The sequence below is a fragment of the Streptomyces sp. NPDC041796 genome (genome assembly GCF_055590785.1).
In genome coordinates, this window is sequence record NZ_JBVJAH010000001.1 from 225,492 (window position 1) to 340,127 (window position 114,636).

Consider the following 114,636-nt stretch of genomic DNA (forward strand, 5'->3'; position numbering starts at 1 on the left):
ACCCGGAGGTCCACCCCGACGTCGCGCACAAGTACGCGTCCGTCGTGGCCACCGGCCGGTCCGACTACCCGAACCAGATCAACAACGTGCTCGCCTTCCCCGGCATCTTCGCGGGCGCGCTCCAGGTGCGGGCCTCCCGGATCACCGAGGGCATGAAGATCGCCGCCGCCAACGCGCTGGCGGACGTGGTCGGCGACCAGCTCGCCGCCGACTACGTGATCCCGTCGCCGTTCGACGAGCGGGTCGCCCCGGCCGTCACGGCCGCCGTGGCCGCCGCCGCCCGTGCGGAGGGCGTCGCCCGCCGCTGACACCCGGTGGGTGCCCTGTCACGAAAGGGCCCCGTTCCGTCCCCCTCGGGGAGCGGAGCGGGGCCCTTCGGCGTCCCCCGCTCTTGGACTTTCCGCATGGGTCCTTGGACCGCCCGCCCCGTGTTCGCCCGTGCTCTTCCGGAGGTTCACCCACGGCTGCTGTGATGCGCGCGCCACCCCGCACGGGGGCGACAGCAGCAGACAGGAGGCGCGTGTGAACCTGGTCGTCAACGGAGACGCGGAAAGCGGTCCCGGAGGTACCGCCGAGCCCGTCGGGACCGTCACCGGCTGGCGGGTCGCGCAGGGCGCGCCCGCCCTCATCGCGTACACCCTCGGCGGGGGGTACCCCACCGCCTCCGACCCGGGCCCCGACCGGCGCGGAAGCCGGTTCTTCTCCGGCGGGAACTCGCCCCGCACCGCCCTCGTCCAGGACGTCGTCCTGCCCGCCACCGGCACCACCGGCCACACGGCCGTCGACGCGGGGCAGGTCCGGTACACGCTGACGGCCTGGCTCGGCGGCTACGCCTCACAGGAGGACGGCGCCCGGCTGTCGGTGGAGTTCCGGGACGGCAGGGGCACCCCGGTCGCGCTGAGCGTGCTCGGACCGGTGACGGCGGGGGAGCGCAAGGGCCGTACGGGGCTGCTGGAGCGCACGGCCGGGTCACTCGTCCCGCCCGGTGCCCGCACCGCGCGGGTACTCCTCGTCCTCACCCGCACCGGCGGCGGCACGTCGAACGACGGCTACGCGGACGGGATCACGCTCACGCTCACGGGGGTGGCGGCATGACGCTCGACCGGCGCAACCTGCTTAAGGCCGCCGGCGCGGCCGGTGCCCTGAACGTCGTGTGGCCGCTCAGCGCCGGCCTCTCGCCCGCCCGGGCACGTGAGGCCGCCGAAGCGCTCGGCGCGGAGTACGACCCGGCTCCCTTCACCCTCGGGGTCGCCTCCGGGGACCCGCAGCCGTCGAGCGTGGTGCTGTGGACGCGCCTCGCGCCCGAGCCGCTCGCCGCCGAGCAGCGGCTGCCCGAGGTCGTCGAGGTCGAGTGGGTGGTGGCGGAGGACCAGGCGCTGAGCCGGGTCGTGGCCCGCGGCACGGCGCCCGCCTCGGCGACGCTCGGCCACAGCGTCCACGTGCCCGTGGGCGGGCTGGGCGCGGGGCGGCACTACTGGTACGCGTTCAAGGCGCTGGGGAAGACCAGCCGGGTCGGCAGGACGAGGACCGCGCCGGTCGGCAGCGTCCCGCGGGTGCGCTTCGCCGCCGCCAACTGCCAGGCGTTCCACGACGGCTACTACGCCGCCCATCGGGGCATCGCCCGCGAGAACGTCGACTTCGTCGTGCACCTGGGCGACTACATCTACGAGCACGGGCCCGTCGGCGGCGACCACGTGCGGGACCACGAGGGGCCCGCCGTGCTCACGCTCGCCGACTACCGGCGCCGCCACGCCCTCTACAAGGGCGACGCGTCCCTGCGTGAGGCGCACGCCGCGCACCCCTGGTTCCTGACCTGGGACGACCACGAGGTGGTCAACGACTACAGCGGTACGGGCGGCGGGGCGCCGTTCCTCCAGCGGCGGGCGGCGGCGTACCAGGCCTGGTACGAGAACATGCCGCACCGCGACGACTCCGCCACGGCCGCGCTGCCCGACCCGGAGATCCACCGGGTGCGCCGCTGGGGCGACCTGCTGGAGCTGACCGTCCTGGACCTGCGCTCCTACCGCTCCGCGCAGAACCTGGCGAACGGCACGATCCTGGGCGCCGACCAGAAGTCCTGGCTCAAGGGGACGATCGACCGGGCGCCCGACTCCTGGCACGTGTGGGCCAATTCGATCATGCTGAGCCAGCTGCGGGGCCGGCCGGGCGGGTCGTACATGTTCACCGACCAGTGGGACGGCTTCCTGGCCGAGCGCAAGGAGGTCCTGAACCACGTGCACACCAGTGGCCTCGAGGATCTCGTCGTCATCACCGGCGACTGGCACTCGGCGTTCGTCGACGACATCCGTACCGACTTCGACGACACGTCGTCACCGCTCGTCGGTACGGAGTTCACGGCCCACTCGGTGACCTCGGGCGCGTACTCCGCCGACTGGAACGCGACCAACGGCCCCCTCATGGGCAAGGCCAACCCGCACCTGAAGTACTTCGAGGGCAACCGGTACGGCTACGACGTGTACGAGGTCACGCCGGAACGATTCAGCGCGCACATGCGGGTCATCGCCGACCGGCGCGACCCCCTCTCGCCCGTCTCCACGCTCACCACCTTCCACGTGGACCGGGGCAGGACGGGCTCGTACGAGGACCCGGCGACGAAGAACAGCCCTGCGCAGTGGCGCCGGGACTGACTCCGCGACCGGCGCGGGTCTGACGTACGTCACACCGGTGCGCGGTACCGCCGCGCACCGGTGTCGTCCTATGGTCAAGGTCATGTTCGCTGCCTACGCCGCCCGAATCGACCGCGACCAGCCCCTGAACGGCCTTGAGCTGGGCGAACGCCCTGCCCCCGAGGTACGTCCCGGCTGGACCACCGTCACCGTCAAGGCCGCCTCCCTCAACCACCACGACCTGTGGTCGCTGCGCGGGGTCGGGCTCGGCGAGGACAAGCTGCCGATGATCCTCGGCTGTGACGCCGCCGGCCTCGACGAGGACGGCAACGAGGTGGTCGTCCACTCCGTCATCGGCCAGTCGGGCCACGGCGTGGGGCCGAACGAGCCCCGCTCCATCCTGACCGAGCGCTACCAGGGCACGTTCGCCGAGAAGGTCGCCGTCCCCGCCTGGAACGTGCTGCCCAAGCCCAAGGAGCTGTCCTTCGCGGAGGCCGCCTGCCTGCCGACCGCGTGGCTCACCGCGTACCGCATGCTCTTCACCAACGCGGGTGTGCGCCCCGGCGACTCGGTCCTCGTGCAGGGCGCGGGCGGCGGTGTCGCCACGGCCGCCATCGTCCTCGGCAAGGCGGCCGGGCTGCGGGTCTTCGCCACCAGCCGCGACGAGGCCAAGCGGAAGCGGGCCGTCGAGCTGGGGGCGCTGGAGGCGTACGAGCCGGGTGCCCGGCTGCCGCAGCGGGTGGACGCGGTGATCGAGACCGTCGGCGCGGCCACCTGGTCGCACTCGGTCAAGTCGCTGCGGCCGGGCGGCACACTGGTGATCTCGGGTGCGACGAGCGGCGACCGGCCTCCGCACGCCGAGCTGACCCGCATCTTCTTCCTGGAGCTGAAGGTCGTCGGCTCGACGATGGGTTCCAAGGACGAGCTGGAGGACCTGCTGGCGTTCTGCGCGGCGACCGGGGTGCGGCCGGTGATCGACGAAGTGCTGCCGCTGGACCGGGCGCGGGAGGGCTTCGAGAAGATGGCGTCCGGTGACCTCTTCGGGAAGATCGTCCTGACGACGTCTTGATGACCCGTCAGTTTTGCTGATGGGATCTCCGGCACTGTCGACCGTGCCGGAGGTCCCGTCATGCGCACCCTCGCACTCGCACTCTCCGCCCTGCTGACCCTCGCCCCCGCCACCCCGGCGACCGCCGCCGAGCCGGACATACCCCGCCTGACCGACGACCGCGGCCGTGTCCTGACGCTGCGCGGCTGGAACGTCGAGGACAAGACGCACCGAGGTGACGCGGCGCTGTCCGCCATCACCGAGAAGCACTTCCGCGACATGCGGGCCCAGGGCTTCAACTTCGCCCGGCTGCTGGTCTTCTGGGACGACCTGGAGCCGGTGCGCGGCCGGTACAGCGAGCCGTACCTCCGCAAGATCGAACGGATCCTGGACTGGGCGCACCGGTACGACATCCACGTCCTGATCGACGCCCACCAGGACGTCTTCGGCCCCGCCTTCGGCCACCGGGGCATCCCCGAGTGGGCCACCCGCACCGACGGCCTGCCCTTCACCCCGCACCCGGACGACTGGTTCGCCGAGTACTTCGAGCCGGCCGTGCAGAGGGCCTTCACGCACCTGTACGAGGACGAGGACCTGGCGGCCGCCCAGGCCCGGATGTGGCGGGTCCTCGCCGATCGCTTCGAGAACCACCCGGCGGTGATCGGCTACGACCTCATCAACGAGCCGATGGGCGAGCTGCGCCCGGGGGAGGACCTGCCGACGGCCGCCCGCCGGATCGAGCGCGACCACCTCACGCCCATGTACAACCGCCTCGCGAACGCGGTCCGTTCGGTCGACGACGACAACTGGGTCTTCGTCGAGCCGACCCCGATCGTCGGGGAGGGCGTCCCGACGGGTCTTGGCCGGATCAAGGACCACAAGGTCGTCTACGCCCCGCACTTCTACAACACCGCGATGGAGGCGGGCGCGGACTACGACCCCTCGGCGGGCTGGATCGAGTCGTACGAGGCGGCGGTGACGGCGTACCCGAAGGAGTACCGGGTGCCGATCGTGGTGGGGGAGTGGGGCCCGCTGAACAACTCCCTGCCCAACATGGGCCGCTTCTACCGCGAGGCCCTGACGTCCCTGAACCGCTACAGCTCGGGCTGGGCGGGCTATGTGTGGTGCTACGGGGGCGGGTACTGCGCGGTGGACGGCTCGGGTTCCTGGCGCACCAACAAGGAGCAGACGGCCGCGCCGTACGCGGAGGCGGTGGCGGGCCGGGTGGTCGAGCAGGGTCCGTCCCGCCTGACCTACGTCGCCGGACGCGGCGGGACCACGGAGCTCTCCCTGCCCCCGAGTCCGAGCGGCTGGCGCGTGGCGGTGGAGGGGCGCGCGTGGCTGGTCCCGAGCCCGGCCGGGCGGGTGGCGGTACGGGCGGTGCCGGGCGCGACGGTCACGGTGGTTGTCAACCGAGGTTGACGTGGCCCTCTCGTCAACGTAAGTTGACACCATGACCGAAGCGACCGATCTGGCCGCGCGTGCGGGCGACCGTGATCCCCGGGTGGGGTTGCGCGCCGTCGCCGCGTTGCGGCGGCTGCTGGAGCAGCTGGAAGCCGTACAAGTCCGAAGCGCCCGGGCCCAGGGCTGGTCCTGGCAGGAGATCGCAGCCGAGCTGGGCGTCAGCCGGCAGGCCGTGCACAAGAAGTACGGGAGGCATTGATGTTCGAGCGATTCACCGAGGCTGCCCGCGGCGCCGTCAAGGGAGCCGTCTCCCACGCGGAACGGGCGGACGCCGACTCCGTCACCGAGGAACACCTGCTGCTGGCGCTGCTGGACCTGGAGGGCACCAGGTCGGCGGCCGCGCTCGGCGCGCTCGGCGTCACGGACCGGCGCGCCTCCGTGGAGTCCGCCCTGGCGGAGGCCCGGCGGCGCGGCGGCCTGACGCGGGCGGACGCGGACGCGCTGGCGGACATCGGGATCGACGTGACGGAGATCGTCTCCAGGGTGGAGGCGGTCCACGGGACGGGTGCGCTGGCCGGCGGCCGGAAGGCGAAGCGCCGGTGGTCGGGCCACCGGCCCTTCACCCGCCCGGCCAAGGACACGCTGGAGCAGTCCCTCCGGGTCGCCCTCGGGCGCGGCGACCGCCACATCGGCGACGAGCACCTCCTCCTCGCCCTGGCGGCCCGCCCGGGTGTCGTCGCGGACGTCCTCGCCGACCACGGGGCCACGTACACCGCGCTGGAACGCGCCATGTCCGCCCGCCGGGCGAGCTGACCGCACGACTCGCCGACCCCGGCAGCCGCCCTCCGCCCGTGCGGGGCGGGAGGAGGGCGGGTGCCGGCGTGCGTGTCCGGTGGCTCCCCGTCCGGCGACCAGCGGGGCCGGGGCGGGCGCACACGCTGCCCACCGGGTGCCGGGGCCGGCGCCCCGCGCTAGTCGCGCGGGTTCTTCAGCAGCGCGACGATGTGGGACGCCGCGGTGGACAGGTGGCCGCGGGCCCGGGTGAGCTGGGCGGCCGTGACGCCGTGGTCGCGGGCCGCGTCGCGGACGTCGTCGCGGAAGCGGTCCAGCAGGCGCTCCAAGTCGCGCGCCGGGTCGGCCGATTCGGTGTCGGCGTGGGCCCACTCCGGGGTTTCGGCCGGGGTGCCGGCCGGGGTGTCGGCCGAGGGCTCGGCGGGGTCCGGCTTCCCGTACGGGGGCCAGGACGTCGTGGGGGCCGAGCCGCCGAGCAGGCCGCCCAGTCGGCCCGCGAGGTCGGCCAGGCCTTCGCCCCGCAGCACATGGTCCTGGACCTGCTGCGCGATCCGCTGCATCTCCTGGCGGGCCTTCTCCTGGGCCTCCTTGGCCTGTTGCCGTGCCGTCTGCGCCTCCTCACGGGCGCGCCGCGACTCGTCCCGGGCCCGCCGGGCCTGGTCCTTCCACTCCTGCTTGGCCCGGCGCCACGTCGCCCACTCGTCGCCCCCCGGGGGCGGTGTGCGCCGGGACTCGCCCGCCGCGGCCCGCAGCTCGCGGCGCAGTGAGCCCGCCGCGCCGCGCACGTCGTCGCGGATCTCGGCGGCGAGCTCGGAGACCGAGTCGCGGATCTCCAGCTCCAGGTCGGCCAGTTCGGCGCTGCGGCCGGCGAGCTCCTCGCGCCCGGCGTCGGTGATCGAGTACACCTTGCGCCCGCCCTCGGTGGCGTGCGTGACCAGGCCCTCGGCCTCCAGCTTGGCCAGGCGCGGGTAGACGGTGCCGGCGGAGGGCGCGTACAGGCCGTGGAAGCGTTCCTCCAGGAGCCGGATCACCTCGTAGCCGTGGCGCGGCGCCTCGTCGAGGAGCTTGAGCAGGTAGAGGCGGAGCCGGCCGTGGGCGAAGACGGGGGGCATGTCAGAGCACCTTTCCGGTGGGGGCTTCGTCCGGCCGGCGGAGCAGCGCGATGGATCCGGAGACCGTGGTGGCCTTCAGCGTCCCCTTGCCGTCGCCGAGTGTGCCGGTGATCTTCTTGGCGCCCCACTGCCCGGTGACCCGGAGGTCGTCGAAGGCGCTGGACACGGCACCCCCCGTGGTGTGGGCCTCGACCTGGGCGTTCGTGGGATGGGGCAGCCGGATGGCGACCTCGCCGGAGACGGTGGTCAGCCGGATGTCGGTGGGTTCCTCGCCGGGGTCGAGGTCGATGACCATGTCGCCGCTGACCGACTCCGCCCGTACGGAGGTACCCGCGCCCTCGACGATCGTGAGGTCACCCGACACGGAGTTGAAGCGGAGGTCTCCGGTGACCGCCTGGGACTCCACGCTCCCGGCGACGGTGTCGGCGCGGACCGGGCCGGAGAGGCCGACGAGCGTGGTGTCGCCGGTGACGCCGCGTACGTCCGTACGCCCCCGGACACCCGAGATCACGGCCTCGGCGCCGATGACGCCGACCTCGACGTCGGCAGCCGCCGGGACGGCGAGGGAGACGACGGCGCTGCGGTGCCACCCCTTCGGGTCGAGCCACTTGAGGAAGCCCTTCCAGGGCAGGTCCTCGTAGGCGATGGTCAGGGTGGAACCCTGCTGGGTGACGATCAGGGGCGGCCCCTCGATGTCGGAGACCTCCAGCCGTGCCGGGCCCTCGTCGGTGCCCACGACATTGACCGTCCCATGGACGATGCGCACATTGAGCGCCGTCACGGGTGCGTCGTCGAGGGTCAGTTTCGTCGGCTCGCTGACGGACCACTCCGGCATGGGACCTCCCTGGGACGTGACGCAACATATCGCGTCTCCTGTAGGACACGATATATCGCGGCCCGGTCAAGTCAAGCGTGCCGAATCAGGGCAAATTGCCCTAGCGTAAGGCCCATGAACGCGACTTCTCCGGGCGCGCTGCTTTTCTGCCGGACCGATGTGCCCTCCGTACGGCCCCCGGCCCTGCTGCTGCGCGAGCGGCTGCTCCTCGCCCCGGCCGGTTCCGACTGGAGCGTCCTCGTCCCCGAGGGCGCCCCGTGGCGCGACGGCGCCGAACCGGTCGACCGGGTCGCCGCGGGCTGGGCCGGCGCCCTGACCGTCGGGGTGACGTGGCCGGTGGTGGCCCTGTGGTGGGACGCGGACCGTGCGGGGTGCGTCCTCGCGACCGGCTTCCGCCGCCCCGTCGGCTACACCTGGCTCGCGGACGGCACCCCCGTCGGCGAGGACGAGGCCATGCACACCTTCGCCGCCCGCCTCGGACTCGACCCCGTCCTGGACGCCCAGGACCTCGAACCCCTCACCCGCCCCGACCGGCACGCCACCGCCGCGGCCCGCCTCCTGGGCCTCACGGCCGTCCTGAGCCGGCACGGCCTCACCCTCCCGCCGGGCCTCATGCCCGGCGAACCGGCCACCCACCTGTGGGCGGCCGCCCGGGCCCAGGGCGCGGAGCCGGTCGAATGGCAGGGCTGGCTCGACGCCGTACGCACCGAACTGGACGCCGTCGAGAAGGGACCCCTCGGCCCCTGGATCTGCGGCCCCCGCGCCCGCGCGCTCGCCACGGCCCAACTGGTGGCGGGCGTCCCCCTGCTCACCTGGGCACTCACCCGCCGCAGCCCCGGCTGGGCGACCACGGCCGCGCTGCTGATCACCCAGGGCGCGCTGGGCCTCGCCTACGACCGCCTGCGCGGGGCGGCCGCCTCCGCGCGGAAGTGACCACGCGCGACTACTCGTCCTCGTCCTCGTCGTCCAGCCGTGCCAGCCAGGTGGCCAGACGCTCGACGGGAACCTCGAAGTCGGGGTTGAGGTCGACGAACGTACGCAACTGCTCGGCGAGCCACTCGAAGGTGACCTCCTCCTCGCCGCGCCGCTTCTCCAGCTCCTCGATGCCACGGTCGGTGAAGTACAAGACGTGCTCCTGATGCCTGCTCGGTGTTGCTCCCAGGGTAGGGCGTCCCCCGGCCCGCCCGGGAAGCCGGAGGGCCCGGCCCCGCGGCATGCGGAACCGGGCCCTCGCGACCGTACGGGCGCTGATCAGGCGTCGAAGACCTCGTTGACCAGCTGGGCCTGCTCGGCCTGGTGGCGCTTGGCCGAGCCGACCGCGGGGGACGAGCTGTGCGGCCGCGAGATGCGGCGCAGACGCTCGCCGTGCGGGATGTCGGCGCCGACCGCCAGGTCGAGGTGGTCGATCAGGTTGAGCGCGATGAACGGCCAGGCACCCTGGTTCGCCGGCTCCTCCTGCGCCCACAGGTACTTCTCCGCGTTCGGGTACTTGGAGATCTCGGCCTGGAGCTCCGCACCCGGCAGCGGGTAGAGACGCTCGAGGCGGATAATCGCCGTGTCCGTGACGCCGCGCTTGACCCGCTCCGCCTCCAGGTCGTAGTACACCTTGCCGGAGCAGAAGACGACCTTGCGGACCGCGTTCGCGTCCACCGAGTCGTCACCGATCACCGGGCGGAACCCGCCCGTGGTGAACTCCTCCGCCTTCGACGCGGCGGCCTTCAGGCGCAGCATCGACTTCGGGGTGAAGACGACCAGCGGCTTGTGGTGCGGGTTGTGCACCTGCCACCGCAGGAGGTGGAAGTAGTTCGACGGCAGCGTCGGCATCGCGACCGTCATGTTGTCCTGCGCGCACATCTGGAGGAAGCGCTCCGGGCGGGCCGAGGAGTGGTCCGGGCCCTGGCCCTCGTAGCCGTGCGGCAGGAGCAGCGTGACGCCGGAGGTCTGGCCCCACTTCTGCTCGGCCGAGGAGATGAACTCGTCGAGGACGGTCTGCGCGCCGTTGACGAAGTCTCCGAACTGGGCCTCCCACATGACCAGCGACTCGGGCCGCGCGAGCGAGTAGCCGTACTCGAAGCCCATCGCCGCGTACTCGCTCAGCAGCGAGTCGTAGACGTTGTAGCGGGCCTGGTCCTCGGAGAGGTACTGCAGCGGGGTGTAGTCCTCGCCGGTCTCCTGGTCCACCAGCACCGCGTGGCGCTGGCCGAAGGTGCCGCGGCGGGTGTCCTGGCCGGCGAGCCGGACCGGGGTGCCCTCCATCAGCAGCGAACCGATCGCCAGGGTCTCACCCATGCCCCAGTCGATCGTGCCGTCGTCGATCGAGGCGGCACGGCGCTGGAGCTGCGGCATCAGGCGCGGGTGCACCTTGACGCGGTCGGGGATGTTCACCTGGGACTCGGCGATCCGCTTCACGACCTCCTGGGAGACCGCGGTGGTGACGGCGACCGGGAACTCGGCCTGCGCCTCGGGGCTCTGCGCCGGGCCGGGCTGCGAGGTGGCCTCGCGGACCTCCGCGAACACCTTCTCCAGCTGTCCCTGGAAGTCCTGGAGCGCCTGCTCCGCCTCTTCCAGCGTGATGTCGCCACGACCGATCAGCGACTCGGTGTAGAGCTTGCGCACCGAGCGCTTCTTGTCGATCAGGTTGTACATCTGCGGGTTGGTGAACTGCGGGTTGTCGCCCTCGTTGTGACCGCGGCGGCGGTAGCAGATGAGGTCGATCACGACGTCCTTGTTGAACGTCTGGCGGAACTCGAAGGCGAGCCGCGCCACGCGGACCACGGCCTCCGGGTCGTCGCCGTTCACGTGGAAGATCGGCGCCTCGATCATGCGGGCCACGTCGGTCGCGTACATCGACGATCGCGACGACTCCGGGGCGGCGGTGAAGCCGACCTGGTTGTTGATCACGATGTGGACCGTGCCGCCGGTGCGGTAACCGCGCAGCTGCGACATGTTGAGCGTCTCGGCGACCACACCCTGGCCCGCGAACGCCGCGTCACCGTGCAGGGCGACGGGCAGGACGGTGAAGTCCGTGCCGCCCTTGTTGATGACGTCCTGCTTGGCACGGACGACACCCTCCAGGACCGGGTCGACCGCCTCCAGGTGCGAGGGGTTGGCGACCAGCGAGACCTTGATCTGCTCGCCGTCCAGGCCGGTGAAGGTGCCCTCGGCGCCCAGGTGGTACTTCACGTCGCCGGAGCCGTGCATCGACTTCGGGTCGAGGTTGCCCTCGAACTCGCGGAAGATCTGCGCGTACGACTTGCCGACGATGTTCGCCAGGACGTTCAGCCGGCCGCGGTGGGCCATGCCGATGACGACCTCGTCCAGGCGCGACTCGGCGGCCGAGTCGATGACCGCGTCCAGCAGCGGGATGACGGACTCGCCGCCCTCCAGCGAGAACCGCTTCTGGCCGACGTACTTGGTCTGCAGGAACGTCTCGAACGCCTCGGCGGCGTTGAGGCGGCGCAGGATCCGAAGCTGCTCCTCGCGCTCCGGCTTGGAGTGCGGGCGCTCGACGCGGTCCTGGATCCACTTGCGCTGCTTGGGGTCCTGGATGTGCATGAACTCGATGCCGGTGGTGCGGCAGTACGAGTCGCGCAGCACGCCGAGGATGTCGCGCAGCTTCATCATGGACTTGCCGCCGAAGCCGCCGACCGCGAACTCCCGCTCCAGGTCCCAGAGCGTCAGGCCGTGCTCGGTGATGTCCAGGTCGGGGTGCTTGCGCTGGCGGTACTCCAGCGGGTCGGTGTCGGCCATGACGTGGCCGCGGACCCGGTAGGAGTGGATCAGCTCGAAGACGCGCGCGGCCTTGGTGACGTCGTCGTCGTGCGACGCGTCGATGTCCTTGAGCCAGCGGACCGGCTCGTAGGGGATGCGCAGCGACTCGAAGACGTCGTCGTAGAAGCCGTTCTCACCGAGGAGGAGGTTCGAGACGATCCGCAGGAACTCGCCCGACGCCGCACCCTGGATGACCCGGTGGTCGTACGTCGAGGTGAGCGTCATCACCTTGGAGATGCCCAGCTTGTTCAGGGTGTCCTGCGAAGTCCCCTGGAACTCGGCCGGGTAGTCCATCGAACCGACGCCCATGATGACCGACTGACCGGGCATCAGACGCGGCACGGAGTGGACGGTGCCGAGGCCGCCGGGGTTGGTCAGCGAGACGGTGACGCCGGTGAAGTCGTCCATCGTCAGCTTGTTGTTGCGGGCGCGGCGGACGATGTCCTCGTACGCCTGCCAGAACTCGAAGAAGCCGAGCGTCTCCGCCTTCTTGATGCCCGCCACGACGAGCTGGCGCTCGCCGTTCGGCTTCACCAGGTCGATCGCCAGACCGAAGTTCACGTGCTCCGGCTTGACCAGGACCGGCTTGCCGTCCTTCTCGCCGTACGAGTAGTTCATCGACGGCATGGCCTTGATGGCCTGCACCATCGCGTACCCGATGAGGTGCGTGAAGGAGATCTTCCCGCCGCGGGCACGCTTGAGGTGGTTGTTGATGACGATGCGGTTGTCGAACAGCAGCTTCACCGGGACGGCGCGGACCGAGGTGGCGGTCGGCAGCTCCAGCGAGGCGTTCATGTTCTTGGCGACCGCGGCGGCCGGGCCGCGCAGCGGCACGTACTCGGGCCCGGCGGGGGCTTCGGTGGCCGGCTGCGCCTTGGCGGCGGCGGGCTTCGCGGCCGGAGCCTTGGCCGCGGGGGCGGGCGCGGGCTTCGCGGCCGGGGCGGCCTGGGCCGGGGCGGCGGGCGCGGGCTTCGCGGCGGGGGCGGCAGCGGCCTGTGCGGGTGCCGCTGCTGCCGGCTGCGCCGGAGTGGCCGGAGCCTGGGGAGCCGGGGCCTGGCCGGCGGAGGGCGCGGCGTCGGCCGCTCCAGTGGAGCCGGTGCTTGCACCGGTGCCCGCAGCCCCCGCGGCTACGGCACCCTCACCCGCGGGCTTGTCCGCCGAGCCGGACGAGGCGCCCGGCTTGTAGTCGGCGAAGAAGTCCCACCAGGCACGGTCGACCGAATTCGGGTCCTGGAGGTACTGCTGGTAGATCTCGTCGACGAGCCACTCATTGGCACCGAACGCGGCGGCAGGGTTCGAAGGACCCTGCCCGTCTTGGTCGGTCGAGATACTCGAGTTACTGGGGGACTGAGACGACACGGCGGCAACCGCCCTCTTCCGCTTCACAAGGTGATGGACAGCGGAAATAAAGGCTACGCCTCCCTGGCCGGGACGTGCAGGCCGGGCATGCCATCGTCGCGTAGATCACATCTGAGGACGTGTTTCGGGGCTGGAAATGGCGGGAAACAAGCGTGGTTGCCCCGCGAATGGGTAGGGGAGAGCGCGGCTGCGGCCCCTGACGGCGCACAGCCTCGGGCACGTCCTGCACATGTATACGCAGAACGAACCCTTCCGGTTCGAACCCTACGTCAACCGCGGGGCTGAGGGATCCCTGGAAGAGTGACCTGAATCCGGCATCCACGTGCGGATTCGGCCACTCCGATGCGGCCGCCGTGCAGATCGACCGCCCAGCGGGCGATCGCCAGGCCCAGTCCCGTACCGCCGTCGCTGCCCGGCCCGTGCGGCGAGGGGACGCTGCCCCGGTTGAACCGCTCGAAGACCTTGTGCCGCTCCGACTCCGGGATGCCCGGCCCCTCGTCCACCACTTCCAGGTCCAGCGACTCCGGCTGCCGGCCGCGCCGCGCCCGCACCGTCACACGGCCGTGCGGCGGCGAGTGCTTCACGGCGTTGTCGATCAGGTTCGCCACCACCTGGTGCAGCCGCTCGCTGTCCGCGTGCGCGGTCAGCTCCGGCGGCGACACGTCCAGATGCAGATGCACATCCGTACGGGTATGACGGCCCGAGCCGGAGTCCAGCCCGCGCTGCGCGGCGGCCAGGTTGGCCTCCTTGAGCACCCCCGACAGGTACGGCCACACCTCGAAGCGCCGCGACCGGAGCGGTACGACACCGTTGTCGAGCCGTGACAGATCCAGGAGCGTCTCCACCAGCCGGCCGAGCCGCTCGGTCTGCTTCAGCGCGGTGCGCATGGTCTCGGGGTCGGCGGCCGAGACGCCGTCCACCACGTTCTCCAGCACCGCGCGCAGCGCCGCGATCGGCGTGCGCAACTCGTGCGAGACATTGGCCACCAGCTCCTTGCGGTGCCGGTCCACCGCCTCCAGGTCGTCGGCCATGCGATTGATCGTGGAGGCCAGGTCGCCGAGCTCGTCCCGGCGGTCGGCGCCACGCACCCGCCGGGTGTAGTCGCCGTGCGAGATGGACTTCGCCACCGTGTTCATCTCGTCCAGCGGCGCGGTCAGACCGTGCGCCACGAACTGGGTGATCAGCAGCGTGGCGATCACCGAGAAGACGGTGATGAAGCGCAGCTCGGTCTCCGTGCGCAGAGCCACCATCAGCAGGCCGGTCGTGATGAAGACCGAGACGACGACGAGTGTGCCCAGTTTGGTCTTGATCGAGATCGAGACCGAGCGCAGCCGGGACCGGAGCGACCTCATGGCGCGGGCGTCTCCAGTGCGTACCCGACGCCGTGGACCGTACGGATCCGTTCGGCACCGATCTTGCGGCGCAGCGCCTTGATGTGGCTGTCCACGGTCCGGGTGCCCGACGCGTCCGCCCAGTCCCAGACCTCCGCGAGCAACTGCTCCCGGGAGAGGACCGCGCGGGGGGTGTTCGCCAGGCAGACCAGCAGGTCGAACTCGGTCGGCGTGAGGTGGACGTCCTCACCCTTGACCCGAACCCGCCGCTGCGCGTGGTCGATCTCCAGTTCGCCGAGCCGGAGGATGCCACTGCGCGGAGTCACCGCGGCCAGCGCCGCCCGCTCCACGCGCCGCAGCAGGACGTGCACCCGGGCCGCGAGCTCCCGCATCGAGAACGGCTTGGTCATGTAGTCGTCGGCGCCGACCCCGAGGCCGACCAGCATGTCGGTCTCGTCGTCCCGGGCCGTCAGCATCAGCACCGGCACCGGCCGCTGGGCCTGCACCCGCCGGCACACCTCCAGACCGTCGAAACCCGGCAGCATGACGTCGAGGACCATCAGGTCGGGCTGCCACGCCTCGGCGGCGTCCACGGCCGCCGGGCCGTCGGTGGCCGTCTGCACCAGGAAGCCCTCGGCCCGCAACCGGGCGGAGATGGCCTCGACGATGGTGGTGTCGTCCTCGACGACCAGCACGCGGCGCTGTGTACCCGGCGCGACCGCCGTGCCGGTATGGCTGGTGTGTGTCTGCTCCATCGCCCCGCCCCTGTCGCGTCCTGCGCGAGCGTGTAGATCCGTGTGTTCGGTCAGCAGCGTAAAGGCACCGACCGCGTCCCGGCTACGCAGGGCGAACGGCGAGGTGGACCACGTCCGGTACGCCCCGGGCAACCGGGACCTCTTCGGTTCTTACCCCGCTGAACCCGGCATTCCGCAATGACTCTTCGAAATCGGTGGAGGGCCGGGCGGACCAGACGGCGAGGACGCCACCGGGGTTCAGGCGGGCCGCGCAGGCCGCCAGACCGGCCGGCGAGTAGAGGCTGTCGTTGTCCTCCGTGACGGTCCAGTCGGGGCCGTTGTCGATGTCCAGGCAGAGCGCGTCGAACGAGTCGGGGGAGCTGCGGACGTACGCGACGAGGTCGCCGTGGACCAGCACCGTGCGCGGATCGGCGAGCGCCTCGCCGGAGATCCGGGCGAGCGGCCCTCCGCGGTGCCAGTCGATGATCGCCTCCTCCCGCTCGACGACCGCGATGCGCCCCCAGGCGGGTTCGGCGGCCGCGTGCGCCAGCGAGAACCCCACCCCGAGCCCGCCGACGAGCACCGACGGGTGCGGACGGGCCCCCAGCGCTCCGAGGGCGGCGTCGATCAGCAGCCGCTCGGACCGGCCGTCGGAGGTGTCCATCAGGAACGTGCCGTTGGCGATGATCTCGAAGTCCTCGCCGCGCCGGCGCAGCACCACCTCGCCGTACGGGCCCTCCCGGCGGTCGAGCGTCACGGGGGCGTCCGGGGCGTCCGGGGGCGTCATGGCGGGGTTCGCGGGGGCCAGGGGCGTCGTCACAGGGGTCGTCGCAGCCATGATCCTCAGCGTAGCGACGAGTGGGCCGGTCGCTGTGACCTATGTCATGGACGTGACCGCACATGATCGCGTTGGCTGGGAGCAGGGTTGATCCGGACGCATTGTGCAGGGGTTTTGTGGACAGGGAAGGGCGGCCTCGCGGTGCACCAGCTCCGGACGCGCGGGACGAGTGACGGCCCCGGGCTGCTGAAGGGCATTCCGAGCCAGCGCACGTCGAGCACCACACCGGCGACGCCCCTCCCGCCCACGGCCACCGCCCCGGCCCACCCGCCGGCCGCCCGGTGGCGGCGGTGCGCGCGGCTGCTGCCCACGCCCACCGGTACGCCGTTCACCTTCGGCTACACCCTCGTCCTGGTCGCCACCTCGCTGTTCACCGAGTACGGCGACCCACGAACCGTCGCGTCGGTGCTGCACGCCTCCAGTACCGACGTCGCCCATCTGTCCCGTACGCCGCTGCTCGTGCTGGTCGCCAGCGCGCTGTGGGTGGCGGGTGGCCTGTTCTCGCCCTACGCCATCGGGTTCGTCTTCGTCCTCACGGCGCTGGAGCGCCGCATCGGGACGTGGCGGGCGGCCGCCGTGTTCCTGCTGGGGCATGTGGTGGCGACGCTCGCGACGGAGATCCCGGTCGCGCTGTCGGTACTGGCCGGGCACCTGCCCGACACGTCCCTGCACCGGCTCGACTACGGCATCAGTTTCGGCCTGATGGCGTCCGTCGGGGCGCTGTCGGGGCTGCTCAGTCCGGTGCCGCGCGGCATCGTGCTGGCGTGGGTGTCGGTGATGCTGCTCCAGGACCTGCTGGCCTTCGAGGACCCGCTCACCAACTGGGGGCACCCGCTGGCGCTGGTGATCGGCGTCGGGTGCCGGCCGCTGCTGCGCCGGACGGCCCGGTGGCGCGTGTAGGCCGTGCTCTTCCGGCCGGCCGAGGACACCCCGGGCCCTCGCCGTCGGCTTCGTACGATTCCGGTCAGTGGCCGGGGGACCGGCGGCCCAGCGCGCTGTGGAGCGCCCGGCCTGGGCGGTCGCGCCGGGGACGCCCGTGGTGGCGTTCGCCTCCGCGCCGGCGGTTGTCCTGTGTCCGCGCCACGATGCGCCCGAGGCCCGGCGTCGACGCCCCGGTACCTCTTTAGGCGCCCGAGGCCCGGCGTCGACGCCCCCGGTACCTCTCTATACGGTCCGCCCCCGCGGCCGCCCCGGTCGGCGCCGCCCCCGCCGCCACGGCGAGGGGGCGCCCCCCGCCGCGGGGAGCGTTCCGTCCGCCGCGACGACCCGGGCCCGGAAGCCCCCGTCGTGGCCATGGGGGCGGGGGTGCCACGGAAGGCAGCCCACCCTTGACCCAGGTGGATGTAATGGCTGCTGAGGCCGCGAATCCATTACGCCCCGGATGATGGTGAGGCGCCAGAGGGTTTCTGTCCGTCAAAAGGTGACAAAAGGTGCGTAGTTGGTCACTCCTTGTTTCACTGACGCCGAGGCTGCCGAGTACCGGCGCCCGTCGCGGATCACAGCGGAAGAAGGAGAAAGAACGCAGCATGAAGATCACGAGCAGCACCCTGAAGCGGCTGGCCGTCCCGGCCCTGGTCGCGGGCCTGGCCCTCCCTCTCGTCGGCGCGACGCCGGCCGGCTCCGCCGAGGCGGGCGCCACGGTCACCCGCTACAGCGGGACGGTCACGCTCAACGCGCGTACCGGTGTGGAGAACAGGGTCACCTTCTCCGCCAACGCGGCCCGCGAGCTGGTGGTCCGTGACGCCTCCGGCCTCAAGATCGGCCCGGGGTGCAGACGTGCGGGGACCGACGGCACCACCGCCGTCTGTGGTTCGCTGGCCGCCGTCGTCCGCGTCCGGGCGATGGTCCGTGACGCCGACGACGTCGTACGGGTCAACGTGGCCGAGGCGAGCACGGTCGATGCCGGCAACGGCCGGGACCTGGTGCAGACCGGCGCGGCGAACGACACGATCAACGTCCGGGACGGCGAGGGCGGTGACCGGGTGGAGACCTGCGGCGGCGGCACCCACGACACCTTCTTCGCGGACAGGGCCGACATCATCCCCATGACCTGCGAGAACCGGTTCTTCGAGTAGAACCGGTCCCCCGGGTCGTCGCCGGCCCGGGTCACCTCCGGCCCGGGGTGTGTCCCCGCCCGCGCGGGCGCCGCACCCCGGGCCGCGGCGTGCGACGGCTCGGGGGGTGGCTCGGGTGCACCCCTCGGGGGCACGGCTCGGGGCTCGGCTCGGGGCTCGGCCGAGGGGGGCTCAGGGCCGCGGCGCCTTCACGCCGTGCGCCGCCCGGTACTCGGCCGCGAGCCACGGCCCCAGGTCGTCGATGAGCGTGCCCAGGACGGCCGGGTCCGCCCCCGACGGGTCGCGGCCCACCGCGAGGGCCGTCCGCATCTGGGCCCCCCGCCGCGGGTAGTGCTCCGCGAACGCCCCGGCCATCTCCTCCAGGTCGCTCGTCCAGTCACCCATGTGCGGCATCACCAGCGTGAAACCGGTACGCACCAGATGGCGGCCCACGTGGCGGCCCAGCCGTGACCGTTCCGCTTCCGTCGTGGCCTCGGCCGCCCGCCGCCGCCATCGGGGCAGGAGCACCGCGAGGTCGCCGTTGGTCTCGCGGGCGAGCAGTGAGGTGGGCCGGAAGCGGGGCAGCCGCCCGGCCAGGTCCTCACCCAGCAGCGGGGTGCACAGACAGGCCACGAAGAAGCCCAGGTCGTACCGTTCGAGCTCGCTCAGCAGCGTGGGGACCCCGAAGAGCAGGGCCCCGACGCCGTCGACCTGCGCGAAGCGGCGGTCCAGCTCCGCCTCCAGCCCCGCGACCGCCTCCCGGTCGGCACCGTCCGGTTCCTCGCGCAGGGCGATCAGCAGGTCGAGATCGGACACACCCGGCGTGGCGGTGCCGCGCGGAATGCTGCCGTACAGATAAGCGCTGTGCAGTCGCGTGGGCACGAAGGTCTCCGCGATCCGCACACGCGCGGCCTCGACCACCGGGGCGAAGGCCTCCGGTACCCGGTCGAGCGAACCCTCGCGGGCCAGCGTTCCGTCGTCGTTCAGCATGGGCCCACTCTGCCCGCTCCGCGCCGCGAGGCGTTGATCGCTCAGAGCGAACAAGGTCGGGGAACACCACGGCAGTCACAAGCATTGAGTGTGTACAGCTCAACTTGACTGCCGAAGGGGAGATCATGGCTTCGACGTCCACACCGCTCACCTTGCCCGTGCTGCCGCTCGACGACGAGGTCGTGCTGCCCGGGATGGTGGTACCGCTGGACCTGTCCGACTCCGAGGTACGAGCCGCGGTGGAGGCCGCCCAGGCCGCCGCGCGGTCCTCGGGGGCGCAGGGCAAGCCCAAGGTCCTGCTGGTGCCGCGCATCGACGGGACGTACGCGGGGATCGGAGTCCTCGGCACCGTGGAGCAGGTCGGGCGGCTCTCCGACGGTGACCCCGGCGCGCTCATCCGTGGCCGTGGACGCGTGAAGATCGGCGCCGGTACGACCGGCCCGGGCGCCGCCCTGTGGGTCGAGGGCACGACCGTCGAGGAGTCGGTGCCCGACCCGCTGCCCGGTCAGATCACCGATCTCGTCAAGGAGTACAAGGCGCTCGCCACCAGCTGGCTCAAGAAGCGCGGCGCCTGGCAGGTCGTGGACCGCGTCCAGCAGATCGACGGCGTCTCCGCCCTCGCCGACAACTCCGGCTACTCGCCCTTCCTGACCGTGGCTCAGAAGGTCGAGCTGCTGGAGACCGAGGACCCGGTCGCCCGCCTCAGGCTCGCCACCGAGCAACTGCGCGACCACCTCGCCGAGCAGGACATCGCCGAGTCCATCGCCAAGGACGTCCAGGAAGGCGTCGACAAGCAGCAGCGGGAGTTCCTGCTGCGCCGCCAGCTCGAAGCCGTCCGCAAGGAGCTCCGCGAGCTCAACGGCGAGAAGGACGGCGAGGAGTCCGACGACTACCGGACCCGCGTAGAGGCCGCCGACCTCCCCGAGAAGGTGCGCGAGGCCGCCCTCAAGGAGGTCGACAAGCTGGAGCGGTCCAGCGACCAGAACCCCGAGACGGCCTGGATCCGCACCTGGCTCGACACGGTCCTGGAGATGCCGTGGAACGAGCGCACCGAGGACAGTTACGACATCAAGGGCGCCAAGGAGGTCCTCGACGCCGAGCACGCCGGCCTGGAGGACGTGAAGGAGCGCATCACCGAGTACCTCGCGGTGCGCAAGCGGCGCGCCGACCGTGGCCTGGGCGTCGTGGGCGGGCGGCGCGGCGGTGCGGTGCTGGCGCTGGTCGGTCCGCCCGGGGTCGGCAAGACGTCGCTGGGTGAATCGGTCGCGCACGCCATGGGACGGAAGTTCGTCCGGGTCGCCCTCGGCGGCGTACGCGACGAGGCAGAGATCCGCGGACACCGGCGTACGTACGTGGGCGCCCTGCCCGGCCGGATCGTGCGGGCCGTCAAGGAGGCCGGGTCCATGAACCCCGTGGTCCTGCTCGACGAGATCGACAAGGTCGGCTCCGACTTCCGGGGCGACCCGGCGGCCGCGCTGCTGGAGGTCCTCGACCCGGCGCAGAACCACACCTTCCGCGACCACTACCTGGAAGTCGAACTCGACCTGTCCGACGTCGTCTTCCTCGCCACCGCCAACGTCCTGGAGGCCATCCCCGAGGCGCTCGCCGACCGGATGGAGATCGTCCGCCTTGACGGCTACACCGAGGACGAGAAGGTCGTCATCGCCCGCGACCACCTCGTGCCCCGACAGCTGGAGCGGGCGGGTCTGGAGAGCGGCGAGGTGACGCTGGACGAGTCGGCGCTGCGCAAGCTCGCGGGCGAGTACACCCGCGAGGCGGGCGTCCGGAACCTGGAGCGGTCGATCGCCCGGCTGCTGCGCAAGGTCGCCGCCCAGCACGAACTCGGAGACCAGGAGCTGCCCTTCACCATCGGCGAGGGCGATCTGCGCGCGCTCATCGGGCGCCCGCACCACGTGCCGGAGTCCGCCCAGGACCCGGCCGAGCGCCGCACCTCCGTACCCGGTGTCGCCACCGGGCTCGCCGTCACCGGCGCGGGAGGTGACGTCCTGTTCGTGGAGGCGTCGCTGGCCGACCCGGAGACCGGCGCTGCCGGGCTGACACTGACCGGCCAGCTCGGTGACGTGATGAAGGAGTCCGCGCAGATCGCGCTGAGCTTCCTGCGCTCGCACGGCGCCGAACTGGAACTGCCGGTCACCGGCCTGAAGGACCGGGGCGTCCACATCCACTTCCCGGCGGGCGCGGTGCCCAAGGACGGCCCGAGCGCGGGCATCACGATGACGACGGCCCTCGCCTCGCTCCTGTCCGGGCGGCTGGTCCGCACCGACGTCGCCATGACCGGCGAGGTCTCCCTGACCGGCCGGGTCCTGCCGATCGGCGGCGTCAAGCAGAAGCTGCTGGCCGCGCACCGGGCGGGCATCACCACGGTGATCATCCCCAAGCGGAACGAGGCCGACCTCGACGACGTACCGGCCGAGATCCTCGACAAGCTGGAGGTCCACCCGGTCACCGACGTCCGCCAGGTGCTGGAACTCGCCCTGTCCCCCGCGACGACGTCCACCACCGCCGAGCCCGTCGCGGCCTGACGACGGCCCGGACGGCCCGGCGGGGAGCCCCGTGGTGCACCCACACCACGGGGCTCCCCCACGCCCTCACCCGCCGGAGGCCTTGACCGCCCGGTCGTACAGCGCCCTGGTGCGCGCGTCGAAGAGGACCGCCGTCGACTCCGTGTCCGTGTCGCCGCCGCTCAGGACGCCGATCAGCCGGCCGTCGGCGAGCCAGGGGCTGCCGCTCGTGCCGTCGAAGAAGCCGCCGCACTCCATCACCATCGAGTCGGCCAGGTCCGGGTCCCGCCGGGTGTCCGTGGTGCAGGAGATGGGACCGTCGGCCGGATTGCGGCCCTTGTTCGGGTAGCCGACCACCGTCACCCGCCGCTCCGGACCCGACGCCCAGTCCGGCCGCGCCGCGCCCACCACCTGCTGCACCTGACGGCCCCGGCTGTCCGCGTCCAGCGTGAGGAACGCGTAGTCATGGGCGTCCGCGTCGTCACCGGCCGCCTTCCACTCCTCGGCCACCTGCACCGTACGCACCTTCCACGTGCCGTACGGGGCCGGGTCACCGTCCTTGCCCCGGTACGCGGGGGCGAACGAGAAGCCCGAGCTCGCCGCGCCGTCCGCGTACACACAGTGCGCGGCGGTCGCGACGACGTTCCCCCTCGGGCTGTCCACCACGCTCGCCGTGCACCAGTGGCCGTCCTCGTCGAGCAGGACGCCCACCGACGGCAGCCCGGCGGACGGCACCGCCGAACGCTGCGGCGCCGGCGGCCCGCTCGCCGCCACCCCCACCTCCGGGCGCGCCACCGAATGCGACGGGCCCCCGCACGCGGTGGCGGTGGTCACGACGGCGACGATCCACAGCAACGGCCTCTTCCAGCGCATACGGCCCATCCTCGCCCATCGGCGCACCGGTCAGACATCCAGCCATCCCCGTGACGCGGCCCGCGCCCCCGCCTGGAACCGCGTCCGGGCGCCCAGCGACTCCAGCAACCGGCTGATCCGCCGCCGCGCCGTGTGCACATGGACGCCCAGGCGGCGCGCGATCGCCTCGTCCTTCAGCCCCGCCGCGAGCAGCGCCAGCAGCTCACGCTGCGCCCCGGGCAGCCCGGCCGCCGCGTCCTCCGCAGCGCCCAGCGGCTCGGCCCGCTCCCACACCGCCTCGAACAGCGGCAGCAGCACCCCGCACAGCAGCCCGTCGCCCACGACCAGCGCCGCCGCCCGCGGACCGGCGGCCTCCGTCGGAGGCAGCAGCGTGACCCGCCGGTCCACCGCCACCAGCTTCGCCGGGACGTCCGCGGCGACCCGTAACCGAAGTCCCCGCCCCGCCAGGCCGGTCAGCGCCCGCACCCGCCCCGGGTCCGCGAGCCCGGCCCGGTCCAGTACCGCCCGCACCCCGACGCCCCGCGCCAGCAGCGACTCGACGTCCAGCGTGGTGAACGGGGGCCGGTCCAGCACCAGGACCTCCCGTTCCGCGCCGTCCAGCAGCCGTGCGGCCCGCTCGGCGATGGCCCGCCGGCCCCTCACGACGTCCACGCGCCCCCGTTCGCCTCCCTGGGCGCCGGCGTCCCCGGCGAACCGGTCCGCGGCCAGCCGTAATCGCGCCAACTCGGCCGACCTCATGTGCAGTTCCGCCTGGCGGCGGTGGATCAGCGTACGGATGGCGGCGGCGGGCGCGGCCGGGTGCGGCAGCGCGTCGCCCTCGTCGGAAGGGTCGGGCGGCCGGGCGAAACCGTGCTCGACGAGCCGGTCGAGTGCGGCGTTCAGCCGCTCGCGCGGCAGGTCGAGCAGCCGCGCCAACTCCTCCGCCCCGTCCGCCTGTTCCGCCAGCAACGCCTCGTAGGCGCGCTCCTCGGTCCTGCCCAGGCCGAGAGTGGTCAGTTCTCCCTGGATCATGCGTCGGATTCTCACTCCGTCTTCACAGGCCACACAAGTGTGCGTGTCCACTTCTCAACCCTGCGCATCCGTTGCCGCGTTGCCGCCCCACGGCTTGCATGGCCATGACCACCTGAACGGCTGACCAGCACGTGGGAGGGATACGGACCGTGCGCGAACCCAGCACGCCCAGCACGCATTCGGGAACATCCGGCATACGGGCGGGGGCCCGGGCGGCGGCTCTGCTCGCCGCCGCCGGGCTCCTGATCACCGCGGTTCCGGCCTCGGCGGCGACCCCGCCGGCCACCGAACCGCCCGCCGACGTCATCCCGGGGGCGAGGACCGCGACACCCGCCCTCGTCGACGGCCTCAACGAGGCGACGGACGCGAAGGCGAGCCCGGCGGACGCGGCGCGCGAGCACCTCGCCGCCAAGGAGAGCCGCTACAAGATCGCCGAACCGGGGCGTGATCTCGCCCCCGTACAGACGCTGAAGCGGGGTGCCGAGGAGACCGTACGGCTCCAGCAGAAGCACAAGGGCGTGCCCGTGCTCGGCGGGCAGTACGTGGTCCGGATGGAGAAGAAGGGCGGCGAGCGGGTCGTCACCGGCACGTCCGGCAAGTACTTCACGGGCCTGACGACCGAGGTGGACCCGGCGGTCGCCAAGGACGTGGCGGTGCGCCGCGCGGTGGCGGCGACCCTCGCGCGGCTCGGCGGCCACCGGCTCTCCAGGACCGACGCGAAGAAGACCACGCCGCTGAGCGGCACCGTCGGGGGACTGGTGGTCATCCCGCGCGGCGAGGGTGTCCCGGCGTACCACGTGACCGTCCGCGGTACCCATCCGGTGACCGGCGCGCCCGTGCTCCAGCACGTGTACGTGGACGCGCGGGCCGGCTTCCCGGTCCTCCAGTACAGCGGCATCAAGACGCTCACGCCGCCGAAGGCCGCGGCGGGCACGGCCGCCAAGAAGGCGGAGGCCCCGGCCGACCCGGGCACCGGGGCGGCCGTCGGCAGCGGCACGCTGCTGAACGGCGCCAAGGTGGACCTCAACGTCAGCAAGGCCACGGACGACCGGTACGTGATGGCCGACCGCGCCCGGATGGCGGACGGCAGCAAGGCCGCGCTCACGACCTGGGACGCGCGCGACAAGGACGTCTACGAGGTGCTGGGCGGCTGGCCCGCCGACCTCAAGGAGTTCGGCTCGCCCAGCGCGGAGTTCGGCAAGGACGCCACGGAGGCGGGCGCGGTCGACGCGCACTGGGCGGCCGGGCAGGTCTACGACTACTACAAGAGGCACCACGCCAGGGACGGCCTCGACGGGCGCGGCTCGGCGGTCAACAGCCTCGTCGGCGTGACGCAGTTCGGCATGCCGTACGTCAACGCCTTCTGGGACGGCACCAAGATGGTGTACGGCTCCGGCGACAGCGAGTACAAGCCGCTCTCCGCCGACCTCGACGTGGTCGGGCACGAGATGACGCACGGCGTCGTGGAGAACACCGCCAACCTGGTCTACGCGGGCCAGTCCGGCGCCCTCAACGAGGCCGTCGCCGACTACTTCGGCAACGCCATCGACGTCACGCAGTCCGGCATCGCGATGGACCACCCGGACTCGGGCCTCATCGGCGAGGACCTGTGCCGCAAGGCCACGCCCCGCGCCTGCGCGCTGCGCGACCTCAACGACGGGGCCACCACGTCCAAGGACTTCCTCGGCGCCACCTTCGGTACCGACAACGGCGGTGTGCACCTCAACTCGACCGTGTTCTCCGGCGCCCTGTGGGACATGCGCCAGGACCTGGGCGCCGAGCTGGCCGACCGGATCGTGTACAAGGCGCTGACCGAGTACATGACCCCGCTGGACGGCTTCACCGACGGCCGCAACGCGGTCCTGGCCGCGGCCAAGGACCTGGGCGTCACCGGCAAGCGGCTGAACACCGCCAAGCGGTCCTTCAACGCCCACGGCATCGTCCCGGGCTGGGAGGCGGCCCTGGGCGTCGACTCCGACGAGCTCCTCGGCAAGCTGAACATCACCGGCACCGGCGTACAGGCCGGCGGCGGCTGGTGGACGGTCGCCAAGTCCAACGACGACGGCACCGAGCCGTACTCCGTCTACGCCGGCCGCGCGGACGGCAAGGGCACGCCGAAGCTCATCAGCCCCAACGACGGTCGCTACCACGTCTACCCGGCCACGGACGGCAAGACCGTCGTCTGGGCGGCGTACGGCGCGACGAGCGTGGACATCCTGTCCCGGCCGATCGCGGGCGGTCCCATCAAGAGGCTGTACACGTCCAGCACGTCGGACGTCGCGGGGCTGCGGGTCGAGAACGGCGTCACGGTCTTCGAGACGCTCGGCCTGTTCACCCGGCACGTCGTCCACCTGCGCGCGGGCGACCGTGAACCCACGTACGTGGACGGCGGCGGCGACGACGTCCTGACCGGGCTGCCGTCCATCGCCCACGGCAGGATCGCGTACGCCAAGCTCTACCCGGAGGGCGGCGAGTACCGGCTCGGCGTGGAGCTCCTCGACCTGAAGACCGGCAAGAAGACCATGACCGAGCGGCTGGACGAGCCGCAGACCCTGGGGCAGACCGGCCTCAACGGCAGCCATGTCTTCTGGCTCACCGACGCGAACATCGCCGACGACGGCCAGATGGGCATCCGCCGGGCGAACGTCGACGGCACCGGGGCGTACGACATCAGCGCCGAGAGCAAGCCGGGCGCGCTGATCGCGGCCGAGCTGACGGTCTCGGAGTCGGCGGTCACGGTCAACGCGGCCCTGCCGGACACCGCGTACCGCAACGAGACGCTGCCGAAGAACTGGCAGCTGACCACCGACGGCACCCGCAAGGAGCGCGTCTCCTGCAACCGCGGTGAACAGCTCTCCCCGGCCGCGCTCGAAGGCACCCAGGTCGTCTGGATCGACGGCACCACCGGCTGGACGAACCTCGTCACCCGCTCCCGCCCGGCCGGCCGCTGCGGCTGACACCACCGGTCCCGCCCCGGCCGCTGCGGCTGACACCGCCGCTGCCCGCCGCTTCCCCGACAGCCCCCCGGCGCCCGTCCGCGCCGGGGGGCTCCCTCATGCGCCGACTCCGCGCAGCAGGGTGTCCACCACCCGCGTGGCCAGGTGGTCGACGGCCTCGTCGTCGGCGTCCCGGCCCTCCTCCGCAGCCTCGTGGATCAGGGCGTAGTAGACCCGGCGGGCCCAGTCCAGGTCGGTGTCGGGGCGCAGCAGACCCTCGTCGCGGGCACGGCGGAAGACCCGGTCGCACTGGTCGAGGATGTCGGCGTGGACGTGTGCCACCTCCGGGTCGGCGTTGGGGACCCGGCTCATGGCGAAGCCCCAGCCGATCTTGACCCGCAGCACATTGGCGGTCACCTGGTACAGGGTCACCAGCGGTGGGGCCGTGTGCGGGCGGGCCGCCTCCACCGCCTCGTGGAACTGGCGGGTGGCCCACGCCGTCAGGGCGGCGACCAGTGCCTCGCGCGTGGCGAAGCGGCGGTGGACGGTGGTGCGGGCGACGCCCGCCGCGGCCGCGATCTGCTCCATCGTCGCCGCCGGATCGGCGCTGAGGACGCGTTCGGCCGCCTCAAGGATCGTCCGTACGGTCCGTTCCGCGTCGGCCCGGAGGGTCTGCCGCTTGATGTCCATGACCACGATCGTACGACAGAGACGCCGTTCGGCCCCTACTTGCAACATCGATGTAGCAAGTCTTAAGGTGATTGCATCAACGGAGACGCGACTGTGTGTCGAGTGAAGGGGGAACACCCATGGACCTGCACCTGACCGGAAAGACCGCCGTGGTCACCGGCGCGAGCCGCGGCATCGGACTGGCCGTGGTCGAGACGCTCACCGCCGAGGGCGTCACGGTCGTCGCGGCCGCCCGCACGGTCACCCCGGAACTGAAGGAGACGGGAGCCCTCGCCGTGCCCGTCGACCTGGCCACGCCCGACGGCCCCGCGCACCTCGTCGAGCGCGCGACCGCCGAACTCGGCGGCGACCTCGACATCCTGGTCAACAACGTCGGCGGGGGAGACGGCGGCGAGGGGCAGACCGGCGGGTTCCTGTCCTTCACCGACGAACAGTGGCGGCAGACGCTCGACCTCAACCTGCTCGCGGCCGTACGCACCAGCCGCGCCGCCCTCCCCGGGCTGGTGCGCAGGCGCGGCGCCCTGGTCAACATCTCCTCCAACGGCGCCCGGCTGCCCCACGCGGGCCCCGTCCCGTACACCGCCGCCAAGGCCGCGCTGACCGCGTTCGGCAAGGCGCTGGCGGAGGAGTTCGGCCCCCAGGGCGTCCGCGTCAACACGGTCTCCCCGGGCCCGGTGCGCACGGCCATGTGGGAGAGCCCGGACGGCTACGGCGCGGAGCTCGCCCGCGCGATGGGCGTGACCCGGCAGGAGCTGCTGGCCGGCCTCCCGGCCGCGATGGGGATGACCACGGGCCGGCTCGTCGAACCGTCCGAGGTCGCGGCGCTCGTCGCCTACCTCGCCTCCCCACTGGCCGGCAGCACGGCCGGGGCGGACTTCCTGATCGACGGAGGCGCCGTCAAGACCGTGTGACCGGCCCGGGCGAGGGCCATGGTTCCGCCGCCGGCCCATGCCTGCGAAATACTGGGCGAGCTGCGGCGATGGCCGCCGCCGAAACCGGCTCTCGACAGCCGAGGAACGCGCGCGAAGGGTGCTGACGTGCAGGGAAGCCGTACGGGGAGTGACGCCGAAAGCGACGAGGGATGCGGTGTGGACCGCGAGTTCCTCGCCCTGGAGCGTGAATTGTCCGTCTTCCTTCGCCGAGCCCGCGCCTCGTCCGGCGAGATGGCCCGCGAGGTCCACCCGGAACTCGAACCCGCCGCATACGGCCTCCTCGTCCGCCTGGACGAGGCCGGCACACAGCGGGCCACCGATCTCGCCGGATACTTCGGCGTCGGCAAGGCCACCATGAGCCGCCAGCTCCGCGCCCTGGAGGACCTCGGGCTCGTCGCCCGCGACCCCGACCCCGCCGACGGCCGTGCCTCCCTCGTCCGCCTCACCGACGAGGGCCGCAGCCGATTCCGCCACGTACGCGACGCCCGCCGCGCCCGCTACGTACGCAAGCTCGCCGACTGGGACCGCGCCGAGGTCGCCGAGCTGGCCCGGCTGCTGCACCAGTTCAACACCTCGGCCGAGAGCTGAACCCCCGAAGGGACCTTCCGGCCCCGCGTCGACGGGGCCGCCCCCTCAGAGTTCGACGTGGACAACCGTCGCGTCGTCGTGCCTCTTCCAGCGGTACGCGTACGAGGGCGACGCCTCCAGCTCCCGCACCCGGGCGATCAGCCCGCGCGCGCCCTCCTTGCCCACCACCGCGAAGCAGTCCGCCCAGTCACCCATCCCGAACACCTCCGTCCAGCGCGTCGCCCCGTCCGTCATGGCGACCAGCGCCCGCACCTCGGCCGACGGGACGCTGCCGGTGACCGCGCGGACCGCCACCGACGGGTCCGCGGCCGCGGTGAAGAAACCGCCCTCCTTGTTCCGCACGGTCGTGTCCGTGATCGCGTGCGACGCCAGCGAGCCCGGCGGCAACCGGTCGAGCCGGTCGTCCACCACGGCCCGCACCGCCCCCTCCGGCGACCGGAGCAGCAGCACCGAGTCGGCCAGCACCAGATACTCGACGCTCAAGGCGTTCCAACGCGCCACGACCACCGTCGCCTGAGGCGTGCGCACGTGAGAAAGGTCACACATGCCGCGGTGGGCGTCCGCGGTGCGCCGAATTGCCTCCGACAGGATCTCGGTCAACGTCAGGTCCGGGCGGGAACCGGACAGTTCGGTCAGGGCGCCACCCAGCCTCGCGGTGAACCAGGGCACCGAGTGCACACAACCGTCATCGTCGATCGGCGGCGTGACCCCGTCCAGCACCACCAGAGCACCTCCCTGGCCGGACGCGGGAACCACCACGGAAGCCCAGTCCTCGTTGGGGCGTTCCGGCGTGCCCGGGACGGACGAGATCTCGCTCTGCATGGGTCCAGTCTGCATGACTTCTTCACACGACCCCCAAGAGACGGGAATCGGCCCGTACCGGCAGGTCAGCATGTGGGCACGCCCGGAGTTCCGGCCCCCGGCGAGATGCGGGCGGGCATCCTGTCAAAGCCCGCGTGGATGTTTCAACCCGTCCCCCCGAGGCCCCCTCGGGCACGCGCCCGGGAGAGTTGTTCGCCAACTCGGGAGTGTTGTTCACTCGTTCGGGTGGCGGAGTGGCCGACGTGTGCCTCCTTCAACAACGGCGCTGGAATGGTCGAGAGCCGTACCAGGGGTTGGGGGGCTGTTCGCACACGTGACCGGTCGTCACCTCTGCTTCATGGGCGGACGAGTTCAAGAATGTGAGCACCGGTGCAGAAGCGCAGTGAGACTCCCGGCGACCCCCAGGCACCGGGCGGCCGCCGCGTACGCGTACGCAGCCGGCTCGTCGCCGGCGTCGCCCTGGTCGGGATCACCGTCATAGGGGCCGGAGCGCCCGCAGTCCTCACCGCCTCCGGCGACCTCAACGACTCCCAGCGACTGGTCACCCTCGCCGAGCTCAACCGGCAGGCGGTCACCCTCGCGCACTCCCTCGCCGACGAGCGCGACGAGGTCACCGCGTACATCGCCGCCGGACGAGGCGCCCGGACCGACAACCCCGACGGGGACGGCGCGGCCGGTGCCGGAACCGGCGACAAGGCGAAGACGCCCTCCGTGGACACCGCCCACCGCGCCCGCGTCGACCGGCAGATCGAGGAGATCCACGCCGCCGCCCCCGACGACCTCCGCCGTGAACTCGCCGGCCTCCCCGCCGTCCGGCGCACCGCCCTCACCGGCAAGGGCACCGCGATGGAAGCCCACCGCGCCTACACCGACGTCATCACCAAGCTCCAGGCCCTCTCCGCCGAGCTCGCCGACAAGACCCCCGCACGCGCCGCCGACGCGGGCGCCGGCACCCACGCCCTGACCGAACTCGGCCGCGCCGTCGACCAGGCCTCCGCCACCCGCGGCCTGCTCCTCGGCGCGCTCGCCGTGCCCGGCAAGAAGAAGACCGGCCTCGTCTACGACCCGGTCACCGGCCAGTACGTCGAGCCCGAGGACCCCGCCGCCGACGAGGCCGACCGAGCCCGCGGCGCCCTCAGCGCCGCCGCCCAGCAGTCCCGCGTCCGCGAACAGGCCGCCCTCGCCGACTTCGACCAGGCCGCCCCGCCCGCCGCCCGGGACTCCCTGGCCGCCACCGTCACCGGCCCCGAGGTCAAGAGCGCCGAAACGTACCTCGCGCGCCTCACCGACCGGCCCGAACTGTCCGACGACGAACGCAAGACCGACCAGGAGAAGCTCCGGGCGACCCTCACCGCCCGCATCGAACAGATGCGGGGCGTCGAGTCCTCCCTCGCCACCGGTGAGGTGCGCCGCATGGAGCAGCTCCGCGACGACGACGTCACCGCGCTCGAACTGCGCATCGCGCTCCTCGGCGGCTGCCTGCTCGTCGCGATCGGTGTCTCCACCGCCGTCGCCCGCACCCTCACCCGGCCGCTCGCCGTCCTCCGCATCGGTGCCGCCCGCCTCGCGGAGACGCCCGAGACGGAGGAGCCGGTCCGGTTCACCGGCCGCAACGACGAGTTCGCCCAGGTCGTACGCTCCCTCAACACCCTGCACGGCAAGCTGCGCGACCTCGGCGCCCGCGCCGAGCAGCTCGACGCCGAACGCACCGACGCCGTCGCCGCCCGCGAGGCCCTCGCCGCCGAACTGGCGACGCAGCGGGCCGAACTGCGCGACCGGACCACCGAGGTCAGCGCCGAACTCGAGGCGCTGCGCGGCAGCGTCCACCACACGTTCGTCAACCTCTCCCTCCGTACGCTCGGGCTCGTCGAACGGCAGCTCGCCGTCATCGAGAAGCTGGAGGAGCGCGAGCAGGACCCGGAGCGGCTCGCCACGCTCTTCAAGCTCGACCACATGGCCACCGTCATGCGGCGGCACAGCGAGAACCTCCTCGTCCTCGCCGGCCACGAGCACAACCACGCCCACCAGGGCCCCGTCCCGCTGGTCGACGTACTGCGCGCCGCCGTCAGCGAGATCGAACGGTACGAGCGGGTCACCATCCAGTCGCTGCCGCCCCACGCGTACGTCGCCGGGTTCGCCGCCGACGACCTCTCGCACCTGCTGGCGGAGCTGCTGGAGAACGCCACGTCCTTCTCGCCGCCGGACGCGAAGGTCCAGCTCTCCGGCTGGCTGCTGGAGAGCGGCGAGGTGATGCTCTCCGTCGAGGACACGGGCATAGGGATGACGGAGGGCCGGCTCACCGAGCTGAACGCCCGCCTGGCAGACCCGGAGGCCCTGCCCGAGTCGGAGGCCGACCGGGAGGGCGAGGGCCTCGGCATCCGCGTCACCGCGCTGCTCGCGGCACGGCACGGTGTACGGGTCCGGCTGCGCGACCAGAAACAGGGCGGCGTGACGGCGGTCGTCGTCCTCCCGCCCGCCCTGCTCCCGGACGCCCCGCCGACCGCCCTGCCCCCGTCGGTCACCGTCGCGGGCACGGCCCCCACACTGAACCTCCCGGGCTCGGTCGCCGAAGCCAACTCCAACACCCTGCCCGGCGCCCGCACGGCCCGTGACCCCATGGTCGCCGCCGCCGAAGCCGCGCTCCGCGCCACGCCGGAAGCCACCGAGCCGGCCGCCGCCCCGGAGGACGACGCCGTCGAGCCCGAGACGACCCTCCAGGTCCGCGCGCCGCGCGAGCCGGAGCCGCAGCCCGACCCCGAGCCCGAGGCGGCGACCGAGCCCGAGACCGGGCCCGAGACCGAGCCCGAGACGGCGACCGAGCCCGCGACCGAGCCCGAGACGCCCGCCGACGAGCCGGACACCCACGAGCGGGCGGACACCCACGAGCGGGCCGACGAGCACAAGGGCGACGACCACGGGGCCGACGAGCACGAGGCTGGGGAGCCGCGCGTACGCGAGCCCAAGTGGGAACGCGTCACCGACAAGGGCCTGCCCAAGCGCACACCCAAGATCGTCGAGCCGACCGCGCCGCCCGCCGGGCGCAAGGGCGGCGTCGACGCCGAGGCGCTGCGGCGCAGGCTCGGCGGGTTCCACAAGGGCGCCATGGAGGGCCGCCGCGATGCCGAGGCGGAGATCGCGGAAAGCACGCAACAGTTGGAAGCGGTACGTACCGAAGAGACGGGGGACACAGTCGAGGAGGCACGCAGTTGACTGCGACGACCGGCAGTACCACCGGCACCGCAACGTTCGGACTGAGCAGCGAGGCCAAGAACCTCCAGTGGCTGCTCGGCAACCTCGTCGAGGAGGTGCCAGGGGTCCGGTCCGTGGCCGTCGTCTCGTCCGACGGGCTGCTGCTGCTCTCCTCGGACCCGGCGGAGCGGAAGGGCAAGGCCCCCGCCGACCAGGCCCGGTCCGACGGGCCGCGCGGAGCGGCCGCCGACCTCGCCACCATCGTCTCCGGCATCGGCAGCCTCACCATCGGCGCCGCCAAGCTCATGGACGGCGGCAACGTCAAGCAGACGATGGTCGCGATGGAGGAGGGCAGCGTCTTCGTCATGACGATCAGCGACGGCTCCCTCCTCGGCGTGCACGCCACGCCCGACTGCGACATGAGCGTCGTCGCGTACCACATGGCACTCTTCGTCGGCCGCGCCGGACACGTACTCACGCCCGAACTCCGCAGCGAGCTGCGCAAGTCGATGGAGAGTGCCGAATGACCTCCGCATCCGCCGCCGGCCGACTGCCGGTCCGGGGCGGCGGGCGGCGGCCCGCCCGCGTCCGCCCCTACTCGCTCACCGGCGGCCGCACCCGCTTCGCCCACGTCCTGCTCGTCGAGACGTTCGTCGCCGCGCTGGAGGCGCCCGAGGAGCGCAAGGAACTGACGAACGGCGGCCTCGCCTCCCGCGTCATGCCGGAGATGCGGGCGATCGTCGAGATCTGCCGCCGGATGCGTACGGTGGCCGAGATCTCCGCGCTGCTGAAGATGCCGCTGGGCGTCGTCCGGGTGCTGCTCAGCGACCTGGCGGACCAGGGGAGAATCCGCGTGTACGGCACCGGTCACGGCACCGGCCAGCCCGACCGCGCACTGCTCGAAAGGGTGCTGAGTGGTCTCCGTCGCCTCTGAGATACCCGTGGAAGAGCCCGAGGCCCAGGAAGAGGTCCAGGCCTGGCAGCTCGACCACACCCGCGCCCCCATCGCGACGAAGGTCGTGGTCGCGGGCGGCTTCGGCGTCGGCAAGACGACCTTCGTCGGGTCGGTCTCCGAGATCACGCCGCTGCAGACCGAAGCGCTGATGACGCAGGCGAGCGAGGACACCGACGACCTCTCCGCCACGCCCGACAAGCTCACCACCACCGTCGCCATGGACTTCGGGCGCATCACGCTCGACGACGACCTGGTGCTGTACCTCTTCGGTACGCCGGGACAGCAGCGTTTCTGGTTCATGTGGGACGACCTGGTGCGCGGCGCGATCGGCGCGATCGTCATGGCCGACACCCGGAGGCTGACCGACTGCTTCCCGGCGCTCGACTACTTCGAGAGCTGCGGCCTGCCGTACGTCGTGGCGGTCAACCACTTCGAGGGCACCGAGCTGTTCGAGGCGGAGGACGTACGCGAGGCGCTCACCGTGCCCAAGGACGTACCGATCGTGATCATGGACGCCCGGAAGCGGATCACGGTGGTCGAGTCACTGCTGGCGCTGGTCGCCCGTGCCCTCGAAACCACCCCTGAGTAAGGAAAAGAGACCTTCGATGCGGAAGATACTCATCGTCGGAGCCGGGCAGTCCGGACTCCAGCTCGCCCTGGGGCTCCAGTCGCAGGGCTACGAGGTCACCCTGATGTCCAACCGCACGGCGGACGAGATCCGGGCCGGCCGGGTGATGTCCACGCAGTGCATGTTCCACACCGCGCTCCAGCACGAGCGGGACCTCGGCATCAACTTCTGGGAGTCCCAGGCCCCGCGCATCGAGGGCCTCGGCGTCTCGGTCGCCGCGCCCGACGCCTCGCGCGCCATCGACTGGGTCGGCAAGCTCGACGGGTACGCCCAGTCCGTCGACCAGCGCGTGAAGATGGCCGGCTGGATGGAGACCTTCGCGCAGCGCGGGTGCCAGCTCGTGATCCACGGGGCGGCCGTCTCCGACCTGGACTACTTCTCCCGCACCTACGACCTGGTGCTGGTCTCCGCCGGCAAGGGCGAGCTGGTGTCGATGTTCGGCAGGGACGCCTCCCGCTCCCCGTACAGCGAGCCGCAGCGCGCGCTCGCCGTCGCGTACGTGCACGGCCTCGGCCCGCGACCCGAGCACCCGGACTTCGACGCGGTCCGCTGCAACCTGGTCCCCGGGGTCGGCGAGCTGTTCATCATGCCGACCCTCACCACCTCCGGCCGGGCGGACATCCTCTTCTGGGAGGGCATCCCGGGCGGCCCGCTGGACGTCTTCCAGGGCGTCAAGGACCCCTCCGAGCACCTCTCCCTCACCCTGGAGCTGATGGAGAAGTTCACGCCGTGGGAGTACGCGCGCGCCACCAAGGTCGAACTGACCGACGCCAACGGCACCCTCTCCGGCCGCTACGCCCCCACCGTCCGCAACCCCATCGGCCGGCTCCCGGGCGGAGGACTGGTCCTCGGCGTCGCCGACGTCGTCGTCGCCAACGACCCGATCACCGGCCAGGGCTCCAACTCGGCCTCCAAGTGCGCGGCTTCCTACCTGGCGTCCATCGTGGAACACGGCGACCAGCCGTTCGACGAGCCCTGGATGCGGCAGACCTTCGACCGCTACTGGGACACCGCCCAGCACGTCACCAAGTGGACCAACGCCATGCTCGGCGTCCCTCCGGAGCACGTCCTCAACCTCATCGGCGCCGCGGGCGGGCTCCAGCCGGTGGCGGACCGCTTCGCGAACGGTTTCAACAACCCGGCGGACTTCGAGGACTTCTTCTACGACCCCGAGAAGACGGCGGCCTACCTGGCCTCGGTCACCGAAGCCTGACCGCGTCTCCGTTCACATCCGGTGCCCCCGGCCTCGACCGGCTGGGGGCACCTCGCTCAGCGCTCGCGGCACCGCTGCCGGCGGCCGGCCGACGGCCCGCCGGGCAGGGACCTAGAGCATGCTGAGTGCCCGCATCGCATCCCGTTCGATGCGCGCGAGCTCATGGAGGACGGAGCCGGCCCGCAGGAGGTTCTTCTCGTCGCCGGATTCGCCTGCCGCGGTGACGAGCGCGGCCACCTCGGTCCAGAGGATGGCGGCCTCGGTGTACAGGCTGTGGCCCGTGCGCAGGTGGCTGCTGTCGATGAGCTGGGCACACTCGGCAAGGAAGTCCCGGTAGAGATTGCGGAACAGGGCGCCGCCGGTGCCGGCCCTCTCCATGAGGGTGGCGGCCCGCGGCAGGTCCTCCTGCGGATTGCCGCTGCGCTGAAGCCAGTTCGGCACGTGCCCGGCGGTCTTCTCGATGCCCCGGTGACCCAGGTTCGCGATGGGCGGATTCAGGAAGGCGTCGGCGCAGGCCCTGATCGCGGGGACGATCCGGTCCTCCGGTGACGTCAGGCCGGTGGGCGCGGCGATGGTGAAAGAGCGGTGCTTGGCGGTCATGGGGCCGCGCTCCGCTCTGGCCCTGGCCAGGCCGGCGAGGCTGGTCGAGACGGCTCCGCCCTGCGGGGCGGTGTCCACCAGGTAGGCGTCCTGTTCGTCGTAGCCGTACATGGCCACGACGTGTCCGCCGAAATGCACCTTCGTACGGAAGTAGTCCAGGTGGTAGCTGTCGAGCTGGAGGCCGACCGGCCGGCCGGCGTCGATGGGTGCCGCCACGTTCTGCCACGCCTTGCGCGGCGAGGTCGTCTCCGCGACCACAAGGTCGAGTCCGAGTACGGAGGCCAGGTTCCTCGTGAGCTCGAACGGCTTGACCCGGCCTCCCAGGAAGGGGAAGCCCATGCCCTTGCTGTCCCAGTAGATGAAGGACAGCCCGGAGCCGAGCCCGAACAGCATGGGCTCGGACAGGTCGAGCCCCTCGTGCCGCAGCAGCACGCCCAGCGCGGTCGTCTCGCAGTGCTGCATTCCGCGGAGATCGATGTCTTCCACCATGGCCATGCCGTTCATTCTCCTCCCCACCGGACGACAGCGCTGCCTCACCGGCAGCGGTGGTTCCTCCTGGATTCACCGAGTGGACGCGGCGACGGAATGGCGCACGCGGCAGGGCCGCCAACCCGACGTCACAGATCCGTCACTTCCGGAGGATCAGCCTCCCCCGGCCGCCCGCCCTGCCGTTACGGTCATGTCTCCACGAACCACCCTTGGGGGACGAATGAGTTGGAACTCCCAGACCCAGCCCCAGTGGGGGCAGCCTCCGACGCCGCCCGGAGGGCGGCCCGGCTGGGCGCGGAAGCGGGTCGTCATTCCTTCCGCGGCCGGCCTGTTCTTCGTCGGCGTCATCGTCGGTGGCGCCGGAAGCGATACCACGGAAGCCGCGAGCAGCGCGAAACCCGCGCCCAAGGCGACGGTCACCGTCACGGCGCAGCCCAAGCAGGCCGCACAGTCGGACGGCAAGTCGGCTCCGACGAAGGAGAAGGCCAAGCCCTCCGCCGAGCGCAACGGCAAGGAAGTCCCCGTACCGGACTTCGTCGGCATGGGGCTGCAGTCCGCGCAGGACACGGCCCAGGCCAAGGGCTTCTACAGACTGTCGTCGCACGACAGCCTGGGCCGAGGCCGTATGCAGGCCCTTGACCGGAACTGGAAGGTCTGCTCGCAGAACATCGCCGCCGGCAGGACGGTGGCCACGACCTCCAAGCTGGACTTCGGCGCCGTGAAGCTCGAAGAGAGCTGCCCCGCCAAGGACCGGAAACCGCTGGAAGCGGTCGGCGGCAGGATGCCGAACCTCGCCGGGCAATCGGTGAAGACGGCACGAGAGGCCCTCGACCCGGGGACATCGGTCACTGTGACGGATGCCGCCGAGGGCCGCATGGTGCTGATGGAGAGCAACTGGAAGGTGTGCACGCAGACGCCCGGTCCGGGGACGGAACTCACGGGGCAGCCGGTCGAGTTCACCGCGGTGAAGTTCGAGGAGGACTGCCCGTAGGGGCCGCGTTCCCCGGCCCGGCCCGGACGGTGCCAGGGGGTCCTACTTCCCGCCCGCCACGCCACCCAGCCGCGTCCGTACCGCGACCGCCGCCGAGGCGATGACCGTGAGACCGCCGAGGACGGTGGGCCAGGTGATCCGTTCGTCGAGGAGCAGGGTCGCCCAGCCGATGGTCATCACGGGCTGGACGAGCTGTATTTGGCTGACCTGGGCCATCGGGCCGATCGCGAGGCCGCGGTACCAGGCGAAGAAGCCGAGGAACATGCTGATCACGCCGAGGTAGGCGAACGCGGCCCATTCGGTCGCGGTGCCGGTCGGGGGGCGCTGGGACATCGCGTAGCCGGTGAGGGCGGTCATCAGGGGCGCGGAGAGCACCAGGGCCCAGGAGATGGTCTGCCAGGCGCCCAGCTCACGGGCGAGGAGGCCGCCTTCCGCGTAGCCGATGCCCGCCGCGAGGACCGCGGCCAGCAGGAGCAGGTCGGACCAGTGGAGCCCACCGAAGCCGCCGCCCTGGAGGGAGGCGAACACGACGGCCGCGAGCGCGCCGACGGCCGACATCGCCCAGAAGCGGACCGGGGGGCGTTCGTGGCCGCGGAGGACGGCCATCACCGCGGTCGCGGCCGGGAGGAGCGCGATCACGACGGCGCCGTGGCCGGCCGACGTGGTGGTCAGCGCGTAGGAGGTCAGTACGGGGAAGCCGACGACCACGCCACCGGCGACGACCGCCAGCCGGGCCCACTGGATGCCGCGGGGCAGCCGCTGCCTCGTCATCAGCAGCGCGGCGGCGGCGAGCAGCGCGGCGATCACCGCCCGGCCGGAGCCGATGAACAGCGGGGACATTCCGCCGCCTTCGACGGCGATCCGGGTGAAGGGGACGGTGAACGAGAACGCCGCGACGCCGAGCAGACCCCACGAGAGGCCGGTGCGGGCGGGGGATAGCACGGGCGCGTCGAGCAGAGTAGCGCTACTGTTGTTCCTCATGGACAACGATAGCAGTGCGCGGATCGTCGCCGACCTCGGTGAATGGATCGCCACAGCCGCCCCCGGCGCCAGGCTGCCGTCCACCCGGACGCTGGTCGCGCGGTACGGGGCCAGCCCGGTCACCGTGCAGAAGGCGCTGCGCACCCTGGCGGCCCGGGGAATGGTGGAGAGCCGGCCCGGCGTCGGGACCTTCGTCCGGGCCGTCCGTGTGGCCCGCCCGAACGACTACGGGTGGCAGACGGCGGCGCTCGGGGCGCCCCAGCACCGCATCCCGCACCTGTCCCCGGCGCTGCGGACCTTCCCCAACGACGTGATCGCGCTGCACTCGGGCTACCCGGACCGGGACCTGCTGCCCGAGCGCCTGGTCCGCGCCGCGTTCACCCGCGCGGCCCGCGGCGACGGCACCGTGAGCCGCCCCCCGGCCGCGGGCCTTCCCGAGCTGCAGGCCTGGTTCGCGGCCGAGATCGGCACGGCGATGCCCGTCGGGCTCGCACCCCCGGCCCCGAGTGACGTCGTCGTCTTCCCCGGCAGCCAGAGCGGCCTCAGCACCGCCTTCCGCGCCGTCGTCGGCGCGGGCCGCCCGCTCCTGGTGGAGTCACCCACCTACTGGGGCGCGATCCTCGCCGCCGCCCTGACGGGTGTGCGGGTCGTGCCCGTGCCCAGCGGGGCGCACGGCCCCGACCCCGACGAGCTGGCGCGGGCCTTCGAGCGGACCGGGGCGCGCGCGTTCTACGCGCAGCCCAACTTCGCCAACCCCACCGGCGCCCGCTGGTCTCCCGACCTGGCCGACCGCGTCCTCGGCACGGTCCGCGCGCACGGCGCGTTCCTGATCGAGGACGACTGGGCGCACGACCTCGGCATCGACGCCGACCCGGTGCCGATCGCGGCCCGGGACGACAGCGGGCACGTCATCCACCTGCGGTCGCTCACCAAGAGCGTCTCCCCGGCCGTCCGCATCGCCGCCATCACCGCCCGCGGGCCCGTCCGGGACCGCATCCTGGCCGACGCCCAGGCCGAGGCCATGTACGTCAGCGGCATCCTTCAGGCGGTCGCGCTCGACGTCGTCACCCAGCCGGCCTGGCGCACCCATCTGCGGAACCTGCGCCACCAGCTCGCCGCCCGCCGTGACCTCCTCCTCGGCGCGCTCCACGAGCACGTGCCGTCCGCAGTCCTGGAGGCCGTCCCCCGGGGCGGGCTGAACCTGTGGGTGCGGCTGCCGGACACCACCGACGTGCCCCGGCTCGTCCGGGACTGCGAGACCGCCGGGGTGATGGTCGCCGACGGAAACGCGTGGTTCCCGGCCGAACCCACCGGGGCGTTCCTCCGCCTCAACTACTCGGGCCCGAACCCCGGCGCCTTCCCCGACGGCGCCCGCGTCATCGGCCGGGAACTCGCACGGCAGCCGGAGCGGTGACCTCACCCCTCGTCGTATCCCTCGTCCGCGCCGTCCGCCGCGCCGGTGGGCAGGTCCGGTGGGGTGTAGGAGCGCAGGGGGCGGGCCCTGGAGTCGGGGCGGACCGCGCCGAGGAGCGGGTTGGCGGCGATGGGGGAGACCTTGACGCGGGTGCCGGGGCGCGGGGCCTGGATGACCAGCCCGTCACCCAGGTAGATCGCCACGTGCGTGGCCTTGGGGAAGTAGACCACCAGGTCCCCGGGACGCAGGGAGCGCAGCGGCACCTTGGGCAGGGTGCGCCACTGTTCCTGACTGGTGCGGGGGATGGGCCGCCCCGCCTTCGCCCACGCCTGCGACGTGAGGCCCGAGCAGTCGAAGGACTCGGGGCCCTCAGCGCCCCACACGTACGGCTTGCCGATCTGTTCGGCGGCGTACGACAGGGCCTCCTCGCCCAGGTCGGAGGGGGCGCGGGCGCCCTCCAGCTCGCCGGTGGCGAGGAGTTCGCGCTGGGCGTCCGCCGTCTCGGCCTCCTCCAGGGCGGTCAGCTCCTCGACCTCCTCGTCCGACAGCGCGGCGAGGGTCTCCTCGACCTCCTTCAGCCGGGCCGTCACCTCGTCGCGGGCCTTCTTCTGCTTCTCGGCCAGCGTCTGTTCCCGGTCCAGCGCCTTGCGGGACTCCGTCGCCAGCCGGTCCGCCCGTTTCTCGCCCTTCTCCAGCCGGGCCACGGTCGCCGCCCGTTCACGGGCCGCACGCCGGAGCAGGTGGTGCTGGTCCAGGGCGTGGTCGGGGTCCCGGGCGAGCAGCAGCCGCAGGGAGGAGGAGAAGTCGGTGCGGCCCTGGTACTGGGCGCGGGCGAGCCGTCCGGCCTCCGCCCGGGCGCGGGCGAGGGAGTCGCGCGTCCTCGTCAGGTCGCCGGTGAGTTTCCTGGTCTCGGCGGCGACCGCCTTCAGCTCCTCCTCGGTGGCGTTGTACGTCTCGGTCGCCTCCTCCGCCTCCTGGTACAGCGTGCGAAGCTGGGCCAGCAGCTCCGGCACGGTGGACGGGCCGGCCGTTTCGGTGGGCGGGCCGGGCGCCTCGGTGGACGGGCCGGCCGCCTCGGGGGACAGGCCGGCCGCCTCGGTGGGCGGGCCGGGCGGTTCGGGGGCGGCGGCCGCGGGAGCGGCGGGCAGCGCGGCCAGCAGCGCGGCGGCGCAGACGGTCCGAAGCAGTCGTCCTGACATGCCATCACCTCCGCCCTCATCATGGGGCGGTGGACGGTATGAAAAGCGTATTAAGTGCCTGAGTGGGGGGATCGTCCCCGCAGGGTCACCCGTCCTGGCTATTCCACCGGCAGCCCGTAGAACATCCGGTCCCGCCGGACGACCGCACCCGCGGCCCCCGCCGCCAGCACGCCGTAGGCCGCCGAAATGTCCGTGCCGCCCGGGCCCTGGACCCCGGCGTTCTGGAACTTCCACAACCGCCGTCCGTCGCCCGCCCCGAACGCGGTGACCTGCGACCCGCCCGCCACGAGCAGGGTGCGGCCGCTGGTGCTGACGGTCACGTCCGGGGCGTCACCGCCTGCCGCCGCCTCCGTACCGTGCCGCCAGCGTGTCCGGCCGGTCGCCGTATCGACCGCGTACACCGCCTGGGAGCGGTCGGCGACGTACAGCGTGCCGCCGTGCACCCGGCCGCGCCCGAAGACGGCGCCGCCCGGCACCTTCCACAGCGGCCTGCGGGTACGGGTGTCGAACGCCTGCAGGCCGCCCGCGACCGCCGCGTACAGCCGTCCCGACTCGTCCCCGGACACCGCGCCGCCCGGCCGTGCCGCACCGAACGGCCGGAACCACCGGCGCGCGCCGGTGGCCCGGTCGTGCGAGTAGAAAACCGCCAGCCCCTTGGCGGCCTTGACCTGAGCGGCCGTCAGCGACCGCGGGTCCTGGCGCACGACGAGCGCGTCCGGCCGCAGCGTGAGCACCTCGTAGGCGGCGGCGTACGGGGCACGCCCGTTCGGCACCTGGATCCGCCACAGCTCCCTGGACCGTGCGACGTCGTACGCGAAGAGGTACGTGCGGGTCGCCAGCGTGCCGGTGAACCACACGACCGTGCCGGAGTGCCCGGCGACCGACGCCGGGCGGACGCCGTCCGGGTACGCCATCCGCTGCCCGACCGCGCCGTCCTCGGGGGAGAGCAGCAGGAACCCGTCGGCGCCCAGGACGAGCAGCCGGTCCTTCCCGATGGTCAGGGCGCGGTGTACGGAGGCGGCGTCGGCGCGCTGCCACAGGCGCCGGCCGGTGCGGAGGTCGACGGCCGTGGTGTGGGCGCTGCCGGTGAGGACCAGGGCCTGGTCCCGCCAGACGGCGGCGTTCAGCGGGGAGCGGGCGGTGGCGGGATGCTCGTAGGCCCAGCGGGGCTGGGGCGGCACCCCCGTGACGGCGGGGCGCGGCCGGGCGGCCGGCCTGGCGTCGGTACGCGGCTCCTCGCCGTCGCCGGACGTGAACGCGAGGACGCCACCGCCCCCGAGGACGGCTCCGGTGACCCCGGCGGCCAGCCCGGTGAACAGCCCGCGCCGGGAGAGGGCAGGGGGTCCCGCTGCGGGGGCTCCCGGCGCGGGAGCCGCCGGGTGGGCGGGCACGGGGAGCGCGGGCGCCAGTGCCTGGACCCGCGGGGCGGGCGGGAGGAGGACCGGCTGCGGAGCGGGGGCGGCCGCCCGGGACGGGCGCGCCACCACGAGGTCGGTGGTGACGGGATCCCGCCGCGCCTGCCGCCCCACGCGTACGGTGCGCCCGTCCGTGTCCTCTTCCGGCGCCTCCAGGGCCGCCACCCGCGCCGCCTGCTCGTCGAGCGCCTCGGCCAGCCGGTCCGGGAGCCAGCCGCCCCGGGCCAGGGCCGCCGCACCCTCCAGCGCCAGGGCCGCAGCGGCCTCCCCGGCCGCGGGGCGGTCCTCCGGGCACTTGGCGAGGCACCGGGCGATCAGCGGGCGCAGGTCTTCCGGGACGGCACCGAGGGCCGGCTCGGCGTCCGCGATGGCCTCCGCGTCCGCCAGCGGAGGGGTACCGGTCGCCGCGTACGCCAGCAGCAGTCCGAGCACGAAGACGTCCGACGGCGGGCCCGGCTCATGGCCGGCGACCTGCTCGGGCGTGAGGTAGCCGAGCCGTACCGACAACTGCCCGCCCTCGTGGGCCCGGGCCGACTCGGCCGCGCCCAGCGCGCCGAACGCGGTCAGCCGAGGCCCGTCGGCCGCCAGCAGCACGGTGCCGGGAGCGAGCCCGTGCAGCACGGCGCCGGTCGCGTGGACCCGCGCCAGCGTCTCGGCGAGCCCCGCGCCCAGCACCCGCACCGCCCGCTCGGGCAGCGGCCCGGCGAGGGCGACCGCTTCGCCGAGGGTGAGCGCGGGAACGTAGGGCGTCGCCGTCCACAGCTCGGGCCCGTCGACGGCGGCCTCCAGCGGCCCCGCCACCCAGCCCCCGGCCAGCCGCTCGGCCGTGCGTGCCTCCGCCGCGAACCGGCGCCGGAAAGCGGGCAGTTCCGCGAGCGCCGCAGGCGCCACGGCGACGACCACCCGCGAACCGTCGTCGCCCCGCGCGAGGTACCGCACCGCGCTCGCCGACTCCCGCAGACGCGCGAGGACGCTGTACGGCCCGCACCGGCGGGGGTCACCGTCCCTCAGCGGTCCGATCGGCTGAAGCGGCGACGACGATCCCATACGGAGGCTCCCCCTCTGGCGGCGCGGCGGCGCGGCGGCGCGCATGCCCGTGATCCTACGACTTCTGTGACCAGGGCCACTTCACCTCGCGCCGCTCGCGGCCCTCGGGGGCGTACTCGTACTTCCAGCCGCGCTGGAGCCCGAGGCGCTTGGTGTAGCCGGAGGGGACGCGACGGTAGGCGTGGACGGTCGGCGGGCCGCCGTCCTCGGCCGGGACGGGCACCGTGTACCACTTGGGCGGGTGACCGGTGGGGCCGGTCAGCACCGGCAGGACCCGGCCGTCCAGGGGACCGCCGTAGAAGGGGGTGTTCTCGCTTCGCACGCCCCCAGTCTCACACCCGGCTCACAGCAGGTGCGCGGCCTCGCTCACCACGGGGATCACCCGGCGCGCCAGGGTGCCCACCGGACCCTCCGCCGTCTCCTGCGACAGCAGCACCGACACCGCCCCCGCCGTCTGCTCGTCGGTCGCGGCGGTCGCCGTCAGCAGCGCGACCAGGTGGTCGACCAGCCAGGCACGCAGCTCGGCGGCGGGCGGCCGCTTGTCCTCGTCCAGCCAGATGAGTGACGCCGCCTCGACCGCCGCGATCCATGTACGCACCATCATCCGCAGCCTCGGCCCCGGGTCGGGGACGCCCAGGTGCACCAGGATCTGTTCGGCCGCCGCGCGCCGCACATCGTCGACGATCGCGGTCGTACGGGAGGTCTCGGCGACGCTGCCGCCCTGGAGCAGGGCGCTGAATCCGGCGTCGTGCTGGTCGACGAAGGCCAGGTACCGGTCGAGGACGCGGGCGAGCCGCTCGGTGGGCGGCCCCACGGGCGGCTCGGCGAAGCACAGCTCCAGCTCGTGGGCGGCCGAACGCAGCGCGGCCTCGTACAACTCCTGCTTGCCGCCCGCGAAGTAGCGGTACACGAGCGGGCGCGAGACACCGGCCGCCTCGGCGACGTCGTCGAGCGAGACGTCCTCCGGCGCCCGGTGTGCGAACAGCGAGAGGGCGACCCCGAGGAGCTGCGTACGGCGCTCCTCGACGCTGAGCCGTCGGTACGCGGGTGCGGGCGTGGCGGCACTGGTCATGCCCGCAGCGTAACTCCGCCCCCTCCTCCCCGGTGCCGGGCTTCAGGCGAGGAGGCCGGAACTCTTCCAGAGCCTGCGCCCCACGCCCCGCAGCACGCCGATGTCGTCGAGGAAGTCCGTCAGCCGCCTGGCGCCGGACTGCATCACCTCGCGGCGGTGGCCGCTCGCCCGCACCTGGGCGACCGCCTGGCGCCGGTCGAGGCCGACGTTCTCGTACACCTGCGGGTTGACGAAGCACACGGAGAAGACGCGGGCCGCCTCACCGCAGCTGACCCGGGTGAACTCCTGCTCCCAGCGCGGGGCCGTGACCATCTGGCGGCGCAACTCCTCCCGCGCGTACCGGACGTGCCGGGCCTCCTCCACCACGTGGATGCGGGTCACGCCGCGCACCAGGGTCTGGACGCGCTCGTCGGGGAAGGTGAGGCGCTGCATCCAGTCGAGGATCTCCTCACCGAGCAGCGTGGCCGCGAACGAGCCGGGGGTCGTCGACACGGTCTTCAGGACGCGCGCCATGTTGTGGTACACGCGCGGCACCCGGTACGCGGGTGCTCCGCCCTTCTCGATCATCCTGGCGAACATCATCGAGTGGCGGCACTCGTCGGCGATCTCGGTGAGCGCGTACCGCACATGGTTGCTGGTGACCGACTTGTCGTAGATGTGCCGGACCAGGAGCTGCATCAGGATGATCTCGAACCAGATGCCGAGGGAGGCGAGCGAGGCGGCCTCGTGCCGGGCCAGGTCCATCCGCTGCTCCTCGGACATCTTCCGCCACAACGGGGTGTCGTAGAGGGAGACCAGCTCGGGCGGCCAGAACCACTTGCCGTCCTCGACGGGGGCGTCCCAGTCGAGCTCCTTGTCCGGGTCGAAGGAGTGCTTCGCGGAGGACTCGAGCAGCCGCTCGGCGACCTGTTCGCGGTCCCGGAGCGGGCCGAGTGCGTCGCGGAGCAGACGTATGTCGCGTTCGGACACGGTCGTCATCGGCGGGGCACCTCGCGCGGTCGACGTTACTGGGGGTCAGCTCTTATGAGACTGCCTGTCAGCAAGACCGTCAATCCCCTGTGCCCGACTTGTTGACCCGGCGTCTACCAACGTGTGAGCCTGCCAACTACCCGTCAGCGCACAGGCGAAGGAGCCGTCCGTGTCGACGCACGATCTCTACACCAAGGATCCGGAAGACCCCATCTGGCAGGTCCCGGCCACCGGCGCCGCCCGCTTCAACTGGGACTACGACGACGGCCGCGACCGGCTGCTCGCCCTCTACCAGAAGGGCAAGGACAAGCAGTGGGACGGCGCCAGGCGCATCGACTGGGACCTGGAGGTCGACCCGTACGACCCCCTCGGCACCCCCGACGAGGCGCTGACCCTCCACGGAACGCGCTACTGGGCCAAGATGACCGAGAGGGACAAGGGCGAACTGCGCAAGCACTACGCCTCCTGGCAGTTCAGCCAGTTCCTCCACGGCGAGCAGGGCGCGATGATCTGCGCGGCCCGGATCGTCGAGTCCGTCCCCGACATGGACGCCAAGTTCTACTCCGCCACCCAGACCATGGACGAGGCCCGGCACGCCGAGGTCTACGGCCGCTTCCTGCACGAGAAGGTCGGGATGCTGTACCCGATCAACGACAGCCTCCAGGGACTGCTCGGCGACACCCTCCGCGACTCCCGCTGGGACATGCCCTACCTCGGCATGCAGGTCCTCATCGAGGGCCTCGCGCTCGCCGCGTTCGGGCTGATCCGGGACACCACCGACAAACCGCTGCCGAAGCAGATACTGGCGTACGTCATGCAGGACGAGGCCCGGCACGTCGCCTTCGGCCGCATGGCGCTGCGCGACTACTACAAGCAGCTCACCGACGCCGAACTGCGCGAGCGCGAGGAGTTCGTCATCGAGGGCTGCTACCTCATGCGCGACCGGCTGCGCGGCGTGGAGGTGCTGGAGAACTTCGGCGTCTCCACGAAGGAGGCGGAGGACTTCTCCGAGCAGTCCGAATTCCTCCAGCTGTTCCGCAAGCTGCTGTTCAGCCGGATCGTCCCGTGCGTCAAGGACATCGGCCTGTGGGGCGAACGGCTCCAGAAGGCGTACGTGGACATGGGCGTCTTCGAGCTGGGCAACTCCAACCTCGACCTGCTGATGACCCAGGACGAGGAGATCGCCGAGCAGCTCGACCGCGAACGCTTCGCGGCCGAGGAGGCCGAGCGGGTCGCGGAGGTGACGGAGGCCATCGCGGAGGGTGGAGCGTGATCGGGCGCTTCACCCCGTGACGTAGCCTGGCGGGCATGAGCATGCCGCCTCCGCCCCAGCAGCCGCCCGGCCCGTACGGTGGGTACCCCGGCCCGCAGCCCGGCCCGTACGGCGCGCAGCCGCCCGGGCCGCAGCCCCACGTCCCGCAGCAGTACCCCGGGCAGCCCGGCCCCTACGGCGGCCCGATGCCCGGCCCGTACGGCGTGCAGCCGCCGCGCAAGAAGCGCACCGGGCTGGTCATCGGCATCGTCGCGGGGTCGCTCGTCCTGCTCGGCTGCCTCGGCTTCGGCGTCATGATGGTCGTCGACGGCTCCGGCGGCGGCACCTCCTTCCCGGCGGCCACGCACAAGCTCACCGTCCCCAAGACGCTGGTGGACGGCGAGTACACGCTCGCCCAGGACATGTCCGACACCGAGGGCAAGAAGGTCCTGGAGGACAGCTACGACCCCGGTGTCCGGACGGACGGGGCGGCCGTGGCGCAGTACACCGCCGAGAAGGGCGGCCAGATCAAGGCGCTCGTCGTCTCCGGGTTCCACGGCAGGCTCAAGAACCCCGACGTCCAGCGCCGAAGCCTGCTCAAGGGCGCCGGAACCGCCCAGAACGCCTCGATCGAGGTGCCGGCCAAGGACGTCACACCCGCCGGGTCGGACGTCAAGGTCGAGTGCGAGGTGCTCAGCAACACCGAGGCGGGCAACGAGGTCACCTTCCCGATGTGCGCCTGGGCCGACGGCAACACCGCCGCCGGTGTCGGCGTGGTCGACGCGGCCTCGGTCGACCAGAAGCCCGAGGACATCGACCTGGCCGCGGCCGCCGAGCTGACCCTGAAGGTCCGCGCCGAAATGCGCAAGCCGATCGGCTAGTCCGCTCCGTGGAGGGGGCGCCGTCCGGTGCGCCCCTGGTCACGGCCGGAACGGCCCGCCCACCCCGTTCCGCGCCCCGACACGGGCCTCGCTGCGCCGCTCCTCCTCCCGCAGCGCCGCCTCCATCACCGACCGGGCGATCGGCGCCGCGCTGCCCCCGCCGCTGATGTCCTCCCGGTTGGCCGAGGCGTCCTCCACGACCACCGCCACCGCCACCGCCGGCCGGCCCGTGCCCTCCGCCTGCGCCCAGCCGATGAACCAGGCGTACGGCGTGCCGATGTTCCCCACACCGTGCTGCGCCGTGCCGGTCTTCCCGCCGACCCGCGCGCCCGCGATGGCCGCCTTGCTGCCCGAGCCGCCGTCGACCACGTCCACCATCAACTGCTGGAGCCGCAGCGCGGTCGGCGGCAGCATCGCCTGCCGGTAGGTGCGGCGGACGTGCTGCGTCACGGTGTCGCCGTCGGCCGTGGTCGTCCGCTCCACCAGGTGCGGCTGGGCGATCTCCCCGCCGTTGGCCACCGCGGCGGCGACCATCGCCATCTGCAGCGGGGTGGCCCTGGTGTCGTACTGGCCGATGGCGGAGAGCGCGAGCCGGTCCACGCTCATCTCGGTGTCGAAGTTGGACCGGGCCACCGCCGACGGGACGCGCAACGAGGTGTCGTTGAAGCCGAACCGGGACACCGCGTCGAGCATCCCGGCCGCCCCCACCTTCACCCCGAGGTGGGCCATCACGGTGTTGCAGGACCAGCGGATCGCGTACGCCAGCGAGGCGTTGCCGCACCCCTTCGCCTCGTTCGGCAGCACGGTCCGCGTGCCCGGCAGCAGATACGGTTCGGGCGCGTCCGTCGGGGTGTTCACATCGGTCACGATCCCGGCGTCCATCGCCGCCGCCGCGGTCACGATCTTGAACGTGGAGCCGGGCGGATAGGTCTGCCGCAGGGCACGGTTGAGCATCGGCTGGTCCGGCGCCGCGTTGAGCCTCCGCCAGGCCGCGGCCACCCGGTGGCCGGTGCCGGACAGCAGACCGGGGTCGTACGAGGGGCTGCTCACCAGCGCCAGGACGCGGCCGCTGGACGGCTCGATGGCGGCGACCGCGCCGCGCCTGCCGTCGAGTCCTTCGTACGCGACGCGTTGCAGCGGCTCACGGATGGTGGTGACCACGTGGCCGCCCGGCGGCCGGGTGCGGCTGAGGTCGTGCCAGAAGGGGAAGGGCGCGAGCATGGGGCTCGTACCGGACAGCACGGGGTCCTCGGTGTGCTCCAGGAGGGTGGTGCCGTACGTCTGCGAGGCGTGCCCGGTCACCGGGGCGTACAGCGGGCCGTCGGTGTACGTGCGCTCGTGGCGCAGTTGCTCCCCGGTGTCCCTGGAGCCCGTGACGGGCGTGCCGTCGACGACGATGTCACCGCGCGGCTCGGCGTAACGGGCCATGACCGTCCGCCGGTTGGCCGGGTTGGCATCCAGCGACGGTGCCTCGAAGAGCTGGACGCGAGCGGCGTTGACCAGGAGGGCGGCGAGCAGGAGCAGGCACACGACGGCGGCGTGCCGGATGCAGGGGATCAAAGGGCCTCCGTCACGACGGGGAGGATGGCACCGGGCTCGACACCCTCCGGTTCGGGCGCGCGGGCGGAGTCGCTGACGCGGATCAGGAGCGCCACGATGATCCAGTTGGTGACGACCGACGATCCGCCCTGTGCGAGGAACGGCATGGCCATGCCGGTCAGCGGGATCAGGCCCATCACACCGCCCGCGATGACGAACACCTGCAGGGCGGGGATCGAGGCGAGACCGGTGGCGAGGAGCCGGCCGAACGGATCCCGCAGCGCGAGCCCGGTTCGGAAACCGCGGGCCACGAGCAGGGCGTACAGCAGGAAGATGGCCGTCAGCCCGGCCAGGCCCAACTCCTCACCGGCGGTGGCCAGGATGAAGTCGGACTTGGCGGCGAAGCCGATCAGGATCGAGTCGCCCAGGCCCAGGCCCGTACCGAGCATCCCGCCGGCCGCGAAGGCGAACAGCGACTGGGCCAGTTGGCCCGGGCCCTTGCCGGCCTCGATGGAGGCGAACGGGTGGAGCCAGTCCTCCACCCGGTTGTTGACGTGCGGTTCGAGCCCGCCCACCACGAACGCCCCCGCCGCGGCCAGCAGCAGCCCGACGGCGACCCAGCCGGTGCGGCCGGTGGCCACGTACAGCAGGATCACGAACAGCCCGAAGAACAGCAGCGAGGTGCCGAGGTCGCGCTCCAGCACGAGGACCCCCACGCTGACCAGCCAGATCGCCACGATCGGCCCGAGCACCCGGCCGGTGGGCAACTGCACGCCCCACACGCGGCGGCCGGTGTGGGCGAGGGCGTGCCGGTTGGCGGCGAGGTACGCGGCGAAGAAGACGGCGAGCAGGATCTTGGCGAACTCGCCCGGCTGGAACGAGAATCCGCCGATCCGGATCCAGATTTTGGCGCCGTTGACGGCGGGGAAGAAGATCGGCACCAGCAGCAACAGCAGAGCGGCGGCGACGGACACGTACGCGTAGCCCTGCAGGGTCCGGTGGTCGCGGAGCAGGACGACCACCGCGATGAAGAGCGCGACGCCGAGGGTGGACCACACCAGTTGGGTGGGCGCGGCGTGATCGGCGGGGGTCTCCAGGTCGAGGCGGTAGATGAGCACCAGGCCGAGGCCGTTGAGCAGCACCGCGATGGGGAGGAGCAGGGGATCGGCGTACGGGGCGCGGTACCGCACGGCGAGATGGGCGAGCAGCGCCAGCAGCCCGAGCCCGGCCCCGTACGCGGCGGCGTCCGGCGGCACGGCGCCGCTCCTGGCGAGACCGACGCCGACGTACCCGTACACGGCGATGAGGACGGCCCCGATGAGGAGGGACAGCTCCACCCCCCGGCGCCTGTGGTTCCTCGTTGCGGTCATGCCAGGCAACGTAGCAAGTGGCGCGGCATATATCCGTTATGTCGCACCTGACACGGTCCGCAGTCGACCGACGGCCGGGGCGGGGCCGTGCAGGGTCGTCCCCGCAGGGGTCGGCGGCGTCCGACGGGCTCCCCGTCGGACGAACCCAAGGCCGCCGACCCCGAGGAGACGAGCCCGGAGGGGCCCCGCCCCCACCCCACCGGCAGTCCACCGCCCGTCCGCGCCCGGGCACACACCACCCCACCCGCCCGCGCTGTCCACCTCGCGCCCGCGACCGGGAACACACCACCCACCCGCCCGCGCCGTCCACCGCCCGGCAGCGACCGGGCACGCACCACCGCTCGGCTTCCCACCGCCCTGCGGGACGACTGCCCACAACGGGCCGAGGGGCGCGTCCGCAACGGGGTGGGCACGCAAGGCGCGTCGTTACGAGGTATCGGCGGCGCCGTCGTCGGCAGGGGACGGTGTACCGGAGTCGGGCGCGTACTCCGGGAGCGTCAGGCGGGCCTCGGCGCCGCCCCCGGGCGCGTTGGTGAAGCGCAGCTCCGCGCCGATGACCGACGCCTGGCCCGCCGCGATCGTCAGCCCCAGTCCGTGGCCCTTGCTGCCGCTCTCCGTGCGGAACCGCTGCGGCCCGTGCTCCAGGAGGTACTCCGGATACCCCGGCCCGTGGTCGCGGACGGTCACCACCGGACCGTCCACCGTCAGGGCGACCGGCGGACGGCCGTGCTTGTGGGCGTTGGTCACCAGATTGCCCAGCACCCGCTCCAGCCGCCGCTTGTCCGTCTCGACGCGCGCGTCCCGGACGATCCGTACCTCCGTGTCCGTGGCCGACGCCCGCACCACGCGCTCCGCCAGCGGCCCGAGCTCGTGCACGTCGAGGTCGACCTTCTCGGTGCGCGTGTCCAACCGGGAGATCTCCAGCAGGTCCTCCGTCAGTGCCCGCATCGCCTTCACCCGGTCCCGCACCAGCTCCGCGGGCCGGCCGGGCGGCAGCAGCTCGGCCGCCGCCGACAGCCCCGTCAGCGGTGTGCGCAGCTCGTGCGCCACGTCCGCCGTGAAGCGCTGCTCGCTCTGCAGCTTGCCCTGGAGACTGGACGCCATCGTGTCCAGCGCCCCCGACACGGTCGCGACCTCGTCCTCCGGATGCGCGGGGTCCTTCGTACGCGGGTCATTGACGCGCGCGTCCAGGTCACCCGCGCTGATCCGCCGCGCCACCTGCGCCGTCAGGTGCAGCCGCCGTGTCACGCGGGTCACCGCGAACGACCCCACCAGCAGCGTCGCCCCGATCGCCAGCACCGAGGAACCGACGATCGCCTTGTCGAGCCCGCTGATGGTGCTCGCGCTCAGCGAGTAGTCCACCCGCACCGCCAGCGCCCGGCCGTCGGCGGGCCCCGCCGCCCACATGGTGGGCCGGCCCGCGGGGTCGTCGGCCACGACCGTGCCGTGCTCGCCCCGGAGCGCCAACGCCCGCAGCGGGGACGGCATGCCGTCCGGGTCGACGCCCGCGTACGGCGGCAACGGATCGCCCGCCTCGTACGCGCGCGTCACCTCCTCCAGCCGCTCCAGCGCCTTCTCCCGCGCGGTGTCCACCGTTTGCCGGGTCACGGACACGTGCACCAGCGCGCCCAGCAGGGCGGCCAGGGCACAGCACATCACCGTGATGAAGACGCCGGCCTTCCAGGTCAGTGTCGCCATCCAGGCCGGCGGTCTGGGGCGCCGCATCACGCACCGTCCGAGGGGGACGGGGAGGCCTGCTTCGGCGGGACGGGCTTCACCCGGATGATCTCGTCCCGCGTGGGAAGCATCGCGTGCTGCTGGGCGTCCCACGACCACGCCGTGCGGTACTCGTATCCGGGGATGCCCGCGGAGACCACCCGGACGACCAGGTCCTTGCCCGCGAGCTGGACGCCCACGACCTGGTCGACGGTGGACATGATCCGCGTCAGGCCGCCCTTCTCGGGCATGTACACGCGCAAGCCGGTCTGCTGGTCGGGCATGCGGATGCCGACGACCATTTCGTCCCTGCCGTCCCCGGTGAGGTCCCGGTAGTACGGCGTCATCACCGGGCACCGCCGCGGCTCGGTCCTGCATTCCCGGATCTGCTCGGCCGTCTCCTGGTACATGCCGTCAGGACCGCTGTACTCGTCCGGGTGCGCCGCCACCTCGGCCTGCACGACCGCGACCGGATCGACCTTGTGCACGTCGTCGCCGGGGGCCTTGACGCGCGGGACCCGCGCGGTGTCGCTCTCGCCGTAGTCGTACGGGGGCGCGGTGACCGGCGGCATGCCGGGCCACAGCCGGACCGGGCCGACCGCCGTCGGTGTGGGGCCCGCGCTCCGCAGCTCGCCCGCGTCACCACAGCCGGACAGCAGCAGGGCGGACACCACCGTGCCGGACAGCAGCAGCGCCGCGTACACGGCCGGGCGGTGCGGGCTCACGGTGCTCCTGACTGGCGCGGTGCCGGAGGCGGGACGGTCGGGCTTCCCGTAAACCCTATTCGTACGGAAGTCCTTTTTGTCGACCCGCCCCGGAGCACGTCACCCGCGTCCCCCTGCCGGCCCCGCACCGCGTCCCCCTGCCGGCCCCGCACCGCGTCCCCCGGGTCCCGCACCGCATCCGCCGGCCCGGCACCCGCGTCCCCCGGCCCCACACCGCAACTCCCGGCCCCGCAGCGCGCGAGCCGTCACCGTACCCGCGTGCCTCCCGACAACATCCGGTCGGCCTGTTCCCGCGTGAGCCGCTCCTGCGCGCCGCAGAAGGTGCACTGCGTCGCGTACGACGTCGACACCGGGAACAGCGGCACGAAGAACAGCGTGAACTTGGTGGTCCTCTTCCGCAGCGCGTGTGCGGCCGGGTTGCCGCACCGGCCGCACACCAGCGTCAGCATCGCCAGTTGCTGGAGGTACCCCTTCGTCCCGAAGATGATCATCCGGCGGTCTCCTCTCCGGAGTGGCCCATCGCCCGCCGGCACAGCGCCAGCAGCTTCTCGTCGTGGTGGACGTCGTGCTCGCCCGAGGTGCCCTCCGACACGTTGTGCCGGCGCGAGCGGGCCAGCTCCGCCGCCAGCAGCGGAGCCGCTTCCGCCGGGACGGTACCCAGCTCCGCGAGGCACCCGGCGATCTCCACCCGCGTGTGCCGGTTCTCCTTCCAGGCTCCCACCAGCACCGGCAGGGCGTCCCGCACGTCCCCGGTGACCCGGCACAACGCCACGGCCGCGTCCACCCGCAGCCACACCCCGGGCGCGCCCAGGCACGCCCGCAGCTCCGGCGCCACCGCCTCGCCGGCCCGCCCCATCGCGGCGACCGCCCACGCCGCCTCCCGCCGGTGCGCGGCGTCCGGCGCCACCAGCAGGGCCCGCAGCCGTGGCAGTACGGCACCGGCGTCGCCCTCCACCGCCCACAGCGCACGGGCAGCCGACGTCGCCACCGCCACCGAGCAGTCGTCCAGCAGCGCCCGCAGGTCGCCCGACGCCTCACCCGCCGCCGGTCCGAACGCGGTCAGCGCCCGCAGCGACGACTCCACCACCCACTCCCGGCGGAACGCGGGCGCCCCGCGCAGCACCCGCAGCACTTCCGGCAGCGCCTCCGCCGCACCCAGGTGCGCCAACGCCAGCAGCAGCGGCCCCGCCGCCTCGCTGAGCTCCTCGTCCAGCGGCAGGGCGCCGAGCCGGTGCCGCAGCGCGGGCACCAGCGGGGCGCCGCCCTCGCGCAGGTGCGTGATGGCGTAGCCGAGCCGGCTGTCCAGATCGGGCTGTTCCAGGGCCCGGGCCAGCGCCGGCACCGCCCGCGCATCACCGGTACGGGTGAGGGCCAGTAGGGCGTTGCCCATCCCGAAGCGGCCACCCACCCGCTCCGGCGCCCAGGGGGCCGGGTCGGCCGCCACCCTGGCCGCCAGCGCGTCCGCCGCCGGGCGGGCCACCTCGAACAGGCCCTCCAGCCACGCGACGGCGGCCTCCCGCAGCCGGGGCTCGGGGTCGGCGAGCTGCGCCCCGACGAGCCGCACCACCTCGTCGTACGCCCCCCGCCACGTCCGCACCAGGCCGCCGCACATCCACACCGCGTCCGCCCGCTGGCCCCAGTCGGGGCTCTGCAACTGGGCGGTGACCAGCGCGATCCGGTCCTCGACCCGGTCGTCGAGGGCGCTGTGCAGGGTCCGCAACAGGTCGTCGGCCCACGCCGAGCCGCGCCCGGCACGCTGCTCCTCGCGCAGCTCCCGCAGCTGGCCCACCAGGATGGGCCCACCGGGCCGCGGTTCGAACAGCTCCGGGACGTCGGTCAGCTCCGGGACGTCGGGCAGCCCCAGCGCCTCGGGCAGCTCCAGCGCGTCGGGCAGGTCGGCCAGTTCCGCCAGGACCGTCAGGTCGGTCAGGTCCGGGAGGCCGGCCGCGCCCGCGGGCCCGCCCACCGGATCGGGACGCCCGCCCCGCCCCGGTGCCCGCCGCAGCTGTTCCAGCAGGTCCGTCACGGTCTCGACGACGTCGCCGGGGAGCCGCGCGGGGGAGCACCGGGCCAGCTGGGCGAGGGCCGCCAGGCGCAGGGCGGGGTCCTGGGCGGCGCCCATGAGCCAGCCGAGCCAGTCGACGATCTCGTCGCGCAGCGACTCGTACCGCAGGGCGATCCGGCCCACCGCCTCCACCAGCGCGAGCCGCACCTCGGTGTCCGTCTCGACGGTCAGCCGCTCCCTCAGGAGGGCCAGCACCCGCGCGGGGTCCCCGTGCAGCGAGGCGAGCGCGCCCGGTGCCGCGAGCCGCACTTCCCGGTCCTCGTCGCCGACGAGGGTGAGGAACACGTCCGCCCCGGCGGCGACGGCCGCGGCCGCCATCGCGTAGTTGGCCGCGTCCTCGAACTCCTCGTCCTCCGGGTCCAGTTCGTCCAGCTCGTCGTCGCCGCCCAGGTCGATGCCGCCGATGCTGGTCAGCAGTTCCACGATGCAGCCGCGGTCCTGCACCTCGGGGGTGGCCACGAGCTCCAGCAGGAAGGGGATGCAGGCGAGCGTCGAGTCGTACACATCGCCCTGGTGGTGCACCGCGCCGTACATGGCGTCCAGGGCGACCTCCCGCTCCGCCGGATCGGGAGAGGCGAGCCCGCGCAGCAGCTCGGGTACGTCGTCAGCCGGACCGTAGGCATGACCCAGCGAGGCCCAGTCGACCTCGTCGATCCCCGTGAACATGCCGTCCCTCCCCGCGAACACTGCACTTGGGGGCAATAGTGCACCACACCACCGGGCGCCATGCCCCGGCAATCGGACACGCCCCGTCCCCCTCCAGGGGCCCTTTCCGGCCCGTCCCACGCGTCGCTTCCGTCCCGCTTCGGTCCTCCTTCCGTCCTGCTTCCATCTCGCTCCCGACCGTCTCCCGCCCTTCTCTTGCCCCCGAGGGGCACGGCTGTTCCCATGGGCGTTGGGGGTGATGGGGCATGACCGCACTGCGCGTCACACCGGCCGGCCGCGGCGGCGACCGGCTGTGGGTCAGCCTGCCGAACGGCCGGGACATCGCCTGGTACGACCGGCGCAGCGGCCGGATCAGCCTGCTGTCCGAGGCGTACGAGGACGAGGTGCTGGCCGCGCTCGCGCCCTACGTCACCGGCGAGGTCACCGTCGGCCCGCCACCCGTGCCCACCGCCTCCGACCTGGCCCGTCTCACGCTCCACCCCGACGACGACCTCGCTCCGAACCGCCCCGGCGAAGCCCTGCACGGCACGCTCGAGGGTGTCTCCCGGCGCCGCTTCGGGCGACAGGACCCGCGCCTCGTCGAGCTGGCCGCCCGACAGCGCGTCGGTGACGCCCTCGACCGGCTGGACACGGCGGGCTGGCGGGTCCTGCACTGTGTGCCCCTGCCGGGCGCGGCCCTGATCGACCACCTGGCGATCGGCCCGGCCGGCGTGCTGGCGGTCCGAACCCTGGCGGCGCGCGGCCGGCGGGTCCGGATCGCCGACCCGGTGGTCGCGGTGGGCCGCGCGGACCCGGAGCCGCACCTGCGGTGGGTCCGCCGTCACGCCGAGCGGGCCGCTCACGCCCTGGCCACGGGCGTGCGCCCGGTCCTCGCGGTCGCCGATCCGGGCCGCCTGGAGGTGCCGCCCGGCCTCGACGGCGTACGGGTGCTGGGGGACGGCGAGATCCCGTCCCTGGCGCGTCTCGGGGGTGTACTGAAACCGGCGGACGTCGAGTCCCTCTACGCGACGGCCCGCGACCGCCGCACCTGGCTGACGGTCTAGTCCTTCAGCCGTAGCACCGTCGTCACCGTGTGCCGGGTCGTGCCGGTGGCGACCTCGGCGGTCAGCTCGGGCGGTACGGGGACGTAGGGCACTTCGCCGATGCCGACCGCCATGGCGGTGCCCTGCGGTCCCGCGCCCTGTGTGCCTTCCCCGCCCGCGCCCGCGTCGCCCACGCTTTCCGCGCCCGCGCCTTTCCCGCCCCTGCCGTCCCCACCCGTCCCTTCCCCACCCGTCCCGTCCCCACCCGTCCCTTCCCCGCCCGTGCCTTTCCCCGCCAGGACCCGCTCGCCCGGGGACAGTGCGGCGAGCGCGGCGCCCGCGCGGGCGCGCAGCGCGGGCGGCAGCGGGCTGGAGACGACCGGGGTGTCGTCGTCCGGGAGGACCAGCACCAGAGAGGCGGGCCGCCGCCGGGCGCCGGTGAACCCGACCACCACCGCGTCCCGGGTGTCGGTGTGCCGCAACTTGCGCCACGCGCGCGTGCCCGCCTTGTACGGCTGGTCCAGGCGCTTGACGACCAGGCCCTCCACGCCGATGTCGGGCAGCGTGTCGTACCAGGTCGCGGCCAGCTCCGGGTCGGTCGTCATGGGTACGGGCTGGATCGGCGGGCCGAGCTCCGCGAGCAGCTCCACCAGCCGTTCCCGGCGCACCGTGTACCGCCGGGGGCGGAGGTCCTCGCCGCCCGACGCGAGCACGTCGAACGCCGCGTACGAGGCGGGCAGCCGCGCCGCGAGCCCGGGTGCCCGGCCGGGGGTGGCGGCGGCCCGGCCCTGGACGGCGGCGAAGTCGATCCGGCCCTCCCGCCAGACGACCACCTCGCCGTCCAGCACCGTGCCGTCCGGCAACTGCCGTGCGGCCGCCGCCAGATCGGGGAACGCGGCGGTCACGATCCGTCCCGAGCGGGCCTGGAGGACCACCCCGTCCCCCTCGCGGAAGATCACCATCCGGTGGCCGTCGAACTTGGGTTCGTACGCCAGTCCCGCCTCGCGCGGCAACGTGCCCACCGTCTGTGCGAGGGCCACCTTCAGCGGGGGTTTCAGCATCACGGCAGCGGCCCCGCCTCGTCCGGGTCCAGCAGCGGCGCCAGCAGGTCGCCGTAGTCCTGGAGGCGGGGCGCCATGTCCGCCATGAGGAAGACCAGCTGCGCGGGGTTGCCGCAGGCCTCGACCTCCTCCCAGGTCACGGGCGCCGAGACGGCCGGTTCGCGGCGGGCGCGCAGCGTGTAGGGGGCGGCGGTGGTCTTGGCGGCGTTGTTCTGGCTGTGGTCGACGAACACCTTGCCGGGACGCAGGGCCTTGGTCATCCGGTGCACGACCAGCGCCGGAAGCTTGGCCTCCGCCTCGACGGCGAGCTGCTTCGCGTACGCCTGGACCTGCTCCGAGGGCGCCGGCTCCAGCGGTACGTACAGGTGCAGGCCCTTGGCGCCGGACGTCTTCGCGTACGCCTCCAGGCCGTCCTCGGCGAGGCGCTCCCGCAGCCAGAGCGCGACCCGGCAGCACTCCACGACGGTGGCGGGCGCCCCGGGGTCGAGGTCCAGGACGAGCCGGTCGGCGAGGGCGGGGGCGTCGGCCAGCCACTGGGGGGTGTGGAACTCCACGACCAGGTTCGCCGCCCACATCAGCGAGGGGAGGTCCTGGACGATCACCTGGCGGGCGTACTTGTCCTCCGATCGGGGGACGGAGACGGTTTTCACCCAGGAGGGTGTGCCGGGCGGCGGGTTCTTGGTGAAGAAGAGCTGCCCGTCGGGGCCGTCGGGATAGCGGAGGAAGGACAGGGGGCGGCCCAGGAGGTGGGGGAGGAGGTAGGGGGCGGCGGTGGCGTAGTAGTGCAGGATCTCGCCCTTGGTCGTCCCGGTGACGGGATGGATGACCTTCTCCAGGTTGCTGAGCGCCAGGCGCCGCCCCTCCACCTCCGTGATCGGCGTCATACGATGAGAATCCCACGAATCGGGACGAAAGGGATGAATCGTGCGATCCATTTGGAATGGCGCCATCTCGTTCGGTCTGGTGAGCATCCCTATCAAGCTGGTGAACGCGACCGAGAACCGGTCCATCTCCTTCCGGCAGATCCACACGGAGGACGGCGGCCGGATCCGCTACCGCAAGGTGTGCGAGCTGGACGGCGAGGAGGTGTCGTCCGACGAGATCGGCAAGGCGTACGAAGAGGCCGACGGGACCATGATCCCGATCACCGACGAGGACCTGGCCTCGCTGCCGCTGCCGACCGCCAAGACGATCGAGATCGTCGCCTTCGTACCGGCGTCGCAGATCGACCCGCTCCAGATCGACGCGGCGTACTACCTGTCGGCGAACGGTGTGCCGGCCGCGAAGCCCTACACGCTGCTGCGCGAGGCACTCAAGCGCAGCGACCGCGTCGCCATCGCCAAGTTCGCGCTGCGCGGGCGCGAGCGGCTGGGAATGCTGCGGGTCGTCGACGACGTGATCGCCATGCACGGACTGCTGTGGCCGGACGAGATCCGCAGTGCCGAGGGCGTGGCCCCGGACACCTCCGTGACCGTCCGCGAGGCCGAACTGGACCTGGCGGACGCCCTGATGGACACGCTCGGCGAGGTCGACATCGAGACCCTGCACGACGACTACCGGGCGGCGGTGGAGGAAATGATCGCCGCCAAGGCGGAGGGCGCCGAGGTCGCCGCGCCGAAGGAGGAGAAGGCCGGCGGTCAGGTCATCGACCTGATGGCCGCGCTGGAGAGCAGCGTCCGCGCTGCCCGCGAGGCCCGCGGCGAGGGCGAGCCGGAGGCGTCCGTGCACGAACTCCCGGGCCGCAAGAAGACCCCCGCCCGCGCCGCGCCCAAGGAAAGCGGCGCCAAGAAGTCCACGGCCAAATCGGCCGCCAAGAAGGCCGCCCCGGCCCGCAAGTCCACCTCGAAGACGGCCGCGAGCGGCAAGGCGGCCGAGAAGAAGACCACCGCGAAGAAGTCCACCACCAAGAAAGCCTCACCACGCAAACGCGCCTCCTGACTCCCGGCCCCCGCCCCGCGTTCAGCCGAGCGGGTCGACCGCACCCGGCTCACCCGCCGCACCGCCCGGCGCATCCTCGCCGAAAGCGGCCGCCCCTACGCCCACTCCGCGACGAGGAAGAGCGTCGTGGACCTGCTGCGGCGAGAGCCGGCGAACCCGAGGAACCGCGCACGGCGGGCTGACGTCTCCCCATGGGCCGGAATCCCGGTGCTCGAACGAAGTGGCATTTGCGGCGCATGAAGGAGAAAAGAATGGCGGGCGGCTCCCCGGACGCACCCGAGCTGAAGGACTCGCCGACAGAAACGTCCGGCAATGCAACCGGCGACGAAACGGAGTCGTCGGCCACCACTTTGGAGTTCGCGCCCCCACCCGAAGACGCCGAAACCCGCGAACTCCCACCCCCGGCCGAGCCCGAGCCCGCCCCCGACCCGGCGGACGGCCCCGACGAGGCGGACCCGGCCGACAGGCCCGCCGAGACGGAGCAAGCAGCCGAGGCGGACCGGCCGGACGAAGCCGTAGAGTCCGAACGGACCGAGGAGACCGCCCAGGCCGACGAACCCGACGAAACCGGGCAGCCGAACGAGGCCGGGACCGAGTCCACCACAGAGCCCGAGGCAAAGCCCAGCACACGGCCCGAGGGTCCGCCGAGCACACGGCCCGAGGCCGCGCCCAACGCACCCTCCGAGGCTTCCCCCAACCCGCCGTCCGAGGCTTCACCCAGCACACCGCCCCCGCCCCCGCCTCCAGCCAGGACCCCCTCCCCGCCTCCGCCCAGCACACCCACCCCGCCTCCGCCCAGCACACCCACCCCCCCTCCTCCTCCTCCGTCCCCGTCTCCGTCTCGGACCGCAGACGAGGAGGCGCCGCCCCCGCTCGACCTGCTGGCGCAGCTGACCAACACTCCGCCGCCGCCCCCGTCCTTGCCGCGCACCATCGCACGCCGGGTGAAGATCTGGACCCCGCTCGTGGCGCTCCTGGGGCTCGTCGCCCTGGCCGTACAGATGCTCCGCCCGCTCCCGGAGCCGACCCTCGCCCTCGGCGAGGCGGCGTCCTCGTTCACTTTCGAGGGCAGCAGGGTGACCCTCCCGTGGCCCGAAAAGGGACAGGCCGCCGTGACGGTCGTCGGCTCGGGGAGCCTTGGGACGTTCGGGGAGGAGAAGCCTGTCCCCACCGCGAGTGTCGCCAAGATCATGACGGCTTATGTCATCCTCCGCGATCACCCTCTCAAGAAGAACGAGAAGGGCCCGCTGATCAAGGTCGACGCCCAGGCCGTGGATGAGGGCAAGTCGGAGAGCGAGTCGCGCATCGAGGGGCTCAAGATCGGCCAGGCGTTCAGCCAGCAGGACATGCTGAAGATGCTGATGATTCCGTCGGGCAACAACATCGGCCGGCTGCTCGCCCGTTGGGACACGGGCGCCCAGGACGAGACGGCTTTCGTCAAGAAAATGAACGACGCCGCGAAATCCCTCGGCATGAAGAACAGCACCTACACCGACCCGAGCGGTTTGGACAAGAAGACCGTCAGTACCGCTGTCGACCAGCTCAAGCTGGCCGAAGCGGTCATGAAATTCGATGCCTTCCGCGCCATCGTCGCCATGCCCAACGCCGACATCCCGGGTATCGGACGTATTTATAACAACAACGGGCTCCTCACGGCGGGACTGAGCGTCAGGGGCATCAAGACCGGCTCCAACACCCCGGCAGGCGGCACGCTGTCGTGGGCGGCCTACAAGACCGTCGACGGCAAGGACCGGCTGGTCCTCGGCACGATGATGGACCAGCACGTCACCGGTCCCGACCCCAACGGCGCCAACAGCCTGGTCCTGGTGCAGGACAACAGCAAGCGAGTCATCCAGGCCGTACGCGAGGCCCTCACCTCCGCCACCGTGGTGAAGAAGGGCCAGGTCGTCGGCCACGTCGAAGACCGCCTCGGCGGCCGTACCCCGGTTGTCGCCACCAAGGACCTCAAGGCCGTGGGCGTCCCCGGCCAGAAGCTGAACCTCGCCTTCCGGAACGCCGGCAAGGCCATCCCGCACACGGCCGAAGCGGGCACGGTGATCGGCGAGCTCACGATCGGCACCGGAGCCGGCCCGGACCGCGTACCGGTCGCTCTCCAAGCCGACCTCACCGAGCCCTCCTTCACCCAGAAGCTCACCCGCCTCGGCTGACGCGCCCCTCCCCGGGAACGGTTCGAGGCCCGTCGGCGTCATCCCTCCCCGGGGGCACGGTGGCCGTGTCTCCGGGGAGGGGGGCGGGGTGCAGACGGGCGGCTTCGTCGAGTGGACCAGGCGGTTCGAGGGCGAGCGGGAGCGCAGGCACGCGCAGGGGTTCATGCACTCCGCTGCCCCTTCCCTCCTGTCAAGCTGCAGCATTGGGTGCCGGTGGTTCGGGTAACTACAGAGCAGGGGATCCCTGTAGTTCAACGCGATTCATTCGGTGTCATATTTTCCTACTAGCCTCCTGTGTATGGGACTTGGGGATGTGACGCGTGCAGGGGTGCTGGCTGCCGTCGAGGAGTGTCAGTACCTCGGACGCGAGACCTTTCGCCGCCGGTACGGCTTCGGTCGAGCCATGGCGTATGAGCTGGTGTTGGATGGAAGCCGCTACGACTCGAAGGCCATCGCAGGCGTAGCGCACCTCTACTCGGTCGGCGACCTGCTGCCGGCTGATGGCTTCAGTGGTGGGGCGCGTACGGTGGCGCACCGTCTGCGCGCGCTCGGCTTCACTGTGGAGGACGGGACCGCCGTCACGGATGGGCCGCAGCAGGTGGCACCACAACTGGTTCTCCAGCCTCGCGGCGGGACCCGGGACCGCGGCCCGCAAAACTTCGCCAGGTCCGTACGACAGGGCATCTCGATCGCAGGTATCAAGGACGTACTCGGCGGGCAGGCGGATGCGCTTGCCGCCTTGTACCCGGACGGGATGGCTCGACTTTGGGGCTCCACCCCCACCACGCAAGTAAACAATGAAAAAGCAAAAGCTCTGCGCAACCGGCGCGTTGGCGACGACGTGTTCTTCTATGCAGAGAACCACTTCATCGCTCGCGCCCGCATTCTCCACCTCTTCAACAGCTCGCTCGTGGCGCAGGCGGTCTGGGGGACCGACGAGGGCAACGCCACCTGGGAACACATCATGGCGTTGGGAGATGTCGAGGAGTTTCCCACTCGCGTTCCTGCAGCTCCAGTACTGCAGAGCCTGAACGTCCCCGCACCTCTACGGAGCCTCACCCTGCGGTCCGCCGAGGCCTACCGCCATGTCGTCCGGTACTTTCCGGATAGGCGCCAACTGGTTACTGCCCTGCCTCCGGCAACACCTTCGGCCACACAACTGACCTCAGCGGAGTTGCTAGACCGGATCGGCTCTCTCAACACTCACCATCATCCAGGGAGCAAAGCCCCTAGCCGTCACCAGCCACTGGCTTTGCTTTGGGCGGTCTCTCGGCTAGCAGCCGGCAAGCCGCGGCTGGCTCCGTGGTCCTGCTTCCGCGCGGAGGTCAGTCCACTCCTAGCCGAATTTGGATTGCCCGGTTCCAAGGTCACTCCCGAATACCCCTTCTGGCACCTGAAGGGCAGTGACTTGTGGGAGGTGCATGGGATAGAAAGCGATGCCAGCTCCATGCCGCAACCGGGAATCTTCAACAAGGTCCAACCTGTCGCAGGCCTCCCTCACGCAGCCGCCGAAACGCTGCAGAATCCTCTGACCCGACTGGAAGCCGTGGTCAAGCTGTGCAGCACCTATCTTGACGACGTCGATCAGCGCGAGTTGCTCAGCCGGGTAGGCCTCGCCGGATACGCGACCGCCGACGGCCTGCTGGATGACAGCGAGGACGGCTGCGGTCAAGAGGCCGCCGATGAGAAGAGGGCGACTGGTCCGACTGCGCGGCGGGAGTCGACCTCCTCACGGCTGATCCGCGATGCGGCGATCGCGAATCGGGTCAAGGAACTGCACGGCCACGCCTGCCAGGTGTGCGGCACCCGCCTGCAGTACAAGCACAGGCCTTATAGCGAGGCTGCTCACATACGCGGCCTCGGAACTCCACATGACGGTCCGGATGAACTGCAGAACCTGCTGTGCCTGTGTCCCAATCACCACGTCCTGTTCGACGGTCTGGAGATCTACGTCGATGTTGACGGCATCGTGAGGAAGGCCCATGGGGGCGAGCCGCTGGGGCAACTTCGCCGACACACCGGCCATCGGATCGATGAGGCATACCTGCGTTACCACCGGACGCTGTGTGAGCTGAACAGTCTGACGACGGAGTAACAGCTCACGTACGACTTTTGGCACTCCGGCTCGCGGTGAGTGCCAGCTCGGCGAAAGTGGCCGGGTGCGTCGGCACCAGTGTGCGATCTTGCCGATCCTTTGCGCGAAGTGCCTCGGGATGAGCTCGGAGATCGGCAGTCTTGGGCCTGTGGCAACCTGTCGAGGGGCCTCGCCGTTTTCAGCAGCTCACCTGCGGTGATGTCACAAGACGCCGTCCAGCCTCGTCCATGGACCCCGGCATACATCGCCTTCTTACCCCAGCCCCGGCCTGGTTTTCGCCCCCTTGCGGGCGCGGGCGGGCGGCGACGCGCGGCCCCGGTCTCTAACCAGGTCGATCCGCGCGTGGTTGCCAACCCGGAGCAGGCGCGGAATCTCCTGGCGGCGGTTTCCTATGTGGGCGGGTACCGGCGTGCCCGTGGCCGTCGACTGGTGGGCCTATTTTCCGCCATGTACTCCGGCGGGCTCCGGCCGGCGGAAGCGGTCGGCCTGGTCGAGACAGACCTTAACCTGCCCGACACGGCTGGGGTTCGGCGCTGCTCCACCGGACCCGTCCGTCTGTCGGCAAGCAGTGGACCGACGCGGGGGAGACACACGACGACCGCGGGCTGAAGAACCGGCCGACCGAGGACGTCAGGCGGGTGCCTATCCCGCCCCATCTCGTCGCCATGCTCCGTGAGCACCTGGCCATCTTCGGTACGGCGGACGACGGGCGGCTGTTCTTCAGCGAGAAGGGCTTGGTCGTCCCGTCCTCGACCTACTACCGGGTGTGGCAGGAAGCCCGACTCCTCGCGCTTCCGCCCGCCGCGGCGGCCTCGCCGCTTGCGAGCCGACCGTACGACCTCCGGCACTCGGCGCTGTCGACATGGCTCAACGCCGGTGTCGACCCTACTGAGGTGGCCGAGCGCGCCGGCAACAGCGTGGAGGTTTTGCTGACCCGCTACGCCAAGTGCCTCGACGGACGGCAAGACGTCGCCAACCGGCGTATTGAGGATCTGTTGCGCGAGTACGAGTGATCGCAGACGACGGTAGCCCCGATGCCCCCGGACTTGTTCCGGGGGCGCATCGGCATGCCTTGGCTGAGAGGGGCGTGCCTGTCCTCAGGAATTCCGCGCCGGTGGCTCCGGGGTGTAGGTCGGGCCGGGCCATGAAGTAAGGCCGGCTTCCATCACTCGTTCAGAGGCGCCCATCATGCGCATTACGCGCATGATGCCCAGAGTTGACCACGACTAGTTGCGTCTACTTACAGGGGTAAAGGATCATGCCGACGTTTGTTGCGCTGCTGAACTGGACCGACCAGGGAGTCCGCGGCTACAAGGACACCCCGCAACGCGCCGAAGCCTTCACGGCAGCGGCTCAGAAGCTCGGGGTTAAGGTCCTGAACCTCTTCTGGACCGTCGGCCCGTACGACATCGTGGCTGTCGTGGAGGCGCCCGACGACGAGACTGCCACCGCGGTGCTCCTACAGGTTGGCGCGTTGGGCAACGTCCGTAGCACGACCCTGCGAGCCTTCGGCCGGGAGGAGATGGACCGCATCATCGCCAAAGCCACCGGCTGAGGGACTTCCCCGTCGAGGTTCTGTTGGTGCGAGTGACATGCTCAAGGCGGTCCCCCCAAGGCCCCCTGGACCTGTCCGGGGCCTTGGGGAGGGCCGGGTATGACCTGCGCTTACGTCCCAAGATCCCGTCCACGCCTCGTCCACAGCCCCCGGCATACGGCCGCTCCGGGCCGCACACGCCTGCACATACGCGAAGACCCCGTCTCAGCGAAAGCGCTGATGGCGGGGTCTTTTGGGCACCTCATACATAGGTGCCCCCGGCAGGATTCGAACCTGCGCACACGGCTCCGGAGGCCGTTGCTCTATCCCCTGAGCTACGGGGGCGTGTCCGTCGCGGTGGTGTTGCTCGCGGCGACGGGTAGAACACTACCAGCTTCGGGGCGGTGCCTGTGAACAGGTATTTAGGGGTGGCTGGGAGGGTCGGGTCGCCCGTGTGGGGCGGAAGTGGGGAAAACCCGGACGCAGGGCAGCGGCTCGACCTACTCTCGAGTTGTGTCAGGCGTGTCCGGCCGGGTGCTCGTCGTGGACGACAACAGGGTCATCCGGCAGCTGATCAGGGTCAATCTCGAGCTGGAGGGCTTCGAGGTCGTGACCGCGGCCGACGGTGCCGAGTGCCTGGACGTGGTCCTTGACGTTCGGCCCGACGTGGTGACCCTCGACGTCGTCATGCCCCGTCTGGACGGGCTCAGGACCGCCGAGCGGCTGCGGGAGGATCCGCGGACCAGACATCTGCCCGTGGCGATCGTCAGCGCGTGCACGCAGTACGAGGTGGAGAGCGGGCTCGCCGCCGGGGTGGATGCGTTCCTCGCCAAGCCCTTCGAGCCGGCCGAGCTGGTGCGGCTCGTGCGGCAACTCGTGCACCGGGAGTCTCCGCCGCCCATCGACGGGCGGAGCGGTGCCGGGCATGCCGGGAGCGCCTGGGGCTGAGCGGCCGGTCGGGTGGCGGGTGACCGCATGGCGAAACCGGTTCCACCCGACACCGTCTCCTCCCATACGCTTGTCCCGTGACCCCCGCGGACCTCTCCCTCACCGTGCTGCACGCCGTGCGCCGCGCGGTCGGTGAAGGCGCGCTGCGGGCGGGCACGCGGCTCCCCGAGCGGGTCGGGATCGAGCGACCCCGGCCCGGCGGCAGTGGGGACTGGGCCACCAACGCCGCCCTCCAGCTTGCCCGCGAGGCCGGGATGGCTCCGCTGGGCGTCGCCGAGGTGCTGCGGCCCAGGATCGCGGAGGCGGACGGCATCGAGCGCGTCGAGATCACCGGTCCCGGGTTCCTCAACATCACCCTCGCCGATCGCGGTCGACGCGCCCTCGTGCGGGAGATCCTCGACACGGGCGAGCGTTACGGGCGCGGCACATCTCTGGCGGGGCGGTCCTTCCGGCTGAGCCACCGCGGCGACGTCCGGGCCGCCGTCATGGCCGAAGCCGTGCGCGGACTCCTGGCCGCGCAGGGCGCCACCGTGCGCGAAGACCCCGAGCCCCGCGCCGGCGCCGACCCCGACCACGTGGCCGTACGCGACGACGCCCCCCTCCCCGACACCGAGGACACCGCCGAGACCCTCACCCTCCGCCCCCTTCCCGTCACCTACGACGTCCACGCCCTCGGCCCCGACGCCGCCCGCTGGGCGCTGCTGCGGCCCGCCGCGCACGACCGGGCGCTCGCCGCCGACGGGCTGCTCGTGCAGAGCGAGGCCAATGGGCTGTTCACCGTGCGCTACGCCCACGCGCGGGCCCGGGCTCTCCTCCGTAACGCCGCTCGGCTCGGCATGAGCCCCGCGTACGAAGAGGATGTGGACGCGCCGCGCCTCCTCACCGTCCTCGGCGACTACCCCGCCGTTCTCGAAGCCGCAGCCCGCCACCGCGCCCCCGACCGGGTCGCCCGGCATCTGGAGGCCACCGCCGACGCGTTCCTGGGGTTCCAGCACACCGTGCTGCCCCTCGGCGACGAGAAACCCTCGGCCGCCCACCGCTCCCGGCTCGCCCTCGCCGAAGCCGCCGGGACGGTGCTGGCCGGTGGCCTGGCCCTGCTCGGCATCAGCGCCCCTGACTACTTGTGAGAGAGAAATGAGCCGTTCCGCACACCCCGCCGGGCCCCGCCACGCCGATGTCCTCCCCGAGGGCCACTACTCCGCCCCGCCCGCCGACCTCAACCGGCTCGACGAGAAGGTCTGGTCCCGTACCGTCACCCGGAACGAGGACGGGGTCCTCACCGTCGGCGGCCTGACCGTGACCGCGCTCGCCGAGGAGTTCGGCACCCCCGCCTACTTCCTCGACGAGACCGACTTCCGCGCCCGCTGCCGCGCCTGGGCCGAGGCCTTCGGCAAGGACGCCGATGTGTTCTACGCGGGGAAGGCCTTCCTGAGCCGGGCCGTGGTGCGGTGGCTGGAGGAAGAGGGGCTCAACCTCGACGTGTGCTCCGGTGGGGAGCTGACCACCGCTCTCGACGCCGGTATGCCGGCCGAGCGGATCGCGTTCCACGGCAACAACAAGTCCGAGGAGGAGATCGAGCGGGCCGTGCGCTCCGGCGTCGGCCGCATCGTGCTCGACTCCTTCCAGGAGATCGTGCGGGTGGCGCACATCGCCCAGAGCCTGGGCAGGCGCCAGAAGGTCCAGATCCGGGTGACCGTGGGCGTCGAGGCGCACACGCACGAGTTCATCGCCACGGCTCACGAGGACCAGAAGTTCGGTATCGCGCTCGCGGGCGGGGAGGCGGCGGAGGCCGTCCGGCGCGCGCTGCGGCTCGACGGGCTGGAGCTCATCGGCATCCACTCCCACATCGGGTCGCAGATCTTCGACACCTCCGGCTTCGAGGTGGCCGCCCACCGGGTGGTCGGGCTGCTCAAGCAGGTCCGCGACGAGCACGGCGTGGAGCTGCCGGAGATCGACCTCGGCGGCGGCCTCGGCATCGCGTACACCTCCGACGACGACCCGCGCGAGCCGCACGAGATCGCCAAGGCGCTCACCGACATCGTCACCCGGGAGTGCGAGGCGGCCGGGCTGGCGACGCCGCGCATCTCCGTCGAGCCGGGGCGCGCCATCGTCGGGCCGACCGCGTTCACGCTGTACGAGGTCGGCACCGTCAAGCAGCTCGCCGGGCTGCGGACGTACGTGAGTGTCGACGGCGGCATGTCGGACAACATCCGTACCGCCCTGTACGACGCCGAGTACTCCGTCTCCCTGGTGTCCAGGACGAGCGACGCCGAGCCGATGCTCAGCCGGGTCGTCGGCAAGCACTGTGAGAGTGGCGACATCGTGGTCAAGGACGCGTTCCTGCCGGCCGACCTCGCGCCGGGTGATCTCATCGCCGTACCGGCCACCGGCGCGTACTGCCGTTCCATGGCCAGCAACTACAACCACGCACTTCGCCCGCCCGTCGTCGCCGTCCGCGACGGCGAGGCGCGCGTGATCGTCCGGCGCGAGACAGAGGAAGATCTTCTGCGCCTCGATGTCGGCTGATGAAATAGATGTCTCATAATCCGGACGGAAGGGAGAAACTTCCGTCCGGTGAGTGAGACTGGTCCACACCGTAGAAGTATGAGAAGTGAGGTCGGATGATGCGTACGCGTCCGCTGAAGGTGGCGCTGCTGGGCTGTGGAGTGGTCGGCTCAGAGGTGGCGCGCATCATGACGACGCACGCCGACGACCTCGCGGCGCGCATCGGCGCTCCGGTCGAGCTCGCCGGTGTCGCCGTCCGCCGGCCCTCCAAGGTGCGTGAGGGCATCCCGCAGGAGCTCATCACCACCGACGCGACCGCCCTGGTCAAACGCGGGGACATCGACGTCGTCGTCGAGGTCATCGGAGGCATCGAGCCCGCCCGTACGCTGATCACCACCGCGTTCGAGCACGGCGCCTCCGTGGTGTCGGCGAACAAGGCGCTCCTCGCCCAGGAGGGCCAGAGCCTGTACGCGGCGGCCGAGCAGCACGGCCGGGACCTGTACTACGAGGCGGCCGTCGCCGGCGCCATCCCGCTGATCCGCCCGCTGCGCGAGTCCCTCGCCGGCGACAAGGTCAACCGGGTACTGGGCATCGTGAACGGCACGACGAACTTCATCCTCGACAAGATGGACACGTCCGGGGCCGGGTACTCCGAGGCCCTCGACGAGGCCACCGCCCTCGGGTACGCGGAGGCCGACCCGACCGCCGACGTCGAGGGCTTCGACGCCGCCGCCAAGGCCGCCATCCTCGCCGGGATCGCCTTCCACACGCGCGTACGCCTCGAAGACGTGTACCGCGAGGGCATGACCGAGGTCACCGCCGCCGACTTCGCCTCCGCCAAGCGCATGGGCTGCACCATCAAGCTGCTCGCCATCTGCGAGCGGGCGGCCGACGGCGGGTCCGTCACCGCGCGCGTGCACCCCGCGATGATCCCGCTCAGCCACCCGCTGGCCTCGGTGCGCGGCGCGTACAACGCCGTGTTCGTCGAGGCGGACGCCGCCGGCCAGCTGATGTTCTACGGGCCCGGCGCCGGCGGTTCGCCGACCGCGTCCGCCGTACTCGGCGACCTCGTCGCCGTCTGCCGCAACCGCCTCAACGACGCGACGGGGCCCGGCGAGTCCGCGTACACCCAGCTTCCCGTCAGCCCCATGGGCGACGTGGTGACGCGGTACCACATCAGCCTCGACGTGGCCGACAAGCCGGGCGTCCTCGCCCAGGTCGCGACGGTCTTCGCCGAGCACGGCGTATCCATCGATACGGTGCGCCAGCAGGGCAAGGACGGCGAGGCCGACCTCGTCGTCGTCACCCACCGCGCGCCCGACGCCGCCCTCTCGGGGACCGTCGAGGCGCTACGCAAGCTCGACACCGTGCGTGGTGTCGCCAGCATCATGCGGGTCGAAGGAGAGTAACCAGCAATGACTCACCAGTGGCGCGGAATCATCGAGGAGTACCGCGACCGGCTGCCGGTCACGGACACCACCCCGGTCGTCACGCTCCGTGAGGGTGGCACGCCGCTCGTGCCCGCGCAGGTGCTCTCCGAGCGCACGGGGTGCGAGGTCCACCTGAAGGTCGAGGGCGCCAACCCCACCGGCTCCTTCAAGGACCGCGGGATGACCATGGCCATCACCCGGGCCAAGGAGGAGGGCGCGCAGGCCGTCATCTGCGCCTCCACCGGCAACACGTCCGCCTCGGCGGCCGCGTACGCCGTGCGCGCGGGCATGGTGTCCGCCGTCCTCGTCCCGCAGGGCAAGATCGCGCTCGGCAAGATGGGCCAGGCCCTCGTGCACGGCGCCAAGATCCTCCAGGTCGACGGCAACTTCGACGACTGCCTGACGCTGGCCCGCGCGCTGTCCGACAACTACCCGGTGGCGCTGGTCAATTCGGTCAACCCGGTCCGTATCGAGGGCCAGAAGACCGCCGCGTTCGAGATCGTGGACATGCTGGGCAACGCCCCCGACATCCACGTCCTCCCCGTCGGCAACGCCGGCAACATCACGGCCTACTGGAAGGGCTACAAGGAGTACGCGGCGGACCGGATCTCCACCCGTACGCCCCGTATGTGGGGCTTCCAGGCGTCCGGCTCCGCGCCGATCGTGCGCGGCGAGGTGGTCAAGGACCCGTCGACCATCGCCACCGCGATCCGGATCGGCAACCCGGCCTCCTGGAACTACGCGCTGGCCGCGCGGGACGAGTCGGGCGGTTTCATCGATGAGGTGACGGACCGTGAGATTCTGCGCGCCTACCGGCTGTTGGCCTCGCAGGAGGGCGTCTTCGTGGAGCCCGCGTCCGCCGCTTCGGTGGCCGGTCTGCTGAAGGCGGCGGAACAGGGCAAGGTGGACCCGGGACAGACGATCGTGTGCACCGTGACCGGAAACGGCCTCAAGGACCCGGACTGGGCGGTCGCCGGAGCGCCCCAGCCGGTCACCGTGCCGGTCGACGCGGCCACCGCCGCGGAGCGGCTCGGTCTGGCCTGAGCGGCGGCCGGGGCACCGGCCGGGCTCCGACCCGGTCCCGGTCGGCGTCCCGGCCGGTCCCGATCGGGCGGGTGAGAACTTGGCCGAAAACCGCAACCCGCACGGCGCCGTACACAGAAGCACAGGACGGCTCGCGACACGCATCGTGCGCCTCCTGTGCGCCCTATGTCGCCACGGAACCTTCCTTCGATAGGCTGTACCGAACCCACCCCGCCGCATATGCCGCGGTGCTGTTGCCGTTGATGCCACTGCGGCCCATGGGTCTTCGTAGCTCTCGTAAGACTTCGTACCTCTCGTAGAACCCCGAAACCCCCACACCTCGAAAACCCCTCGACTACCTCGTCGTCAGATCCAAGGAGAGTCATCGCACGATGGCCGGTCCCGCGTTCCGCGCCGCCGCCGTCCGGGTGCGCGTTCCCGCCACCAGCGCCAACCTCGGCCCGGGCTTCGACGCCCTCGGCCTGTCGCTGGGGCTGTACGACGACGTCGTCGTCCGGGTCGCCGACGCCGGGCTGCACATCGACATCGCCGGGGAGGGCGCCGACAACCTTCCGCGCGACGAGAGCCATCTGCTCGTACGCTCCATGCGCACGGCCTTCGACCTGCTCGGCGGACAGCCGCGCGGCCTCGAGGTCGTCTGCGCCAACCGCATCCCGCACGGCAGGGGCCTCGGCTCCTCCTCGGCCGCCATCTGCGCCGGCATCGTCGCCGCCCGCGCGGTGACCATAGGCGGCGACGCCAGGCTCGACGACGCCGCGCTGCTGGAACTCGCCACCGAGATCGAGGGCCACCCCGACAACGTGGCCGCGTGCCTGCTCGGCGGCTTCACGCTCGCCTGGACCGAGGGCGGCGCAGCCCGGGCGATCAGGATGGATCCCGCCGATTCCATCGTTCCGGTGGTTTTCGTGCCCGGAAAGCCGGTGCTCACCGAGACCGCCCGCGGCCTGCTGCCGCGTACCGTCCCCCACGTGGACGCCGCGGTCAACGCCGGCCGTGCCGCACTGCTCGTCGAGGCCCTGACCAGGCGCCCCGAGCTGCTGCTGGCCGCCACCGAGGACCGCCTGCACCAGGAGTACCGGGCTCCCGCGATGCCGGAGAGCATCACTCTGGTGAACCGACTGCGCGCGGACGGCGTTCCCGCGGTCATCTCCGGCGCGGGCCCCACGGTCCTCGCGCTGGCCGAGGACGGCGCGGCGGAAAAGGTCGCGCGGCTGGCGGGCGAGGGCTGGGCGGCCAACAGGCTGGCCCTCGACGTCTCGGGTGCGAGCGTTCTGCCGCTCGCCCCGTAGAACACGGTTGCCGGTGTTGGAGAGGGGGAATGTTTGTTGGAGCCGGTAGTGTTAACCTCGAGTCTGCACCCGACGTCTTTGTGGCGCGGTGCTGAGTGTCCCCATCCGGGACCACCATTCTTCCGGGAGCCTCCTCCACTGCCTGAGCAGCCTGCCTGAGCAGTTTCGAGCACGCTCCGGAACCGGCGCGCGACACCCCTCGCTTTTCCCAGGAGCGGGCCGAGCAGGGGGCCTCGGGCCGGAACCCAGCACGTCTTTTCTTCTCCGCCGTACCCGGCGGGACCACCGCCCCGACTCGGTCCACCGATCAAGGACCGCTGTCGGACAGCACAACCGGTCGCCGAGCCAGAAGGCCGACGTCCGCTCCAGGGAAGGACCCTTCGTGAGCGACACCACCGATCTGATGGGCGTGACTGCCGACAACAGTGTCGACACCGCCGCGCCCGCCGCAGGTGCTGCCACTGGCACCACGTCACGGCGCCGCCGCTCCGGCACCGGCCTCGAGGGCATGGTCCTGGCCGAGCTGCAGCAGGTCGCGTCAGGCCTCGGCATCAGGGGCACCGCGCGGATGCGCAAGAGCCAGCTGATCGAGGTCATCAAGGAGGCGCAGGCCGGAGGCGGCGCCTCCGCGCCCAAGACCGCCGACGCGGCCGGTGCCGCCGAGACGAAGCCGAAGCGTCGCGCCACCTCCAAGGCCCGTACGGGCGACGACGCCGCCGACAAGGCCGCGGACAAGGCCGTCGACAAGACCGCCGCCAAGGCCGAGAAGGCCGCCGACAAGGCCGACAAGGTCGTGGCGCAGCAGCAGATCGAGATCCCCGGTCAGCCTGCCAGCGACGACCAGCCCGTGGGCGAGCGCCGCCGTCGCCGCGCCACCGCGCCCGCCGGCAGCCCCGAGGGCGACGTCCGGACCGAGGTCCGCACGGACGTCCGTACGGAGGCCAGGACCGAGACGAGGACCGACGCGCAGCCCGAGGCCAAGGCCGAGGCGTCCGTCGACACCGCCGAGGGCAGCCGCCGGGACCGTCAGCGTGACCGTGGCGAGCGCGGCGGTGACCGCGGTGACCGCGGCGACCGCCGGGACCGTCAGCGCGACCGTCAGCGCGACCGCGGCGGCAAGGGCGACGACCAGCAGGGCGGCCAGCGCCAGCAGCGCCAGGGCGGCCAGCAGGGCGGCCAGGCCGGCCCGCAGGACGACTTCGACGACGAGGGCGGCCGCCGTGGTCGCCGTGGCCGCTACCGCGACCGCCGTGGCCGTCGTGGCCGCGACGACTTCGCGACCGGTGAGCCGCAGGTCTCCGAGGACGACGTCCTGATCCCCGTCGCGGGCATCCTGGACATCCTCGACAACTACGCGTTCATCCGGACCTCCGGCTACCTGCCGGGCCCGAACGACGTGTACGTCTCGCTCGCCCAGGTCCGCAAGAACGGCCTGCGCAAGGGTGACCACATCACCGGTGCCGTGCGCCAGCCGAAGGAGGGCGAGCGCCGCGAGAAGTTCAACGCGCTGGTCCGTCTGGACTCGGCCAACGGCATGGCCGCCGACTCCGGCCGCGGGCGCCCCGAGTTCAACAAGCTGACCCCGCTCTACCCGCAGGACCGGCTCCGTCTGGAGACCGACCCGGGTGTGCTGACCACGCGGATCATCGACCTCGTGTCGCCGATCGGCAAGGGCCAGCGAGGCCTGATCGTGGCCCCGCCGAAGACCGGCAAGACCATGATCATGCAGGCGGTCGCCAACGCGATCACCACGAACAACCCCGAGTGCCACCTGATGGTCGTCCTGGTCGACGAGCGTCCGGAAGAGGTCACCGACATGCAGCGGTCGGTCAAGGGCGAGGTCATCTCCTCGACCTTCGACCGCCCCGCCGAGGACCACACCACCGTCGCCGAGCTGGCCATCGAGCGCGCCAAGCGCCTCGTGGAGCTGGGTCACGACGTGGTCGTCCTGCTGGACTCCATCACCCGCCTGGGCCGTGCGTACAACCTCGCGGCGCCCGCCTCCGGCCGCATCCTGTCCGGTGGTGTCGACTCGACCGCGCTCTACCCGCCGAAGCGCTTCTTCGGTGCCGCGCGCAACATCGAGGACGGCGGCTCGCTGACGATCCTGGCCACCGCGCTGGTCGACACCGGCTCGCGCATGGACGAGGTGATCTTCGAGGAGTTCAAGGGCACCGGCAACATGGAGCTCAAGCTCGACCGGAAGCTCGCCGACAAGCGCATCTTCCCGGCGGTGGACGTCGACGCGTCCGGCACCCGCAAGGAGGAGATCCTGCTGGGCAGCGAGGAGCTCGCCATCGTCTGGAAGCTGCGCCGGGTGCTGCACGCGCTCGACCAGCAGCAGGCGATCGAGCTGCTGCTCGACAAGATGAAGCAGACGAAGTCGAACGCCGAGTTCCTGCTCCAGATCCAGAAGACGACCCCGTCGGCCGGCAACGGCAACGACTGACGTCGTATCAGAAGGACATAACGGTCCGCCCCGTCACTCCGGTGACGGGGCGGACCGTTTTTCACGGGTTTCTCACCCGCCGCTGGTCAACCAGTACTTGACAGGCGTAGCATCCTCCCATCGACGTGGGGGGATTCCGCCGCGCAGCACGAGCCGAGGCCAGGGGGGTTTTCCGGCTTGCTGCCCGCACATCAGTGATGCCCCGCCACCGTCATGGATTCTTCCGGTGCGGCGGTCGCGCTGCGCCGGGTCGACCCAAGGGGTTTACTCAGTGCAGATACGCACGCGCGGCGGCCGTCACCGGCGCCGTATGACACTGGCGCTGCCGGCCGCGGCCGCAGTCGTCGCCCTGGTGGGAGCGGGCATCGCGGTCACCGGCTCGGACTCCGCGGAGGCGGGTGAGGGCTCACGGATCGGCGTGGACGCGCAGAAGCCCGCCGAGCCGTCGAAGAGCGAGCTGGACAAGCGCGTCGCCCAGGCCATGCAGGCCGACGCCAAGAGCGAGCGGTCCCTGGTCAAGGAGCCGGACGCCGCCGCCTCCGACAGTGACGGTGCGCCCAGCGCCCGCATCATCGGCGGCTCCGAGACCACCATCTCGACCGCCCCCTGGATGGCGCAGCTCCACTTCAAGGACAGCACCGGCGCGGGCTACTTCTGCGGCGGCGCCGTCATCGCCCCGACGAAGGTGCTCACCGCGGCGCACTGCGTCAAGGGCATCAAGTGGTACGAGACGGGCACGGTCGTCGTGGGCACGGACCAGCTGCCCACCAAGAACGCCGACGGCTCCATGAACTACCACGGTGGCCAGCGCGTCGGCGCGTACCGCCAGTGGAACCACCCGTCGTACAGCCCCTACACGCTCGACGCCGACGTTGCCGTGCTCACGCTGACGTCGGCCGTCTCCGTCAAGCCGCTGCCGCTCGCGCAGCCGACGGATGGCGCGCTGTACCAGGCGGGTCTCGACGGCAAGGTGTACGGCTGGGGTCGCACCAGCTCGACGAACCCCAACAGCGCTTCGCAGACGCTGAAGGTCGCCGACGCGGACATCGTCTCGGACACCAACTGCGCCGCCGCCTACCCCGACGGCTTCATCAAGGGCCACATGCTGTGCGCGGGTGCCGCGCCGACCGGCAGCGACGAGACCAGCGAGACCACCTGCAACGGTGACTCCGGCGGCCCGCTGGTCGTCAGCGGCCGTCTCGTCGGCATCGTGTCGTGGGGCGACGAGAACTGCTCCGCCGAGGGCAAGTACGGCGTGTACGCGAAGGTCTCCACGTACTCGGCGCCGGTCCAGGCCCGTGTCGACGACGCCAACTGGAGCAGCGACCACACCGCCGACCTGCTGGCCCGCCGCACCTCCGACTCCACCATGTTCGCGTGGACGTCGAAGGTCACCTCGATGAGCCGCACGGAGAACCTGGGCAACTGGAGCGGCTACACCCTGGCCCTCCAGAACGACCTCGACCGCGACGACTACGCGGACGTGCTGAACCGCTACAACGGCGACGTCTACTGGGACCACTGGGTCCCCGCCACGAGCAAGTGGGAGAGCAAGCTCGTCGCCAAGGCCTGGGGCAAGCACAAGGCGATTCTGACCCCCGGCGACGTCACCGGTGACGAACTGCCCGACATGATCGCCGTCGACTCGGCCGGCACCATGCGCGTCTACCCGGGCCGCGGCAACGGCGGCTTCAACGCCCCCGTCTCCGTCGGCACCGGCTGGGGCAAGTACACGATGATCCGCGGCCACGGCGACTTCACCAACGACGGCAAGGCCGACATCTTCGCCCGCGCCACGGACGGCAAGACCTACCTCTACAAGGGCACCGGTGTCGCCACCAAGCCGTGGGCCGCGCCGGTCCTCGTCGGGGCCTTCGGCTCCATGAACGCCCTGGTCACCACCGGTGACGTCAACAGCGACGGCGTCGCCGACGTCCTCGCCCGTGACACGGCCGGCAAGCTCTGGCTGTACCCGGGCAACGGCCGGGGCGGCTTCCTCGCCCGCAAGGACTTCGGCACCGGCTGGCAGGCGTACAACCTGTTCGGCTGAGCCGCCCACTCCACCATGACCCTGTGCCCGCCGTGCACCGCACGGCGGGCACAGGCGCGCCTGCGCAAGCGGCGCCTGACCAAGCGGAAGGCCACTCTCCCGTGCGTACCAAGGCTGTGCTCGCCCTCGTCGTGGTTGCGGCGGGGCTCCTGGCCGGATGGTCGGGCTCGCCCGCGTTCGACGGCCGACGGGCCGGGGACGCCATTCATGGCGGACAACAGGCGCAGGGGGTGGCCGGATTCGACCACGCACGGTTGGGGGAGGAGTGGTGGTTCGCCATGCCGGTGCCCTACAACCAGAGCAGCCGTCCGCTGCGCATCACCGCGGTGGAACTGATCGACGTCCCCGACGGTGTGGACGTCGTGGACTACCCCGCGTTCGATCTGGACGACACGGGCGGGGTGCCCCTCCTGGGCAGGGAGGGCACCCCGCACATGCCGCGGTTCAGCCGGCTCCGGGACCATTCCGCGGCCGGGGTGGTCGTGGAGCCCGGCTCGTTCAGCGCCCACTACTACGCGGCGCACTTGAGGATCACCGGACCGATCGGGGAAGAAGGCCGGGGCTGCCGCTTCCAGTACGAGCAGGACGGGGAGAAGTACGAGCAGATCGTCGGCTGCGCCTTCGACATCAGACTCGGGAAGTGACGTCCGATTGCGACGTTCGCCACGCCGACGGGCCGGCGGCTGCCTCCGGCGTACGCGGCCACTCCCCACGAAACCGCAGGTGAAGCCGCTTCCGCACCCATCGCGCACCCGCGCGGTGGGCGCAGTGCGTTCTTCGGGAGCCCTCAGCCGCCCGTGCAACCCTTTGGGCCGCTTCCCCGTCTGACAGGCCGAGCAGTGCCTGATCACCACAGCTGGGGGTAGCGGAACCAGCGAGGACTGAGGAGACCATGGCCGAGCAGGGCAACAAGACCAGCCGAATACGAGCCACCGGGCGCCGCCGTCGGCAGGTGGGCAAGGGGCGCAAGGCGCTCACCGTCGCCGCCTGGTCCGCTGCCGGACTGGTGCTGGTCAGCGGGTGCGGACTCGGTTACGTGTACTTCACGCTCAACGGCAACATCGACAGCGTCGACATCAACGGCCAGCTGCGCGACGACGACCGCCCGCAGGACGTCGACAACGGTTCCCTGGACATCCTGGTCCTCGGCTCCGACACCCGGGCCGGGGCCAACGGCGAGTACGGCAGGGACGAGGGCGCCGCCCGCTCCGACACCGCGATGATCCTGCACGTGTACGAGGGCCACAAGAAGGCCAGCGTCGTCTCCGTACCGCGCGACACGATCATCGAGCGCCCCGACTGCACCGACAAGACCGGTGCGAGCGTCCCCGGCCGGCGCAAGGCGATGTTCAACACGGCGTACGAGGTCGGCGGCCCGGCCTGCGCGGTCAAGACCGTCGAGAAGATGTCCGGCATCCGCATGGACCACTACATCGAGGTCGACTTCACCGGCTTCAAGAAGCTCATCGACGAGCTCGGCGGCGTGGAGATCACCACCACCAAGCCGATCACCGACAAGAGCAGCCACCTCGAGCTGACCGCCGGGCCCCACACCCTGACCGGCGAGCAGGCCCTCGGCCTCGTCCGCACCCGCAAGGGCGTCGGTGACGGCAGCGACCTCGGCCGAATACAGCTCCAGCAGGCCTTCATGAAGGCCTTCATCGAGCAGGCCAAGAGCGTCGGCGTCTTCAGCAGCCCCAAGAAGCTGTGGGGCATCGCCGACACCGCCACCAAGGCGATCAGGCCCGACTCCGAGCTCGACTCCGTCAAGGAGCTCGCCGACTTCGCCCGGGGGCTGGGGCAGCTCGGCGCCGACGACGTCCACATGGTCACGCTGCCGGTCCAGTACGATCCGGCCGACCTCAACCGCGTCATCCCGCTGAAGGCCCAGTCCCAGCAGGTCTGGGCCGCCCTCAAGGCGGACCGGCCGATCCCCGCCTCCGCCACCAAGGACGCCGCGACCGGCGGCGCCGCGGGCGTGGTGAAGTAGGCCGGAATAGATCCGGTCCGACCCCGGTTTTGGGAGATACGGCCGGTCCTGGCAGACTGGTACGTCGGCCCCGGTTCACGCACGCGCATCCCGCACGTGCGACCCGGCGCCCTCCCGAAACTAGGAGACACCTTGAAGCGCGACATCCACCCCGAGTACGTCGAGACGCAGGTCAGCTGCACCTGTGGCGCGTCGTTCACCACCCGTAGCACGATCCAGGGCGGCAACATCCGTGCCGAGGTCTGCTCCGAGTGCCACCCGTTCTACACGGGCAAGCAGAAGATCCTCGACACCGGTGGCCGTGTGGCCCGCTTCGAGGCCCGCTTCGGCAAGAAGGCTGCCGGCTCCTCCAAGTAGCGAGCCACTGCGCCGGTCTCCGGCCGCCCCGCGCGTCGGGGTGGCCGGGACCGGCGCTTTGCCGTCTTCCACAGCAGCCACATCCGCGAAACCAGGAGCCCCCGATGTTCGAGGCGGTCGAGGAACTGATCGGCGAGCACGCCGATCTCGAGAAGAAGCTTGCCGACCCTTCGGTCCACGCCGACCAGGCCAACGCCCGCAAGCTCAACAAGCGCTACGCCGAGCTGACCCCGATCGTCGGCACGTACCGCTCCTGGAAGCAGACCGGCGAGGACATCGAAACCGCCCGCGAGTACGCGCAGGTCGACCCCGACTTCGCCGCCGAGGTCAAGGAGCTGGAGAAGCAGCGCGAGGAGCTGACCGACAAGCTGCGGCTGCTGCTCGTCCCGCGCGACCCCAGCGACGACAAGGACGTCATCCTGGAGATCAAGGCGGGCGCGGGCGGCGACGAGTCCGCCCTGTTCGCCGGTGACCTGCTGCGCATGTACCTGCGGTACGCCGAGCGCGTCGGCTGGAAGACCGAGATCATCGATGCCACCGAGTCCGAGCTGGGCGGCTACAAGGACGTCCAGGTCGCCGTGAAGACCAAGGGCGGCAACGGCGCCACCGAGCCCGGCCAGGGCGTCTGGGCGCGGCTGAAGTACGAGGGCGGGGTGCACCGCGTGCAGCGCGTGCCCGCCACCGAGTCGCAGGGCCGTATCCACACCTCCGCCGCCGGTGTCCTCGTGACGCCCGAGGCCGAGGAGATCGACGTCGAGATCCACGCCAACGACCTGCGCATCGACGTGTACCGGTCCTCCGGCCCCGGCGGCCAGTCCGTCAACACCACCGACTCCGCCGTGCGCATCACCCACCTGCCGACCGGCATCGTCGCCTCCTGCCAGAACGAGAAGAGCCAGCTTCAGAACAAGGAGCAGGCCATGCGTATCCTGCGCTCCAGGCTGCTCGCCGCGGCCCAGGAGGAGGCGGAGAAGAACGCCGCGGACGCGCGCCGCAGCCAGGTGCGTACCGTCGACCGGTCCGAGAAGATCCGGACGTACAACTTCCCGGAAAACCGGATCTCGGACCACCGGGTCGGCTTCAAGGCGTACAACTTGGACCAGGTGCTCGACGGTGAGCTCGACGCGGTGATCCAGGCGTGCGTCGACGCCGACTCCGCCGCGAAGCTCGCCGCCGCCCAGTAACACTCGATACCCGCTCAGCCCGGAGGACCAGCGTGCAGCAACATTTTGGGGGGCGACCCCCAAGCCCCCGCAGTGTGCTGCTTGCCGAGGTGGCCCAAGCCACCCAGCGGCTGGCCGACGCAGGCGTGCCGTCACCGCGCTTCGACGCGGAGGAGCTCGCCGCGTTCGTGCACGGCGTCAAGCGGGGAGAACTGCACAACGTCAAGGACGCGGACTTCGACGCCCGCTACTGGGAGGCCGTCGCCCGCCGCGAGGCCCGCGAGCCGCTCCAGCACATCACCGGACGGGCCTTCTTCCGTTACCTGGAGCTCCAGGTCGGTCCCGGTGTCTTCGTGCCGCGCCCCGAGACCGAGTCGGTCGTCGGGTGGGCCATAGACGCCGTGCGGGCGATGGACGTCGTCGAGCCCCTGATCGTCGACCTGTGCTCCGGCTCGGGCGCCATCGCGCTCGCCATGGCCCAGGAGGTGCCGCGCTCGCGGGTCCACGCCGTGGAGCTGTCCGAGGACGCCCTCGTGTGGACGCGCAAGAACGCCGAGGGGTCCAGGGTCACCGTCCACCAGGGCGACGCCCTGACGGCGCTCCCCGAGCTCGACGGCCAGGTCGACCTGGTCATCTCCAACCCCCCGTACATCCCCCTCACCGAGTGGGAGTACGTCGCGCCCGAGGCCCGCGACCACGACCCGGAGATGGCCCTCTTCTCCGGCGAGGACGGCCTCGACACCATCCGCGGCATCGAGCGCACCGCCCACCGGCTGCTGCGCCCCGGTGGCCTCGTCGTCGTCGAGCACGCCGACACCCAGGGCGGCCAGGTGCCGTGGATCTTCAACGAGGAGGCCGGCTGGACGGACGCCGCCGACCACCCCGACCTCAACAACCGCCCGCGCTTCGCGACCGCGCGCAAGGCGACCCCATGACAACAGAGCACGTGTACGAGGAGGCCTGCTAAATGGCTCGGCGATACGACTGCAACGACGCGACCGACCGCACGACCGGCCTCCGTGAGGCCGCGTCCGCCGTCCGCCGCGGAGAGCTCGTCGTGCTGCCCACCGACACCGTGTACGGGATCGGTGCGGACGCCTTCAGCGCGGAGGCCGTCGCGGACCTGCTGGAGGCCAAGGGGCGTGGCCGCAACATGCCCACCCCTGTCCTGATCGGCTCCCCGAACACCCTGCACGGCCTGGTCACCGACTTCACCGAGCAGGCCTGGGAGCTCGTCGACGCGTTCTGGCCGGGCGCCCTGACGCTCGTCGCCAAGCACCAGCCGTCGCTCCAGTGGGACCTCGGCGACACCCGCGGCACCGTCGCGATCCGGATGCCGCTGCACCCGGTCGCCATCGAGCTGCTCACCGAGGTCGGCCCGATGGCCGTCTCGTCGGCCAACCTGACCGGCCACCCGGCGCCGGAGGACTGCGACGCCGCGCAGGGCATGCTCGGCGACTCCGTGTCGGTGTACCTGGACGGCGGCCCGACGCCGGGCATCGTCCCGTCGTCGATCGTCGACGTCACCGGCAAGGTCCCGGTCCTGCTGCGCGCGGGTGCCCTGTCCGTGGACGAGCTGCGCAAGGTGGTACCCGACCTCGAGGTGGCCAATTGACCGCCCCTGAGGGGCGTGGCATAGGCACGGATGGCTCGTTCCGCATCCTCCACGTCAGCACCGGCAACGTCTGCCGCTCGCCGATCACCGAGCGGCTGACCCGCCATGCCCTGTGCGACCGCCTGGGCGACCCGATGGGCGGCGGTCTGATCGTGGAGAGCGCCGGCACCTGGGGCCACGAGGGCGCCCCCATGGAGGCCAACGCCGAGATCGTCCTCGCCGACTTCGGCGCGGACGCCAGCGGCTTCGTCGGCCGTGAGCTGCTCGACGAGCACGTCATCCGCGCCGACCTGGTGCTGACGGCGACCCGTGACCACCGCGCCCAGGTCATCTCGATGGGCCACTCGGCGGGGCTGCGGACGTTCACCCTGAAGGAGTTCACCCGCCTCGTACGGGCGATAGATCCGGCCACTTTGCCGGACCCCCTCAGCGACGGCATGGTCGAGCGCGCCCGCGCCCTGGTCCGCGCGGCCGCCGCTCTACGCGGGTGGCTCCTGGCCCCCAGCGCGGAGGCGGACGAGGTGAACGACCCGTACGGCGCGCCGATCACCTTCTTCCGCTCCATCGGCGACGAGATCCAGCAGGCGCTGGATCCGGTGGTGACCGCTCTGACGGGCGTTCCGACCAGGCGCTGACCGCCCTGACGGGTGTTCCCACCCGGCGGGGAGCCGGTGGCGGGCCTACATTGGGTGTGACGGGGCCCGCCCACGCCTGGAGCCACTGATGCCGGTCACCGCTGCTGCCGCCGACGCGCGTGCCTCGCACGTGTACGGGGCGGATGCCGACGTCCTGCGACGGCAGGATCCCGAGATCGCCGACGTACTGACGGGGGAGGGGCGGCGGCAGGCCGACAGCCTGCAGCTCATCGCCGCCGAGAACTTCGCCTCGCCCGCCGTGCTGGCCGCGCTCGGGTCGCCGCTCGCCAACAAGTACGCCGAGGGCTATCCCGGCGCCCGGTACCACGGTGGCTGCGAGTACGTGGACACCGCCGAGCGGATCGCCGTCCAGCGGGCCACCCGGCTCTTCGGGGCCGAGCACGCCAACGTCCAGGCGCACTCCGGCTCTTCGGCCGTTCTCGCGGCGTACGCGGCGCTGCTGCGGCCGGGGGACACGGTGCTGGCGATGGGCCTGGCGTACGGCGGTCATCTGACGCACGGGTCGCCGGCGAACTTCTCCGGCCGCTGGTTCGACTTCGTCCCGTACGGCGTGGACGCCGAGTCGGGGCTCATCGACTACGAGCAGGTGCGGGTCCTCGCGCACGAGCACAAGCCGAAGGCGATCGTGTGTGGCTCGATCTCGTACCCCCGGCACATCGATTACGCCGAGTTCCGTGAGATCGCCGACGAGGTCGGGGCCTGCCTGATCGCCGACGCCGCCCACCCCATCGGCCTCGTGGCGGGCGGGTCGGCGCCCAACCCCGTCCCGTACGCCGACGTTGTCTGCGCGACCACGCACAAGGTGCTGCGCGGGCCGCGCGGCGGGCTGCTCCTGTGCGGCGCGGAGCTGGCCGAGCGCATCGACCGGGCGGTGTTCCCGTTCACCCAGGGCGGCGCTCAGATGCACACGATCGCCGCCAAGGCGGTGGCCTTCGGTGAGGCGGCGACACCGGAGTTCACGGCGTACACCCAACGGGTGGTGGCCAACGCGCGCGCCCTCGCCGACGCGCTCGCCCAGGAGGGTTTCGCCCTCACCACCGGCGGTACCGACACTCACCTGATCACCGCCGATCCCGCCCCGCTCGGCGTCGACGGGCGCGTGGCGAGGGCCCGCCTGGCAGCCGCCGGCATGGTGCTGGACACCTGCGCCCTGCCGTACGGGGACGGGCGCGGTATCCGGTTCGGCACGGCCGCCGTGACGACCCAGGGGATGGGGCCCGCGGAGATGGAGCGGATCGCGGCCCTGTTCACGGTGGCGCTGCGCGAGGACCCCGACGCGGCTGGGAAGGTCCGTGCCGAAGTGCGTGAACTGGCCGAGCGATTTCCACCGTATCGGGGGTAGAAGGGCAGCCGTGCAACCGTCGACGGCACCCGTGTGTCCTCAACCATGGGGACGGCAGAGCTAGGGTGTGGGGCTGAGATGGCCAGCGATTCCTGTGGGGCAGCCCGTGCGTGATTACCTGCTGACGCTCTGTGTCACGGCCGCGGTGACCTATCTGCTGACCGGTCCGGTGCGGAAGTTCGCCATCGCGGCCGGAGCGATGCCGGAGATCCGCGCCCGCGACGTACACCGAGAACCGACGCCGCGGCTCGGCGGCATCGCCATGTTCTTCGGGCTGTGCGCGGGGCTGCTGGTGGCGGACCACCTGACGAACCTCAACAGCGTCTTCGAGCTGTCGAACGAGCCGCGCGCGCTGCTCTCCGGCGCGGCCCTCATCTGGCTGATCGGCGTCCTGGACGACAAGTTCGAGATCGACGCGCTGATCAAGCTCGGCGGCCAGATGATCGCCGCGGGCGTGATGGTCATGCAGGGTCTGACCATCCTGTGGCTGCCCATCCCCGGTGTCGGCACGGTCGCGCTCACCCAGTGGCAGGGCACGCTGCTGACGGTCGCCCTGGTGGTGATCACCATCAACGCGGTGAACTTCGTCGACGGCCTCGACGGCCTGGCCGCCGGCATGGTGTGCATCGCGGCCGCCGCGTTCTTCCTGTACGCCTACCGGATCTGGTACGGCTTCACGATCGAGGCCGCCGCCCCCGCGACGCTGTTCGCGGTGATCCTGATGGGCATGTGCCTGGGCTTCCTGCCGCACAACATGCACCCGGCGCGGATCTTCATGGGTGACTCGGGCTCGATGCTGATCGGCCTGGTGCTGGCCGCGTCGGCGATCTCGATCACCGGCCAGGTCGACCCGGACGCGCTGAAGATCTTCGAGGGCTCGACCCGTGAGGCCACGCACGCCGCGCTGCCGGTCTTCATCCCGCTGCTGCTGCCGCTGACGATCATCGCGATCCCGATGGCCGACCTGGTGCTGGCGATCGTGCGCCGTACGTGGAACGGCCAGTCGCCGTTCGCCGCCGACCGCGGCCACCTGCACCACCGGCTGCTGGAGATCGGGCACTCGCACAGCCGGGCCGTGCTGATCATGTACTTCTGGTCGGCGCTGATCGCCTTCGGTACCCTGGCGTACTCGGTGCACTCGGCGTCGATGTGGATCGTGCTGGTGATCGTCGCGCTCAGCGCGATCGGGCTGGTACTCCTGCTGCTGCCGCGCTTCACGCCGCGCGCCCCGCGCTGGGCGGAGGCCTTCGTCCCGCCGCGCTACCGCCGCCGCAAGGTGCGGCCGGCGGCGGGGGCGGCACAGGCGCCCGAGCCGTCGCCCTCGTACGGGGAGGAGGAGCGTGTGCCGGTCCCGGCGGGAGTCAACGGGGCGACGGCCCTCAGTGCCCTTCCCGAGCTCCCCGACCGGCGGAAGGCCGGAACGCGCGGTTGACGAGCACCCTCGGTGGGTCCATTACCAGACAAACCAGCCCACCGTCCTGCACACACGCGCAGGGTCACTCTCATGTGTGAGAGTTGGCACACCTCTGGGTAAAGACCTCATCAAATAGTTTGTGATACCGTTCACGAGACCCGGCGACAGAGCCGAAGGACCGTAGTGCGACGGTTCCTCGGCCCCCGAGAGCACGCCTCGGACCGGGCTTACGCTCGTCCATGACGACACCACTGCCCCCACCAGCAAGCGGAGATGCCGCCATGCCGTCCAACGACGCACGCACCCTGCTGTACGCCGCTGTACCCACCCTCGCCACAGGCGCTGTCGCCACCGTGGTGAGCGGTGTGGTCGCCGGCGGCAAGGCTGCTGTCGGCGCCGTCGCCGGGACGCTCGTGGTCGTCCTCTTCATGGGGATCGGGCTGGTGGTGCTCCAGCGGACGGCCAAGTCAATGCCTCAGCTGTTCCAGGCCATGGGGCTGATGCTCTACATGGCCCAGTTGCTGCTGCTGTTCATGTTCATGGCCTTGCTCAAGAACACCACGCTGTTCGACTTCAAGGCCTTCGCCTTCACGCTGCTCGCGGCGACCATCGTCTGGGTCGCGGCCCAGGCCCGCGCCTACATGAAGGCCAAGATCCTTTACGTGGACGATCCGTCCGACAAGGGCTCGAAGTCCGAGAAGACGGGGCCGTCGACGTGAGGAGTAGGGCCGGGATAAACGCGCGTTCGCGATGCTGCTATCGTCCGGTGCCAACTGCGGCACTGCGGGCGCGGCCATCCGAGCTGACGCCTGTCCCAGCGCGAGGCTCGACGCCGAACCGCCGCCCCCCCATCCGTAAGACCAGTCCAGTGCCGACCCGCGGCTGCGTGCCGCGCCGACACAACGAGGTTGCCGTACCTATGCGCCACGCTGAAGGAGCCCGCGGTGAGTGCTGACCAGACGCTTGCCTTCGACCCGAGCTGTCACCTCTTCATCGAGGGATGTGGCTTCCCGGCACCGGGCCTCCACTCGTTCATGTACGAGCCCATCGCCACCGTGGCCGGCTTCGAGTTCACGAAGCCCATGCTGCTCGCGTTCCTGGGTTCGATCCTGATCGTCGCCTTCTTCTGGGCCGCCTTCGCGAAGCCGAAGCTGGTGCCCGGCAAGGTCCAGATGGTCGGTGAGGCCGGGTACGACTTCGTCCGCCGCGGCATCGTCTACGAGATCATCGGCAAGAAGGACGGCGAGAAGTACGTCCCCTTCATGGTGTCGCTGTTCTTCTTCGTCTGGATTCTCAACCTCTGGTCGATCATTCCGCTGGCCCAGTTCCCGGTCACCTCGCTGATCGCCTTCCCGGCCGGTCTCGCGCTGATCGTCTACGTGACGTGGGTCAGCCTCACGTTCAAGAAGCACGGCTTCGTGGGCGGCTGGAAGAACATCCTCGGCTACGACAAGAGCCTCGGTGCCATCCTCCCGCTGGTCATGGCGCTGGAGTTCCTCTCCAACCTGATCATCCGGCCCTTTACGCACGCGGTCCGGCTCTTCGCGAACATGTTCGCCGGCCACATGCTTCTCGTGATGTTCTCGCTGGCCACCTGGTACCTCATGAACGGGCTCGGCTTCGTCTACGCCGGCGCCTCCTTCGTGATGGTCATCGTGATGACCGCCTTCGAGCTCTTCATCCAGGCCGTCCAGGCGTACGTCTTCGTCCTCCTGGCCTGCAGCTACGTACAGGGCGCGCTCTCCGAGCACCACTGAGCCAGCCCCTCCCCTCAAGACCCCCAGTCATCCGGTGGCCAACCCCCACCGGGTCATTGAAAGAGAAGGAAGATCCGGCATGTCCGTTCTCCAGACCCTCGCCGCCGAGAACACCGTCTCCGGCAACGTGAACGCTGTTGGCTACGGCCTCGCGGCCATCGGCCCCGGCGTCGGCGTCGGCATCATCTTCGGTAACGGCACCCAGGCCCTCGCCCGCCAGCCCGAGGCGGCCGGTCTGATCCGTACCAACCAGATCATGGGTTTCGCCTTCTGTGAGGCGCTCGCCCTCATCGGCATCGTCATGGGCTTCGTCTTCCAGTAAGCCGGACCGACAGCCCAACCCCTTTCACGGAAGGCACTGATGTGAACGCTCTGTTCCTTGCGGCGGCGGAGGAGCCTCAGCCTCCTATCGTCCCGCATCTCGACGAGCTGGTCATCGGCCTGATCGCCTTCGCCATCGTCTTCGGCTTCCTCGCCAAGAAGCTCCTCCCGAACATCAACAAGGTTCTGGAGCAGCGCCGCGAGGCGATCGAGGGTGGCATCGAGAAGGCCGAGTCGGCCCAGATCGAAGCCCAGAGTGTGCTGGAGCAGTACAAGGCTCAGCTCGCCGAGGCCCGCCACGAGGCCGCGCGGCTGCGTCAGGAGGCGCAGGAGCAGGGCACCGCGATCATCCAGGAGATGAAGGCGGAAGGCCAGCGCCAGCGCGAGGAGATCATCGCGGCCGGCCACGCCCAGATCGAGGCCGACCGCAAGGCCGCGGCGACCGCGCTGCGCCAGGACGTGGGCAAGCTCGCCACCGACCTGGCCGGCAAGCTGGTCGGCGAGTCCCTCGAGGACGTCGCCCGCCAGAGCCGTACCATCGACCGCTTCCTCGACGAGCTCGAGGAGAAGGCCGAGGCCGCCCGATGAACGGAGCGAGCCGCGAGGCACTGGCTGCCGCGCGCGAGCGTCTCGACGCGCTGACCGACAACACGTCGGTCGACGTGGCGAAGCTCGCCGGTGAGCTGGCCGCCGTTACCGCGCTGCTCGACCGCGAGGTGTCGCTGCGTCGGGTCCTGACCGACCCGGCGCAGGCCGGCGAGGCCAAGGCCGAGCTCGCCACGCGACTGCTGAGCGGTCAGGTGGGCGGGGAAGCCGTCGACCTGGTCTCCGGCATGGTCCGGTCCCGCTGGTCGTACTCGCGTGACCTCGTCGACTCCCTCGAGGAGCTGGCGAACACCGCGGACCTCACGGCGGCGCAGAAGGCCGGCGCGCTCGACGACGTCGAGGACGAGCTGTTCCGGTTCGGCCGGATCGTCACGTCCAGCATCGACCTGAGGGCCGCGCTGACCGACAAGGCGGCCACCGCGTCCGCCAAGAGCGAGCTGCTGCGCAGCCTGCTCGGCGGCAAGGCCGACGCGGCCACCGAGCGACTGATCGTCCGTCTCGTGACCCAGCCCCGGGGACGTAGCCTGGAGGCGGGACTCGAGTCCCTGTCCAAGCTCGCCGCGGCGCGCCGGGACCGGATGGTCGCGGTCGTCACCTCGGCGGTGCCGCTGAGCGACCAGCAGAAGCAGCGTCTCGGCGCCGTGCTGGCGAAGCTGTACGGCCGCCAGATGCACCTGAACCTGGACGTGGACCCCACGGTCCTCGGCGGGATCTCGGTGCGGGTCGGCGACGAGGTCATCAACGGCACCGTCGCAGGCCGCCTCGACGAGGCCGCCCGGCGACTGGCCGGCTGACCAGCACAACCAAACAAGCGTTACCTACGGCCCGGTTGGGCCGTGCAGAGGATGCAGAAGTTCTGGGGGGAGCCCCCAGATCCCCCAAAGAAACTTCGGGCCCAACAAGGAGAGCAGGGAACCCAGATGGCGGAGCTCACGATCCGGCCGGAGGAGATCCGGGACGCGCTGGAGAACTTTGTCCAGTCGTACAAGCCGGACGCGGCCTCGCGCGAGGAGGTCGGTACGGTCAGCCTTGCCGGCGACGGCATCGCGAAGGTCGAGGGCCTGCCCTCGACCATGGCGAACGAGCTGCTGAAGTTCGAGGACGGCACCCTCGGCCTCGCCCTCAACCTCGAGGAGCGCGAGATCGGTGCCATTGTCCTCGGTGAGTTCAGCGGCATCGAGGAGGGCCAGCCGGTCACCCGCACCGGCGAGGTCCTGTCCGTCGCTGTCGGCGAGGGCTACCTGGGCCGGGTCGTCGACCCGCTCGGCAACCCGATCGACGGTCTCGGCGAGATCGCGACCGAGGGCCGCCGCGCCCTCGAACTGCAGGCACCCACGGTCATGCAGCGCAAGTCGGTGCACGAGCCGATGGAGACCGGCTACAAGGCCGTCGACGCCATGACCCCGATCGGCCGTGGTCAGCGCCAGCTGATCATCGGTGACCGTCAGACCGGCAAGACCGCCCTGGCCGTCGACACGATCATCAACCAGCGCGACAACTGGCGCTCGGGCGACCCGAAGAAGCAGGTCCGCTGCATCTACGTCGCCATCGGCCAGAAGGGCTCCACCATCGCGTCCGTGCGCGGCGCGCTGGAGGAGGCCGGTGCCCTGGAGTACACGACCATCGTCGCCGCCCCGGCGTCCGACCCGGCCGGCTTCAAGTACCTGGCGCCCTACACCGGCTCCGCCATCGGTCAGCACTGGATGTACCAGGGCAAGCACGTCCTGATCATCTTCGACGACCTGTCGAAGCAGGCCGACGCCTACCGCGCCGTCTCCCTGCTGCTGCGCCGCCCGCCGGGCCGTGAGGCCTACCCGGGTGACGTCTTCTACCTGCACTCGCGTCTGCTGGAGCGCTGCGCCAAGCTCTCCGACGACATGGGCGCCGGTTCGATGACCGGTCTGCCGATCGTCGAGACCAAGGCCAACGACGTCTCGGCGTTCATCCCGACCAACGTCATCTCCATCACCGACGGCCAGTGCTTCCTGGAGTCCGACCTGTTCAACGCCGGCCAGCGTCCGGCCCTGAACGTCGGTATCTCGGTCTCCCGTGTCGGTGGCTCCGCCCAGCACAAGGCCATGAAGCAGGTCTCCGGCCGTCTGCGCGTGGACCTCGCCCAGTTCCGTGAGCTGGAGGCGTTCGCCGCCTTCGGTTCCGACCTGGACGCCGCGTCGAAGGCCTCGCTGGAGCGCGGCAAGCGCATGGTCGAGCTGCTGAAGCAGCCCCAGTACCAGCCGATGGCGACGGCCGACCAGGTCGTCTCCGTCTGGGCCGGCACCACGGGCAAGATGGACGACGTCCCGGTGGTGGACATCCGCCGCTTCGAGCGCGAGCTGCTGGACTACCTGCACCGCGACCACAAGGGGCTGATGGACTCCATCCGCGAGGGCGGCAAGATGTCCGACGACACCCTCACGGCCGTCGCCGACGCCATCGCCGCGTTCAAGAAGCAGTTCGAGACCTCGGACGGAAAGCTGCTGGCCGAGGACGCCCCGGCCGCCGCCAACGTCTCGAAGTGACGACGGAAGGGACCTGACTCATGGGAGCGCAGCTCCGGGTCTACAAGCGTCGCATCAAATCCGTCACGGCGACCAAGAAGATCACCAAGGCGATGGAGATGATCGCCGCCTCGCGCATCGTCAAGGCGCAGCGCAAGGTGGCGGCCTCCACGCCGTACGCGACCGAGCTCACCCGCGCGGTCACCGCGGTGGCCACCGGGTCGAACACCAAGCACCCGCTGACCACCGAGACGGACAACCCGACCCGGGCCGCGGTCCTGCTCGTCACGAGCGACCGTGGTCTGGCCGGCGGCTACTCGTCCAACGCCATCAAGGCCGCGGACCAGCTCACCGAGCGGCTGCGCGGCGAGGGCAAGGAGGTCGACACGTACATCGTCGGCCGCAAGGGTGTCGCCTACTACGGCTTCCGCGAGCGCAAGGTCGCGGAGTCGTGGACCGGCTTCACCGACAGCCCGAGCTACGCGGACGCCAAGGCGGTCGCCGCGCCGCTCATCGAGGCCGTCACCACGGAGACGGCCGAGGGCGGGGTCGACGAGCTGCACATCGTCTTCACCGAGTTCGTGTCGATGATGACGCAGATGCCCGTACAGAACCGGATGCTCCCGCTCAGCCTCGACAAGGCCGCGGAAGAGGCCGGGACCAAGGGCGAGATCCTTCCGCTGTTCGACTTCGAGCCGTCGGCCGAGGACGTCCTTGACGCCCTGCTGCCGCGGTACGTCGAGAGCCGCATCTACAACGCACTGCTGCAGGCCGCCGCTTCCGAGCACGCCGCCCGCCGCCGCGCGATGAAGTCGGCGACCGACAACGCCGGAGACCTGATCAACAGCCTCTCCCGGCTTGCCAACGCGGCCCGCCAGGCCGAAATCACCCAGGAAATCAGCGAGATCGTCGGTGGCGCGAGCGCCCTGGCCGACGCGACCGCGGGGAGTGACAAGTAATGACCACCACTGTTGAGACGGCCACGGCGACGGGCCGCGTCGCGCGGGTCATCGGCCCGGTCGTCGACGTGGAGTTCCCCGTCGACGCGATGCCGGAGATCTACAACGCGCTGCACGTCGAGGTGGCCGACCCGGCCGAGGACGGCAAGAAGAAGACGCTGACCCTCGAAGTCGCCCAGCACCTGGGTGACGGCCTGGTCCGCACGATCTCGATGCAGCCCACCGACGGTCTGGTCCGCCAGGCCCCGGTGACCGACACGGGCAACGGCATCTCGGTGCCGGTCGGCGACTTCACCAAGGGCAAGGTGTTCAACACCCTCGGTGAGGTGCTGAACATGCCCGAGGAGAACGCCAACGTCGGTGAGCGCTGGCCGATCCACCGCAAGGCCCCCGACTTCGACCAGCTCGAGTCCAAGACCGAGATGTTCGAGACCGGCCTGAAGGTCGTCGACCTTCTCACCCCGTACGTCAAGGGTGGAAAGATCGGTCTGTTCGGTGGTGCCGGTGTCGGCAAGACCGTGCTGATCCAGGAAATGATCATGCGTGTCGCCAACCTCCACGAGGGCGTCTCCGTCTTCGCGGGTGTCGGCGAGCGCACCCGTGAGGGCAACGACCTCATCGCGGAGATGGAAGAGTCCGGAGTTCTGGACAAGACCGCCCTGGTCTTCGGCCAGATGGACGAGCCCCCGGGCACCCGTCTGCGCGTCGCCCTGGCCGGTCTGACCATGGCGGAGTACTTCCGCGATGTGCAGAAGCAGGACGTGCTCTTCTTCATCGACAACATCTTCCGGTTCACCCAGGCCGGCTCCGAGGTGTCCACCCTGCTCGGCCGTATGCCGTCCGCGGTGGGTTACCAGCCGAACCTGGCCGACGAGATGGGTCAGCTGCAGGAGCGCATCACCTCGACGCGCGGTCACTCGATCACCTCGATGCAGGCGATCTACGTCCCCGCGGACGACCTGACCGACCCGGCCCCGGCCACCACCTTCGCCCACCTCGACGCGACGACGGTTCTCTCCCGTCCGATCTCCGAGAAGGGCATCTACCCGGCCGTGGACCCGCTGGACTCCACGTCCCGGATCCTGGACCCGCGCTACATCGCGCAGGACCACTACGAGGCCGCCATGCGCGTCAAGGGGATCCTTCAGAAGTACAAGGACCTCCAGGACATCATCGCGATCCTCGGTATCGACGAGCTGGGCGAGGAGGACAAGCTCGTTGTCCACCGTGCCCGTCGTGTCGAGCGCTTCCTGTCCCAGAACACCCACGCGGCGAAGCAGTTCACCGGCGTGGACGGTTCGGACGTTCCGCTCGACGAGTCGATCGCCGCGTTCAACGCGATCTGCGACGGTGAGTACGACCACTTCCCCGAGCAGGCCTTCTTCATGTGCGGTGGTCTTGAGGACCTCAAGAAGAACGCCAAGGAGCTCGGCGTCTCCTGAGTCCCGTGACTCGTGAAAGGGGGCGGGTCTCGTCCCGCCCCCTTTCGTACGCCTCCGTATGACCGAGGGGCCCGGCGTCTTCCGCGTCGGGCGCCCTACTAGACTTATGACCCAACACCCGGCACACGCCGGGTGGTGACCCGAGGAGCCACCCTTGGCTGCTGAGCTGCACGTCGAGCTGGTCGCCGCGGACCGGAGTGTCTGGTCCGGCGAGGCCACCCTGGTCATCGCGCGCACCACGTCCGGCGACATCGGCGTCATGCCCGGCCACCAGCCGCTGCTCGGTGTGCTGGAGTCGGGCCCGGTGACCATCCGTACGAGTGAGGGCGGGACTGTCGTCGCCGCCGTGCACGGCGGTTTCATCACGTTCGCGGACAACAAGCTGTCGCTGCTCGCCGAGATCGCCGAGCTGGCGGACGAGATCGACCCCCAGCGCGCCGAGCGTGCGCTGGAGCGCGCGAAGGCCGAGTCGGACGCCGCCGCCGAGCGGCGCGCCGAGGTCCGGCTGCGCGCGGTGGCGGTGCACTAGCACCGCCCCCGACAGTTGTGCCCTCAGCCGCGGCCCGGTCTGGAATCATCCAGACCGTGCCGCGGCTGAGGTCGATGCAGGTGCAGGTTGAATTTCGTTGATCGAACGATGCGAGGAGGTCGGTGGAGATGTTCCTCGCTCTGCTGGTGAGCGCCCTGGTCGTCGCCCTGGTGGTGATCGGGCTCTTCGTGTTCGGACTGCGCCGGAGGTTGATCCAGCGCTCCGGGGGCACCTTCGACTGCAGCCTGCGCTGGACCGTGCCGGACGACGGTGATCTCTCCGGCAAGGGATGGGTGTACGGCGTCGCCCGGTACAGCGGCGACCGGGTCGCCTGGTTCCGCGTCTTCTCGTACGCCCCCCGCCCGCGCCGCGTCCTGGAGCGCTCCGGCATCGAGGTGCTGGCGCGCCGGATGCCCGAGGGCGAGGAGGAGCTGGCGCTGCTGTCCGACTCGGTGGTGCTGGGGTGTCTGCACCACGGGCGGCATGTGGAGCTGGCGATGAGCGAGGACGCGCTCACCGGCTTCCTCGCCTGGCTGGAGGCCGCGCCTCCCGGGCAGAGGGTCAATGTGGCGTGAGCGTCGCCGACATACCCCGGGTGGAGCCGGGACAGTGCCATGTGTGGGTCGCCGACGCCGTGCGCGTACCGGCGCCGTCGCTGCTGGAGTGGCTCGACGCCCGTGAGCGGGCGCGGCACGACGCGTTCGTCCGTGACGCCGATCGCGCGCTGTATCTGACCGCGCACGCCCTGGTGCGCCGGCTCGTCGCGGCGCAGCTCGGGGTCGGTCCGTGCGAGGTGCGGTTCACCCAGGAGTGCCGGCACTGCGACCGGCCGGAGCCGCACGGGAAGCCGGGTGTGGCGGATTCGCCGCTGGAAGTGTCGCTGTCGCACTCGGGGGAGCGGGTGGCGGTCGCGGTGTCGCAGGCGGGGCCGGTCGGTGTCGACATCGAGGAGGTCGGCGCCGAGGCCAAGGTCGCGGATCTGTCGCCGGTCGTGCTGACGGCGGTGGAGCGCGCCGAGCTGGAAAGGCTGCCGGCGGGGGAGCGGGCCCGGGGTTTCATCCGCTACTGGGCGCGGAAGGAAGCGGTGCTCAAGGCGACCGGTGACGGTCTGACGGTGGAGCCCGCGCTGCTGACGGTGAGCGCCCCCGGGGCGCCCGCCGCGCTGCTGGAGTGGCGGAACCGGGCGGAGCCGCACCTGCCGGTGCGGCTCCATGATGTCGACGCGGGTGACGGCTACCGGGCGGCGGTCGCCGTCCTGGGTGACGAGTGCCGTGTGGTGCGGCACGAGGTGGCGTACGACGGGGACGGCACCCTGTACCGCCCCCGCCGGGGGTGACTACTTCAGCCCGTTGCTGATGGCGCTCACCAGTTCGCCATTGGCGGTGTCACCGCTGAACTCCCAGAAGAACGCGCCGGCCAGGCCCTGGTTCTTCGCCCAGCCCATCTTGGACGTGACGGTGGCCGGGGTGTCGTAGCTCCACCAGTTGGTGCCGCAGTGCGCGTACGCGGTGCCGGCGATCGTGCCGTTGGCGGGGCAGGAGTTCTTGAGGACCTTGTAGTCCTCGATGCCCTGCTCGTACGTGCCCTGCGCCGGGCCGGTGGCGGTGCCGCCGGGCTCCTTCTGGGTCACGCCGGTCCAGCCGCGGCCGTAGAAGCCGATGCCGAGGAGCAGCTTGGTGGCCGGGACACCCTTGGCCTTGAACTTGGCGATCGCCTCGGCGGAGTTGAAGCCCGCCTGCGGGATGCCCGGGTACGAGGTGAGCGGGGAGTGCGGGGCCGTCGGGCCCTTCGCCGCCCAGGCGCCGAAGAAGTCGTACGTCATGACGTTGTACCAGTCGATGTACTGCGCGGCGCCGCCGTAGTCGGCCGCGTCGATCTTGCCGCCGGAGGAGGCGTCGGCGGTCACGGCCGCGGTGACCAGGTTGCCGGTGCCGAACTTGGCACGCATGGCCTTCATCATGTTCGTGAAGGCGGCGGGGCCGCTGGTGTCGCAGGACAGGCCGCAGGCGTTGGGGTACTCCCAGTCCAGGTCGATGCCGTCGAAGACGTCGGCCCAGCGCGGGTCCTCGACCAGGTCGTAGCACGACTGGGCGAAGGCGGCCGGGTTCTGCACGGCCTGGCCGAAGCCGCCGGACCAGGTCCAGCCGCCGAACGACCACAGCACCTTGATGTGCGGGTACCGCGCCTTCAGCTTGCGCAACTGGTTGAAGTTGCCGCGCAGCGGCTGGTCCCAGGTGTCGGCCTTGCCGTCGACGGACTGGTCGGCGGTGTAGGCCTTGTCGTAGTCGGCGAAGGCGTCACCGATGGTGCACTTGCCGTTCTGGACGTTGCCGAAGGCGTAGTTGATGTGCGTGATCTTGGACGCAGAGCCGGACGTCACCAGGTTCTTGACGTGGTAGTTGCGCCCGTAGACGCCCCAGTTGGTGAAGTAGCCGAGGTTGACCTTGGCGCCGGGGCCCGGTCCCGGGCCGGGGTCGGTGCCGCCGCCGGTGGTGCGCACGGCGCGGGAGCCGCTGACCGGCCCGGTCTGGTCGGCGGTGTCACGCGCCTGGACCGCGTACGAGTAGTCGGTGCCGGCGGTCAGGCCGGTGTCGGTGTACGTCAGACCCGTCATCGTGGCGACCTTGACGCCGTCGCGCAGCACGTCGTAGTTCTTGACGCCCTTGTCGTCGGTGGCGGCGGTCCAGGTGAGCTTCACCGAGGTGTTGCCGATGTCGGAGGCGCCGGGGGTGCCCGGTGCGGAGGGCGGGTTGTCACCGGGGACGGTGGGTCCGCCGTCGCACGATCCGCCGTTGAGCTTGCAGCCGGAGGGGGATCCGGTGCCGGTGCCGTTGAAGCCGAAGGAGACGGAGGCGCCCGGGGCGAGGGTGCCGTTCCAGCCGACGTTCTTGGCGGTCCAGTGGGTGCCGCTGCTGGTGACGGTGGCGTCCCAGGCGGAGGTGACCGACGTACCGGAGGGGAAGTCCCATTCGACGGTCCAGGAGGACAGGGAGGTGGTGCCGGTGTTCTTCACCGTCCACTTGCCCTCGAAACCGGAGCCCCAGTCGGAGACCTTGGTGTACGTGGCGGTCGCCGAGGTGGCGGCCTGGGCGGGGGAGGCGAGGCCGACCATGGCGGCCAGGGGAAGCAGCAGGGCGGTCAGTCCGGCCGTGGCTCTGGCCCGGAATCTCGTTCTGCGCGGGAGTGCTTGAGTGCTCAACGGTGCTCCTCAAGTTGCGGACGGACAACGGTGGGGGTCCGTGAAAGGTGCGCGCCGTGAGCGTAGGAAGGTCTGGACCAATCGTCAATAGGTCCAGACCATAGGTGTGCCGGGTCCGGGCGGGCTCGAGTCACACCCCCAGTTCCTGTGCCAGCACCGCCGCCTGCACCCTGCTGCGCAGCTCCAGCTTCCCCAGCAGCCGGCTCACATGCGTCTTCACCGTCGCCTCCGCCATCTCCAGGCGTACCGCGATCTCCGCGTTCGACAGCCCCTCACCCAGGCACGACAGGACCTCCCGTTCCCGCCGGGTCAGCACGTCGAGCACCGCCGGATCCGGCGCGTTCTCCGCCCGGACCGGCCTGGTCGGCGCCGCGAACTCGGCGATCAGACGGCGCGTCACCGCAGGGGCGATCAGGCCCTCGCCGCGCGCCACCGTCCGTACCGCCTCGATCAGGTCCTTGGCGTCCGTGTTCTTCAACAGGAACCCGGCCGCCCCGGCGCGCAGGGCCCCGAACACGTACTCGTCCAGATCGAACGTCGTCAGCACCAGGACGTCGGCGAGACCCTCGGCCACCACCTGCCGCGTCGCCGACACCCCGTCCAGCCGCGGCATCTGAATGTCCATCAGCACCAGGTCGGGCCGGAGCGCGCGGGTCAGCCGCACCGCCTCCTCGCCGTCCCCCGCCTCGCCGACCACCTCGATGTCGGGCGCGCTGCCCAGGATCAGGACCAGCCCGGCGCGCACCGCACTCTGGTCCTCGGCCACGAGTACGCGTACACGTGGGGTTCCGGTCATGCCGACGGCTCCTTGTCGTCCTCCGCCACGGGCAACTCCGCCCGTACCCGCCAGATCTTCTCGCCCCACCCCTCGACCGGACCCGCCTCGAACACCCCGCCCAGCAGCGCGATCCGCTCCCGCATCCCCACCAGCCCCGCCCCCGAACCGGGCGCGCGCGGCCCCGGCCGGCTGCCGTAGGCGCTGGTCACCTGGACGGTCAGCCCGTGGTCGGCGGAGTGCAGCGCGACGGTCACCTCCCCCGCGTCCGCGTGCTTGAGCGTGTTCGTCAGCGACTCCTGCACGATGCGGTACGCCGCCAGTTCGACGGGTGCGGGGAGCGGGTCGGCGTCCGGCGCCCGGTCGTCGACCAGCCGGAAGGTCAGGCCGCTCGCGGCGCCGTTCACCCCGGCCTGCCGTACCAGGGCGTCCAGGCCGTCGAGGGTCGGCGCGGCGGCCGGCTCGTCATGGCCGCTGGTGTCGCGCAGCAGGCCGATCAGCCGGCGCATCTCCGCCAGGCCGTCGACGCTGTTCTCACGGATGACGCTCAGGGCGTCGCGGGAGGTCTTCGGGTCGTCGAGGGAGAGCGCGGCGGTGGAGTGGATGGCGATCGCGGACAGGTGGTTGGCCACCATGTCGTGCAGCTCGCGCGCCATCCGCGACCGCTCGGCGATCACCGCCTCGCGGCGGTCCATCTCGGCCAGCAGCGCGGTCTGCTCCGCCCGCAGCCGGGCCGTGTCGGCGGCCTGACGGTGGTTGCGGACGACCGCGCCGGTGATGGCGGGGAAGAAGGTGATCAGCGCGGTGACCACGCCGATCAGCAGCGCCTCCGGCTCCTGGAACCAGGCCAGGAACCCCAGCGTCACCGCGATGGTGATCAGCCCGGTGGTGACCGGGATCCGGCGGGCGGAGGCGGGCGGTCCGTACACCACGGCGGCGTACACGATGTCGGCGAACATCACGACCGTCAGCAGGTTGCCCCGGGTGAACTGGTCCGCGACCACCGCGACCGTGCCGGCGATCAGCGCCGTACGCGGCATGGTCCGGCGCACCAGTGCCAGCGCGGTCATGGCGACCAGCGGCACCAGCACCACCGGACCGTCGGGCAGCGGGCTGCTCGGGCCCTGCGTGTACAGCCCGAACGACCAGAGCAGCAGACCGCAGGCCAGCCCGGCGGCGGCGATCAGCGCGTCGTCGCGATGCGTACGGGGGAGGCTCACGCGTCCATCCAACACGCTGCGCGGCCCCGGGGCGTCCCCGTGCGGTCGGAGCGCCGACTACATCGAAGGATGCAGTGCGGGTTCGTCACCGGAGACGACGAATCGGCGCCCGGCGGCCGGGAGGCTGGAGGGGTGCCGAAGGGAGAGCGCCGTGGTCGTCACGCTCATCGTGATCTGTGAGGTCGGTTTCTGGGTGCTGCTGGCCGCCGGGCTGGCCGTCCGCTACTTGCTGAGGATGCCCCGTACGGGCGCGGCGCTGCTGCTGTGCGAGCCGCTGCTGGAGGTCGTCCTGCTGGTCGTGACCGCCCTGGACCTCAAGAACGGCGCCGAACCGAGCTGGAAGCACGGGCTGGCCGCGCTGTACATCGGGTACACCGTCGGCCACGGCCACCGCACCGTGAAGTGGCTCGACGGCCACGCCGCCCACCGCCTCGCGGGCGCCCCGCGCCCCGTGGGCCCGCCCCGCCACGGCAGGGCCCGGGCCCGCCACGAGGGCCGCCTCTGGCTCGGCACGCTGGCCGGGGCGGCGGTCGCCACCGTCCTGCTGTGGCTGGCGATCCTGTACGTGGGCGACGCGAGCCGGACCGGTTCGCTGCAGGGCTGGATGGGTGCGGCCTGGCGGGCGGCAGGCATCCACGGCCTGGTCGCCCTCTGGTACGCGATCCTGCCCGGCAAGGAGCCCGAACCGGCCGCCGAGCCCCGCGAACCGGTCGGCGTGGACCGCCGCTAGCGCTCCGCCGGTCTCAGCGCTCCCCGCCCGGTACCCACAGCACGTCGCCGACCTGCTTGTTGGCCGTGCGCGCCAGGATGAAGAGCAGGTCGGACAGGCGGTTGAGGTACGTCGCCGTCAGGGCGTTCATCGTCTCGCCGTGGACCTCCAGCGCGGCCCACGTCGAGCGCTCGGCGCGGCGCACGACCGTGCACGCCTGGTGCAGCAGGGCCGCGCCGGGGGTGCCGCCCGGGAGGATGAAGGAACGGAGCTTGTCCAGGTCCTCCAGGAACCGGTCGCAGTCCGCCTCCAGCTTGTCGACGTAGGACTGCTCCACCCGCAGCGGCGGGTACTTCGGGTCCTCGACCACGGGGGTCGACAGGTCCGCGCCCACGTCGAACAGGTCGTTCTGTACGCGGACGAGGACCTTGACGACCTCCTCGTCGAGGCTGCCCAGCGCGATGGCGGTGCCGATGACCGCGTTGGCCTCGTTGGCGTCGGCGTACGCCGCGATCCGCAGGTCCGTCTTGGCCGTGCGGCTCATGTCGCCGAGTGCCGTCGTGCCCTTGTCGCCGGTGCGGGTGTAGATGCGCGTCAGATTGACCATGCGGCCAGCCTAGTTACGCCCCGGCCCTCCGGAACACTCTTGTGCCCACCGTCACGGCGAGACCGGCGAAGGTGGCGGCGACCAGCACCCCGTACAGCATCGCCGTGCTCGTGTAGTCGCCCACGTACCCGGCCCTCACCGCGTCGACCAGGTAACGGAACGGCATGAGGTGCGAGAGGACGTCGAGCCAGGCCGGAGCCAGGGCCATCGGCAGCATCAGGCCGGACAGCAGCATCGACGGCATGCTCACCGCGTTGACGACCGGCCCGAACTCCTGCGGCTTCGACACCTTCAGCGCCAGCGCGTACGACAGCGCCGCCAGCGCCACCGTCAGGACGGCGACGAAGGCGAATCCGATGAGGATCCCGCCGAGCGGCGCCCGCAGCCCCATCGCCACGGCGGCCAGGACCAGCAGCACCGCCTGGAAGACGAAGACCGCCGCGTCCCGCAGGACCCGGCCGAGCAGCAGCGCGAGCCGGCTGACCGGTGTGACCCGCATCCGCTCGACGACCCCCATCTGCTTCTCGATGATGATCGCGAACCCCGCGAAGGAGGCGCCGAAGAGGCCGAGCTGGAGCAGCAGGCCGGGGACGAGGACCTGCCAGGAGTCGCCCTCGGTGCCGAGCGGGAGGCCGGTGAGCAGGGGGCCGAAGAAGAGCAGGTACAGCAGCGGCATCAGGACGCCGAAGAGCAGCTGGAATCCGGAGCGCAGCGTCTGGCGGGCGTACCGCCCGAGGACGAGCGCGGTGTCGTGCAACAGCATGCGGGTCTCCTAGACGGCGATGGGCGTGGGGTCGGCGGGCGCGGGGCCCCGTCCGGTGATGGCGAGGAACGTCTCCTGCAGCGACGCGCCGGCCGATCCGGAGTACCGCTCCTTGAGCGCGGTCGGGGTGCCTTCCGCGACGACCGCGCCTTTGTCGACGACGACGAGCCGGTCCGACAGTTCGTCGGCCTCGTCGAGGTAGTGGGTGGTGAGGAAGACGGTCGTGCCGTGGGTGTCGCGCAGTCGCCGCACCAGTCGCCACAGGTCCGCGCGGCTGCCGGGGTCGAGGCCGGTGGTCGGTTCGTCCAGGAAGAGCACTTCGGGGTGGTGCGTCAGCCCCATGGCGATGTCCAGGCGCCGCCGCTGGCCGCCGGAGAGCGCCCCGCAGGGGCGGTCCAGCAGCTCGGTCAGCTCCAGTTCGCGCGCCAGCTCGTCGGCGCGGGCGGTCGCGTCGGCCTTGGAGAGGCGGTAGAGGCGGCCCTGGGTGACCAGTTCCTCGCGTACGGAGACGCTGAGGTCGACGCCGCCGGACTGGGCGACGTACCCGATCCGCCGCCGTACGCCGACGGGGTCGCCGACCAGGTCGCACCCGGCGACCGTGGCGGCGCCGCCGGTCGGTGGGAGCAGCGTGGTGAGCATGCGCAGCGTGGTGGTCTTGCCGGCCCCGTTGGGTCCGAGGAAGCCGAGGATCTCGCCCGCGTGGACGGTCAGGTCGATGCCGCGGACGGCTTCGACGGGGCCGCTCCGGGTGCGGAAGGTGTGGGCCAGTCCGGCCGTGCTGAGGATGGGCATGCGTCAAGAAAAACAGAGTCACTTAAATTTTGCAATGACTACAAGTTTCTAGTCCCCCCAGCGAAGCTAGGATGAGGGCATGGCGACGACCGAGGGACTGAGAGAGCGCAAGAAGCGGCAGACCCGGCAGCACATCTCCGACGTGGCGACGGGCCTGTTCCTGGAGCGGGGCTTCGACGCCGTGACGATCGCCGAGATCGCCAAGGCCGCCGACGTCTCCGTCAACACCGTGTACAACTACTTCCCCGCCAAGGAAGACCTCTTCCTCGACCGCGGCGAGGACGTCATCGACCGGCTCTCCCGCTACGTCCGCGGCCGCCGCCCCGGAGAGTCCGCCGCCGACGCCGTCCTACGGGAACTGCGCGCCGCCGTCGTCGGCCAGTCACCCGCCATCGGCCTCTTCGCCGGCTGGGCCGACTTCATGCACGTCATCACCGGCGCCCACGCCCTGCGCTCCCGCCTCTGGGCCATCCAGCAGGAAGCGCTCGCCGACCTGACCGCCACCCTCGCCAAGGAGACGGCCGCCGCCGGCGACGACCCGATGCCCACCCTCGTCGCCGGGCAGCTCTCCTGGATCCACAGCACGCTCATGGCCTGGATCGGCACGGAGATGGTCAAGCGGCGCGACATCGGCGAGGTTGCCCGCGAAGCCCTCGGCCTCCTCGACGAGATGGAGGAACTGATGGGGCGCAAGGTGCTGGAGTACGCGGTCCGACCGCCCGAGTGACCCGGCTCACGGCCCACTGGCGACGGCTCGGACTCACTCCGCCGCCCGTATCGGTGTGATGTCCGTCATCTGAGACGTGACGCGCATCTCTTCGGCGCCACACGGCCGCGCGCGCCCGCTACCCTCCGCGAAGAGCCGATACGTAAACGGGTGTTAAGGGGAAGATCGTGGCCAGGAAGCTCGCCGTCATCGGGGCCGGACTCATGGGATCCGGAATCGCACAGGTCTCGGCCCAGGCGGGCTGGGACGTCGTGCTCCGCGACGTCACCGACGCCGCCCTGACCCGCGGCACCGACGGCATCAAGGCCTCGTACGACAAGTTCGTCGCCAAGGGCAGGCTCGACGCGTCCGAGGCCGAGGCCGCCCTGGCCCGGATCACCACGACCACCGACATGGACGCGGCCGCCGACGCCGACATCGTCGTCGAGGCCGTCTTCGAGAAGCTGGACGTCAAGCACGAGATCTTCCGTACGCTCGACAAACTCGTACGCGACGACGCCGTCCTCGCCTCCAACACCTCCGCCATCCCGATCACCAAGATCGCGGCCGTGACGGAGCGCCCGGAGCGCGTCGTCGGCGCCCACTTCTTCTCGCCCGTCCCGATGATGCAGCTCTGCGAACTGGTGCGCGGCTACAAGACCAGCGACGAAACCCTCGCCACCGCCCGCGAGTTCGCCGAGTCCGTCGGCAAGACCTGCATCGTCGTCAACCGCGACGTCGCCGGGTTCGTGACGACCCGTCTCATCTCCGCCCTCGTCGTCGAAGCGGCGAAGCTGTACGAATCGGGCGTCGCCTCCGCCGAGGACATCGACATCGCCTGCAAGCTCGGCTTCGGCCACGCGATGGGTCCGCTGGCGACCGCCGACCTCACCGGCGTCGACATCCTGCTCCACGCCACCAGCAACATCTACACCGAGTCCCAGGACGAGAAGTTCGCGCCGCCGGAGCTGATGCGCCGGATGGTGGACGCGGGTGACATCGGACGTAAGAGCGGGCAGGGCTTCTACAAGCACTGAGCCGTATCGACCGTTTCACCATCACCCCTCGGGGTGAATTCGGTATCGGTTCGCTTACAAGGCGCAACTGGTCCGCCGGTCCGGCAGTCAGTTGATGCATAGAAGTACGTGACGACGAAAGACGTGCACGACGTAAAGACGTGACGACAACGCACTCTCGGGGAGCGCATATGCACATCAGGGGCGACCACGCCGAGCTGGTCGTCGGGGGCCGCCTCGACGTCCGCAGCGCGGCGGACGCCCGTACGGTCCTGCACTCGGCCGTCGACGACGGAGCCGGCGACCTGGTGCTCGACCTGACCGGCCTCGACTCCTGGGACGCCACAGGGCTCGGAGTCATCATGGGCGCCCACCGGCGAGCGGGCCGCTGCGGCCGCCGGCTGGTGCTGCGGGGCGTACCGCCCCAGATGCAGCGCCTGCTGGTGGCCACCCGGCTGCACCGCATCCTCGCCATCGAGGGCGGTATCGCCGCCGAAACGTTGCCCCGGGTGTAACGGGTACGGGCCTGGTAAATCGCACCAGGCGCCCAATCCTCACAAGACCGTGACGTCTTGGGCGCCGTGCCACCCCGGCTCTTCATCCATACTGAGCGAAGGTCTAGGGTTCGGTCGCCTGCCGATTGACGGACCCACCCGGCGGGCACCGGACCAGAAGCGACAGCGGGCGTGCAGAAAGGCCGGGAGGGGCTTTCCGCGCACCACGCTTTTGGGGGCTTTCACCATGGACCCGATCAACCGGGCACCGGAAGACTTCGGCCACGACGACCGCGACGGCGACAGCCGCCCGCGCAGCACGCGCGACGGCGGCCCCACACCCGCCTTCGCCCAAGGCGGCGCACCACCGGGCCCCGCCCGGACCGCGCAACTCGTCTCGGGCGACCTCCTGCTCACCATCAACCCGATAGACGGCAGCGAGATCGAACCGTGCCCGCCCGGGCGCCGTCCCGAGCCGCCCGGCCGCCACACCGCCGAGGAGCGCGCCGACCTGACCCGCGCGGCCGGCCCGCCCGTACCGCCCGGCCCCGCCGGCCCGCCGCTGCCCCTGCTGGAGCGCCAGGAGCAGCGCGAGCGGCTGGTCAGGCTGCTCTCCCGCGGCCGCTCCGTACGCCTCACCGGACCGGCGGGCTCCGGGCGCACCGCGCTGCTCGACGCCGTCGCCGCCGACTGCGCCGACCTCGCGCCCGACGGAGTCATCCGGCTCTCCGGCCACCACCGCACGCCCACCGAGCTGCTGTACGACCTGTTCGCCACCGTCCACCGCGCGCCGGCCCACCGGCCCGACCGCGCCGGGCTGCTGGCCGCCGTCCACGGCATCGGCGCGGTCGTCGTGCTGGACGACCTGGAGTTCGGCGGCGCCGCGCTGGACGAGCTCCTCGAGGCCACCCCCGAGTGCGCGTTCCTGCTCGCCGCCACGCCCGACGTCGCAGCGCCGTCCGCCGACTCCCACCTCGAAGAGGTCTTCCTCTCCGGGCTGGACCGCAGTTCCGCGCTGGAACTGCTGGAGCGCGGCGTGGACCGGCCGCTCACCGACGACGAGGCGAACTGGGCCGGCGACCTCTGGTTCGAGTCGGAAGGCCTGCCACTGCGGTTCGTCCAGGCCGGCGCCCTGCTGCGGCAGCGCGACGAACTGCGCGCCGGCCCGGCCGACGACGAGGACGAGGACAACGTCTTCGCCGACGGCCGCGAGGCTCCGCTGCCCTCCCTCGGCGACGGCGCGGCGCCCGCGCCCCTGCTCGCCTCCCGGCTCTCCGAGGCCGCCCGCGAAACGCTGCGCTTCGCCGTCGCGCTCGGCGGGGAGGTGCCGCACCAGGCGCACCTGCCGGCGCTCGTCAACGACACCCACGCGGACGCCGCCCTCGGCGAGCTGCTGCGCTGCGGACTGCTCACCCCGGTCGGCACCCGCTACCGGCTCGCCGCCGGCGTGATGGCACAGCTCGTCGCGAAGGGGTACGACGAGGGCGCCGCCGACCGCGCCCACACCGCGGCCCAGCACTACGCCTGGTGGGTCGGCCACCCCTCGGTCAGCCCCGAGCGGGCGGTCACCGAGGCGGACGCCGTACTGGCCGCGATGACGGCACTCGTACAGGCCGCCGCGGACAACGGCACGGGCACACCCGGCACTTCGGGCACATCGGCCACGACCGGCACCTCGGCCGTCTTCGGCGGCTCCGGGTCCTCGGAGACGGCCGGCGACTCCGATTCCCTGGCCTCCCCGGCCGACGAGGAGGAGGCGTACGCCGACGCGGCGGTCGTGCTGGCCCGCAGCGCGGCACCCGCGTTCGCGGCCGGCCTGCACTGGGGGGCCTGGGAGCGGGCCCTGCGGACCGGCGCCGAGGCGGCACGGCACGCGGGGGAGGTGGCCGAGGAGGCCTACTTCCACCACGAGTTGGGCGTCCTCGCGCTGTGCGCCGGCAACCTGGACCGGGCCCGCGCCGAGCTGGAGGCGTCCATCGCCATGCGCGGCGCCCTCGCCGACAAGCGCGGCACGGTGGCCGGCCGGCGCGCCCTGGCCCTGGTCGCGGACCGCGAGCGCGGGCCGCTGCTCGGCGGCCGGACGGCGGCGGGCGAGGAGGTGCCCGCGGCGCGGTACGAGGAGTCGGCGTCCCCGCCCGGGGGCGTACCGGCGGCCGCGGGCGTCCCGCAGCCGGCGGGGACGGCCGCCCGGCAGGGCCCCGGTGGTGAGACGGAGACGCTCATCACCCGCCAGGAACGGCCCGCCCCGGCGGCCGGGCCGACGGCGCGGCGCAGCATCCTGAACGGCGCCCGGCGCAACCTGGTCGCGGCGGGGGCGGGTGCCGTCCTCGCGGCCGTCCTCGGCACGGTGGTGACCCTGGGCGCGACCTCGGGCGGCGCCGACGACGGCAAGGGCGGCTCCGGCCGGGTCACTTCGGACCAGTCGGCCAACGAGGACAGCGGTGGCGGCGGCCTGGACGCGGAGGAGCCCGCGCAGGGTTCCACGCGCGACCCGGGTGACGGCGGCACGGGCGGATCGGACTCCGGCTCCGGTACCTCCGGCGTCCCGGGCTCCACGGCGGGCCCCGGCGAGACCGGCACCGCCGGCACCCCGTCCACCCCGTCGGGCACCCCGTCCGCGACGTCGGGCGGTACGACCACGGGCGGCAGCGGCTCCCCGACGACCGGCGGCAGCTCCACCACGACCGGCGGGAGTTCCTCACCGACGACGGGCGGCAGCAGCTCGCCGACGACCGGCGGCAGCTCCTCGCCCACCACGGGAGGCACCAGCTCGCCCACGACCGGGGGCAGTTCCTCCCCGACCACCGGCGGGACGGACACCACCGGGGGCACGGACACGACCGGCGGGACGGACACCACGGGTGGCACGGACACGACCGGGGGCACGGACACCACCGGCGGTACCGACACCACCGGAGGGACGGACACCACCGGGGGGACGGAGACCACGGGTGGTGCCGGTGGCGGCACCAGCAGCGGCGGCACCGAGACCACCGGCGGGGCCGGTGGCGCCACCCAGAGCGCGCCCGCCACGAGCAGCGGTGCCACGCCGTCCGGCACGGCGGCCTGAAACATGTCCACGGCCCCGGGCCGGTGCCCGGGGCCGTGGACGGAGCAAGGTGGCTCAGAACAGCCGCAGCTTGTCGTCCTCGATGCCGCGCAGCGCGTCGTAGTCCAGCACCACGCATCCGATCCCGCGGTCGGTCGCCAGCACCCGGGCCTGCGGCTTGATCTCCTGAGCGGCGAAGACGCCCTTCACGGGCGCCAGGTGGGGATCGCGGTTCAGCAGCTCCAGATAGCGGGTGAGCTGCTCCACGCCGTCGATCTCGCCACGGCGCTTGATCTCCACGGCCACGGTCGCGCCGTCCGCGTCGCGGCACAGGATGTCGACCGGCCCGATGGCGGTCGGGTACTCGCGGCGGATCAGGGTGTACCCGTCGCCCAGTGTCTCGATCCGATCGGCCAGCAGCTCCTGGAGGTGCGCTTCCACGCCGTCCTTGATGAGGCCGGGATCGACCCCGAGCTCGTGCGACGAGTCATGGAGGACTTCCTCCATCGTGATGATCAGTTTCTCGCCCGCTTTGTTCACGACCGTCCAAACACGGTCATCACCCTCCTTGAGGGTGCACGGCGGCGACATCCAATTGAGCGGTTTGTACGCCCGGTCGTCAGCGTGGATGGAGACGCTGCCGTCTGCCTTGACCAGGATCAGACGGGGTGCGGAGGGGAGGTGGGCCGTGAGCCGGCCCGCGTAGTCCACGGAGCAGCGGGCGATGACGAGACGCATGGTCGGCAACGCTACAAGACACACGCTCTTCCGCGCGATTCGGTCCTAAACTCCCCTTCTCCCATGGCCGGTTGTGCACCCAATCTCCTGGTGCGGTCCGGACAGCGCGCTTACCGTGGAAGCGGGAGGTTGTCGCTCGTGCACGCAGCGTGTCGTGCGGGGGGCGTCCTCCTTCCCTGCCCGTAAGGCCCCGGTGACCGGGGTCGCGAGAGGAGAACCCATGTCGCTCGACGTCTCACCGGCGCTGTTGGAACAGGCCGAGCGAGGCGAGGTCGACGAAGCCGACTTCGTCGACTGCGTCCGGACCTCCCTGCCCTACGCATGGGAGATGATCAGCTCTCTGGTGGCACAGCTGAAGGTGGACGGCGGTGCGTTCGCCGACAACCAGACGCCGCCGCCGGACGAGCAGGCGCGCGGCCAGCTACTGCGCGCACTGGCGAGTGACGCGATCCGGGGTGCGCTCCAGCGGCACTTCGGCGTCCGTCTGGCGTTCCAGAACTGCCACCGCGTGGCGGTGTTCCCGCTGGACTCGTCGGTCGACGAGCGGTTCACCCGCTTCACCTCCGTACGAGCCCAGCTGCTGAACCAGTCGCCGACCCTGCGCGACTGCTGACGCCCGGGCGTGTCTTTTGGATCAGGCCGGATCGGGCGCGTGCCAGGGCGCGCGAGCCCGGCGCGATCCGAGAGACCCGCCCTAGTGCTGCCGCTCCGCATCGCGGGAGGTGCGACTGGTGCAGGGCGGCAGCATGGTGGACGTCATTCGACCCGGGGTACCACCTCCGCACCCAGCCGCCGTACGTTCTCCTCCGTGGCGGCGACGTCGCCGGAGCCCTCGACGAGCAGGGCGAAGCGTGTGATGCCGGTCCGCTCCGAGGTCGCCGCCAGCCGGTCCGCCGCCACCCGGGGGGTCCCCACCGGATGCAGCCGGCACAGCAGCTCGGCGTAGGCGACGGGGTCGCGCATCGTGCGACGCCTGCCGTCCACGGTGACGTGGGCGTCCAGTCCCTGTTTGAGCCAGCCGGGCATCGCCTTGACCAGCGTCTCCGTGGCGTCCGCCGTCCGGTCCGCGATCTGCGCCACCCCCGCCGACACATGGCCGCCCGCCGCCCGGGCCACCGCGTCCGGGGTGTGGCCGGCCGCCAGCGCCTCACGCCGCCACAGCGCGACCATCTCGGCCTTCTCCTCGTCGCCGCAGTGCATCCCGAGCAGCATCGGCAGGCACCGCTCGGCGGCGAGCTTCACGCTCCCGGGCGAGGTGCAGGCGACGATCGTCTCCGGTACGGGATCCCCGTCGATCAGCTCCTGCGGCCTCGGCACCACGGCCACCTCGCGGAACCGGTGACGCGGCCCCTCACCCGAGACACGCGGCTCACGCAGCCAGCGCAGCAGCAGGTCCAGCGACTCGGGGAAGCCCGTCTCGTACGCCGTGAGACCCGTGCCGAACACCTCCAGGTCGACCCACGGCCCGCCCCGGCCCACCCCCAGCGTGAACCGCCCGCCGGAAGTGATGTGCAGCAGCGCCGTCTGCTCGGCGAGCGCCACGGGATGGGCCGTCGGCAGCACGCTGACCGCCGTCCCGACCCTGATGCGACGCGTCCGGCCCAGCAGCAGCGCGGCGAGCGTCACGGCCGAGGGACAGACCCCGTACGGCACGAAGTGGTGCTCGGCCAGCCATACCGAGTCCAGTCCGGCCTCCTCGGCCACCTCCGCCGACCGCACCGCGCGGTGCAGCGCCTCCCCCTGGCCCTGGCCGGGAAACTGGGCCGCCAGTACAAAAGTTCCCACACGCATCGCCTTATGCCTCCTTGACCGGCCGACGCGGCTCCCCTCACTGGCAACAACGTCTGGCAGGTGCCATAGGCAACGGCCCAGCGGGAAGTTGTTGCGATTTTCCGGTAACTGGAACCGGACCGTGCGAGTACCCACAGTCGCGGCCCTTAGGCTGGACGGACACACATCCGCGTCCGCCCCAGTGAGGTGTTCCGTGTCACCGCGCCGCAACCGCCCCCGTGGCGGGGAGAAGCCGAACGAGACCAGCGGCGAGTCGGGCGACAGGTACGGGGGGTTCCACCGCACCGAGTCCTGGCAGGACGAGGAGTGGTCGGTCCGCCACGTGGCGGGCGCCAGCGCCGCCGGCAAGCGGTACCGCTGCCCCGGCTGCGACCAGGAGATCCCCTCGAGCGTGCCGCATGTGGTGGCGTGGTCCGAGTACGGCGGCGTGGACGACCGGCGGCACTGGCACAAGGCCTGCTGGAACGCGAAGGACCGCCGCACCACGAAGGTGCAGCGGTCCCGGAACGCGCCCCGCCACTGAGGCGGGAGGACGCATCGGACGAACGCGCTGGTGAGACGTCGCGCTTGTCGGACGTCGCGCTCCTCAGACGTCGCGCTTCTCCGTGGCGAGGAACGCTCCGGCCAGCGCGACGGCGGCCACGCCGCTCAGGATCCACAGCGGGGTCCAGCCGTGCGGCCCGCCCGCGACGAGACCCGTGTCGCTGTAGAAGGCGATGAGCAGGCTCGGGATCGAGTACTGGAACAGGAACTCCTGGACCTTCGGCAGCGACGACATGAACATGGCGGCCACCAGCGGCAGCAGCATCACACCGATCATGATCGTGATCGCGCCGGCGGAGTGCCGGACCAGCGCGCCGACGGCAAGCGCCAGCAGCCCGAGGACCGCGGTGAACAGTCCCGCGCCGACGGTCGCGCGTACCCACTCCTCCCCGGTGGCGGCGCCGCCGTCCACCATCGCGGTCTGCATGCCCGCGACCAGAGCGGCGGTGACCGCGGTGACGGCGAGGATCAGCGCGAAGAACACGATGGCCTTCGCGGCCAGCACGCGGCTGCGGCTGGGGCACGCGGTCAGCGTCGTACGGATCATGCCGGTGCCGTACTCGGACGAGATGGTCAGCACTCCCAGCGTGACCACGCAGATGCTGCCGAGCAGCACGCCGTTGAAGCCCAGCGCGAGGACGGACTCCCCTCCCATGTCCGTGCCGGTGGCGTTGATGGCCACGACGGCGAGCAGCCCGACGCCGACCATGAGCAGAATCATGACACCGAGCGTCCACATCGTGGAGCGCACCGAGCGGATCTTGGTCCACTCGGAGGCGAGGGCGTCCCCGAGGTGGGCGCGGCGCACCGGGATGGGTGAGGTGTACTGCTGCTGGTAGGGGGCGGTGGTCATCGGGCGTCCTCGCTCTTGCTCAGGTCTGCGGGGGCTGCGGCGGGGGCGGGCGGCACGGCCGGGGCGGCGGGTGCCGCCTGGTGGGGCTGCGGCGGCTGCCCGCCCGCGTACGGGTTCTGTCCGGGCGGCGGCGGGGCGTACCAGCCCTGCTGCGGCACCTCGGGGACGACGGGCTGCGGCGGCGGCGCGTAGCCCATCGGGTCCGGCTGCTGCATCAGCCCGGCGCGCTGGTCGGTCGTCGAGCGGTAGTCCACGGCGCCCTGGGTCAGGCGCATGTACGCCTCCTCCAGCGAGGCCTGGTGCGGCGACAGTTCCCACAGGCGTACGTCGGCGTCGTGCGCCAGGTCGCTGATGCGGGGCAGCGGCAGCCCGGTCACCCGCAGGGCGCCGTCCGGCTCCGACAGGACCTGCCCGCCGGCCTCGGCGAGCACGCCCATCAGCTTCTCCCGCTGCGCGGGCTCGGTCTGCGGCGTACGCACCCGGGCGAAGTCCGCGGAGTTCGCCGAGATGAAGTCCTTGACGCTCATGTCGGCCAGCAGCTGACCGCGTCCGATGACGATCAGGTGCTCGGCGGTCAGGGCCATCTCGCTCATCAGGTGCGAGGACACGAAGACCGTCCGGCCCTCGGCGGCCAGCGCCTTCATCAGGTTGCGCACCCAGAGGATGCCCTCGGGGTCCAGCCCGTTGACCGGCTCGTCGAACAGCAGCACCTGCGGGTCACCGAGCAGCGCGGCGGCGATGCCGAGCCGCTGCCCCATGCCGAGCGAGAACCCGTTGGACCGCTTGCGGGCCACGTCCTGCAGACCGACGACCCCGAGCACCTCGTCGACGCGGCGCGCCGGGATGCCGGCGAGCTGGGCGAGCGAGAGCAGGTGGTTGCGCGCGCTGCGCCCGCCGTGCACGGCCTTGGCGTCGAGCAGGGCCCCCACCTGCCGCGGAGCGTTCGGCAACTGCCGGAAGGGGTGGCCACCGATGGTCACATGGCCCGCCGTCGGCCGGTCCAGCCCGAGGATCATGCGCATCGTCGTCGACTTGCCGGAGCCGTTCGGTCCCAGGAAGCCGGTCACGGTCCCCGGCCTCACCTGGAAGGAAAGGTTGTACACGGCCGTCTTCGCGCCATAGCGCTTCGTCAGGCCGACTGCCTCGATCATTCTCCAGCCCCATCGACAGGTCGTACGTCGTCGGGCCTGCGGCATCCTCGCCCAGAGCCCCCGTAAGAGGTAAGAGGGTATCCGCCCCTTGACGGTTCCGACGATGGCCGAAAGAGATGGGATCGCTGGGGAAACGGAATCCCTAGGCGTCCCGCCGCTTCAGGACCGCGTAGCCGCCGAGGAGGGCGGCCGCCACCCACAGGGCCATGATTCCCATGCCGCCCCAGGGGCTGTAGGGCGCAGGGTCGCTGCCCAGGGCGCCGGGGACGACTTGCATGATCGTGGAGCCCGCCTGGTCGGGGAAGTACTCGGCGACCTCCTTGGCCTTCGGTACGGCCGAGAGGATCTGGGAGATGAGGAAGAAGAACGGCACGAGGATGCCCAGCGACAGCACCGTCGAGCGCAGCATCGCCGCCACGCCCATCGAGAAGACCGCCATCAGGCCCATGTAGAGGCCGCCGCCGATCACCGCGCGCAGGACGTTCTCCTCGCCGATGCTCGTGCGGTGCTCGCCCAGCAGGGCCTGGCCGAGGAAGAAGGACAGGAAGCTGGTCACCAGGCCGACGGCCAGGGCCAGCACCCCGGCCACCGCGATCTTGCTGAAGAGGAAGGTCGCCCGCTGCGGTACGGCGGCCAGTGACGTACGGATCATGCCGGTGCTGTACTCCGTGCCCACCACCAGGACCCCGAACACCACCATCGCCAGCTGGCCCAGCAGCATGCCGGAGAAGCTGACCACGGTCGCGTCGAACGTGGCCCGCTCGATGGCGGGCATCTCGTCGAACGTCTCGCGCACCAGGGCGGACAGCGCCGCGCCCATCGCGACGGTGACGATCAGCGCGCTGGCCAGCGTCCAGACCGTCGAGGAGACCGTGCGGATCTTGGTCCACTCCGACCGGAGGACCGCGGGTGCCGACGCCATCGTCAGACCTCCTTCGACCACTGGGGCCCGGCGGCCGCGTGCGCGTGGTACTCGACCGCCGACGCCGTCATCTGCATGAACGCCTCTTCGAGGGAGGCTCGCTGGGCGCTCAGCTCGTGCAGCGTGATCCCGTGGCGGGCCGCCAGCTCACCGATCTGTTCGGTCGTCGCCTCGTCGACCTCCAGCGTGCCGTCACCGGCCTCGGTCGCCGTGAGGCCCGCGTCGTGGAGCGCGTCGCGCAGCTGCTCCCGCTGCGGGGACCGCAGCCGTACATAACTGCGCGAGTTCTGGTGGATGAAATCCGCCATCGACGTGTCCGCGAGAAGCTTCCCCTGCCCGATCACGATCAAGTGATCGGCCGTCAGGGCCATTTCGCTCATCAGGTGACTGGAAACGAAGATCGTCCGCCCTTCGACGGCCAGCGCCTTCATCAGATTGCGGATCCAGTGAATTCCCTCGGGGTCCAGACCATTGACGGGTTCGTCGAACATCAGGATTTGCGGATCACCCAGGAGTGCGGCGGCGATTCCCAGTCGCTGCCCCATCCCCATCGAAAAACCTTTCGGTTTCTTCTTGGTCACGGCCGCGAGCCCCACCAGATCCAGCACCTCGGAGACCCGCTGCTCCGGAATGCGGTTGGACTGCGCGAGGCAGAGCAGGTTGTTGTACGCGGTGCGCCCGCCGTGCAGTCCCCGCGCCTCCAGCAGCGCGCCGATGTACTTCAGCGGCTCGTCGAGCTCCCGGTAGTGCCGGCCGTCGATACGGACCGTCCCGCTCGTCGGATGGTCCAGCCCGAGCACCATCCGCATCGTGGTCGACTTGCCCGCGCCGTTGGGACCGAGAAAGCCCGTCACCACACCCGGACGCACCTGGAAGGAGAGATGGTCGACCGCCGTCTTCTTACCGAAACGTTTCGTTAGACCCTCGAGCTCGATCACCCGTCCACGCTACGGGCGCCCCGGGCGTGCCGCCACCGGAATGACACGGCCCTCTTCCACCCCGGGAAGGACGCGGCGGGGCACACCGAGGGCACGGCAAGCGCAGGGCGGGGGCGCGCCCAGGGCGCCGCAAGGGCACGGCGAGAGCGGTGCAAGCGCGTGGGCCCCGCGGGGCCCACGCGCGCACGGCCGTCGGGCGTACACGTCGTGGGCCCCACGGGGCCCTCGGGGGACCCATGGGGCCCAACCCGTGCCGACTAGCGGGTCTGCTGCGCCGGAACGCCGCGGGAGACCGGCTCGTCGTCCGCCGGGGAACCGGCCGCGGCCACGGCCGCACCGGTCAGCGTCGCCAGCATCTCGCGGACGTTGGTCAGCTGGGCGTTGATCGAGTCGCGACGGTTCGTCAGCGCCGCCAGCTCCCGCTCCGATTCGCTGCGGATACGATCCGCCTTGGCGTTCGCGTCCGCCACGATGTCCTCGGCCTGGCGCTGCGCCGTCTCCACCGTCTGACGGGCCCGGCGCTCCGCGTCCGTCCGCAGCTTC

At 71.6% G+C, this 114,636-nt stretch carries 103 protein-coding genes, 1 tRNA gene and 1 pseudogene (2 of these 105 running past the window's edge); 64 read left to right on the forward strand and 41 right to left on the reverse strand.

Annotated features, from left to right (window positions below):
• From ACZ6C1_RS01050 to ACZ6C1_RS01080, 7 genes are all read left to right on the forward strand, one after another.
• A protein-coding gene (locus ACZ6C1_RS01050) for an NAD(P)-dependent malic enzyme (RefSeq protein ID WP_469236494.1) crosses the window boundary here: on the forward strand, positions 1–308 show its 3' portion. It extends 907 nt beyond the left edge of the window; only the last 308 of its 1,215 coding nucleotides appear in the window; the start codon falls outside the window, past its left edge; its stop codon occupies positions 306–308.
• Positions 309–522: 214 nt separating this feature from the next.
• Positions 523–1,095, forward strand: a complete 573-nt coding sequence (locus ACZ6C1_RS01055) for a phosphoesterase (protein ID WP_469236495.1) — start codon at positions 523–525, stop codon at positions 1,093–1,095.
• Positions 1,092–2,648, forward strand: coding sequence for an alkaline phosphatase D family protein (locus ACZ6C1_RS01060; protein WP_469236496.1), 1,557 nt, complete (start codon positions 1,092–1,094; stop codon positions 2,646–2,648). Before ACZ6C1_RS01055 ends, ACZ6C1_RS01060 begins: the two co-directional genes overlap by 4 nt.
• Before the next feature lie 82 nt (positions 2,649–2,730).
• A complete protein-coding gene (locus tag ACZ6C1_RS01065) occupies positions 2,731–3,696 on the forward strand; it encodes a zinc-binding dehydrogenase (RefSeq protein WP_469236497.1) in 966 nt (321 codons plus the stop codon).
• A 60-nt stretch (positions 3,697–3,756) separates the two neighbouring features.
• Positions 3,757–5,097 carry a glycoside hydrolase family 5 protein gene (locus ACZ6C1_RS01070; protein ID WP_469236498.1) on the forward strand — a complete coding sequence of 447 codons (1,341 nt, stop codon included), beginning with the start codon at positions 3,757–3,759 and terminating at the stop codon, positions 5,095–5,097.
• Between the two features lie 31 nt (positions 5,098–5,128).
• On the forward strand, positions 5,129–5,338 hold the full coding sequence (locus ACZ6C1_RS01075; RefSeq protein ID WP_056794174.1) for a helix-turn-helix domain-containing protein: 210 nt from the start codon (positions 5,129–5,131) through the stop codon (positions 5,336–5,338).
• Positions 5,338–5,892, forward strand: coding sequence for a Clp protease N-terminal domain-containing protein (locus ACZ6C1_RS01080; RefSeq protein ID WP_469236499.1), 555 nt, complete (start codon positions 5,338–5,340; stop codon positions 5,890–5,892). Before ACZ6C1_RS01075 ends, ACZ6C1_RS01080 begins: the two co-directional genes overlap by 1 nt.
• Before the next feature lie 158 nt (positions 5,893–6,050).
• On the opposite strand, the gene ACZ6C1_RS01085 is transcribed toward ACZ6C1_RS01080, so the two are convergent.
• Positions 6,051–6,983, reverse strand: a complete 933-nt coding sequence (locus tag ACZ6C1_RS01085; protein ID WP_469236500.1) for a helix-turn-helix transcriptional regulator — start codon at positions 6,981–6,983, stop codon at positions 6,051–6,053.
• Between the two features lies 1 nt (position 6,984).
• Positions 6,985–7,818 carry a DUF4097 family beta strand repeat-containing protein gene (locus ACZ6C1_RS01090; RefSeq protein WP_469236501.1) on the reverse strand — a complete coding sequence of 278 codons (834 nt, stop codon included), beginning with the start codon at positions 7,816–7,818 and terminating at the stop codon, positions 6,985–6,987.
• A 114-nt stretch (positions 7,819–7,932) separates the two neighbouring features.
• Here ACZ6C1_RS01090 and ACZ6C1_RS01095 point away from each other — a divergent pair, with 114 nt between their 5' ends.
• A complete protein-coding gene (locus tag ACZ6C1_RS01095; RefSeq protein ID WP_469236502.1) occupies positions 7,933–8,751 on the forward strand; it encodes a hypothetical protein in 819 nt (272 codons plus the stop codon).
• Positions 8,752–8,761: 10 nt separating this feature from the next.
• Here ACZ6C1_RS01095 and ACZ6C1_RS01100 read toward each other — a convergent pair whose 3' ends face one another.
• From ACZ6C1_RS01100 to ACZ6C1_RS01120, 5 genes are all read right to left on the reverse strand, one after another.
• The gene (locus tag ACZ6C1_RS01100) at positions 8,762–8,944 is read right to left on the reverse strand and encodes a DUF6104 family protein (RefSeq protein WP_003961784.1); all 183 of its coding nucleotides are present in this window, start codon (positions 8,942–8,944) and stop codon (positions 8,762–8,764) included.
• Positions 8,945–9,069: 125 nt separating this feature from the next.
• Positions 9,070–12,948 (reverse strand): multifunctional oxoglutarate decarboxylase/oxoglutarate dehydrogenase thiamine pyrophosphate-binding subunit/dihydrolipoyllysine-residue succinyltransferase subunit, encoded by a 3,879-nt coding sequence (locus ACZ6C1_RS01105; protein ID WP_469236503.1) that lies wholly within the window; start codon positions 12,946–12,948, stop codon positions 9,070–9,072.
• Between the two features lie 269 nt (positions 12,949–13,217).
• Positions 13,218–14,300, reverse strand: a complete 1,083-nt coding sequence (locus ACZ6C1_RS01110) for a HAMP domain-containing sensor histidine kinase (RefSeq protein ID WP_469236504.1) — start codon at positions 14,298–14,300, stop codon at positions 13,218–13,220.
• The gene (locus ACZ6C1_RS01115) at positions 14,297–15,034 is read right to left on the reverse strand and encodes a response regulator transcription factor (RefSeq protein ID WP_469236505.1); all 738 of its coding nucleotides are present in this window, start codon (positions 15,032–15,034) and stop codon (positions 14,297–14,299) included. The genes ACZ6C1_RS01110 and ACZ6C1_RS01115 overlap by 4 nt, the downstream gene beginning before the upstream one ends.
• Before the next feature lie 82 nt (positions 15,035–15,116).
• Positions 15,117–15,800, reverse strand: coding sequence for a spermidine synthase family protein (locus tag ACZ6C1_RS01120; protein ID WP_469237147.1), 684 nt, complete (start codon positions 15,798–15,800; stop codon positions 15,117–15,119).
• 192 nt (positions 15,801–15,992) lie between these two features.
• Between ACZ6C1_RS01120 and ACZ6C1_RS01125 the strand changes: the two genes are divergently transcribed.
• Both ACZ6C1_RS01125 and ACZ6C1_RS01130 read left to right on the forward strand, forming a co-directional pair.
• Complete coding sequence (locus tag ACZ6C1_RS01125) at positions 15,993–16,751, forward strand: rhomboid-like protein (RefSeq protein ID WP_469236507.1); 759 nt, start codon at positions 15,993–15,995, stop codon at positions 16,749–16,751.
• 626 nt (positions 16,752–17,377) lie between these two features.
• Positions 17,378–17,926 (forward strand): hypothetical protein, encoded by a 549-nt coding sequence (locus ACZ6C1_RS01130; protein ID WP_469236509.1) that lies wholly within the window; start codon positions 17,378–17,380, stop codon positions 17,924–17,926.
• A gap of 171 nt (positions 17,927–18,097) precedes the next feature.
• On the opposite strand, the gene ACZ6C1_RS01135 is transcribed toward ACZ6C1_RS01130, so the two are convergent.
• Positions 18,098–18,895: a nucleotidyltransferase domain-containing protein gene (locus ACZ6C1_RS01135; RefSeq protein WP_469236511.1), complete on the reverse strand. Its 798-nt coding sequence runs from the start codon at positions 18,893–18,895 to the stop codon at positions 18,098–18,100.
• Positions 18,896–19,020: 125 nt separating this feature from the next.
• Here ACZ6C1_RS01135 and lon point away from each other — a divergent pair, with 125 nt between their 5' ends.
• Positions 19,021–21,438 (forward strand): endopeptidase La, encoded by a 2,418-nt coding sequence (gene lon, locus ACZ6C1_RS01140; RefSeq protein ID WP_469236513.1) that lies wholly within the window; start codon positions 19,021–19,023, stop codon positions 21,436–21,438.
• Between the two features lie 66 nt (positions 21,439–21,504).
• On the opposite strand, the gene ACZ6C1_RS01145 is transcribed toward lon, so the two are convergent.
• Positions 21,505–22,290 (reverse strand): trypsin-like serine peptidase, encoded by a 786-nt coding sequence (locus ACZ6C1_RS01145; RefSeq protein WP_469236515.1) that lies wholly within the window; start codon positions 22,288–22,290, stop codon positions 21,505–21,507.
• A gap of 30 nt (positions 22,291–22,320) precedes the next feature.
• Positions 22,321–23,301, reverse strand: a complete 981-nt coding sequence (locus ACZ6C1_RS01150) for a TrmB family transcriptional regulator (protein WP_469236517.1) — start codon at positions 23,299–23,301, stop codon at positions 22,321–22,323.
• A 149-nt stretch (positions 23,302–23,450) separates the two neighbouring features.
• Here ACZ6C1_RS01150 and ACZ6C1_RS01155 point away from each other — a divergent pair, with 149 nt between their 5' ends.
• Positions 23,451–26,258, forward strand: coding sequence for a M4 family metallopeptidase (locus ACZ6C1_RS01155; RefSeq protein ID WP_469236519.1), 2,808 nt, complete (start codon positions 23,451–23,453; stop codon positions 26,256–26,258).
• Between the two features lie 96 nt (positions 26,259–26,354).
• Here the strand turns inward: ACZ6C1_RS01155 and ACZ6C1_RS01160 are convergent, their stop codons facing one another.
• Complete coding sequence (locus ACZ6C1_RS01160; RefSeq protein ID WP_469236521.1) at positions 26,355–26,927, reverse strand: TetR/AcrR family transcriptional regulator; 573 nt, start codon at positions 26,925–26,927, stop codon at positions 26,355–26,357.
• Between the two features lie 119 nt (positions 26,928–27,046).
• Here ACZ6C1_RS01160 and ACZ6C1_RS01165 point away from each other — a divergent pair, with 119 nt between their 5' ends.
• A complete protein-coding gene (locus tag ACZ6C1_RS01165; RefSeq protein WP_469236523.1) occupies positions 27,047–27,838 on the forward strand; it encodes an SDR family oxidoreductase in 792 nt (263 codons plus the stop codon).
• A 126-nt stretch (positions 27,839–27,964) separates the two neighbouring features.
• Entirely contained in the window at positions 27,965–28,447 is a 483-nt protein-coding gene (locus ACZ6C1_RS01170) for a MarR family winged helix-turn-helix transcriptional regulator (RefSeq protein WP_469236525.1), read from the forward strand.
• A 45-nt stretch (positions 28,448–28,492) separates the two neighbouring features.
• Here the strand turns inward: ACZ6C1_RS01170 and ACZ6C1_RS01175 are convergent, their stop codons facing one another.
• Positions 28,493–29,269 carry a hypothetical protein gene (locus ACZ6C1_RS01175; RefSeq protein ID WP_469236527.1) on the reverse strand — a complete coding sequence of 259 codons (777 nt, stop codon included), beginning with the start codon at positions 29,267–29,269 and terminating at the stop codon, positions 28,493–28,495.
• 369 nt (positions 29,270–29,638) lie between these two features.
• Between ACZ6C1_RS01175 and ACZ6C1_RS01180 the strand changes: the two genes are divergently transcribed.
• The 5 genes from ACZ6C1_RS01180 to ACZ6C1_RS01200 are packed head-to-tail and all read left to right on the forward strand — an operon-like array spanning position 29,639 to position 35,254.
• Positions 29,639–32,479, forward strand: coding sequence for a nitrate- and nitrite sensing domain-containing protein (locus ACZ6C1_RS01180; protein WP_469236529.1), 2,841 nt, complete (start codon positions 29,639–29,641; stop codon positions 32,477–32,479).
• Entirely contained in the window at positions 32,476–32,985 is a 510-nt protein-coding gene (locus ACZ6C1_RS01185) for a roadblock/LC7 domain-containing protein (RefSeq protein WP_469236531.1), read from the forward strand. Before ACZ6C1_RS01180 ends, ACZ6C1_RS01185 begins: the two co-directional genes overlap by 4 nt.
• Positions 32,982–33,392 carry a DUF742 domain-containing protein gene (locus ACZ6C1_RS01190; protein WP_469236533.1) on the forward strand — a complete coding sequence of 137 codons (411 nt, stop codon included), beginning with the start codon at positions 32,982–32,984 and terminating at the stop codon, positions 33,390–33,392. The genes ACZ6C1_RS01185 and ACZ6C1_RS01190 overlap by 4 nt, the downstream gene beginning before the upstream one ends.
• On the forward strand, positions 33,373–34,002 hold the full coding sequence (locus ACZ6C1_RS01195; protein ID WP_469236535.1) for a GTP-binding protein: 630 nt from the start codon (positions 33,373–33,375) through the stop codon (positions 34,000–34,002). Before ACZ6C1_RS01190 ends, ACZ6C1_RS01195 begins: the two co-directional genes overlap by 20 nt.
• A 16-nt stretch (positions 34,003–34,018) precedes the next feature.
• Positions 34,019–35,254, forward strand: a complete 1,236-nt coding sequence (locus ACZ6C1_RS01200; protein ID WP_469236537.1) for a styrene monooxygenase/indole monooxygenase family protein — start codon at positions 34,019–34,021, stop codon at positions 35,252–35,254.
• Positions 35,255–35,365: 111 nt separating this feature from the next.
• Here ACZ6C1_RS01200 and ACZ6C1_RS01205 read toward each other — a convergent pair whose 3' ends face one another.
• Entirely contained in the window at positions 35,366–36,349 is a 984-nt protein-coding gene (locus tag ACZ6C1_RS01205) for a BtrH N-terminal domain-containing protein (protein ID WP_469236539.1), read from the reverse strand.
• A gap of 214 nt (positions 36,350–36,563) precedes the next feature.
• On the opposite strand from ACZ6C1_RS01205, the gene ACZ6C1_RS01210 reads away from it, so the two are divergent.
• A complete protein-coding gene (locus tag ACZ6C1_RS01210) occupies positions 36,564–37,334 on the forward strand; it encodes a hypothetical protein (protein ID WP_469236541.1) in 771 nt (256 codons plus the stop codon).
• A gap of 42 nt (positions 37,335–37,376) precedes the next feature.
• Here the strand turns inward: ACZ6C1_RS01210 and ACZ6C1_RS01215 are convergent, their stop codons facing one another.
• Positions 37,377–38,315: a DMT family transporter gene (locus ACZ6C1_RS01215; protein WP_469236543.1), complete on the reverse strand. Its 939-nt coding sequence runs from the start codon at positions 38,313–38,315 to the stop codon at positions 37,377–37,379.
• Here ACZ6C1_RS01215 and ACZ6C1_RS01220 point away from each other — a divergent pair.
• Complete coding sequence (locus ACZ6C1_RS01220; protein ID WP_469236545.1) at positions 38,314–39,729, forward strand: aminotransferase-like domain-containing protein; 1,416 nt, start codon at positions 38,314–38,316, stop codon at positions 39,727–39,729. The genes ACZ6C1_RS01215 and ACZ6C1_RS01220 overlap by 2 nt on opposite strands.
• 2 nt (positions 39,730–39,731) lie before the next feature.
• Here the strand turns inward: ACZ6C1_RS01220 and ACZ6C1_RS01225 are convergent, their stop codons facing one another.
• From ACZ6C1_RS01225 to ACZ6C1_RS01245, 5 genes are all read right to left on the reverse strand, one after another.
• The gene (locus ACZ6C1_RS01225) at positions 39,732–40,928 is read right to left on the reverse strand and encodes a C40 family peptidase (protein ID WP_469236547.1); all 1,197 of its coding nucleotides are present in this window, start codon (positions 40,926–40,928) and stop codon (positions 39,732–39,734) included.
• Between the two features lie 98 nt (positions 40,929–41,026).
• Complete coding sequence (locus ACZ6C1_RS01230) at positions 41,027–43,390, reverse strand: outer membrane protein assembly factor BamB family protein (RefSeq protein WP_469236549.1); 2,364 nt, start codon at positions 43,388–43,390, stop codon at positions 41,027–41,029.
• A 55-nt stretch (positions 43,391–43,445) separates the two neighbouring features.
• Positions 43,446–43,712, reverse strand: coding sequence for a hypothetical protein (locus tag ACZ6C1_RS01235; protein WP_469236551.1), 267 nt, complete (start codon positions 43,710–43,712; stop codon positions 43,446–43,448).
• Between the two features lie 21 nt (positions 43,713–43,733).
• Positions 43,734–44,462 (reverse strand): TetR/AcrR family transcriptional regulator, encoded by a 729-nt coding sequence (locus ACZ6C1_RS01240; RefSeq protein WP_469236553.1) that lies wholly within the window; start codon positions 44,460–44,462, stop codon positions 43,734–43,736.
• 42 nt (positions 44,463–44,504) lie between these two features.
• The gene (locus tag ACZ6C1_RS01245) at positions 44,505–45,440 is read right to left on the reverse strand and encodes an AurF N-oxygenase family protein (protein WP_469236555.1); all 936 of its coding nucleotides are present in this window, start codon (positions 45,438–45,440) and stop codon (positions 44,505–44,507) included.
• 160 nt (positions 45,441–45,600) lie between these two features.
• Between ACZ6C1_RS01245 and ACZ6C1_RS01250 the strand changes: the two genes are divergently transcribed.
• Together ACZ6C1_RS01250 and ACZ6C1_RS01255 are read left to right on the forward strand one after the other, a co-directional pair.
• Positions 45,601–46,704: a ferritin-like domain-containing protein gene (locus tag ACZ6C1_RS01250; protein ID WP_469236557.1), complete on the forward strand. Its 1,104-nt coding sequence runs from the start codon at positions 45,601–45,603 to the stop codon at positions 46,702–46,704.
• Between the two features lie 35 nt (positions 46,705–46,739).
• Positions 46,740–47,564 (forward strand): hypothetical protein, encoded by an 825-nt coding sequence (locus tag ACZ6C1_RS01255; RefSeq protein ID WP_469236558.1) that lies wholly within the window; start codon positions 46,740–46,742, stop codon positions 47,562–47,564.
• A gap of 39 nt (positions 47,565–47,603) precedes the next feature.
• Here the strand turns inward: ACZ6C1_RS01255 and ACZ6C1_RS01260 are convergent, their stop codons facing one another.
• The 6 genes from ACZ6C1_RS01260 to ACZ6C1_RS01285 form a co-directional block, all read right to left on the reverse strand.
• Positions 47,604–49,124, reverse strand: a complete 1,521-nt coding sequence (locus ACZ6C1_RS01260; protein ID WP_469236560.1) for a penicillin-binding transpeptidase domain-containing protein — start codon at positions 49,122–49,124, stop codon at positions 47,604–47,606.
• Positions 49,121–50,473, reverse strand: a complete 1,353-nt coding sequence (locus ACZ6C1_RS01265; protein ID WP_469236561.1) for an FtsW/RodA/SpoVE family cell cycle protein — start codon at positions 50,471–50,473, stop codon at positions 49,121–49,123. The genes ACZ6C1_RS01260 and ACZ6C1_RS01265 overlap by 4 nt, the downstream gene beginning before the upstream one ends.
• A 426-nt stretch (positions 50,474–50,899) precedes the next feature.
• On the reverse strand, positions 50,900–52,198 hold the full coding sequence (locus ACZ6C1_RS01270) for an ATP-binding protein (protein WP_469236563.1): 1,299 nt from the start codon (positions 52,196–52,198) through the stop codon (positions 50,900–50,902).
• Complete coding sequence (locus ACZ6C1_RS01275) at positions 52,198–52,914, reverse strand: hypothetical protein (protein WP_469236565.1); 717 nt, start codon at positions 52,912–52,914, stop codon at positions 52,198–52,200. The genes ACZ6C1_RS01270 and ACZ6C1_RS01275 overlap by 1 nt, the downstream gene beginning before the upstream one ends.
• A 245-nt stretch (positions 52,915–53,159) precedes the next feature.
• Entirely contained in the window at positions 53,160–53,405 is a 246-nt protein-coding gene (locus ACZ6C1_RS01280) for a zinc-ribbon domain-containing protein (RefSeq protein ID WP_469236567.1), read from the reverse strand.
• The gene (locus ACZ6C1_RS01285; RefSeq protein ID WP_469236569.1) at positions 53,402–55,645 is read right to left on the reverse strand and encodes a HEAT repeat domain-containing protein; all 2,244 of its coding nucleotides are present in this window, start codon (positions 55,643–55,645) and stop codon (positions 53,402–53,404) included. The genes ACZ6C1_RS01280 and ACZ6C1_RS01285 overlap by 4 nt, the downstream gene beginning before the upstream one ends.
• 245 nt (positions 55,646–55,890) lie before the next feature.
• Between ACZ6C1_RS01285 and ACZ6C1_RS01290 the strand changes: the two genes are divergently transcribed.
• The gene (locus tag ACZ6C1_RS01290) at positions 55,891–56,688 is read left to right on the forward strand and encodes a nuclease-related domain-containing protein (RefSeq protein WP_469236570.1); all 798 of its coding nucleotides are present in this window, start codon (positions 55,891–55,893) and stop codon (positions 56,686–56,688) included.
• Here the strand turns inward: ACZ6C1_RS01290 and ACZ6C1_RS01295 are convergent.
• Both ACZ6C1_RS01295 and ligD read right to left on the reverse strand, forming a co-directional pair.
• A complete protein-coding gene (locus ACZ6C1_RS01295; RefSeq protein WP_469236572.1) occupies positions 56,685–57,728 on the reverse strand; it encodes an ATP-dependent DNA ligase in 1,044 nt (347 codons plus the stop codon). The two genes, ACZ6C1_RS01290 and ACZ6C1_RS01295, sit on opposite strands and share 4 nt — an antisense overlap.
• Positions 57,728–58,612 (reverse strand): non-homologous end-joining DNA ligase, encoded by an 885-nt coding sequence (gene ligD, locus ACZ6C1_RS01300; protein WP_469236574.1) that lies wholly within the window; start codon positions 58,610–58,612, stop codon positions 57,728–57,730. Before ligD ends, ACZ6C1_RS01295 begins: the two co-directional genes overlap by 1 nt.
• A gap of 40 nt (positions 58,613–58,652) precedes the next feature.
• On the opposite strand from ligD, the gene ku reads away from it, so the two are divergent.
• The 5 genes and pseudogenes from ku to ACZ6C1_RS01325 all read left to right on the forward strand — a co-directional run bounded on the left by ku (position 58,653) and on the right by ACZ6C1_RS01325 (position 65,484).
• Positions 58,653–59,666 carry a non-homologous end joining protein Ku gene (gene ku, locus ACZ6C1_RS01305; protein WP_469236576.1) on the forward strand — a complete coding sequence of 338 codons (1,014 nt, stop codon included), beginning with the start codon at positions 58,653–58,655 and terminating at the stop codon, positions 59,664–59,666.
• Between the two features lie 251 nt (positions 59,667–59,917).
• Entirely contained in the window at positions 59,918–61,834 is a 1,917-nt protein-coding gene (locus ACZ6C1_RS01310) for a D-alanyl-D-alanine carboxypeptidase family protein (RefSeq protein WP_469236578.1), read from the forward strand.
• Positions 61,835–62,132: 298 nt separating this feature from the next.
• On the forward strand, positions 62,133–63,929 hold the full coding sequence (locus ACZ6C1_RS01315) for an HNH endonuclease (RefSeq protein ID WP_469236579.1): 1,797 nt from the start codon (positions 62,133–62,135) through the stop codon (positions 63,927–63,929).
• 318 nt (positions 63,930–64,247) lie between these two features.
• Positions 64,248–64,942 (forward strand): annotated as a pseudogene (locus tag ACZ6C1_RS01320) (site-specific integrase); the annotation flags it as partial.
• Between the two features lie 245 nt (positions 64,943–65,187).
• On the forward strand, positions 65,188–65,484 hold the full coding sequence (locus tag ACZ6C1_RS01325; protein WP_031077045.1) for a GYD domain-containing protein: 297 nt from the start codon (positions 65,188–65,190) through the stop codon (positions 65,482–65,484).
• Between the two features lie 252 nt (positions 65,485–65,736).
• Here ACZ6C1_RS01325 and ACZ6C1_RS01330 read toward each other — a convergent pair.
• A tRNA-Arg gene (locus tag ACZ6C1_RS01330) sits at positions 65,737–65,808 on the reverse strand.
• A 120-nt stretch (positions 65,809–65,928) separates the two neighbouring features.
• On the opposite strand from ACZ6C1_RS01330, the gene ACZ6C1_RS01335 reads away from it, so the two are divergent.
• The 28 genes from ACZ6C1_RS01335 to ACZ6C1_RS01470 all read left to right on the forward strand — a co-directional run bounded on the left by ACZ6C1_RS01335 (position 65,929) and on the right by ACZ6C1_RS01470 (position 95,163).
• The gene (locus tag ACZ6C1_RS01335) at positions 65,929–66,411 is read left to right on the forward strand and encodes a response regulator (protein ID WP_469236581.1); all 483 of its coding nucleotides are present in this window, start codon (positions 65,929–65,931) and stop codon (positions 66,409–66,411) included.
• Positions 66,412–66,488: 77 nt separating this feature from the next.
• Positions 66,489–67,538 carry an ArgS-related anticodon-binding protein NrtL gene (gene nrtL, locus ACZ6C1_RS01340; protein WP_469236583.1) on the forward strand — a complete coding sequence of 350 codons (1,050 nt, stop codon included), beginning with the start codon at positions 66,489–66,491 and terminating at the stop codon, positions 67,536–67,538.
• A 7-nt stretch (positions 67,539–67,545) separates the two neighbouring features.
• The gene (lysA, locus tag ACZ6C1_RS01345) at positions 67,546–68,937 is read left to right on the forward strand and encodes a diaminopimelate decarboxylase (protein ID WP_469236585.1); all 1,392 of its coding nucleotides are present in this window, start codon (positions 67,546–67,548) and stop codon (positions 68,935–68,937) included.
• Positions 68,938–69,032: 95 nt separating this feature from the next.
• A complete protein-coding gene (locus tag ACZ6C1_RS01350; protein WP_469236587.1) occupies positions 69,033–70,325 on the forward strand; it encodes a homoserine dehydrogenase in 1,293 nt (430 codons plus the stop codon).
• A 6-nt stretch (positions 70,326–70,331) separates the two neighbouring features.
• Complete coding sequence (gene thrC / locus ACZ6C1_RS01355) at positions 70,332–71,390, forward strand: threonine synthase (protein WP_469236588.1); 1,059 nt, start codon at positions 70,332–70,334, stop codon at positions 71,388–71,390.
• Positions 71,391–71,761: 371 nt separating this feature from the next.
• Entirely contained in the window at positions 71,762–72,679 is a 918-nt protein-coding gene (thrB, locus tag ACZ6C1_RS01360; protein ID WP_469236590.1) for a homoserine kinase, read from the forward strand.
• A 382-nt stretch (positions 72,680–73,061) separates the two neighbouring features.
• Complete coding sequence (gene rho, locus ACZ6C1_RS01365) at positions 73,062–75,128, forward strand: transcription termination factor Rho (protein WP_469236592.1); 2,067 nt, start codon at positions 73,062–73,064, stop codon at positions 75,126–75,128.
• 271 nt (positions 75,129–75,399) lie between these two features.
• Entirely contained in the window at positions 75,400–77,178 is a 1,779-nt protein-coding gene (locus ACZ6C1_RS01370; RefSeq protein WP_469236594.1) for a trypsin-like serine protease, read from the forward strand.
• A 101-nt stretch (positions 77,179–77,279) separates the two neighbouring features.
• Entirely contained in the window at positions 77,280–77,822 is a 543-nt protein-coding gene (locus ACZ6C1_RS01375) for a hypothetical protein (protein ID WP_469236595.1), read from the forward strand.
• Between the two features lie 248 nt (positions 77,823–78,070).
• The gene (locus ACZ6C1_RS01380; RefSeq protein ID WP_469236597.1) at positions 78,071–79,168 is read left to right on the forward strand and encodes an LCP family protein; all 1,098 of its coding nucleotides are present in this window, start codon (positions 78,071–78,073) and stop codon (positions 79,166–79,168) included.
• Positions 79,169–79,300: 132 nt separating this feature from the next.
• Complete coding sequence (rpmE, locus tag ACZ6C1_RS01385) at positions 79,301–79,525, forward strand: 50S ribosomal protein L31 (RefSeq protein WP_469236598.1); 225 nt, start codon at positions 79,301–79,303, stop codon at positions 79,523–79,525.
• 104 nt (positions 79,526–79,629) lie between these two features.
• Positions 79,630–80,709, forward strand: a complete 1,080-nt coding sequence (prfA, locus tag ACZ6C1_RS01390) for a peptide chain release factor 1 (RefSeq protein WP_064071840.1) — start codon at positions 79,630–79,632, stop codon at positions 80,707–80,709.
• 32 nt (positions 80,710–80,741) lie between these two features.
• Entirely contained in the window at positions 80,742–81,623 is an 882-nt protein-coding gene (prmC, locus tag ACZ6C1_RS01395; protein WP_469236600.1) for a peptide chain release factor N(5)-glutamine methyltransferase, read from the forward strand.
• Positions 81,624–81,655: 32 nt separating this feature from the next.
• Positions 81,656–82,303 (forward strand): L-threonylcarbamoyladenylate synthase, encoded by a 648-nt coding sequence (locus tag ACZ6C1_RS01400; protein ID WP_469236602.1) that lies wholly within the window; start codon positions 81,656–81,658, stop codon positions 82,301–82,303.
• Positions 82,300–82,938: an arsenate reductase/protein-tyrosine-phosphatase family protein gene (locus ACZ6C1_RS01405; RefSeq protein WP_469236603.1), complete on the forward strand. Its 639-nt coding sequence runs from the start codon at positions 82,300–82,302 to the stop codon at positions 82,936–82,938. Before ACZ6C1_RS01400 ends, ACZ6C1_RS01405 begins: the two co-directional genes overlap by 4 nt.
• A gap of 88 nt (positions 82,939–83,026) precedes the next feature.
• Positions 83,027–84,301 (forward strand): serine hydroxymethyltransferase, encoded by a 1,275-nt coding sequence (locus tag ACZ6C1_RS01410; RefSeq protein WP_469236605.1) that lies wholly within the window; start codon positions 83,027–83,029, stop codon positions 84,299–84,301.
• Between the two features lie 106 nt (positions 84,302–84,407).
• A complete protein-coding gene (locus ACZ6C1_RS01415) occupies positions 84,408–85,733 on the forward strand; it encodes an MraY family glycosyltransferase (protein WP_469236606.1) in 1,326 nt (441 codons plus the stop codon).
• 263 nt (positions 85,734–85,996) lie between these two features.
• Positions 85,997–86,434 (forward strand): hypothetical protein, encoded by a 438-nt coding sequence (locus tag ACZ6C1_RS01420; RefSeq protein WP_469236608.1) that lies wholly within the window; start codon positions 85,997–85,999, stop codon positions 86,432–86,434.
• 225 nt (positions 86,435–86,659) lie between these two features.
• Complete coding sequence (gene atpB, locus ACZ6C1_RS01425) at positions 86,660–87,472, forward strand: F0F1 ATP synthase subunit A (RefSeq protein WP_469236609.1); 813 nt, start codon at positions 86,660–86,662, stop codon at positions 87,470–87,472.
• 79 nt (positions 87,473–87,551) lie between these two features.
• Positions 87,552–87,794, forward strand: a complete 243-nt coding sequence (gene atpE, locus ACZ6C1_RS01430; RefSeq protein WP_023586533.1) for an ATP synthase F0 subunit C — start codon at positions 87,552–87,554, stop codon at positions 87,792–87,794.
• A gap of 41 nt (positions 87,795–87,835) precedes the next feature.
• Positions 87,836–88,381: a F0F1 ATP synthase subunit B gene (locus ACZ6C1_RS01435; protein ID WP_126883239.1), complete on the forward strand. Its 546-nt coding sequence runs from the start codon at positions 87,836–87,838 to the stop codon at positions 88,379–88,381.
• On the forward strand, positions 88,378–89,193 hold the full coding sequence (locus ACZ6C1_RS01440) for a F0F1 ATP synthase subunit delta (RefSeq protein WP_469236611.1): 816 nt from the start codon (positions 88,378–88,380) through the stop codon (positions 89,191–89,193). Before ACZ6C1_RS01435 ends, ACZ6C1_RS01440 begins: the two co-directional genes overlap by 4 nt.
• 126 nt (positions 89,194–89,319) lie before the next feature.
• On the forward strand, positions 89,320–90,918 hold the full coding sequence (atpA, locus tag ACZ6C1_RS01445; RefSeq protein ID WP_469236613.1) for a F0F1 ATP synthase subunit alpha: 1,599 nt from the start codon (positions 89,320–89,322) through the stop codon (positions 90,916–90,918).
• 20 nt (positions 90,919–90,938) lie between these two features.
• On the forward strand, positions 90,939–91,856 hold the full coding sequence (locus ACZ6C1_RS01450; RefSeq protein WP_469236615.1) for a F0F1 ATP synthase subunit gamma: 918 nt from the start codon (positions 90,939–90,941) through the stop codon (positions 91,854–91,856).
• Entirely contained in the window at positions 91,856–93,298 is a 1,443-nt protein-coding gene (atpD, locus tag ACZ6C1_RS01455) for a F0F1 ATP synthase subunit beta (protein ID WP_469236616.1), read from the forward strand. The genes ACZ6C1_RS01450 and atpD overlap by 1 nt, the downstream gene beginning before the upstream one ends.
• Before the next feature lie 154 nt (positions 93,299–93,452).
• Positions 93,453–93,827: a F0F1 ATP synthase subunit epsilon gene (locus ACZ6C1_RS01460; RefSeq protein ID WP_073754366.1), complete on the forward strand. Its 375-nt coding sequence runs from the start codon at positions 93,453–93,455 to the stop codon at positions 93,825–93,827.
• A gap of 128 nt (positions 93,828–93,955) precedes the next feature.
• Positions 93,956–94,402, forward strand: coding sequence for a DUF2550 domain-containing protein (locus tag ACZ6C1_RS01465; RefSeq protein ID WP_469236618.1), 447 nt, complete (start codon positions 93,956–93,958; stop codon positions 94,400–94,402).
• The gene (locus tag ACZ6C1_RS01470; RefSeq protein ID WP_469236619.1) at positions 94,399–95,163 is read left to right on the forward strand and encodes a 4'-phosphopantetheinyl transferase family protein; all 765 of its coding nucleotides are present in this window, start codon (positions 94,399–94,401) and stop codon (positions 95,161–95,163) included. Before ACZ6C1_RS01465 ends, ACZ6C1_RS01470 begins: the two co-directional genes overlap by 4 nt.
• Here the strand turns inward: ACZ6C1_RS01470 and ACZ6C1_RS01475 are convergent, their stop codons facing one another.
• The 3 genes from ACZ6C1_RS01475 to ACZ6C1_RS01485 form a co-directional block, all read right to left on the reverse strand.
• Complete coding sequence (locus ACZ6C1_RS01475; RefSeq protein ID WP_469236621.1) at positions 95,164–97,026, reverse strand: glycosyl hydrolase family 18 protein; 1,863 nt, start codon at positions 97,024–97,026, stop codon at positions 95,164–95,166.
• 130 nt (positions 97,027–97,156) lie between these two features.
• Positions 97,157–97,822 (reverse strand): response regulator, encoded by a 666-nt coding sequence (locus ACZ6C1_RS01480; RefSeq protein ID WP_469236622.1) that lies wholly within the window; start codon positions 97,820–97,822, stop codon positions 97,157–97,159.
• Positions 97,819–99,021 carry a sensor histidine kinase gene (locus ACZ6C1_RS01485; protein ID WP_469236624.1) on the reverse strand — a complete coding sequence of 401 codons (1,203 nt, stop codon included), beginning with the start codon at positions 99,019–99,021 and terminating at the stop codon, positions 97,819–97,821. The genes ACZ6C1_RS01480 and ACZ6C1_RS01485 overlap by 4 nt, the downstream gene beginning before the upstream one ends.
• Before the next feature lie 151 nt (positions 99,022–99,172).
• On the opposite strand from ACZ6C1_RS01485, the gene ACZ6C1_RS01490 reads away from it, so the two are divergent.
• Positions 99,173–99,751, forward strand: a complete 579-nt coding sequence (locus tag ACZ6C1_RS01490) for a hypothetical protein (protein WP_469236625.1) — start codon at positions 99,173–99,175, stop codon at positions 99,749–99,751.
• Between the two features lie 13 nt (positions 99,752–99,764).
• Here ACZ6C1_RS01490 and ACZ6C1_RS01495 read toward each other — a convergent pair whose 3' ends face one another.
• The 3 genes from ACZ6C1_RS01495 to ACZ6C1_RS01505 are packed head-to-tail and all read right to left on the reverse strand — an operon-like array spanning position 99,765 to position 101,892.
• On the reverse strand, positions 99,765–100,337 hold the full coding sequence (locus ACZ6C1_RS01495; RefSeq protein ID WP_469236627.1) for a cob(I)yrinic acid a,c-diamide adenosyltransferase: 573 nt from the start codon (positions 100,335–100,337) through the stop codon (positions 99,765–99,767).
• Between the two features lie 13 nt (positions 100,338–100,350).
• Positions 100,351–101,100 carry an ABC transporter permease gene (locus tag ACZ6C1_RS01500; RefSeq protein ID WP_469236628.1) on the reverse strand — a complete coding sequence of 250 codons (750 nt, stop codon included), beginning with the start codon at positions 101,098–101,100 and terminating at the stop codon, positions 100,351–100,353.
• Between the two features lie 9 nt (positions 101,101–101,109).
• A complete protein-coding gene (locus ACZ6C1_RS01505; protein ID WP_469236630.1) occupies positions 101,110–101,892 on the reverse strand; it encodes an ABC transporter ATP-binding protein in 783 nt (260 codons plus the stop codon).
• A 79-nt stretch (positions 101,893–101,971) separates the two neighbouring features.
• Here ACZ6C1_RS01505 and ACZ6C1_RS01510 point away from each other — a divergent pair, with 79 nt between their 5' ends.
• From ACZ6C1_RS01510 to ACZ6C1_RS01525, 4 genes are all read left to right on the forward strand, one after another.
• On the forward strand, positions 101,972–102,619 hold the full coding sequence (locus ACZ6C1_RS01510; RefSeq protein WP_469236632.1) for a TetR/AcrR family transcriptional regulator: 648 nt from the start codon (positions 101,972–101,974) through the stop codon (positions 102,617–102,619).
• A gap of 167 nt (positions 102,620–102,786) precedes the next feature.
• Positions 102,787–103,635: a 3-hydroxyacyl-CoA dehydrogenase family protein gene (locus ACZ6C1_RS01515; protein ID WP_469236634.1), complete on the forward strand. Its 849-nt coding sequence runs from the start codon at positions 102,787–102,789 to the stop codon at positions 103,633–103,635.
• Between the two features lie 170 nt (positions 103,636–103,805).
• The gene (locus tag ACZ6C1_RS01520; RefSeq protein ID WP_031073773.1) at positions 103,806–104,129 is read left to right on the forward strand and encodes an STAS domain-containing protein; all 324 of its coding nucleotides are present in this window, start codon (positions 103,806–103,808) and stop codon (positions 104,127–104,129) included.
• A gap of 226 nt (positions 104,130–104,355) precedes the next feature.
• Positions 104,356–107,178 (forward strand): ATP-binding protein, encoded by a 2,823-nt coding sequence (locus ACZ6C1_RS01525; RefSeq protein ID WP_469236636.1) that lies wholly within the window; start codon positions 104,356–104,358, stop codon positions 107,176–107,178.
• 54 nt (positions 107,179–107,232) lie between these two features.
• Here ACZ6C1_RS01525 and nucS read toward each other — a convergent pair whose 3' ends face one another.
• Positions 107,233–107,895: an endonuclease NucS gene (gene nucS / locus ACZ6C1_RS01530; RefSeq protein WP_064071816.1), complete on the reverse strand. Its 663-nt coding sequence runs from the start codon at positions 107,893–107,895 to the stop codon at positions 107,233–107,235.
• Positions 107,896–108,115: 220 nt separating this feature from the next.
• Here nucS and ACZ6C1_RS01535 point away from each other — a divergent pair, with 220 nt between their 5' ends.
• Positions 108,116–108,508, forward strand: a complete 393-nt coding sequence (locus ACZ6C1_RS01535; protein WP_469236638.1) for an SCO5389 family protein — start codon at positions 108,116–108,118, stop codon at positions 108,506–108,508.
• A gap of 143 nt (positions 108,509–108,651) precedes the next feature.
• On the opposite strand, the gene ACZ6C1_RS01540 is transcribed toward ACZ6C1_RS01535, so the two are convergent.
• Positions 108,652–109,686, reverse strand: coding sequence for an LLM class flavin-dependent oxidoreductase (locus ACZ6C1_RS01540; RefSeq protein ID WP_469236640.1), 1,035 nt, complete (start codon positions 109,684–109,686; stop codon positions 108,652–108,654).
• 193 nt (positions 109,687–109,879) lie between these two features.
• Here ACZ6C1_RS01540 and ACZ6C1_RS01545 point away from each other — a divergent pair, with 193 nt between their 5' ends.
• The gene (locus ACZ6C1_RS01545) at positions 109,880–110,209 is read left to right on the forward strand and encodes an ATP/GTP-binding protein (protein ID WP_469236642.1); all 330 of its coding nucleotides are present in this window, start codon (positions 109,880–109,882) and stop codon (positions 110,207–110,209) included.
• A 63-nt stretch (positions 110,210–110,272) separates the two neighbouring features.
• Here ACZ6C1_RS01545 and ACZ6C1_RS01550 read toward each other — a convergent pair whose 3' ends face one another.
• The 5 genes from ACZ6C1_RS01550 to ACZ6C1_RS01570 all read right to left on the reverse strand — a co-directional run.
• Complete coding sequence (locus ACZ6C1_RS01550) at positions 110,273–111,082, reverse strand: ABC transporter permease (protein ID WP_469236643.1); 810 nt, start codon at positions 111,080–111,082, stop codon at positions 110,273–110,275.
• A complete protein-coding gene (locus ACZ6C1_RS01555; protein WP_469236645.1) occupies positions 111,079–112,233 on the reverse strand; it encodes an ABC transporter ATP-binding protein in 1,155 nt (384 codons plus the stop codon). Before ACZ6C1_RS01555 ends, ACZ6C1_RS01550 begins: the two co-directional genes overlap by 4 nt.
• A 142-nt stretch (positions 112,234–112,375) precedes the next feature.
• Positions 112,376–113,155, reverse strand: coding sequence for an ABC transporter permease (locus ACZ6C1_RS01560; RefSeq protein WP_469236647.1), 780 nt, complete (start codon positions 113,153–113,155; stop codon positions 112,376–112,378).
• A gap of 2 nt (positions 113,156–113,157) precedes the next feature.
• Positions 113,158–114,093, reverse strand: coding sequence for an ABC transporter ATP-binding protein (locus ACZ6C1_RS01565; RefSeq protein ID WP_469236649.1), 936 nt, complete (start codon positions 114,091–114,093; stop codon positions 113,158–113,160).
• A gap of 257 nt (positions 114,094–114,350) precedes the next feature.
• Positions 114,351–114,636, reverse strand: the final stretch of a protein-coding gene (locus ACZ6C1_RS01570) for a coiled-coil domain-containing protein (protein ID WP_064071808.1). 653 nt of this gene lie beyond the right edge of the window; only the last 286 of its 939 coding nucleotides appear in the window; its start codon lies off the right edge, out of view; the stop codon is at positions 114,351–114,353.

Coding starts and splice junctions, on each gene's coding strand:
- ACZ6C1_RS01060 (WP_469236496.1), top strand. CDS start 1,092: ATGACGCTCGACCGGCGCAACCTGCTTAAGGCCGCCGGCGCGGCCGGT.
- ACZ6C1_RS01065 (WP_469236497.1), top strand. CDS start 2,731: ATGTTCGCTGCCTACGCCGCCCGAATCGACCGCGACCAGCCCCTGAAC.
- ACZ6C1_RS01070 (WP_469236498.1), top strand. CDS start 3,757: ATGCGCACCCTCGCACTCGCACTCTCCGCCCTGCTGACCCTCGCCCCC.
- ACZ6C1_RS01075 (WP_056794174.1), top strand. CDS start 5,129: ATGACCGAAGCGACCGATCTGGCCGCGCGTGCGGGCGACCGTGATCCC.
- ACZ6C1_RS01080 (WP_469236499.1), top strand. CDS start 5,338: ATGTTCGAGCGATTCACCGAGGCTGCCCGCGGCGCCGTCAAGGGAGCC.
- ACZ6C1_RS01085 (WP_469236500.1), bottom strand. CDS start 6,983: ATGCCCCCCGTCTTCGCCCACGGCCGGCTCCGCCTCTACCTGCTCAAG.
- ACZ6C1_RS01090 (WP_469236501.1), bottom strand. CDS start 7,818: ATGCCGGAGTGGTCCGTCAGCGAGCCGACGAAACTGACCCTCGACGAC.
- ACZ6C1_RS01095 (WP_469236502.1), top strand. CDS start 7,933: ATGAACGCGACTTCTCCGGGCGCGCTGCTTTTCTGCCGGACCGATGTG.
- ACZ6C1_RS01110 (WP_469236504.1), bottom strand. CDS start 14,300: ATGAGGTCGCTCCGGTCCCGGCTGCGCTCGGTCTCGATCTCGATCAAG.
- ACZ6C1_RS01115 (WP_469236505.1), bottom strand. CDS start 15,034: ATGGAGCAGACACACACCAGCCATACCGGCACGGCGGTCGCGCCGGGT.
- ACZ6C1_RS01120 (WP_469237147.1), bottom strand. CDS start 15,800: ATGACGCCCCCGGACGCCCCGGACGCCCCCGTGACGCTCGACCGCCGG.
- ACZ6C1_RS01130 (WP_469236509.1), top strand. CDS start 17,378: ATGAAGATCACGAGCAGCACCCTGAAGCGGCTGGCCGTCCCGGCCCTG.
- ACZ6C1_RS01135 (WP_469236511.1), bottom strand. CDS start 18,895: ATGCTGAACGACGACGGAACGCTGGCCCGCGAGGGTTCGCTCGACCGG.
- lon (WP_469236513.1), top strand. CDS start 19,021: ATGGCTTCGACGTCCACACCGCTCACCTTGCCCGTGCTGCCGCTCGAC.
- ACZ6C1_RS01145 (WP_469236515.1), bottom strand. CDS start 22,290: ATGCGCTGGAAGAGGCCGTTGCTGTGGATCGTCGCCGTCGTGACCACC.
- ACZ6C1_RS01150 (WP_469236517.1), bottom strand. CDS start 23,301: ATGATCCAGGGAGAACTGACCACTCTCGGCCTGGGCAGGACCGAGGAG.
- ACZ6C1_RS01160 (WP_469236521.1), bottom strand. CDS start 26,927: ATGGACATCAAGCGGCAGACCCTCCGGGCCGACGCGGAACGGACCGTA.
- ACZ6C1_RS01165 (WP_469236523.1), top strand. CDS start 27,047: ATGGACCTGCACCTGACCGGAAAGACCGCCGTGGTCACCGGCGCGAGC.
- ACZ6C1_RS01175 (WP_469236527.1), bottom strand. CDS start 29,269: ATGCAGAGCGAGATCTCGTCCGTCCCGGGCACGCCGGAACGCCCCAAC.
- ACZ6C1_RS01190 (WP_469236533.1), top strand. CDS start 32,982: ATGACCTCCGCATCCGCCGCCGGCCGACTGCCGGTCCGGGGCGGCGGG.
- ACZ6C1_RS01200 (WP_469236537.1), top strand. CDS start 34,019: ATGCGGAAGATACTCATCGTCGGAGCCGGGCAGTCCGGACTCCAGCTC.
- ACZ6C1_RS01205 (WP_469236539.1), bottom strand. CDS start 36,349: ATGGCCATGGTGGAAGACATCGATCTCCGCGGAATGCAGCACTGCGAG.
- ACZ6C1_RS01210 (WP_469236541.1), top strand. CDS start 36,564: ATGAGTTGGAACTCCCAGACCCAGCCCCAGTGGGGGCAGCCTCCGACG.
- ACZ6C1_RS01220 (WP_469236545.1), top strand. CDS start 38,314: ATGGACAACGATAGCAGTGCGCGGATCGTCGCCGACCTCGGTGAATGG.
- ACZ6C1_RS01215 (WP_469236543.1), bottom strand. CDS start 38,315: ATGAGGAACAACAGTAGCGCTACTCTGCTCGACGCGCCCGTGCTATCC.
- ACZ6C1_RS01225 (WP_469236547.1), bottom strand. CDS start 40,928: ATGTCAGGACGACTGCTTCGGACCGTCTGCGCCGCCGCGCTGCTGGCC.
- ACZ6C1_RS01230 (WP_469236549.1), bottom strand. CDS start 43,390: ATGGGATCGTCGTCGCCGCTTCAGCCGATCGGACCGCTGAGGGACGGT.
- ACZ6C1_RS01240 (WP_469236553.1), bottom strand. CDS start 44,462: ATGACCAGTGCCGCCACGCCCGCACCCGCGTACCGACGGCTCAGCGTC.
- ACZ6C1_RS01245 (WP_469236555.1), bottom strand. CDS start 45,440: ATGACGACCGTGTCCGAACGCGACATACGTCTGCTCCGCGACGCACTC.
- ACZ6C1_RS01255 (WP_469236558.1), top strand. CDS start 46,740: ATGAGCATGCCGCCTCCGCCCCAGCAGCCGCCCGGCCCGTACGGTGGG.
- ACZ6C1_RS01265 (WP_469236561.1), bottom strand. CDS start 50,473: ATGACCGCAACGAGGAACCACAGGCGCCGGGGGGTGGAGCTGTCCCTC.
- ACZ6C1_RS01270 (WP_469236563.1), bottom strand. CDS start 52,198: ATGCGGCGCCCCAGACCGCCGGCCTGGATGGCGACACTGACCTGGAAG.
- ACZ6C1_RS01280 (WP_469236567.1), bottom strand. CDS start 53,405: ATGATCATCTTCGGGACGAAGGGGTACCTCCAGCAACTGGCGATGCTG.
- ACZ6C1_RS01285 (WP_469236569.1), bottom strand. CDS start 55,645: ATGTTCACGGGGATCGACGAGGTCGACTGGGCCTCGCTGGGTCATGCC.
- ACZ6C1_RS01290 (WP_469236570.1), top strand. CDS start 55,891: ATGACCGCACTGCGCGTCACACCGGCCGGCCGCGGCGGCGACCGGCTG.
- ACZ6C1_RS01295 (WP_469236572.1), bottom strand. CDS start 57,728: ATGCTGAAACCCCCGCTGAAGGTGGCCCTCGCACAGACGGTGGGCACG.
- ligD (WP_469236574.1), bottom strand. CDS start 58,612: ATGACGCCGATCACGGAGGTGGAGGGGCGGCGCCTGGCGCTCAGCAAC.
- ACZ6C1_RS01310 (WP_469236578.1), top strand. CDS start 59,918: ATGGCGGGCGGCTCCCCGGACGCACCCGAGCTGAAGGACTCGCCGACA.
- ACZ6C1_RS01315 (WP_469236579.1), top strand. CDS start 62,133: ATGGGACTTGGGGATGTGACGCGTGCAGGGGTGCTGGCTGCCGTCGAG.
- ACZ6C1_RS01325 (WP_031077045.1), top strand. CDS start 65,188: ATGCCGACGTTTGTTGCGCTGCTGAACTGGACCGACCAGGGAGTCCGC.
- lysA (WP_469236585.1), top strand. CDS start 67,546: ATGAGCCGTTCCGCACACCCCGCCGGGCCCCGCCACGCCGATGTCCTC.
- ACZ6C1_RS01350 (WP_469236587.1), top strand. CDS start 69,033: ATGATGCGTACGCGTCCGCTGAAGGTGGCGCTGCTGGGCTGTGGAGTG.
- thrC (WP_469236588.1), top strand. CDS start 70,332: ATGACTCACCAGTGGCGCGGAATCATCGAGGAGTACCGCGACCGGCTG.
- thrB (WP_469236590.1), top strand. CDS start 71,762: ATGGCCGGTCCCGCGTTCCGCGCCGCCGCCGTCCGGGTGCGCGTTCCC.
- ACZ6C1_RS01380 (WP_469236597.1), top strand. CDS start 78,071: ATGGCCGAGCAGGGCAACAAGACCAGCCGAATACGAGCCACCGGGCGC.
- prfA (WP_064071840.1), top strand. CDS start 79,630: ATGTTCGAGGCGGTCGAGGAACTGATCGGCGAGCACGCCGATCTCGAG.
- ACZ6C1_RS01400 (WP_469236602.1), top strand. CDS start 81,656: ATGGCTCGGCGATACGACTGCAACGACGCGACCGACCGCACGACCGGC.
- ACZ6C1_RS01410 (WP_469236605.1), top strand. CDS start 83,027: ATGCCGGTCACCGCTGCTGCCGCCGACGCGCGTGCCTCGCACGTGTAC.
- ACZ6C1_RS01420 (WP_469236608.1), top strand. CDS start 85,997: ATGCCGTCCAACGACGCACGCACCCTGCTGTACGCCGCTGTACCCACC.
- atpE (WP_023586533.1), top strand. CDS start 87,552: ATGTCCGTTCTCCAGACCCTCGCCGCCGAGAACACCGTCTCCGGCAAC.
- ACZ6C1_RS01440 (WP_469236611.1), top strand. CDS start 88,378: ATGAACGGAGCGAGCCGCGAGGCACTGGCTGCCGCGCGCGAGCGTCTC.
- atpA (WP_469236613.1), top strand. CDS start 89,320: ATGGCGGAGCTCACGATCCGGCCGGAGGAGATCCGGGACGCGCTGGAG.
- ACZ6C1_RS01450 (WP_469236615.1), top strand. CDS start 90,939: ATGGGAGCGCAGCTCCGGGTCTACAAGCGTCGCATCAAATCCGTCACG.
- atpD (WP_469236616.1), top strand. CDS start 91,856: ATGACCACCACTGTTGAGACGGCCACGGCGACGGGCCGCGTCGCGCGG.
- ACZ6C1_RS01465 (WP_469236618.1), top strand. CDS start 93,956: ATGTTCCTCGCTCTGCTGGTGAGCGCCCTGGTCGTCGCCCTGGTGGTG.
- ACZ6C1_RS01480 (WP_469236622.1), bottom strand. CDS start 97,822: ATGACCGGAACCCCACGTGTACGCGTACTCGTGGCCGAGGACCAGAGT.
- ACZ6C1_RS01495 (WP_469236627.1), bottom strand. CDS start 100,337: ATGGTCAATCTGACGCGCATCTACACCCGCACCGGCGACAAGGGCACG.
- ACZ6C1_RS01500 (WP_469236628.1), bottom strand. CDS start 101,100: ATGCTGTTGCACGACACCGCGCTCGTCCTCGGGCGGTACGCCCGCCAG.
- ACZ6C1_RS01505 (WP_469236630.1), bottom strand. CDS start 101,892: ATGCCCATCCTCAGCACGGCCGGACTGGCCCACACCTTCCGCACCCGG.
- ACZ6C1_RS01510 (WP_469236632.1), top strand. CDS start 101,972: ATGGCGACGACCGAGGGACTGAGAGAGCGCAAGAAGCGGCAGACCCGG.
- ACZ6C1_RS01520 (WP_031073773.1), top strand. CDS start 103,806: ATGCACATCAGGGGCGACCACGCCGAGCTGGTCGTCGGGGGCCGCCTC.
- ACZ6C1_RS01525 (WP_469236636.1), top strand. CDS start 104,356: ATGGACCCGATCAACCGGGCACCGGAAGACTTCGGCCACGACGACCGC.
- nucS (WP_064071816.1), bottom strand. CDS start 107,895: ATGCGTCTCGTCATCGCCCGCTGCTCCGTGGACTACGCGGGCCGGCTC.
- ACZ6C1_RS01535 (WP_469236638.1), top strand. CDS start 108,116: ATGTCGCTCGACGTCTCACCGGCGCTGTTGGAACAGGCCGAGCGAGGC.
- ACZ6C1_RS01540 (WP_469236640.1), bottom strand. CDS start 109,686: ATGCGTGTGGGAACTTTTGTACTGGCGGCCCAGTTTCCCGGCCAGGGC.
- ACZ6C1_RS01550 (WP_469236643.1), bottom strand. CDS start 111,082: ATGACCACCGCCCCCTACCAGCAGCAGTACACCTCACCCATCCCGGTG.
- ACZ6C1_RS01555 (WP_469236645.1), bottom strand. CDS start 112,233: ATGATCGAGGCAGTCGGCCTGACGAAGCGCTATGGCGCGAAGACGGCC.
- ACZ6C1_RS01560 (WP_469236647.1), bottom strand. CDS start 113,155: ATGGCGTCGGCACCCGCGGTCCTCCGGTCGGAGTGGACCAAGATCCGC.